81 protein-coding genes and 1 pseudogene (1 of these 82 cut by a window edge) are annotated in these 95,697 nt (G+C 71.8%); 41 read left to right on the forward strand and 41 right to left on the reverse strand.

The window, feature by feature from the left end; genetic code table 11:
• The 5 genes from ABZX02_RS31055 to ABZX02_RS31075 form a co-directional block, all read right to left on the reverse strand.
• Nucleotides 1–80 carry the 5' portion of a dipeptide/oligopeptide/nickel ABC transporter permease/ATP-binding protein gene (locus ABZX02_RS31055; protein ID WP_355303382.1) on the reverse strand. Its footprint begins 1,747 nt before the window's first position, so only the first 80 of its 1,827 coding nucleotides appear in the window; the start codon lies at nt 78–80; its stop codon lies off the left edge, out of view.
• A 67-nt stretch (nt 81–147) separates the two neighbouring features.
• The gene (locus ABZX02_RS31060) at nt 148–1,092 is read right to left on the reverse strand and encodes an ABC transporter permease (RefSeq protein ID WP_355303384.1); all 945 of its coding nucleotides are present in this window, start codon (nt 1,090–1,092) and stop codon (nt 148–150) included.
• Entirely contained in the window at nt 1,089–2,657 is a 1,569-nt protein-coding gene (locus ABZX02_RS31065; protein ID WP_355303386.1) for an ABC transporter substrate-binding protein, read from the reverse strand. Before ABZX02_RS31065 ends, ABZX02_RS31060 begins: the two co-directional genes overlap by 4 nt.
• The gene (locus tag ABZX02_RS31070) at nt 2,654–3,508 is read right to left on the reverse strand and encodes a serine hydrolase (protein WP_355303388.1); all 855 of its coding nucleotides are present in this window, start codon (nt 3,506–3,508) and stop codon (nt 2,654–2,656) included. Before ABZX02_RS31070 ends, ABZX02_RS31065 begins: the two co-directional genes overlap by 4 nt.
• A complete protein-coding gene (locus ABZX02_RS31075; protein ID WP_355303390.1) occupies nt 3,505–4,881 on the reverse strand; it encodes a serine hydrolase domain-containing protein in 1,377 nt (458 codons plus the stop codon). The genes ABZX02_RS31070 and ABZX02_RS31075 overlap by 4 nt, the downstream gene beginning before the upstream one ends.
• Nucleotides 4,882–5,117: 236 nt before the next feature.
• On the opposite strand from ABZX02_RS31075, the gene ABZX02_RS31080 reads away from it, so the two are divergent.
• Nucleotides 5,118–5,849 (forward strand): ABC transporter ATP-binding protein, encoded by a 732-nt coding sequence (locus tag ABZX02_RS31080; RefSeq protein WP_355303392.1) that lies wholly within the window; start codon nt 5,118–5,120, stop codon nt 5,847–5,849.
• An 89-nt stretch (nt 5,850–5,938) separates the two neighbouring features.
• A complete protein-coding gene (locus tag ABZX02_RS31085) occupies nt 5,939–8,575 on the forward strand; it encodes an ABC transporter permease (RefSeq protein WP_355303394.1) in 2,637 nt (878 codons plus the stop codon).
• A 41-nt stretch (nt 8,576–8,616) separates the two neighbouring features.
• Here ABZX02_RS31085 and ABZX02_RS31090 read toward each other — a convergent pair whose 3' ends face one another.
• Nucleotides 8,617–9,930 (reverse strand): cytochrome P450, encoded by a 1,314-nt coding sequence (locus ABZX02_RS31090; RefSeq protein WP_355303396.1) that lies wholly within the window; start codon nt 9,928–9,930, stop codon nt 8,617–8,619.
• A gap of 254 nt (nt 9,931–10,184) precedes the next feature.
• Here ABZX02_RS31090 and ABZX02_RS31095 point away from each other — a divergent pair, with 254 nt between their 5' ends.
• Complete coding sequence (locus ABZX02_RS31095) at nt 10,185–10,922, forward strand: class I SAM-dependent methyltransferase (protein ID WP_355303398.1); 738 nt, start codon at nt 10,185–10,187, stop codon at nt 10,920–10,922.
• Here the strand turns inward: ABZX02_RS31095 and ABZX02_RS31100 are convergent, their stop codons facing one another.
• Genes ABZX02_RS31100 through ABZX02_RS31120 form a run of 5 tightly spaced genes read right to left on the reverse strand, consistent with a single transcriptional unit; the run spans nt 10,923 to nt 16,635 of the window.
• Entirely contained in the window at nt 10,923–11,672 is a 750-nt protein-coding gene (locus ABZX02_RS31100) for a DUF899 family protein (protein ID WP_355303400.1), read from the reverse strand.
• A gap of 51 nt (nt 11,673–11,723) precedes the next feature.
• Nucleotides 11,724–12,572, reverse strand: a complete 849-nt coding sequence (locus ABZX02_RS31105) for a hypothetical protein (protein ID WP_355303402.1) — start codon at nt 12,570–12,572, stop codon at nt 11,724–11,726.
• 20 nt (nt 12,573–12,592) lie between these two features.
• The gene (locus ABZX02_RS31110) at nt 12,593–13,432 is read right to left on the reverse strand and encodes a hypothetical protein (protein ID WP_355303404.1); all 840 of its coding nucleotides are present in this window, start codon (nt 13,430–13,432) and stop codon (nt 12,593–12,595) included.
• A gap of 7 nt (nt 13,433–13,439) precedes the next feature.
• Nucleotides 13,440–15,032 carry an ABC-F family ATP-binding cassette domain-containing protein gene (locus tag ABZX02_RS31115; protein WP_355303406.1) on the reverse strand — a complete coding sequence of 531 codons (1,593 nt, stop codon included), beginning with the start codon at nt 15,030–15,032 and terminating at the stop codon, nt 13,440–13,442.
• Nucleotides 15,025–16,635: an ABC-F family ATP-binding cassette domain-containing protein gene (locus ABZX02_RS31120; protein WP_355303408.1), complete on the reverse strand. Its 1,611-nt coding sequence runs from the start codon at nt 16,633–16,635 to the stop codon at nt 15,025–15,027. Before ABZX02_RS31120 ends, ABZX02_RS31115 begins: the two co-directional genes overlap by 8 nt.
• Before the next feature lie 239 nt (nt 16,636–16,874).
• On the opposite strand from ABZX02_RS31120, the gene ABZX02_RS31125 reads away from it, so the two are divergent.
• The 5 genes from ABZX02_RS31125 to ABZX02_RS31145 all read left to right on the forward strand — a co-directional run bounded on the left by ABZX02_RS31125 (nt 16,875) and on the right by ABZX02_RS31145 (nt 22,205).
• Nucleotides 16,875–17,810: a patatin-like phospholipase family protein gene (locus ABZX02_RS31125; RefSeq protein ID WP_355303410.1), complete on the forward strand. Its 936-nt coding sequence runs from the start codon at nt 16,875–16,877 to the stop codon at nt 17,808–17,810.
• Nucleotides 17,811–17,901: 91 nt separating this feature from the next.
• Nucleotides 17,902–18,477, forward strand: coding sequence for a TetR/AcrR family transcriptional regulator (locus ABZX02_RS31130; protein ID WP_355303412.1), 576 nt, complete (start codon nt 17,902–17,904; stop codon nt 18,475–18,477).
• The gene (locus ABZX02_RS31135; protein WP_355303414.1) at nt 18,474–19,865 is read left to right on the forward strand and encodes an amidase; all 1,392 of its coding nucleotides are present in this window, start codon (nt 18,474–18,476) and stop codon (nt 19,863–19,865) included. Before ABZX02_RS31130 ends, ABZX02_RS31135 begins: the two co-directional genes overlap by 4 nt.
• A gap of 11 nt (nt 19,866–19,876) precedes the next feature.
• Nucleotides 19,877–20,728, forward strand: a complete 852-nt coding sequence (locus tag ABZX02_RS31140; RefSeq protein ID WP_355303416.1) for an alpha/beta hydrolase — start codon at nt 19,877–19,879, stop codon at nt 20,726–20,728.
• Nucleotides 20,729–20,732: 4 nt separating this feature from the next.
• Nucleotides 20,733–22,205, forward strand: coding sequence for an amidase (locus ABZX02_RS31145; RefSeq protein ID WP_355303418.1), 1,473 nt, complete (start codon nt 20,733–20,735; stop codon nt 22,203–22,205).
• Here ABZX02_RS31145 and ABZX02_RS31150 read toward each other — a convergent pair.
• Entirely contained in the window at nt 22,195–23,151 is a 957-nt protein-coding gene (locus tag ABZX02_RS31150; protein ID WP_355303420.1) for an alpha/beta hydrolase, read from the reverse strand. The genes ABZX02_RS31145 and ABZX02_RS31150 overlap by 11 nt on opposite strands.
• 68 nt (nt 23,152–23,219) lie before the next feature.
• Between ABZX02_RS31150 and ABZX02_RS31155 the strand changes: the two genes are divergently transcribed.
• On the forward strand, nt 23,220–23,807 hold the full coding sequence (locus tag ABZX02_RS31155) for an XRE family transcriptional regulator (protein ID WP_355303423.1): 588 nt from the start codon (nt 23,220–23,222) through the stop codon (nt 23,805–23,807).
• On the opposite strand, the gene ABZX02_RS31160 is transcribed toward ABZX02_RS31155, so the two are convergent.
• Entirely contained in the window at nt 23,794–25,011 is a 1,218-nt protein-coding gene (locus tag ABZX02_RS31160; RefSeq protein WP_355303425.1) for an MFS transporter, read from the reverse strand. The two genes, ABZX02_RS31155 and ABZX02_RS31160, sit on opposite strands and share 14 nt — an antisense overlap.
• A gap of 123 nt (nt 25,012–25,134) precedes the next feature.
• Here ABZX02_RS31160 and ABZX02_RS31165 point away from each other — a divergent pair, with 123 nt between their 5' ends.
• The gene (locus ABZX02_RS31165; protein ID WP_355303427.1) at nt 25,135–25,788 is read left to right on the forward strand and encodes a helix-turn-helix domain-containing protein; all 654 of its coding nucleotides are present in this window, start codon (nt 25,135–25,137) and stop codon (nt 25,786–25,788) included.
• On the opposite strand, the gene ABZX02_RS31170 is transcribed toward ABZX02_RS31165, so the two are convergent.
• Nucleotides 25,766–25,921, reverse strand: a complete 156-nt coding sequence (locus ABZX02_RS31170; RefSeq protein WP_355303429.1) for a hypothetical protein — start codon at nt 25,919–25,921, stop codon at nt 25,766–25,768. The two genes, ABZX02_RS31165 and ABZX02_RS31170, sit on opposite strands and share 23 nt — an antisense overlap.
• 196 nt (nt 25,922–26,117) lie before the next feature.
• Here ABZX02_RS31170 and ABZX02_RS31175 point away from each other — a divergent pair, with 196 nt between their 5' ends.
• Genes ABZX02_RS31175 through ABZX02_RS31200 form a run of 6 tightly spaced genes read left to right on the forward strand, consistent with a single transcriptional unit; the run spans nt 26,118 to nt 29,887 of the window.
• A complete protein-coding gene (locus tag ABZX02_RS31175; RefSeq protein WP_355303431.1) occupies nt 26,118–27,101 on the forward strand; it encodes a sensor histidine kinase in 984 nt (327 codons plus the stop codon).
• Nucleotides 27,098–27,745, forward strand: coding sequence for a response regulator transcription factor (locus ABZX02_RS31180; protein ID WP_355303433.1), 648 nt, complete (start codon nt 27,098–27,100; stop codon nt 27,743–27,745). Before ABZX02_RS31175 ends, ABZX02_RS31180 begins: the two co-directional genes overlap by 4 nt.
• Before the next feature lie 9 nt (nt 27,746–27,754).
• Nucleotides 27,755–28,228, forward strand: a complete 474-nt coding sequence (locus ABZX02_RS31185) for a TrkA C-terminal domain-containing protein (protein WP_355303435.1) — start codon at nt 27,755–27,757, stop codon at nt 28,226–28,228.
• A gap of 4 nt (nt 28,229–28,232) precedes the next feature.
• Nucleotides 28,233–29,408, forward strand: a complete 1,176-nt coding sequence (locus ABZX02_RS31190; RefSeq protein WP_355303437.1) for a cation:proton antiporter — start codon at nt 28,233–28,235, stop codon at nt 29,406–29,408.
• Nucleotides 29,405–29,713: a hypothetical protein gene (locus tag ABZX02_RS31195; RefSeq protein ID WP_355303439.1), complete on the forward strand. Its 309-nt coding sequence runs from the start codon at nt 29,405–29,407 to the stop codon at nt 29,711–29,713. The genes ABZX02_RS31190 and ABZX02_RS31195 overlap by 4 nt, the downstream gene beginning before the upstream one ends.
• Nucleotides 29,714–29,722: 9 nt before the next feature.
• Entirely contained in the window at nt 29,723–29,887 is a 165-nt protein-coding gene (locus ABZX02_RS31200) for a hypothetical protein (RefSeq protein WP_355303441.1), read from the forward strand.
• On the opposite strand, the gene ABZX02_RS31205 is transcribed toward ABZX02_RS31200, so the two are convergent.
• Genes ABZX02_RS31205 through ABZX02_RS31215 form a run of 3 tightly spaced genes read right to left on the reverse strand, consistent with a single transcriptional unit; the run spans nt 29,869 to nt 33,998 of the window.
• Nucleotides 29,869–31,317, reverse strand: coding sequence for a carboxyl transferase domain-containing protein (locus ABZX02_RS31205; RefSeq protein WP_355303443.1), 1,449 nt, complete (start codon nt 31,315–31,317; stop codon nt 29,869–29,871). The two genes, ABZX02_RS31200 and ABZX02_RS31205, sit on opposite strands and share 19 nt — an antisense overlap.
• Nucleotides 31,301–32,710, reverse strand: coding sequence for an acyl-CoA synthetase (locus tag ABZX02_RS31210; protein ID WP_355303445.1), 1,410 nt, complete (start codon nt 32,708–32,710; stop codon nt 31,301–31,303). Before ABZX02_RS31210 ends, ABZX02_RS31205 begins: the two co-directional genes overlap by 17 nt.
• A 4-nt stretch (nt 32,711–32,714) precedes the next feature.
• Complete coding sequence (locus tag ABZX02_RS31215) at nt 32,715–33,998, reverse strand: SLC13 family permease (RefSeq protein ID WP_355303447.1); 1,284 nt, start codon at nt 33,996–33,998, stop codon at nt 32,715–32,717.
• A gap of 123 nt (nt 33,999–34,121) precedes the next feature.
• Between ABZX02_RS31215 and ABZX02_RS31220 the strand changes: the two genes are divergently transcribed.
• A complete protein-coding gene (locus ABZX02_RS31220) occupies nt 34,122–34,823 on the forward strand; it encodes a FadR/GntR family transcriptional regulator (protein WP_355303449.1) in 702 nt (233 codons plus the stop codon).
• On the opposite strand, the gene ABZX02_RS31225 is transcribed toward ABZX02_RS31220, so the two are convergent.
• The gene (locus ABZX02_RS31225) at nt 34,801–37,782 is read right to left on the reverse strand and encodes a TIM-barrel domain-containing protein (RefSeq protein WP_355303451.1); all 2,982 of its coding nucleotides are present in this window, start codon (nt 37,780–37,782) and stop codon (nt 34,801–34,803) included. The two genes, ABZX02_RS31220 and ABZX02_RS31225, sit on opposite strands and share 23 nt — an antisense overlap.
• 97 nt (nt 37,783–37,879) lie before the next feature.
• Nucleotides 37,880–38,308, reverse strand: a pseudogene (locus ABZX02_RS31230) (dihydrofolate reductase family protein); the annotation flags it as partial.
• Between the two features lie 80 nt (nt 38,309–38,388).
• Between ABZX02_RS31230 and ABZX02_RS31235 the strand changes: the two are divergent.
• Nucleotides 38,389–39,192: a LysR family transcriptional regulator gene (locus ABZX02_RS31235; RefSeq protein ID WP_355303452.1), complete on the forward strand. Its 804-nt coding sequence runs from the start codon at nt 38,389–38,391 to the stop codon at nt 39,190–39,192.
• Here ABZX02_RS31235 and ABZX02_RS31240 read toward each other — a convergent pair.
• Both ABZX02_RS31240 and ABZX02_RS31245 read right to left on the reverse strand, forming a co-directional pair.
• Nucleotides 39,182–39,730 carry a DUF1062 domain-containing protein gene (locus tag ABZX02_RS31240; protein WP_355303454.1) on the reverse strand — a complete coding sequence of 183 codons (549 nt, stop codon included), beginning with the start codon at nt 39,728–39,730 and terminating at the stop codon, nt 39,182–39,184. The genes ABZX02_RS31235 and ABZX02_RS31240 overlap by 11 nt on opposite strands.
• 128 nt (nt 39,731–39,858) lie before the next feature.
• Nucleotides 39,859–41,790, reverse strand: coding sequence for an FAD-dependent oxidoreductase (locus ABZX02_RS31245; RefSeq protein WP_355303456.1), 1,932 nt, complete (start codon nt 41,788–41,790; stop codon nt 39,859–39,861).
• 224 nt (nt 41,791–42,014) lie between these two features.
• On the opposite strand from ABZX02_RS31245, the gene ABZX02_RS31250 reads away from it, so the two are divergent.
• Nucleotides 42,015–43,628 (forward strand): GMC oxidoreductase, encoded by a 1,614-nt coding sequence (locus tag ABZX02_RS31250; RefSeq protein WP_355303548.1) that lies wholly within the window; start codon nt 42,015–42,017, stop codon nt 43,626–43,628.
• Nucleotides 43,629–43,645: 17 nt separating this feature from the next.
• Here the strand turns inward: ABZX02_RS31250 and ABZX02_RS31255 are convergent, their stop codons facing one another.
• From ABZX02_RS31255 to ABZX02_RS31280, 6 genes are all read right to left on the reverse strand, one after another.
• The gene (locus tag ABZX02_RS31255) at nt 43,646–44,125 is read right to left on the reverse strand and encodes a carboxymuconolactone decarboxylase family protein (protein ID WP_355303458.1); all 480 of its coding nucleotides are present in this window, start codon (nt 44,123–44,125) and stop codon (nt 43,646–43,648) included.
• Complete coding sequence (locus tag ABZX02_RS31260) at nt 44,122–45,201, reverse strand: dihydrodipicolinate reductase (protein ID WP_355303460.1); 1,080 nt, start codon at nt 45,199–45,201, stop codon at nt 44,122–44,124. The genes ABZX02_RS31255 and ABZX02_RS31260 overlap by 4 nt, the downstream gene beginning before the upstream one ends.
• A 43-nt stretch (nt 45,202–45,244) precedes the next feature.
• Nucleotides 45,245–46,903: a discoidin domain-containing protein gene (locus ABZX02_RS31265; RefSeq protein WP_355303462.1), complete on the reverse strand. Its 1,659-nt coding sequence runs from the start codon at nt 46,901–46,903 to the stop codon at nt 45,245–45,247.
• 94 nt (nt 46,904–46,997) lie between these two features.
• Complete coding sequence (gene dinB, locus ABZX02_RS31270; RefSeq protein WP_355303464.1) at nt 46,998–48,188, reverse strand: DNA polymerase IV; 1,191 nt, start codon at nt 48,186–48,188, stop codon at nt 46,998–47,000.
• A gap of 35 nt (nt 48,189–48,223) precedes the next feature.
• The gene (locus ABZX02_RS31275) at nt 48,224–49,189 is read right to left on the reverse strand and encodes a serine hydrolase domain-containing protein (RefSeq protein ID WP_355303466.1); all 966 of its coding nucleotides are present in this window, start codon (nt 49,187–49,189) and stop codon (nt 48,224–48,226) included.
• 9 nt (nt 49,190–49,198) lie between these two features.
• Complete coding sequence (locus tag ABZX02_RS31280) at nt 49,199–50,521, reverse strand: MFS transporter (protein WP_355303468.1); 1,323 nt, start codon at nt 50,519–50,521, stop codon at nt 49,199–49,201.
• A 166-nt stretch (nt 50,522–50,687) separates the two neighbouring features.
• Here ABZX02_RS31280 and ABZX02_RS31285 point away from each other — a divergent pair, with 166 nt between their 5' ends.
• Nucleotides 50,688–52,247 (forward strand): phospholipid carrier-dependent glycosyltransferase, encoded by a 1,560-nt coding sequence (locus ABZX02_RS31285; protein ID WP_355303470.1) that lies wholly within the window; start codon nt 50,688–50,690, stop codon nt 52,245–52,247.
• 146 nt (nt 52,248–52,393) lie between these two features.
• Nucleotides 52,394–54,196 carry a trypsin-like serine protease gene (locus ABZX02_RS31290; RefSeq protein ID WP_355303471.1) on the forward strand — a complete coding sequence of 601 codons (1,803 nt, stop codon included), beginning with the start codon at nt 52,394–52,396 and terminating at the stop codon, nt 54,194–54,196.
• Nucleotides 54,197–54,271: 75 nt separating this feature from the next.
• Here ABZX02_RS31290 and ABZX02_RS31295 read toward each other — a convergent pair whose 3' ends face one another.
• The gene (locus ABZX02_RS31295; RefSeq protein ID WP_355303473.1) at nt 54,272–55,804 is read right to left on the reverse strand and encodes a S8 family serine peptidase; all 1,533 of its coding nucleotides are present in this window, start codon (nt 55,802–55,804) and stop codon (nt 54,272–54,274) included.
• Nucleotides 55,805–55,825: 21 nt separating this feature from the next.
• Nucleotides 55,826–57,388 (reverse strand): S8 family serine peptidase, encoded by a 1,563-nt coding sequence (locus tag ABZX02_RS31300; RefSeq protein WP_355303475.1) that lies wholly within the window; start codon nt 57,386–57,388, stop codon nt 55,826–55,828.
• Between the two features lie 133 nt (nt 57,389–57,521).
• Between ABZX02_RS31300 and ABZX02_RS31305 the strand changes: the two genes are divergently transcribed.
• Nucleotides 57,522–60,419 carry an AAA family ATPase gene (locus ABZX02_RS31305; protein ID WP_355303477.1) on the forward strand — a complete coding sequence of 966 codons (2,898 nt, stop codon included), beginning with the start codon at nt 57,522–57,524 and terminating at the stop codon, nt 60,417–60,419.
• Between the two features lie 133 nt (nt 60,420–60,552).
• On the opposite strand, the gene ABZX02_RS31310 is transcribed toward ABZX02_RS31305, so the two are convergent.
• From ABZX02_RS31310 to ABZX02_RS31325, 4 genes are all read right to left on the reverse strand, one after another.
• Nucleotides 60,553–61,221 (reverse strand): response regulator transcription factor, encoded by a 669-nt coding sequence (locus ABZX02_RS31310; RefSeq protein ID WP_355303479.1) that lies wholly within the window; start codon nt 61,219–61,221, stop codon nt 60,553–60,555.
• Nucleotides 61,218–62,417 (reverse strand): histidine kinase, encoded by a 1,200-nt coding sequence (locus tag ABZX02_RS31315; protein WP_355303481.1) that lies wholly within the window; start codon nt 62,415–62,417, stop codon nt 61,218–61,220. Before ABZX02_RS31315 ends, ABZX02_RS31310 begins: the two co-directional genes overlap by 4 nt.
• Nucleotides 62,414–63,523 carry a glycosyltransferase 87 family protein gene (locus tag ABZX02_RS31320; protein ID WP_355303483.1) on the reverse strand — a complete coding sequence of 370 codons (1,110 nt, stop codon included), beginning with the start codon at nt 63,521–63,523 and terminating at the stop codon, nt 62,414–62,416. Before ABZX02_RS31320 ends, ABZX02_RS31315 begins: the two co-directional genes overlap by 4 nt.
• Nucleotides 63,524–63,612: 89 nt before the next feature.
• The gene (locus ABZX02_RS31325) at nt 63,613–64,050 is read right to left on the reverse strand and encodes an Lrp/AsnC family transcriptional regulator (RefSeq protein ID WP_355303485.1); all 438 of its coding nucleotides are present in this window, start codon (nt 64,048–64,050) and stop codon (nt 63,613–63,615) included.
• Between the two features lie 81 nt (nt 64,051–64,131).
• Between ABZX02_RS31325 and ABZX02_RS31330 the strand changes: the two genes are divergently transcribed.
• On the forward strand, nt 64,132–65,559 hold the full coding sequence (locus tag ABZX02_RS31330; protein ID WP_355303487.1) for a pyridoxal-dependent decarboxylase: 1,428 nt from the start codon (nt 64,132–64,134) through the stop codon (nt 65,557–65,559).
• A gap of 34 nt (nt 65,560–65,593) precedes the next feature.
• On the opposite strand, the gene ABZX02_RS31335 is transcribed toward ABZX02_RS31330, so the two are convergent.
• Both ABZX02_RS31335 and ABZX02_RS31340 read right to left on the reverse strand, forming a co-directional pair.
• Complete coding sequence (locus ABZX02_RS31335; RefSeq protein ID WP_355303489.1) at nt 65,594–66,202, reverse strand: helix-turn-helix domain-containing protein; 609 nt, start codon at nt 66,200–66,202, stop codon at nt 65,594–65,596.
• Nucleotides 66,203–66,207: 5 nt separating this feature from the next.
• Nucleotides 66,208–67,452: an MFS transporter gene (locus ABZX02_RS31340; protein ID WP_355303491.1), complete on the reverse strand. Its 1,245-nt coding sequence runs from the start codon at nt 67,450–67,452 to the stop codon at nt 66,208–66,210.
• A gap of 62 nt (nt 67,453–67,514) precedes the next feature.
• On the opposite strand from ABZX02_RS31340, the gene ABZX02_RS31345 reads away from it, so the two are divergent.
• Nucleotides 67,515–68,312 carry an SDR family oxidoreductase gene (locus tag ABZX02_RS31345; protein ID WP_355303493.1) on the forward strand — a complete coding sequence of 266 codons (798 nt, stop codon included), beginning with the start codon at nt 67,515–67,517 and terminating at the stop codon, nt 68,310–68,312.
• Here the strand turns inward: ABZX02_RS31345 and ABZX02_RS31350 are convergent.
• Nucleotides 68,276–68,593 carry a bifunctional 3-phenylpropionate/cinnamic acid dioxygenase ferredoxin subunit gene (locus ABZX02_RS31350; protein WP_355303495.1) on the reverse strand — a complete coding sequence of 106 codons (318 nt, stop codon included), beginning with the start codon at nt 68,591–68,593 and terminating at the stop codon, nt 68,276–68,278. The genes ABZX02_RS31345 and ABZX02_RS31350 overlap by 37 nt on opposite strands.
• Nucleotides 68,594–68,706: 113 nt before the next feature.
• On the opposite strand from ABZX02_RS31350, the gene ABZX02_RS31355 reads away from it, so the two are divergent.
• From ABZX02_RS31355 to ABZX02_RS31385, 7 genes are all read left to right on the forward strand, one after another.
• On the forward strand, nt 68,707–69,489 hold the full coding sequence (locus ABZX02_RS31355) for an IclR family transcriptional regulator (protein WP_355303497.1): 783 nt from the start codon (nt 68,707–68,709) through the stop codon (nt 69,487–69,489).
• A 178-nt stretch (nt 69,490–69,667) separates the two neighbouring features.
• On the forward strand, nt 69,668–70,948 hold the full coding sequence (gene glyA, locus ABZX02_RS31360; RefSeq protein WP_355303499.1) for a serine hydroxymethyltransferase: 1,281 nt from the start codon (nt 69,668–69,670) through the stop codon (nt 70,946–70,948).
• Between the two features lie 14 nt (nt 70,949–70,962).
• Nucleotides 70,963–72,048 carry an S-(hydroxymethyl)mycothiol dehydrogenase gene (locus ABZX02_RS31365; RefSeq protein ID WP_355303501.1) on the forward strand — a complete coding sequence of 362 codons (1,086 nt, stop codon included), beginning with the start codon at nt 70,963–70,965 and terminating at the stop codon, nt 72,046–72,048.
• Nucleotides 72,045–74,492: an FAD-dependent oxidoreductase gene (locus ABZX02_RS31370; protein WP_355303503.1), complete on the forward strand. Its 2,448-nt coding sequence runs from the start codon at nt 72,045–72,047 to the stop codon at nt 74,490–74,492. The genes ABZX02_RS31365 and ABZX02_RS31370 overlap by 4 nt, the downstream gene beginning before the upstream one ends.
• The gene (locus tag ABZX02_RS31375) at nt 74,489–74,782 is read left to right on the forward strand and encodes a hypothetical protein (protein ID WP_355303505.1); all 294 of its coding nucleotides are present in this window, start codon (nt 74,489–74,491) and stop codon (nt 74,780–74,782) included. The genes ABZX02_RS31370 and ABZX02_RS31375 overlap by 4 nt, the downstream gene beginning before the upstream one ends.
• Before the next feature lie 19 nt (nt 74,783–74,801).
• Nucleotides 74,802–75,932, forward strand: coding sequence for an aromatic ring-hydroxylating dioxygenase subunit alpha (locus tag ABZX02_RS31380; RefSeq protein ID WP_355303507.1), 1,131 nt, complete (start codon nt 74,802–74,804; stop codon nt 75,930–75,932).
• 2 nt (nt 75,933–75,934) lie between these two features.
• Nucleotides 75,935–77,644, forward strand: coding sequence for a BCCT family transporter (locus tag ABZX02_RS31385; protein ID WP_355303509.1), 1,710 nt, complete (start codon nt 75,935–75,937; stop codon nt 77,642–77,644).
• Here ABZX02_RS31385 and ABZX02_RS31390 read toward each other — a convergent pair.
• Nucleotides 77,607–78,266, reverse strand: coding sequence for a GntR family transcriptional regulator (locus tag ABZX02_RS31390; protein WP_355303511.1), 660 nt, complete (start codon nt 78,264–78,266; stop codon nt 77,607–77,609). The two genes, ABZX02_RS31385 and ABZX02_RS31390, sit on opposite strands and share 38 nt — an antisense overlap.
• Before the next feature lie 67 nt (nt 78,267–78,333).
• On the opposite strand from ABZX02_RS31390, the gene ABZX02_RS31395 reads away from it, so the two are divergent.
• Genes ABZX02_RS31395 through purU form a run of 5 tightly spaced genes read left to right on the forward strand, consistent with a single transcriptional unit; the run spans nt 78,334 to nt 84,076 of the window.
• Entirely contained in the window at nt 78,334–79,563 is a 1,230-nt protein-coding gene (locus tag ABZX02_RS31395; protein ID WP_355303512.1) for a sarcosine oxidase subunit beta family protein, read from the forward strand.
• Between the two features lie 11 nt (nt 79,564–79,574).
• The gene (locus ABZX02_RS31400) at nt 79,575–79,856 is read left to right on the forward strand and encodes a sarcosine oxidase subunit delta (protein ID WP_089921464.1); all 282 of its coding nucleotides are present in this window, start codon (nt 79,575–79,577) and stop codon (nt 79,854–79,856) included.
• Complete coding sequence (locus tag ABZX02_RS31405; RefSeq protein WP_355303515.1) at nt 79,853–82,669, forward strand: 2Fe-2S iron-sulfur cluster-binding protein; 2,817 nt, start codon at nt 79,853–79,855, stop codon at nt 82,667–82,669. Before ABZX02_RS31400 ends, ABZX02_RS31405 begins: the two co-directional genes overlap by 4 nt.
• The gene (locus ABZX02_RS31410) at nt 82,659–83,234 is read left to right on the forward strand and encodes a sarcosine oxidase subunit gamma family protein (RefSeq protein WP_355303517.1); all 576 of its coding nucleotides are present in this window, start codon (nt 82,659–82,661) and stop codon (nt 83,232–83,234) included. Before ABZX02_RS31405 ends, ABZX02_RS31410 begins: the two co-directional genes overlap by 11 nt.
• A complete protein-coding gene (gene purU / locus ABZX02_RS31415; protein WP_355303518.1) occupies nt 83,234–84,076 on the forward strand; it encodes a formyltetrahydrofolate deformylase in 843 nt (280 codons plus the stop codon). Before ABZX02_RS31410 ends, purU begins: the two co-directional genes overlap by 1 nt.
• Here the strand turns inward: purU and ABZX02_RS31420 are convergent.
• Both ABZX02_RS31420 and ABZX02_RS31425 read right to left on the reverse strand, forming a co-directional pair.
• Nucleotides 84,073–85,287, reverse strand: a complete 1,215-nt coding sequence (locus ABZX02_RS31420; protein ID WP_355303520.1) for an FAD-dependent monooxygenase — start codon at nt 85,285–85,287, stop codon at nt 84,073–84,075. The genes purU and ABZX02_RS31420 overlap by 4 nt on opposite strands.
• A gap of 58 nt (nt 85,288–85,345) precedes the next feature.
• Nucleotides 85,346–85,939, reverse strand: a complete 594-nt coding sequence (locus ABZX02_RS31425) for a class I SAM-dependent methyltransferase (RefSeq protein ID WP_355303522.1) — start codon at nt 85,937–85,939, stop codon at nt 85,346–85,348.
• A 107-nt stretch (nt 85,940–86,046) separates the two neighbouring features.
• On the opposite strand from ABZX02_RS31425, the gene ABZX02_RS31430 reads away from it, so the two are divergent.
• Together ABZX02_RS31430 and ABZX02_RS31435 are read left to right on the forward strand one after the other, a co-directional pair.
• Nucleotides 86,047–87,339: an MFS transporter gene (locus ABZX02_RS31430; RefSeq protein ID WP_355303524.1), complete on the forward strand. Its 1,293-nt coding sequence runs from the start codon at nt 86,047–86,049 to the stop codon at nt 87,337–87,339.
• Between the two features lie 78 nt (nt 87,340–87,417).
• Nucleotides 87,418–89,157 carry a proprotein convertase P-domain-containing protein gene (locus tag ABZX02_RS31435; protein ID WP_355303526.1) on the forward strand — a complete coding sequence of 580 codons (1,740 nt, stop codon included), beginning with the start codon at nt 87,418–87,420 and terminating at the stop codon, nt 89,155–89,157.
• A 285-nt stretch (nt 89,158–89,442) separates the two neighbouring features.
• Here ABZX02_RS31435 and ABZX02_RS31440 read toward each other — a convergent pair whose 3' ends face one another.
• The gene (locus tag ABZX02_RS31440; RefSeq protein ID WP_355303528.1) at nt 89,443–90,312 is read right to left on the reverse strand and encodes an XRE family transcriptional regulator; all 870 of its coding nucleotides are present in this window, start codon (nt 90,310–90,312) and stop codon (nt 89,443–89,445) included.
• A gap of 186 nt (nt 90,313–90,498) precedes the next feature.
• On the opposite strand from ABZX02_RS31440, the gene ABZX02_RS31445 reads away from it, so the two are divergent.
• Both ABZX02_RS31445 and ABZX02_RS31450 read left to right on the forward strand, forming a co-directional pair.
• The gene (locus ABZX02_RS31445) at nt 90,499–92,772 is read left to right on the forward strand and encodes a proprotein convertase P-domain-containing protein (protein WP_355303530.1); all 2,274 of its coding nucleotides are present in this window, start codon (nt 90,499–90,501) and stop codon (nt 92,770–92,772) included.
• Between the two features lie 82 nt (nt 92,773–92,854).
• Entirely contained in the window at nt 92,855–93,292 is a 438-nt protein-coding gene (locus tag ABZX02_RS31450) for a GNAT family N-acetyltransferase (RefSeq protein WP_355303532.1), read from the forward strand.
• On the opposite strand, the gene ABZX02_RS31455 is transcribed toward ABZX02_RS31450, so the two are convergent.
• Complete coding sequence (locus ABZX02_RS31455; RefSeq protein ID WP_355303533.1) at nt 93,238–94,509, reverse strand: cation:proton antiporter; 1,272 nt, start codon at nt 94,507–94,509, stop codon at nt 93,238–93,240. The genes ABZX02_RS31450 and ABZX02_RS31455 overlap by 55 nt on opposite strands.
• A gap of 149 nt (nt 94,510–94,658) precedes the next feature.
• Between ABZX02_RS31455 and ABZX02_RS31460 the strand changes: the two genes are divergently transcribed.
• Nucleotides 94,659–95,561: a S1 family peptidase gene (locus ABZX02_RS31460; RefSeq protein WP_355303535.1), complete on the forward strand. Its 903-nt coding sequence runs from the start codon at nt 94,659–94,661 to the stop codon at nt 95,559–95,561.
• Nucleotides 95,562–95,697: the final 136 nt, after the last annotated feature.

The following is a 95,697-nucleotide window of genomic DNA, read 5'->3' on the forward strand; positions in this document are numbered from 1 at the left end:
ACCGCCAGCAGCACGAGGACCACGAGGAGGACGGCGGAGGCGGCGCCCACGGGGGAGCGCAGGACGGTCAGGCGACGCATGCTGCCTCCGCATCGGTGGGCAGGGGAGCAGGACACACGACCGGGGTCGCTGCGGGGACCGGCGCCATCACGCCTCCCTGATCGTCGACCGCGGGTCCAGCAGCGCCAGCACCACGTCCACCACCAGGTTCACCAGCAGCACCCCGGCCCCGTACACCAGCACGATCCCCTGCACGGCCGGGTAGTCCTTCTGCTGGATGGAACCGACGATGGTCGACCCGAGGCCGGGCCACGCGAACACGTTCTCCACCAGCACGGTCCCCGCCACCAGGGCGGCGAGCATCATGCCGCCCAGGGTCAGGGTCGCGGTGACGGCGTTGGGCAGCGCGTGCCGCACGTACACGAGACGTGACGGCAGGCGCTTGGCCCGTGCGGTGCGCACGTAGTCGTTGCCCAGCACGGACAACAGCTCGACCCGCACGATCCGCGCGAGCACCGCGGCCGGGCCGATCGCGAGCGCCAGCACGGGCAGCACCCACGAGCCGGCGGCGTCGTCGCCCGCCACCGGGAACAGCCCGAGCTGCACGGCGAACAGGCTCACCAGGCCCACGGCGAGCAGGAACTCCGGCACCGCCGCCAGCACCACGCTGGACGAGGTGAACGCCAGCTCGCCACCGCGCCGGCGGCCGCCCCTCGTGAGCACGGCCATCCCGACGCCGACCGGCACCGCCACGACGACCACGACCAGGAACGCGAGCACGGCGAGCTGCACGGTCGCCGGCAGGCGGTCGCCGATCAGCGACGCCACCGGGGTGCCGCTCACCAGCGACGTGCCGAACTCGCCCCGGAACAGGCCGCTGAGGTAGTGCCAGTACTGCACGGGCAGCGGGTCGTCGAGGCCCAGTGCGGCGCGGCGGGCGGCGACCAGGTCCGGAGGCGCCGCGAGACCGAGGGACTCGCGGACCGGGTCGCCCGGGATCAGGTGGATCATCAGGAAGGCCGCGGTCACCAGCACCCACAGCGAGGTCACGAACCGCAGTGCCCGCCGCCGTGCGAACGGGACCCAGGTCATGACGCCAGCATCCGGATCGAGGTCGGGTCGAGGCTGTCGCTGACCGTGAACTTCGCGCCCTTCACGAACGTCGGGACGATCGCGTCGAAGTACGGCACCAATGACGCGTCGCGGACGAGCGCGGCCTCGGCCTTGTTCCACTGCTCGCAGCCCTCGGCTCCGGGCAGCGAGGCGGCCTGCTTGGCCGCCGCCTCGAACTCGGCGTTGGCGATGTGGCCGAAGTTCACGCCCTGCGGCGGCACCGGACCCGATGCGAACGGGACGAGCTGGCTCGGCAGCGACAACGTCAGCGGCACCATCGACACGTCCCACGCGCCGGTGCCGAACAACGTCTGGTTGATGCCGGCGGCGTCCACGGGCGCGATCTCGACCTTCACGCCGATCCCTTGCCACGCCTGCTGGACGAGCTCGGCGGTCGCGGTCACGGTCGGCCCGACGACGGTCGGCTGCAGCAGCTTCACCGCGAGCGGCGTGCCGTCCTTGGCCCGCGTGCCGTCCGCACCGGCCCGCCACCCCGCCGAGTCGAGCGCGCTCGTCGCGGCCGCCTTGTCGAACGCGGGCACGTTCGGGCCCACGTTGTCACCGGTGCACGGGCGGGGCTGCACGGTCACGAGCGACTGCGAGGGCCTGCCCTTGCCGCTGGTGAGCACCTTGCCGACCTGCGCGAGGTCGAGCGCCTGCACGAGCGCCCGCCGCACCGCCGGGTCCTTGCCGGGGTGGCCGTCGGCCTGGTTGAACGTGAGCGTGCCGAGCGGCGTGGCGTTGTCGACGTGCTCGAGCTTCTGCGCCAGCAGGCGTTCCTGATCCGGTCCCGCCACGGTCGCGGCGCTGAGCTGGCCCTGCAGCAGCAGGTTCACCGCGGTGGTCTCGTTCGCGATCACCCGCACGACCACCTGGTCCGGCAGGCCCTGCTGGTCCGCCTGCCAGTCGCCGGGACCCCACTTGAAGTCCTTGCGCCGCTGCAGGGTGTAGTGGTCGTTGGGCACGATCTCCGACACGGTGAACATGCCGGTGCCCTGCTCGCCCTTGGCCAGCAACGACCGGTCGGCGAGCCCCTTGGCGCACACGATCGGCAGCGTGCCGACGTTGGTCAGCAGGAACGCGTCCGGCGCCCCGCTCGTCACCGTGACGGTGCGGGTCGCCTCGTCGGCCGTCGCGGTCGTGCCCGGCACGACCTGGATCCCGGCGAGCGGCGACTTGTTCGCGGGATCGCCCACGAACGTGATGTTCGCGGCGACGTCGGTGGCGGTCAGCGGCGCGCCGTCGGGGCACGTGATGCCCTGGCGCAGCGTGAAGCTGGCCGTCGTGACGGTCGCCTCCCACTTCTCGGCGAGCCCGGCCACGATGTCGCCGTTCGCCGTGCGTTCGATCAGCCTGCCGTAGAGGAACCGGCCGACCTGGCGCGCCACGGACAGCACCGTGAGCGCGGGGTCGAGCGAACCCGGATCGGCGGCGACCGACATCGTGAACGTCTTGCCGTCGGCCAGTTGCGAACTCCCCGAGTTCGCCGAGGTGCCGCAGCCTGTCAGGACCACGGCCGCGAGCAGGGCCACCGCGCGCTTCATGACGTCCTCCGGATTTCCTCGACGGCGAGCCTCCCGGCGCGGCCGATCACCGCGTCGGCGGCGGGATCGCGCAGGTCGAGCGAGCCCGCGCGGGTGAAGACGGCGACGGCGTAGGCGCGGCCGTCGGGGTAGGTGACGACGCCCGCCTCGTTGCGGACGGTCGGCAGCGTGCCGGTCTTGGCGGCGACCGCGACGTCGGCGGGGAAGCCGGACGCGAGCCGGTGCGGCCAGATCTGCCGGCCCATGATTTCGCGCACCCGTTGGCACGCCTCGGGTGCGGCGGCGCGGTCGGTCCAGATCGCGTCCAGCAGCGCGGTGATCTCCCGCGGTGTCGAGGAGGTGGTGCGTTCGGGGTCCACAATGGACAGCTTGGGCACCAGCAGCGGGTCGGCGAGCGCGTCCTCGACGTCCTCGGTGCCGACGTCGGCGACCACCGACGCGAAGAGGTCCTCGCAGCAGCCCAGGATCCGGGTGCGCGGCAGCCCGGCCACCACCGCGTCGACGGCGGCCTGCCCGACGCGGTGGAAGATCACGTCGGTCGCCGCGTTGTCGCTCATCGTCATCATGAACAGCGCGAGGTCGCGCCAGCTCATCTCGACGTCGTCCGCGCACCCGGCCGTGCCGATCCCGCCGATGCGGTAGCGGGAGGTGACGCGCGTCCGTGCGGACTCGTCGAGCCGGCCCGCCGCGACCTCGGCCGCGTAGGCCACGGCGACCGGGATCTTGAACACCGACGCCAGCACCACCGGCTCGTCGGCGCCGTGGCCCGCCTCCCGGTCGCCCGCGCCGATCTCGCGGGCGTGGACGAACCCCTCCACGCCCGCGTCGGCGAACACCCCGGCGAAGGTCACCGCGCCACCCGGCGGTCCGCCCGGCCGGTGTGCAGGAACAGCGCGCGCCCGCTGCCGTCGTCGCCGACGAACGCGTGCGGCATGTGGATGCCCATCACGGGTTCCGCCGCCACGAGGGTGTCGTCGCGCCACGGCACGAGCTCGGTCTTCCCGGCGGACTCCGGGCTGACCTCGGCCATGATCCCCTTGGGGACGAGCTCCATCCAGATCCGGCCGTCCTCGTCCTGCGTGACGACCCGTTCCGCGACCGACGAGACGTACACGCCGGTGAACCGCGCGCCGTCGAGCTTCGGCGGTTTCGCCGCCGGCTCGGGCATCGCGGGCAGCTCGACACCGGTGAGCTCGCGCAGCACGTGCCGGAAGATCGCCTGGTAGAGGTCGACGGTCTTGCCGCCGTTGGTCAGCAACGCCACCGCGACACCGTGCTCGGGCACGAGGCGCAGGAACGCGTTCTGCCCGATCGTGCCGCCGTCGTGGCCGATGACCGTCCCCTGTGGATAGTGGAACAGCTCCCAGCCCAGGCCCCACGCGTCGCCCATCAGCGCGAGGTCCGGCACCTGCACCTGCACCTCGCGCATGGCGGCGGCACTGGCGGGGGAGAGCACACCGGCACCGTCGTTCAGGTGCATCCGCGCGAACTTCAGCAGGTCACCGGGGCTCATCGCGAGGGTCGACCCGGCCGGAGCGTTGGACCGCACGAGCGCCCAGACCGGTGCCACCTGCGGCCCGGTCTCCTCGTCGGGCGTCAGGTGCCCGACGGCGGCGCGGTGCATGATCGCGTCGTAGGCGTCCGCGGCGGCGTGGGTCAGGCCGAGCGGCGCGAACAGGTGCTCGCGCAGGCAGTCGTCGTAGGACTTGCCGCGCATCACCTCGACGATCCGGCCGAGCACGACGTAGCCCGCGTTGTTGTAGCTGAACATCTCGCCCGGCGCGAAGAGCTGGGGCGTGTCGTGCAGCGTGGCGACGTACTTCTCCACGCAGTCGTCGCCGCGGCCCGTGTCGGTGAAGAGGTCGCCCTCGAAGCCCGCCGTGTGGTTCATCAGCTGCCGCACCGTGATCCGCGCGGCGGCGTCCTCGTCGGCGATGCGGAAGTCGGGCAGGTAGTCGCGCACCGGCGCGTCGAGGTCCAGCAGGTCCTCGTCGACCAGTTGCATGGCAAGGGTCGTCGTCCAGACCTTGGTGATCGACCCGATCTGGAACACCGAGTCGGTCGTCGTCTCGACGCCGGTGTTCTTGTTGAGCACGCCCGCGGCGGCCTCGGCCACCTCGTCGCCGACGCTGACGGCGACCGCGGCACCCGGCACGTCGTACTCGGCCACCAGCCGGGGCAGGTTCTCCCGCAACCACTCGTTGATCTCGTTGAGCTTGGACATCCGCGCGCCCCATCCAGGTCGACGTGACTCCGGTCACCGTGAACGCTAGGTTCGGCGCCCGCACGCTCACCTCGTCGCAGCCGACGAATCTGACCTCGCCGATCTGTCCGCGCCGACGAACCCGGCCGGAGGTGGAGCCTGCTCCACCCCGCGCTCGGCAGTCTGCGTGATCGCCGCGGGACCCCTCGCGAAATTACGTTCTCGGCCAGAAGACGTTGCGAGCCAAGGAGAACGTGATGAGGTCAGACGCGCTGTCGTTGCAGGCGGTGCGGAAGGTGTACGGCTCGGGCGGTGGCGCGGTCACCGCCCTGGACGAGGTCACCGTCGGCATCGGGCGGGGCACGTTCACCGCCGTCATGGGCCCGTCCGGCTCGGGCAAGAGCACCTTCCTGCACTGCGCCTCGGGCATGGACCGGCCGACGTCCGGGCGCGTGCTGCTCGGCGACACCGACCTCGGCGGCCTGAAGGAGGCCGCGCTGACGCAGGTGCGGCGCGACCGGATCGGGTTCGTGTTCCAGGCCTACAACCTGCTGCCGTCACTCACCGTCGAGCAGAACATCACGCTGCCGCTGCGCCTCGCCGGCCGCTCGGCCGACCGGGCGTGGCTGCGCGAGATCGTCACCAGGGTCGGCCTGGACGGCCGCCTCGACCGGCTCCCCGCCGAACTGTCCGGCGGCCAGCAGCAGCGCGTCGCGATCGCCCGGGCACTGGTCGCCCGCCCCGAGGTCGTGCTCGCCGACGAACCGACCGGCGCGCTCGACTCCCGCACCGCGCACCAGGTCCTGGTGCTGCTGCGGTCCATTGTGGACGAGATGGGTCAGACGGTCCTGATGGTCACGCACGACCCGGTGGCCGCCTCGGCCGCGCACAGCGTGCTGTTCCTCGCGGACGGCCGCCTGGCGGGCTCGCTCGCCGACCCGACGCCCGAGCGCGTGGCCGAGCGCATGACGCACCTCGGGGAGTGGTGAGCCGTGGGGAACGTGTGGCAGGTGCTGAGCGCGGAACTGGTGGCGTGCGCGGTCGCGTGCGCGTGGCGGATCGTGGGGAGTGATCGGCGGTGCTGACCCTCGCCTGGCAGACCGTGAAGACCCGCGTCGGCGGGTTCGCGGGCGCGTTCGTCGCGATCCTGTGCGGCACGGCGCTCGTCGCCGCGTGCGGTGTCCTGATGGAGTCCGGCTTCCGCGGCGGCGTGCCGACCCAGCGCTACGCGGCCGCCGAGGCGGTCGTCACCGGCGACCGGACCGTGCGCCCGCCCGGCGCCGACGTGCTGGCGTTCGAACACGCGGCCGAGCAGCCGGCCATCCCCGCGTCGCTGGTCGCGAAGGTCGCGGCGGTGCCCGGCGTGAAGGCCGCGGTCGCCGAGCAGACCTTCCCGGCCGTCGTGGTCGGGGCGGACGGGCAGCCGGTCGCGGACAAGCCGTCCTTCGGGCACAACTGGGAGTCGGCGGTGCTGGCGCCGTTCGCGCTCGTGGCGGGCAACGCGCCGAAGCCCGGTGAGGTGGTGCTCGACTCGGGGCTCGCGGCACGGGCCGGGGTCGCGGTGGGCGGCGAGGTGCGGGTGATGGTCCGCTCGGCGCCGGTGGCGTACCGGGTCGCGGGGATCGCGGCGACCGCGGGGCAGGGTGGCGCGTCCGGGGGAGGGGAGAAGGCGTCGCAGGGCACCAGCCGGCCAGGCACCAGCCAGCCGGGTTCCAGTCAGCCGGGTTCCAGTCAGCCGCCCACCAGCGGCGAACCGGCCCCCGACCGACCCGGCAGCAGCGGATCCCGCCAGGCCGCCGTCTTCTTCCACGCCACCCAGGCCACCGACCTCTTCGGCCGCCCCGACCAGGTCTCCGCGATCGGCGTCCTCGCCGACCCCGGCACCTCCGGCCTCCCGGACCGCGTCCAGGCCGCCCTCGGCGGCGACCACGTCACCGTCTCGTCCGGACCCGACCGCAGCGCCGCCGAGTTCGACGACGTCAGTCAGACCAAGTCGATCCTCGCGATCCTCGCCGGCTCGTTCGGCGGGTACGCGGTCCTGGTCGCCATCTTCGTCGTGGCCAGCACCCTCGCCCTGACCGTCGAGCAACGCCGCCGCGAGTTCGCGCTGCTGCGGGCCGTCGGCGCGACCCCGCGGCAGATCCGCCGGCTGATCGGCGTCGAGACGACCGTCGTCTCGGTGGTCGCGGGTGTGCTCGGCAGCCTGCTCGGCATCGGCGTGGCCCACGGGCTGCGGGCGGCGTTCGCGCGGATCGGCGTGGTGCCGGACGACTTCGCGTTGTCGATCAGCCCGATCCCGCTGGCCGCGGCCCTGCTGATCGGGGTGGGCGCGGCCAGGCTCGCGGCCTGGAGCGCCGCCCGCAGGCCGTCGTCGATCAACCCCGTCGAGGCGCTCGGCGAGGCCGCCGTGCAGAAGCGCGACGTCGGGCGGGTGCGGCTCGCGATCGGCTGGGTGCTCACCGCGATCGGGCTCGGCGCGACCGGCGTGCCGCTGGTCGTGGGCGGGCAGATCGGGGCGGCGATCTCGGTGATGGCGGCGCTCGTGCTGATCATCGGGCTGACGCTGACCGGTCCACGGCTGATCGGGGCGGCGGTGCGGGTGATCGCGCCGGTCCTCGCGAGGTCCGGGGTGAGCGGGTACCTGGCGGGCGCGAACGTCGTGCGGAACTCCCGCAGGCTCGCGGCGGCGGTGACGCCGCTGATGCTGGCCATCGGGTTCGCGGTGGTCAACTTCTACAGCCAGACGACGCTCACGGCCGCCGTGGGGCAGCAGACCGAGCGCTCGATCACCGCCGACCACGTCATCACCGGCGTCACGGGCGTGCCGGCCGAGGTCGTGCGGCAGGTCGAGGGCGGTACGGCGACGTCGCTGGTGCGCACGCAGGTGATCACCGCGCGGACGACCGGGGACAGCGTCGAGGTGCAGAGCCGGCCCGCCAACGGGCTCGACTCCACCGCGAGCGGCATGGTCGACCTGGGCGTCGTGTCCGGCACCCTCGACGACCTGCGGCCGGGCACGGTCGCGCTGGGCGCCGCGCACGCCTCGTGGGAGGACAAGAAGATCGGCGACACCGTCGAGTTCTGGTTCGCGGACGGTCAGCAGGCCAAGCTGAAGGTCGTCGCCACCTACGAGCACGACCTCGCGTTCGGCGACTACGTGCTGTCCGCCGCCGACGCCCGTGCGCACACCACGGCCGGCATGGACAGCGCGGTGCTGGTGAAGTCCGGCGACGCCGGGCAGCTCGGCGACCTGGTCAGCCGCTATCCCGGCCTCCAGGTCACCGAACGGGTGGTGGCGCAGGAGCGCGGTGCCGAGCGGACCCAGTTCCTGCTCAACCTCGTCGCGGTCGGTGTGATCCTCGGCTACGTCGCGATCTCCGTGTCGAACACGCTGGTGATGTCCACGGCCGCCCGCCGCCGCGAGTTCGCGCTGCTGCGGCTGGTCGGCACCGGACGGCGCCAGGTCGTGCGGATGATGCGGGCCGAGGCCCTGCTGACGGCCGGGCTGGCCGCTGTGCTCGGGTCGCTCGTGGCGGCGGTGCCGCTGGCCCTGCTCGCGGTCGGGCTCACCGGCAGCCCCCTGCCCTCCGGGCCGGTCTGGGTCTACCCCGGCGCGCTCGCCGGAGCCGCGCTGATCGGCGTGGTGTCGATCGCGGTGGCCACCCGCCTGTCGTTGCGGGCCAGGCCGATCGACGCGATAGGCAGCCGGGAGTGAACGACGGAGGGGGCCACCCGCGGGTGGCCCCCTCCGCGTCGTCAGAGCTGCTGGATCGGGCTGGGCTGCGCGCCGAGGTGCACCGGCATCGAGTGCAGCCCGTAGACGATCGAGAGCTTGCGGAACGACAGGTCGCCCGGCGCGACCGCGAGGCGCATCTCCGGGAACCGCCGGGCGAGCGCGGGGTAGGCGATCCGCAGCTCCATCTTCGCCAGCTCGGCGCCGATGCAGCGGTGGGCGCCGTGGCCGAACGCGAGGTGCTGGTGCGCGGGACGGTCCGCGAGCAGGACGTCCGGCGTGTCGTACACCTGCGGGTCGCGGTTCGCCTGGGACAGCGAGCAGGCCACGATGTCGCCCGCCTTGATCCGCGTCCCGGCGATCTCGACGTCGCGCCGCGCGATCCGCAGGAACGCCACCGAGACCACGCTCAGGTGCCGCAGCAGCTCGTCGACCAGTCCGTTCACCGTCTTGTCGTCGCCGAGCGCCTTGTCCCGCAGGGCCGGGTCGCGCAGCATCGCGAGCGTGCCGAGCGAGATCATGCTGGCCGTCGTCTCGAACCCGCCGGTGAGCAGGCCGTCCGCGAGGCCCGCGAGCTCGTCGTCGTCCAGCTCGTCACCGTGCTTGCGGACGAGCTCGCCGAGCAGCCCGTCGGTCGGGTCGAGCCGCTGCGCCCGCACCAGCTCGCGGAAGTAGACGATCGACTCCGACACCGCGGACAGCGACGTGGTGGCCGCGCCGCCGAGGTCGAACCGCGAGACGCTGCGCCGCTGGAACTCCTCGCGCTCGCTCGCGGGCACGCCCAGCAGCTCACAGATCGTGAGCGCCGGCACGGTCATCGCGAAGTGCTCGACCAGGTCGACGGGACCGTCCTTCATGGACATCAGGTCGAGCTGGTCCGCGACGATCTGCTCGATCCGCGGCACCAGCCGCGACAGGCGCCGCATGGTGAACTCCGGCGTCAGCACCCGGCGCAGCCGCGTGTGCTCCGGCGGGTCGCTGAACCCGAGCCCGCCGGGCGCCTCGTCGGAGAACAGCCCGAGCTCGCGCAGGTGCCCGAAGTCGTTGCTGAACGCCTCGGAGTCGACGAGCACCTGCTTGGACGCCTCGTACCCCGTCACCAGCCACACCGTGACCGGCAGCGGCAACCGCGTCAGCGGTGCGGCCGCCTGCATCCGCGCCAGCTCCGGCACCGGGTCCACCCCGTTGCGCCGCAGCGGGGCGAGCACGCGTGACGGCACGAACCAGGACGACTCGAGGTCGAACCCGGTCTTGCTCAGGTGTGCGAGGAACCGCTTCCCCATCCACTCGGTCACGCGCGACCGGACGTCGGTCGCTGACTGAAGAACTTCCCACATGACGCGGCTGTCCCTTCGGCGGAAAGGGGGTTACGAGCTGATGATGTCCGTCGGAACGGACAATAACGACGCCGTCGTCCGGCCGCGTCATACCCTGGGCCTAACGCGCCGTCATACTTTGGTCCTGATGTCGATCAGAACCGGTGCGGGCTGTGCGGAGGGCGTTCGGATCGGAACAGAGCGTCAGCGGCACGGACCACAGTGGATCGGGTGATCGGGACCGTCCTCACCCGATTTCTGGCAGGGTGTGCGCGATGACGAGCGCTGAGCACTTCGACCGGTGGTACACCGATCGCGCCGCCTCGCCGATCGTGGACGACCTGGTCCGGCGCACGCTCGGCCTGCCGGAGGGCTTCGAGTCGACCAGCCTGCTCGGCGGTCCCGGGCTCGACGAGGTCACGACCGCGCTGGGGGTGGCGAGGGGCCGGGTGTTGCTGGACCTCGCGTGCGGACGCGGCGGCTACGGCCTGGAGATCGCGCGTCGCACCGGCTGCCGGCTCGTCGGCGTGGACTTCTCCGCCGTGGCCGTGGACCAGGCCCGGCAGAGCAGCGGCGGTGGCGACTTCCGGGTCGGCACGCTGACCGCGACGGGCCTGAGCCCGGCCGCGGTGGACGCGGTGCTGGTCGTCGACTCCGTGCAGTTCGCCGAGTCCAAGCCGGACGCGCTGCGGGAGTGCCTGCGCGTGCTGCGGCCGGGCGGCAGGCTCGTCGTCACCGGCTGGCAGGCGGCGGAACCGGGCGACGAGCTCGTCTGGCACCGGATCCGCGAGCTGGACCTCGCCGCGCAGCTACCTGAGGCCGGCTTCACCGAGGTCGAGGTCGTCGACCGGCCGCAGTGGCGGGAGCGGGAACGGCGGATGTGGGAGGAGGCGCTCGCCCTCGACGCGCCGGACGACCCCGCCGTGGTGGCGACGCAGCAGGAGGCGCGCCGCGTCCTGGCCGTCTTCGACCGGACGCGGCGCGTCCTCGCGACCGCGGTGAAGCCCGCCTGATCAGTGGCAGTGGCCCTGCCGGCCGAGCGTCGTCACCGGCCCCGCACCCGGCCGGCCCCACTGCGCCGCGGGCCTGCTGTCCTCACCCCAGCTCGGCTCGCCGTCCGCGTTCGTCCGCCAGAACCAGCCGCCGTGCCGCGCCTCCGGCCACCCCTGCGGCCGCTGCTCCCACGTCTCGCCGCGCCCGCGCGCGGTCATGTCGAGCAACCCCAGCGAGCCGTTGACCCGCTCGGTGCCCCGCCCGGTCGTCTCGTAGGTGAGGAACGTGCGGTCGCCGTCGCGCAGGTAGCAGGTCAGGTACCCCATCTCGTCGCCGGCGGGCCCCTCGACGCCACGCACCGAGTACCAGGGCTGCCGGTAGCCCATGAACTCCACGAACGGCGCCACCTCGTCCCACGCCCCGGTCGTCACGAACGCGAACGAGACCCCGCGCACGTTGAGGTACGACGCGTCGTCGAAGTGCCACGGGATCTGGGTGCAGCCCTCGCACTGCCCCTGGTGCGGCGCGCCGTCCCACCACATGTGCTTGTAGACGACGAGCTCGTCCCGCCCTTGGAACAGCTCCAAGAACGGCACGGGCCCGTCGGCGCCGACGACCTCGACGGTGCCGTCGAACTCCACCATCGGCAGCCTGCGGCGCTCGGCCGCGATCGCGTCGCCCTCGCGCGTGTGGGCCTTCTCGCGGACCAGCAGCTCGTCGCGCGCCTTCTGCCAGGTGGCGCGGTCGGTGACGGGCGGGAGTCCGGTCATGGGTCTGTCCTCCGTTGGTCGTGCGGACGTCCTTGCACAACCACGTCGAAGCTACGACCGGCTTCTCGACATCCACGCCGACTCACGCCGGATCGCGCAGGAGGCGGGCTCGACGTCCGCGGGCCGCGGCGGCTCCGGCACGTCCCGCAGGTGCGCGGCCCACCGCCCGCCGGTCTTGGGCACGATCACGCGCGCGGGACGGGCGAGCAGCACCCACAGCTCGGCCGGGATCGGGACCGACGTGCCCGCCACCGGCCACGCCTCGCCGGTCTGCGGATGGCGCGGCACCAGCAGGACGTCCGCCTCGCCCACCACCCCCGGACCGGCCAGCCCCAGCGTCCTCGGCTCTCCCGGCGACCGCCGCGCATCGAACGAACGCCGGAACACCTCGGCGAGCGGCCCGTCCGGAACGGTCACCGGCGCACCCTCCACCGCGTGCAGCACGCGGGCGACTGCCACCCCGGCCGCGATCTCCAGCCGCCGCACCCACCAGTCGTCCCCGGCCGACTCGTCCCAGTCGACCGACTCCCACGGCCGCACCGGGTCCGGTTCGCCCACGGCCCGCACCGCGCCGGGCGCGAACCGCACCACCTGCCACCGCGAGCAGTCGTCCACCCGCGTCGCGACCGGCCGTCCACAGGCGCAGGCGAGGTTCGGGCCGCTGTGCCCGGTCACGCCGCAGCAGTCGCCGTCGTACCGGCCGGGGATCCACGTCAGCCCGCGGGTGTCTCCGGGCGCGACGAGGAAGTCGCCCTGGGCGGCATAGGTGCCGTCGGGCAGCAGGGGAGGGGTGAAGTCGGTGCTGTTGGCCCACTCGTCGTGCTCGTGGTCGGGGCGGTCGACCTGGGTCAGCGCGACGGTCAGCGCGGCACCGCACCCGGCGCACTCGAACACGACCACGAGGAAACCTTTCTCGGGAACTACTGCCAGCGGAGCACGTCGCTCACGCGCGGCGTGATCGACCGGCAGCGGCGAGGCGGTGGGTCGTCGTCGAGGTGGGTGGCCCACTGCCCGCTGGTCCGGGGACGCACGGGCTGCTCGGCGGTGCGGGCGAGCCAGGTCCACAGCTCGGCGGCGACCGGCACGACCGGTCCCGGTGCGGGCCACGCCTCGCCGGTCTGCGGGTGCCGTGGCACCAGGAGGACGTCCGAGTCGGGTTCCGCGCCGGGCCCGGCGAGTCCGAGGGTCACGGCCGGGTCGCGCTGCCCGCACCGCGCGAGCTCGTGCCGGAACGTGTCCGCGAGCGGTCCGTCCGGCACCAGCACCCGCGCGTCGCCCGCCACCGCAGCGACGCGCAGCAGGGCGGCGCCCGCCGAGATCTCGACGCGGACCCGCCACCACCTGTCCTCGGCGGTGAGCGGCACGCCGTCCCAGTCGAACGCGTCCCACGGCAGCACGGGACCGGGATCCCCGGTCGCCCGCACGGCGCCCGGCACGAACCACACCGCCTGCCACAGCGAGCAGTCGTCGACGCGCGTCGCGACCGGCCGTCCACAGGCGCAGGCGAGGTTGGGACCGCCGTGGCCGTCGATTCCGCAGCAGTACCCGACGAGCCGGCCCTCGACCCACGACAGCCCCCGCACGTCACCCGGCGCGACGACGACCGCGTCCCGACCGGCCCAGGTGCCCGCCGGGACGAGACCCGGCATGTCGCGGACCCCGTTGCCCCACTGGTGCACCACCGCGTGGTCGGGCAGGTCCACCTGGGTGAGCGGCACCGTCAGCGGCGCACCGCACCCCACGCACTCGAACACGACCACCGCACCATCATCCGGACCCCGTCCACCGAGTTAGCTCGATCGCCGCGCCCCGCCACCGCGCCCGCAGCCACCGGTCGTGGCTCGCCACGACGATCGCCCCCGGCCCCGGCCCCAGCGCGTCCTCCAGCTCGTCGCACAACGTCGGCGACAGGTGGTTCGTGGGTTCGTCGAGCAGCAGCAGGTGCGGGGGCCTCGCCACGAGCAGCGCCAGCGCGAGACGCCGGCGCTGGCCGACGGACAACGCGCCGACCGGCTTGCCCAGGTCCCACTTGTGCAGCAGTCCCAACGACTCCAGCGGCACCTCGGCGACCCGCTCGGCACCGACCGCGCGGCCGTAGGTGGCGCGGGCGGTGAGGCGCGGGTTCGCGAACGACGTGTCCTGGTCGAGCAGACCGACCTCCACGCCCGGTGACCGGCGCACGCCCTCGGTGGGCAGCCGGCCCGCCAGCACGTGCAGCAGCGTCGACTTGCCCGCGCCGTTCGCGCCGGTGACGAGCAGGCGGTCGCCGTCGCGCACGTCGAGGAGGTCGAGCGCGAGCCGTCCGGGGACGCGGACCTGCCGCAGCGACACCAGGTCCTCGGCCTGTGCGGCCAGCACGTCCGGCTGGAACCGCAGCGGGCGCGGGGGAGCGGGCACGGCGTGGCGTTCCAGGTCCTCGAGCCGCCTGGTGGCGTTGCGGACGCGGCGGGAGATCTGGCTCTGCACCCGGTTCGCGCGGACGCCGTAGCCCATCTTGTCGCTGTCGCGCATGGCCCGGTTCGGCGCCACACGGCCCGCGATCAGGCCGAGCGAGTCGCGCAGCGCCGTCAGTTCCTCCTGCTCCTCGGCGTACCGCTGCTCCCAGCGCGCCCGGTCGGCGCGCTTCTGCGCCAGGTAGTCGCGGTAGGTGCCGCCGAACCGCACCGGGCCGTCCACCGCCGGGTCGAGGTCGACCAGGTCGGTGCACACCGCGTCGAGGAACGCCCGGTCGTGGCTCGCCAGCACGACGATCCCGGGCAGCGCCCGCAGCTGCTCCTCCAGGAACGCGGCCGCGTCGTCGTCGAGGTGGTTGGTGGGCTCGTCGAGCAGCAGTGCCGTCGGCCGCCGGACCACCAGCGCGGCCAGGTGCAGGCGGCGGCGCTGGCCGCCGGACAGCGATCCCAGCGCGCGGTCGTGCCCGACGTCGCCGAGTCCGAGTCCACCCAGGACGATCTCCGCCCGGCGGTCCGCGTCCCAGGCCTCGTGCCGCTGCGCGAGCTCCAGCCGTTCCGAGTACTCCTCCAGGTACGCGGGGTCGGCGACGAGCGCGCCCAGCCGGTCGAGCTCGGCCAGGTCCTCCCGCGCCTGCGCCAGCGCGTCGTCGAGGACCTCGGCGACGGTCGCGGACTCGGCGAACGGGAGTTCCTGGTGCAGGAAGCCGAGGTCCGGCGGGCGCGTGACGGTGCCGCCGTCGGGCTGGTCGACGCCCGCGAGCAGGCGCAGCAGCGTCGACTTGCCCACGCCGTTCTCGCCGATCAGCCCGATCCGCCTGCCGGGGGCGGCGGTCAGCGAGACGCCGTCGAGCACGCGCCTGCCCCCGAACCCGCGCACCAGTTCCGTCGCGACCAGTGCCTCAGCCACGTGCGACCTCCTGCAGCGCGCCACCGTCGAGGCGGAGCCAGCGGTCGATCTTCACCTCGCTCAGGAACCGCTCGTCGTGGCTCACGACGACGAACGCGCCCCGGTACGCGTTCAGCGCGCTCTCCAGCTGCCCGGCGCTGACCAGGTCGAGGTTGTTCGTCGGTTCGTCGAGCAGGAGCAGCTGCGGCGCGGGTTCGGCGAACAGCACGCACGCGAGCGTCGCCCGCAGCCGTTCGCCACCGGACAGCACCCCGACCGGGAGGTGCGCGCGGGCACCGCGGAACAGGAAGCGCGCCAACAGGTTCATCCGCTCGGCCGGCGGCATCGCCGGGGCGGCGTCCGCGAGGTTCTCCGCGACCGTGCGCGCGTCGTCGAGCAGGTCCAGCCGTTGCGACAGGTACGCGACCCGGCCGTCGGCCCGCTTCACCTCGCCGCCGTCCGGTGCGAGCGACCCGTGCACCACCCGCAGCAGCGTCGACTTGCCGGCACCGTTCGGTGCGGCGAGCGCGATCCGCTCCGGGCCGCGGATCGCGAAGTCCAGGCCGGAGAACAGCTCCCGCACGCGGATGTCCGTGCCGGTGAAGAGCGTGCGCCCGGCCGGCACCGCCGTCTGCGGCAGCTCCAGGCTGATCTTCTGGTCGTCCTTGAGCGCCCGCTCGGCCTGGTCGAGCTTCGACTTCGCCGCGCCGAGCCGGGCCGCGTGCGTGCCGTCCGCCTTGGCCGCCGACACCTCCGCGTTGCGCTTCATGTTGCCCGCGAAGATCCTCGGCAGGCCCGCGTTCGAGAGGGTGCGCTGGGCGTTGGACGCCCGGCGCGCGGCCCGTTCCCGTGCCTGCTGCATCTCCCGCTTCTCGCGCTTGACCTCCTGCTCGGCGCTGCGGACGTTCTTCTCGGCGACCTCGCGCTCGGCCGCCACCGCCTCCTCGTACTCGGAGAAGGTGCCGCCGTAGAAGCGGATCTCGCCGCCGTCGAGCTCGGCGATCCGGTCGACGCGGTCGAGCAGCGCCCGGTCGTGGCTCACCACGAGCAGGCACCCGCGCCAGTCGTCCAGCACGTCGTAGAGGCGGTGCCGGGCGTCGAGGTCGAGGTTGTTGGTCGGTTCGTCGAGCAGCAGCACGTCCGGCTGCCGCAGCAACTGCGCCGCGAGCCCGAGCGAGACCACCTGCCCGCCGCTCAGCGTGCCGAGCACCCGGTCGAGCGCGAGGTCGCCGAGCCCGAGCCGGTCGAGCTGGGCGCGGGTGCGTTCCTCCAGGTCCCAGTCGGTGCCGATGGTGGTGAAGTGCTCCTCGGCGACGTCACCGGACTCGACGGCCGCGATGGCGCGCAGCACGTCCGCGACGCCGAGGACCTCGGCCACGGTCAGCCCGGCGGTGAGCGGCAGGTCCTGCGGCAGGTAACCGAGGACGCCCTCGACCGCCACGCTGCCGCCGGACGGGGTGAGCGCGCCCGCGATCAGCTTGAGCAGCGTGGACTTGCCGGCGCCGTTCGGGGCGACGAGACCGGTGCGCCCGCCGGGCACGGAGACGGACAGACCGTCGAACACGGGGGTGTCGTCCGGCCACGAGAAGGACAGGGACGACACGACGACGAAAGCATCAGACATGGGGGTGAGACCTCAGCGATGTGCCACGCACGGCACCACGGCCGTGCGGATGGTGAAAAGGGGACGACGAAACGGCCATCGCGAACGGGATGGCCTGTCACATCCAGGGCTCACCCTGAGATGTCGTCTTCACCCACCAGCACGTCGAGCTCCTCGGTCGGTTGATCTCCCTTCCCACGGTAGCAGCGCCCCGCGGCTCCCGCCGACGTGGTTTCCGGCACCGTGGTTGACTCGATCGCGTGACCGCTGTTCTCGACCTGCTGCGCGAGCGCGCCCACCGGCGCAGCACGCCCGGCGACCGCTCCGACGACGCCCGCCTGGTGCTGCTGGTCGAGGGCGGGAGCTCCCGCGGCGTCTACTCGAGCGGCATGACCGTCGCGATCGAACGCCTCGGCCTGCTCCCGCTCTTCGACGCCGTCTACGGCAGCTCGGCCGGCTCCCTGAACGCCGCGTGGCTCCTCTGCGGCCGCGCCGACCGCAGCAAGCACGCCTGGTGGGACCCGGCCGTGATGCGCACGACGATCAACCCGCGCCGCGCCTTCACCCGGCGGCCCGTCGTCGACACCCACCACCTCGTGCACACGATCTACACGCAGGTGGTCCCGATGGGCTTCCAGGAGATCCTCGACAACCCGGTCGAGTTCCACCCGATGACCACCGACGGCCTCACCGGCGACCCCGTCGACCTGCACGGTCACGTCCGCGACCAGCTCAGCCTGCAGACCGCCCTGCGCGCCTCCGCCGCCATGCCGTTCCTCGCGGGCGACCCGGTGGTGATCGACGGCCGCCCGTACGTCGACGCCGGACTGAGCGAGACCATCCCGATCGGGTCCGCGGTGGCCCAGGGCGCGACCCACGTCGTGGCCCTGCGGACGCGCCGCTCGGACGAGTTCCTCGGCGTGCCGCCGTCGCGAGGCGAGCGCATCGTGCTGTCGCGCTGGTTCGCCCGGCACGCGCCGGGGGTGGTGGCGAACTGGTTGCGGCGGGAGGAGATCCGCGCGCAGGACGAGGAGCTGCTCGCGACGCACCCGGCGTGCCTGCAGATCCGGCCGCCGCTCGGGAGCGCGGTGATCGGGCGGACGGAGCGGAGGCCGCGGGTGATGCAGGAGGCGCTGGACGTGGGGGTGGCGGCGGCGATGCGGGACCTGGGTGACGTGGTGGGGGTGAGCCGCTGACGGCGGTCCAGGTGTGGCACGGGGCTCTTGTGCGTTCGCCCCGGCGCCCTTACGGTATCGCAACAACCTGTTGCGAATTGGAGGGCTGCCGGTGGCAGGGCGTCCGCGGGATCCCGACCTCGAACAGCGGCTGCTGGCCACGGCCTGGTCGCTGCTCACCTCGAACGGCTACGACGCGCTGACGCTCACCCAGGTCGCGGCCCAGGCCGGCGCCCACCGGACCGACGTCTACCGGCGCTGGCGCAGCAAGGTGCGGCTCGTGGCGGACGTGCTCGACACCTACCTGCCGCCGGTGCCCGACCCCGACACCGGCACGCTCGCCGGTGACCTGCGGGCGTTCGCGGAGGACCTGGCCGGGGCCTGGAACGAGCCGTGGAACGACGGGCTGGTCGGGTTCCTGGCCGACCTGCGCGGGGACGGGGAGGCCGAGCGGACGTTCAGGGCGCTGGTGTCGCGGCGGTCGCAGCCCCTGGTCGACGCCATCGCGCGGGCGGTGCGGCGCGGGGAGATCGGTGAGGTGCCGGAGCTGCCGTTCGTCGGGAACCTGCTCGAAGGGCCGGTGATGCACCGGCGGATGTTCGGCGGCGAACCGCTGACGGCCGCGGAGCTCGACGTCGTGACCGAGTCGGTGCACCGGCTGCTGACCGGCGCCCCGGTGACACCATGAGCCTGCACGAGCTCACGGCCGCACAGCAGATGAACGCCCTGCGCGCCAAGGAGATCAGTGCACGGGAGCTGGCCGAGCACTACCTCGCCCGCATCGACGAGCACGCCGGACTCGGCGCGTTCGTCACGCTCAACGACCGGGCGCTGGACGAGGCCGACCGGGCCGACGCACGGCTGGCGCGAGGGGAGCACGCGCCGCTGCTCGGGCTGCCGCTCGGCATCAAGGACCTCGCCGCGACGGCCGGGCTGCGCACCACGTTCGGGTCGGCGGCGCTCGCGGACACCGTGCCGCAGCAGGACTCCTGGACCGTCGGGCTGGTGCGGCGGGCCGGTGCGGTCGTGCTCGGCAAGACGAACACGTCGGAGTTCGGCGCGTCCTGCTACACCGAGAACGACGTCACACCGAGGCCAGCCGTAACCCCTTATGCGCCAACGAGGTACTCCAGCGGATCCAGCGGTGGCGCGGCCACGGCGGTCGCGGCGGGACTCCTGCCCGTCGCGCACGCCAGTGACGGCGCCGGCTCGATCCGCACGCCCGCGGCGACCTGCCACCTCGTCGGCATGAAGCCGAGTCGCGGCCTGGTGAGCCCGGCGCCCGCCACGTCGTTCCTCCTCGCGAGCACCGAGGGGCCGATCGCGCGCACGGTCGGGGACGCGGCGCTCCTGCTCGGCGTCATGGCCTCGCCCGCGCCCGGCGACCTCTACGGCTGGCGGCACGAAGGCGGATTCACCGCAGAGCTCACCGGAAAGCTCAAGATCGCGACGTGGACGCACACCGGCACCGGGGAGGCCGCGCACCCGCAGGCGGAACTGGCCGTGCGGAGGACCGCGGAGGTGCTCACCGGGCTCGGCCACGACGTCCGCGAGATCGCGCTGCCCGCCCGCTACGACGACTCCGTCACCCGTGCGATCCTCGCCTGGTTCGCCTACCAGGTCGGCTCCGTGACGCGGCTGATGGTGCCGGAGGACCGCGCGCATCTCCTGCGGCCGTACACGAAGCACCTGCTCGAAGTCGAGAAGACGTTGTCCGCCAACGACATCGTCACCGCCCAGGCGGTGCTCGCCAGGTACGCCAGCGCTTTCCTCGCCGCGGTCGACGACTACGACGTCGTGCTCACGCCCACGACCAACGGGCCGCCGGTCCCGATCGGGTACTACGCCGGCGACGAGGCCGACCTCATGCTGAAGTGGTCCTGCCACACGCCGTGGGTCAACCTCGCCGGCGTCCCCGCGATCTCGCTCCCGTCCCACGTGGACGAGGAGGGACTGCCGCACGGCGTGCACCTCGTCGGCCGCGCCCGCCAGGACGCCGAACTGCTCGCCCTCGCCGCACAGCTGGAAGGCGCAGAGCTGTGGGCGGAGCTCCACCCGCCCAGCTGGCACGAGTGAGAGGTCCCGCGATGCTGGAGAAGATCGTCACCCTGCCGGACGGCCGGGCGCTCCGCGCGGTCGTGGCGGGGGAGGGGCCCGGACCGCTGGTGGTCTTCGAGGCCGGGATGAGCGCGCCCGGTTCGTCCTGGATCCACACCCAGCGCGAGGTGAGCGCCCGCCACCGCACCCTGTCCTACGACCGCGCGGGCTACGGCGGCAGCGACGTCGACCCGCACGACCGCACGCTCGACCGGATCGCGGACGACCTGACGGCGCTGCTCGACGCGCTCGGCGAGACCGCACCGGTGCTGCTCGTCGGCCACAGCTGGGGCGGCCCGATCATCCGCGTGTTCGCCGACCGGCACCCCGGCCGCGTCGCCGGGATGGTCTTCGTGGACGCGACCCTCGCCGAGGTCATGTCGAGCCGCAACGCGAAGGTCGCGGCGCGGTTCTTCGGTCTCATGGCGGTGATCGCACGCCTGGGCGGCAAGAGGCTGATCGCGCGCCAGGCGTTCCGCAACGGGGTGTCGCGCGAGATCTCCGCGGCCGACGTCGAGACCATGACGAACGACTACGCGACCGCGCGGGCGATGAGGGCGGGCGGCAGGGAGGCCGCGCAGATCCCGGCCGCGCTGCCGCTGATGCGGCGCCTGCAGGCCCAGGGCACGCCGGACGTGCCGGTCGTCTGCCTGCAGGCCGGACTGGTCGAGCGCGGGATGGCCCGGTGGCGACCGCTGTTCAACGAGCACGTGGCCGACCTGATGGCCGCCGCGCCGCAGGGGGAGGTGGTCGTCGTCGCCGGCGCCGGGCACCTGATCCCGCAGGAGTCCCCGGAAGTGGTGCGGGAGACCGTCTTCGCGGTGGCGCAGCGGCTACCTTGAGCGCGTGGACTTCGACGAGTACCGGAAGTACGACGCGACCGGCCTGGCCCGGCTCGTCGCCGACAGGCAGGTGTCCGCGGCCGAGCTCCTCGCGGTGGCGAGGGAACGCGCCGCCGAGGTGAACCCGCGGCTCAACGCGATCGTCCGGGACGTGCCCGCCGACCCCGGCGACGACCTCACCGGACCGTTCGCCGGCGTGCCGTTCCTGATCAAGGACCTCGGCCAGGACTACGCGGGCCTGCCGACCTCGAACGGGTCGCGCTCGCTCCGGTCGCTGAAGGCCGGCGCGCACGCGACCGTGGTGCAGCGCTGGATCGACGCCGGCCTGGTGATCTTCGGCAAGACCAACCTGCCGGAGTTCGGCGCGAAGGCGATCAGCGAGCCTGCCGTCTGGGGTCCGGCGCGCAACCCGTGGAACCTCGCCAGGACGCCGGGTGGTTCGTCGGGCGGGTCGGCCGCCGCGGTCGCCGCCGGGATCGTGCCGTGCGCGGGCGCGAACGACGGCGGTGGCTCGACGCGCATCCCGGCGGCGTGCTGCGGGCTCGTCGGGCTGAAGCCGGGACGCGGCCTCACGCCGTTCGGCCCGGACACGGCCGAGATGATGCACGGCGCGGCGGTGCAGGGCGTCGTCTCGCGCACGGTCCGCGACACCGCGGCGATGCTCGACGTCATCTGCGGCGGCGAGCCCGCCGGGCCGTACTCGCCCGCGCTGCCGCTGGACCCGTTCGCGTCCTACGTCGGGCAGGCGCCCGGGAAGCTGCGGATCGGCGTGCGCGTGCCGTCGGCGATCAACCCGGACCCGCACCCGGAGGCGGTGGCGGCCGTCGCGTCCGCCGTCCGCGTGCTCACCGAGCTGGGCCACGAGGTCGAGGAGCTGCCGCAGGCGCCGTTCGACGACGCCGTGCTGGCCAAGGACTTCCTGCTGACGTGGTTCGTGAACCTCGCCTGGAAGGTCGCCGACGCCAAGCGCCTGACCGGGGCGCCCGACACCGCGTTCGAACGCGACACGCTGCTCATGGCCGCGCTGGGCCGGGCCACCAGCAGCGTCGACTACGTGGACGCGGTGCAGCGGCGGCACGAGCACACCCGCCGCCTCAGCACGTACTTCGAGTCCTACGACCTGCTGCTCACGCCGACGCTCGCGACCCCGCCGCCGGAGATCGGCCAGTTCGACCTGCCGCAGTCGTTGCAGCGGGCCACCGACGTGCTGCTCAAGACCGGCACCGCCCGGTTCCTCAAGCACACCAAGGTCGTCGACGACATGATCTCCGACAACCTCGGCTGGGTGCCGTACACGCAGCTCGCGAACATCACCGGCCGTCCCGCGCTCTCGCTGCCGCTGTACTGGACGACGGACGGGCTGCCGCTCGGCGTCCAGTTCGTCGCACCGCTGGAGGGAGAGGCGCTGCTGATCAAGCTCGCGGCGCAGCTGGAGGAGGCGGCGCCGTGGGCCGACCGCTTCCCGGTCATGGACTGAGGAAGCGCAGCAGCTCCGCGGTGACGAACTCCGGGTTCTCCTCGGCCAGCCAGTGCCCCGCACGCGGCACGTCGAGGGCGCGCACGATGTTCGTCACCCGCGGCGCGGCCGTGCCCTTGATCGCCTCGGCCTGGCCTTCCGCGGCCATCACCAGCGTCGGCGCGGTCACGGGGCGGGCGGCCTCGGTGTCGCGGACGTCCTGGTCGAGCGCGCGGTAGAGCTCGAAGCCGTGCGACAGGGTGGTGGTGTAGGTGCGCGCGTACTCGTCGATCTCCTTGCGGTCGAAGGGAGACTTCGTCGACGTGCCGCCGAACGCGCTGCCCTGGTAGGAGACCTGCGGGTAGAAGAGCTCCAGGTACTCGCGGACGTCGTCGCGCACGACCGCCTCGGGGACCTCGCGCTGCGAGTGGAACGCGATGTGCCAGCTCAGCGAGCGGTAGGTGCGGGCGTCGATCGCGGGGCCGGGCAGCGGCAGGTCGAGGTAGCCCAGGCGGGAGGTGTCCTCGGGGAACTGGCTCGCGTACTGGAAGGCGACGGCCGCGCCCAGGTCGTGGCCGACGACCGCGACGTCCTCCAGGCCGAGCTGGTCGGTCAGGCCGTGGACGTACCGCGCGAGCGTGGCCTTGTCGAAGCCCTTCGGCGTGCCGGTGCTGTCGCCGAGGCCGGGCAGGTCGAGCGCGTAGACGGTGTGGCGCTCGGCGAGCGCGGGCATGACCGGCCACCAGCCGTACCAGGTCTGCGGCCAGCCGTGCAGCAGCACGACGGGGGAGCCGGCACCGCCCTTGACGTAGTGCATCCGCACACCGTCGACGTCGGCGAACTCGTGCCGGAACGTCTGCTGGAACACGGGGTCGTGCTGGGTGACGGCCGCGTAGGCGGGGACGTCCTGCGCGGGCGTGGCGCAGGCCGTGATCAGCAGGAGCAGGGCGAGCATCAGGCGTTTCATGCGACCCAGCCTGGTCGCCGGTTGCCGATGCTGGCACGAAAACTTGCTGATGTGGCAAGCTCGGCCCGGTGAACCGCGAAACCGAAGACGTCCTCGACGGGGTGGGCGCGCGGCTGCGGACGTTGCGCCGCCACCGCGGCATCACCCTCGCCGACCTCGCGACGACCACGGGCATCTCGGAGAGCACGCTGTCGCGGCTGGAGAGCGGGCAGCGCCGGGCCACCCTGGAACTGCTGCTGCCGCTGTCGCGGGTCTACGACGTGCCGCTGGACGACCTGGTGGGCGCGCCGCGCACCGGTGATCCGCGCATCCACCTCAAGCCGATCCACAAGTACGGCATGACGTTCGTGCCGTTGTCACGGCGGCCGGGCGGGGTGCAGTCGTTCAAGATGCTCATCCCCGCCGTGGCCGTGCCGCTGGAGCCCGCCCTGAAGACGCACGACGGGTTCGAGTGGCTCTACGTCCTCAACGGACGGTTGCGGCTCGTGCTCGACGACCTCGACCTGACGTTGCCGCCCGGTGAGGCCGCCGAGTTCGACACCTCGAAGCCGCACTGGCTCGGCAGCGCGGACGGCGGCGCGGTCGAGCTGCTGATCCTGTTCGACCCTCAGGGTGTGCGCACGCACGTCCACGCCGACAAGATCAGCTCCGGGTGAGGCGCGCCGTCGACACCACGCCGAGCAGCGTCACGACCGCCACGACCACGCCGTAGCCGACCGCGGTGGCCGACGCCCCGGCGACGCCGATGAACAGGCCCGCAACGATCGCCGCGCTGCCCATCGCGAGGTAACCGACGAAGAAGATCGCGGTGAACAGGCCCGCGCGCTCGTGCGGCGCGACCTCCGGCACAAGGCCGCGGGTGGTGCCGGCGAACGAGGCGCCGATCCCGGCGCCGCCCACGACCGCGGCCGCCCACAGCAGGGGCAGCGAGGTGGCGCCGATGCTGCCGACGAACAGCACCGCGCCCGCGACCATCGCGACGGTGCCGCCGAGTCGCAGCCGAGGTGCCTTGACACCGCTCGAGAACGCGGAGGCCACAGTGGACGCTCCCAGCGCCACGAAGGCCAGCAGCGACCCGACGATCGGGCTCTTCACCGCGAACACCGCCACCAGCAGCGCGGGCACCAGCCCCATGAACGCCGTCATGGTCATGAAGCCGCCGACGATGCCCGGCACCGACGTCCAGTAGAGCCGGCGCACCTGGGCGGGCAGCGACAGGCGGGGGTTCAGCGACGCCACCGCGCCCGGCTTGCGGGTGGCGGTCTCGGGCGTGAAGACGGCGAAGAGCGTCGCGGCCGCCATCACCACGACGAGCACGAGCCACACGTCGAACGCGGCGTTCGGCGAGAACTCGGCCAGCACGCCCGCGAACAGCGCGCCGATCGCCAGCCCGCCGAGCGGCGCCATGCTGGTCATCTGCGCGCCGAGCTTCTTGAACCGCTCGGGCGCGAGCTCGACGACGGCCGCGCTGAGCGCGCTGGACGCCGCGCCGGTCGCGACGCCCTGCACGACGCGCGCCGCGATGACCCAGCCGATGCTCGGCGCGAGCAGGAACATCACCATCGCCACGAGGTCGACGCCCAGTGCCGCGATCATCAGCGGCCGCCGTCCCACGTGGTCCGACAGCGACCCGATCACGAGGATCGAGACCAGCAGCGAGAAGGCGTAGATGCCGAACGCGAGGGTCAGCACCCACGGCGCGAACCCCCATTCGTGCTGGTAGATCGGCAGCAACGGGGTGGGCGCGCCGGCCGCCACGAGGATCGCGACCATCGCGGCCGAGATGCCCGCGAAGCCGACGCCGCGCGACAGCAACGGCCTCCGCACGGCGGTGTCGGTGCGTTCCAGCATGGCGGTCATGGCACTTCCTTCAAGTTCGTCTTCGAGGAGTGCTGAGACCGTAGGCCGGTTCACTTGTTTTTTGCAAGTGTGCTTTAGGTCGCGAAGTTGAATCTGAGTTAACAAGCGAGCTACGCTCAGTGCGTGAAGCGACGTGACTTCGGTCAGTACTGCGGCCTGGCGCGCGCCCTGGAGCTGGTGGGCGAGCGGTGGGCGTTGCTGATCGTCCGCAACCTGGTCGTGCGGCCGCGTCGCTACTCCGAACTGCAGACGGGCCTGGCGGGCATCCCCACGAACGTCCTGGCCACGCGCCTGAAGGAGCTGGAGCAGTCGGGCATCGTCGAGCGCCAGGTCGCGCCCGCGCCCGCGCGCGGGGTCGTCTACGCGCTCACCGACGTCGGCCGCTCGCTGGAGCCCGCGCTGCTGTCACTGGCTCGCTGGGGCGCGACCCAGCTCGGCGAGCCGCAGCGGGGCGACGTCGTCACGCCGGAGGGCCTGGTGCTGAACCTCCGCGCCGTGTTCCAGCCGGACCAGGCGGCCGGCCTGACCGCCTCCTGGGAGATCCACGTGCGTGACGTGGTGGTGCACGCGGTGGTCGCCGACGGCGATCTCACCACGGGCCTGGGGTCGGCTCCCGTCCCGCCCGACCTGACCATCACGGCGAGGTTCGCCGACGACGAGCTGGCGTCCTACCGGGCGGTCATCACGGCGGCGCGCGACGGCGAGGTCGGCCTGAGCGGCCGGCCGGAGCTGCTCGACACGTTCCTGCGCGTGTTCACCGTTCCGCGCGCGGCCTGAGCGCGACGGACCCGGCCAGCAGCAGGCCCGCGGCCACCAGCAGGGCGTGCGGGACGAGCAGTCCCGCCGCGACCAGTGCGAGCGCGACCAGGTGGAACGGCCAGGTCCTCGTGCGGGACTTCGTGTCGGTCATCGGGCGCCTCCCGGCTGCGAGTTGAGGGCGTCCCCTCCACGATCTGTCTTTTTTGTCCGTTCTTCGATCCGGTCTGGCACTCAACGTGAGGGTGGCCACCCCTCACGCCGCCGACCGGCGCACTTGTCGCCACCCCGCGAACATGGGTGTTGCCACGGATGGACACGTGGCGCCCCCGCCAGTCAGCCTCGCAGGCGTGGCGGGAAGTGATCACGGAGAGGCGGCGCGCGTGTCGTTGTTCGGGCGGATCTTCCTGCTCAACGCCCTGGTGCTGGTGATCGCGGCCATGTTGCTCGTGTTCGGCCCGGCGACGGTGTCGACGCCCGCGCCGTTGCGCGAGGTGCTCGTGCTCGGGGCGGGCCTCGTGGTCATGCTGATCGCCAACGCCGTGCTGATCCGGGTGGGGCTCGCGCCGCTCGGCCGGCTCACCCGCGCGATGACCACCATCGACCTGCTCAAGCCCGGGCCGCGGCTGCAGGCCAAGGGGCACGGGGAGATCGCCGAGCTGATCACCACGTTCAACAGCATGATCGACCGGCTGGAGACCGAGCGCGGCTACAGCTCGGCCATCGCGCTGTCCGCGCAGGAGTCGGAGCGGCGGCGGGTGGCGCAGGAGCTGCACGACGAGGTCGGGCAGTCGCTGACGGCCGTGCTGCTCAGCCTCAAGCAGGTGGCGGACCAGTCGCCGCGCGAGACGCGCGAGGAGCTGCTGGTGGTGCAGGAGACCACGCGCAGCACGCTCGACGAGATCCGCCGCATCGCGCGCCGGCTCCGGCCCGGTGTCCTGGAGGAGCTGGGGCTGGTCAGCGCCCTGAAGGCGCTCACGCGGGAGATCGGCGAACCGGCCGGGCTCACGATCCGGCGCCGGTTCGACAAGGACCTGCCCGAGCTCGACGCCGAGACCGAGCTCGTGGTCTACCGCGTCGCGCAGGAGGGGCTCACCAACACCGTCCGGCACGCGCGGGCCGACGAGATCGAGCTGACGCTCACCGCGCGTCCGTCCGAAGTGGAGCTGCGGCTGCGCGACAACGGCCGGGGGATCGGCACCAGCCAGGAGGGCGCGGGCATCCGGGGCATGCGGGAACGCGCGCTGCTCGTCGGCGCGGACCTCAGCGTCGGGCCCGTGGCGCAGGGCACCGAGGTCCGGCTCACCGTCAAGGCGAAGGGGGAGCGGGCATGACCGTGCGCATCCTGCTCGCGGACGACCACGCGCTCGTCCGCCGCGGCGTCCGGATGATCCTCGACAACGAACCCGACCTCGAGGTGATCGGGGAGGCGGGCGACGGCGCGGAGGCGATCACCAAGGCCCGCGCGGACCGGCCCGACCTCGCGATCCTCGACATCGCGATGCCGCGGCTCACCGGCCTGCAGGCGGCCCGGGAGCTGTCCCGGCTGCTGCCCGACCTCCGCATCCTGATCCTCACGATGTACGACAACGAGCAGTACTTCTTCGAGGCGCTCAAGGCGGGCGCGTCGGGGTACGTGCTCAAGTCCGTCGCCGACCGCGACCTGGTGGAGGCGTGCCGCAGCGCCATGCGCGGCGAGCCGTTCCTCTACCCCGGCGCGGTCAACTCGCTGATCCGCAACTACCTCGACCGGGCCAAGGAGGGTGGCGGGTTCCCGGCCAAGGCGATCACCGACCGCGAGGAGGAGATCCTCAAGCTGGTCGCCGAGGGCCACTCCTCCAAGGAGATCGCGGACATGCTCGTGATCAGCGTCAAGACCGTCGAGCGGCACCGGGCCAACCTGCTGCAGAAACTCGGGCTCAAGGACCGCCTCGAACTCACCCGGTACGCGATCCGCGCCGGGCTCATCGAACCCTAGGAAACTCGAGTGAACGTCGAAGTGACGCCCCTGCCCGGCATAGGGGTCAGGCAGGACTTCTCCATCCGCTCCGGCCGCCGGATCGGCGTGATCTCCTACCGCGACGGGAAGTTCGAGCTCATCCTGTCCAAACAGGACGACCCGGACGCCACCGCCGCGTCCATCCCGCTCGCGCCGGAGGAGGCGGGCACGCTCGCCGGGCTGCTCGGGGCGCCGCAGCTCGTGTCGCAGCTCGACCGCCAGCACCGCGACATCGCGGGCATCAGCACCCGGCAGCTGCCGGTGACCGCGTTCGCCGGTCGCACGCTCGGCGACACGGCACTGCGCACCCGCACCGCCGCGTCCATCGTCGCGGTCGTGCGCGCGGGCCACGCGCACCCGTCGCCGGGCCCCGACTTCCTGTTCGAGAACGGCGACCTCGCGGTCGTCGTCGGCACCGCGGAGGGGCTCGATGCCGCCGCGGACATCCTGACGGGCGGCTGAACCAGTGCACGACACCACGATCGCGCTGATCCAACTGGGTGCGGTCTTCTTCGGACTGGGCCTGCTCGGCCGCCTCGCCTGGAGATTCGGCATCTCCCCGATCCCGCTCTACCTCGTCGGCGGACTCGCGTTCGGCTCCGGCGGCCTCATCCCGTTGCACGGCATCGAGGAGTTCACCCACCTCGCCAGCGAGATCGGCGTGGTGCTGCTGCTGTTGTTGCTGGGCCTCGAGTACTCCGCGTCGGAACTCACGACCGGGCTCAAGAAGTCGTGGATGGCCGGTGTCCTCGACATCGTGCTCAACGCGGCCCCCGGCGCGATCGTCGCGCTGATGCTCGGCTGGGGCGCGGTCGGCGCGCTCGCGATGGCGGGCGTCACCTACATCTCGTCGTCCGGCATCATCGCGAAGGTCCTCGGCGACCTCGGCCGGCTGGGCAACCGCGAGACACCGGTGATCCTCTCAGTGCTGGTGTTCGAGGACCTCGCGATGGCGGTCTACCTGCCGGTGCTCACCGCCGTGCTGGCGGGCGTCAGCTTCCTCGGCGGGCTCACGTCCGTCGGCATCTCGCTGCTCGCGATCACCGTCGTCCTGGTGGTGGCGCTCAAGTACGGCCGGGTCATCTCGGCGATCGTGGACAGCCCCGACCACGAGGTGTTCCTGCTCAAGCTCCTCGGCTCGGCGCTGCTGGTCGCGGGCATCGCCTCCGAGCTGCAGGTGTCCGCCGCCGTCGGCGCGTTCCTGCTCGGCATCGCGATCTCCGGCTCCACCGCCGAGAACGCGACGCGCCTGCTGGAACCGCTGCGCGACCTGTTCGCCGCGATGTTCTTCGTGGTCTTCGGCCTCAACACCGACCCGCGCACCATCCCGCCCGTGCTCGGCATGGCGGTGCTGCTGGCCGTGATCACCACTCTCACCAAGGTCGCGACGGGCTGGTGGGCGGCCCGGCGCCAGGGCATAGGGCCGATGGGCCGCGCCCGCACCGGTGCCGCCCTGGTGGCGCGCGGCGAGTTCTCGATCGTCATCGCCGGTCTCGCGGTCGCCTCCGGGCACGTGAGCGAGCAGCTGGCCGCCCTCGCCACCGCGTACGTGCTGCTGATGGCGATCATCGGCCCGATCGCGGCCCGCTACGTCGAGCCCGTCGGCGAGTTCTTCCTGCGGAAGCGGGCCGCGGCTCAGTGAGGTGGCCGGCACTCCTGCTGGCCCTGCTGCTCGCGTTCGTCGGCACGAGCAGCAGGGACACGGCGGCCGACCAGCCGGGATCGGGGCTGAACGCCCCGGCCTCGGTCATGCACGTGCACGCGACGGGGTCACCGGACGCCTGCTGGGCGCTGGTGAGCGGCGGGGAGGCCCCGTGCCCGCCGCGGGGCAGGACGGCGGTCGTCGTGGCCGCCGCGCAGAGCGCCGGGGGAACGCCCTCGGGTCACCGGTCGAGCCGGGCACCGCCACGCGCGGGCGCTCCCGACTCGACCCGTTTCCCGACCTGAGGACCTCACATGTCGTACGTCGTACTGGTGTTGCTCATCGCGTCCGTGCTCGTCGCCTTCGGCGCGATGACCGCGATGGTCCGGAAGAAGGAGCCGTTCTACGGCGTCGTCGGCCTCGTGACGATCTGCGTCCCGAGCTCGCTCCTGGCGTTCCTCTACCTCGCCGTGGCCTGATCGGGGGACTGGTCGAGCTGGGCGATCCCCCGCGCCACGCCCAGCTCGACCAGGTCCTGCGGCCGCAGCCGCAACTCGTCGGCCGTCTGCCGCGCCTGTGAGGGGTCCCGCTTGAGGATCGCGGTAGCGAGCTCGGGCGAGATCACCGCGAAGTAGCTGTCCGGCGTCATCCACATCCGCTCGGCCGCGGCGAACGCCAGCGCGCCACCGGACCCACCCTCCCCGATCACGAGCGTCGTCACCGGCACCCGCGCCGCCGCGACCGAGGTGAACATCTCCGCGATCGCCGCCCCCACCCCGGCCTTCTCCGCCGCCGCGTCGTTGGCCGCGCCCGGCGTGTCCACGAGCGTCAGCACCGGAATCCCCAGCCGGTCCGCGAGCCGGACGAGGCGCGCCGCCGTGCGGAACCCGGCCGGCCGCGTCGCCGTGCCGCACTGCGCCGCGTAGGCGACCGTCCGCCCGTCGCGGTGCCCGAACCCGCACAGGACCCCGGGATCGACGCCGCCGGCGCGGTCCCCGTTGACCGGCTCGTGCCAGTCGAAGTACGCCTGGAGATAGGTCTTCGCCCGCGGCCTGCCCAACGTGCGCGCGTTGAGCACCGCGTCCCAGCCGCTGCCGGGCAGGTCCTGCAGCCCGAGCGCGTGCGGCACGGGGGCGTCGTCGCCGGGCGTGGTGAGCAACCGCAACCAGCGCGCCAGCCGTTCGGGCAACTCGTCGGACGTGAGCAACTGGTCGACCAGACCGGCCGCGAACTGCTGCGTCACCGAGTACCCCGGCGGCCGCACCCGCGACCCGGCGAACCCGACCTGCGCGCCGCGCAACCCGAGCACGACGTCCGCACCAGCCCCGAGCGTGGCCCACCCGCCACCCGTGGTGGGGTCGCGCAGGACGGACACGTGCGCCAGCCCGGCCTCGCGGGTGAGCGTGAGCTGGCGGGCGATGCGCGAGAGCTGCAGGAGGGCGGGCGTGCCCTCCTGCATGCGGCTGCCGCCGGTCGCGACGAGGGACACGACCGGCAGCCGGTGGTCGCGGGCGTGGGTGAAGGCCTGCTCGAGACGCGCGCCCGTGCGGGTGCCGAGCGAGCCGCCGAGGAAGCCGAACTCGAACGCCACGACCACCGCTTGGACGCCGCCGACGTCGGCGACGCCGCAGACGACGGACTCGTGTTCGCCGGTCTGGGCGGTGGCGCGGGCGAGCTGGTCGCCGTAGCCGGGCCAGCCGAGAGGGCCGTCGTGGGTGGGCTGGGAGGTGTCGGGCTCGCAGGGGAAAGCGGGGGCGGAGGCAGGCCTGGGGTCCCCGACCCCGGACCCGTCGAGCCAGCCGAGCGGTCCGTTCGGTCCGGACGACTCCGCCGGGCCGTCCGGCAGCTCCGCGAACTCCCGCGCCACCCTCCCGATCAGCTCCCTGGCCGACTCACGTCCGCAGGGCACGCTTCATCACCTTGCCCATGTCGTTGCGCGGCAACGCCTCCACGAACCGCACCACCCGAGGCCGCTTGTGCGGCGTGAGCAGCCGGGCCACGTGGTCGGCGAGCTCCTCGGACGACGGCGGAGCATCCCCGGCCGCCACCACCCAGGCCACGATCCGCTCGCCCAGGTCGTCGTCGGGCTCGCCGGTCACCGCGACCTCCCGCACGCCGGGGTGCTCCAGCAGCGCGTTCTCGATCTCGCCCGCGCCGATCTTGTAGCCGCCGCTCTTGATGATGTCCGTGGCCTTGCGGCCGACGATGCGGTAGTAGCCGTCGGCGTCGCGCGTACCCACGTCGCCGGTGCGGAACCAGCCGCCGGCGAACGCCTCCGCGGTGGCGTCGGGGCGGTTGAGGTACTCGGTGAACAGGTTCGGGCCGCGCACCTGGATCTCGCCGATCGGGCCCGCGCCGTCGAGCACCGAGCCGGCGTCGTCGACGAGGCGCACCTCGACGCCCGGCAGCGGGACGCCGACCGCGCCCGGCCTGCGGTCGCCGTCCGCGCGGACGCTGGTGTTCATCAGCGTTTCGGTCATGCCGTACCGCTCCACGACGCGTTGCCCGGTGGCGGTGGCGATCCGTTCGTGGTCGCGCACCGGCAGCGCGGCCGAACCGGACACCAGCAACCGCGCCTTGCCCAGCGCGGCGGCCAGGGCGGGCGTGGTGCCCACCTCCTCGGCGATGCGGTGGTACATCGTCGGCACGCCGAACATCATCGTGCCGTCGCCCTCCAGCGCCTCGACGACTCCCGCCGTCGAGAACTTCCCGAGGTGGTGCAGGGTTCCGCCGCGGCGCAACGGGCCGAGCACGCCGAGGATCAGGCCGTGCACGTGGAACAACGGCAGCGCGTGCACCAGCACGTCGTCGGCGGTCCACTGCCAGGCCTCCGCCACGGCGTCCAAAGTGGACGTCAGTGCACGGCGCGGCAGGACGACGCCCTTGGGGGAGCCGGTGGTGCCCGAGGTGTAGACGATCAGCGCGGGCGCCTCGTCGCCGGGATCGGCGAACGACCCGGGGTCGTCACCGTCCAGCGTGACGTCCCGGCGGGGCACGGAGTCCAGGCCCGCCGGCAGGTCGACGCCCGGTGCGGCGAGCACGGTCGCGGGCGCGCTGTCCGCGACGATGTGCGCGAGCTCCCGTTCGCCCACCTTCGGGTTGAGCGGCACGGCGGGCACCCCGGCGAGCAGGGCCGCGACCACGGCGACGCACGTCTCCAGCGACGGCGTCGCCCACACGGCGACCCTGGGCAGCCCGGTGAGTTCCCGCGCGAGGGAGCCCGCGCAGGCCGCCAGCGAGGCGTGGGTGAGGGAGCGGTCGCCGAAGCGGAGGGCGACGCGGTCGGACTGCGGAGCGAACATGGACTCACCAGATTCCCGGGACGACGAAGGCGAGCCAGACCAGCGGCGGCGCCGCCGCGACCATGATCCCGCCGTAGACCATCAGCTGCTTGAAGAACTTGTCGCGGTCGACGTCCTGCGCACCCACCAGCACCAGGGCGCCGTTGGTGGAGAACGGACTCACGTCGACCACGGTCGCCGACACCGCCAGCGCCGCGATCAGGCCGACCGCGCTGACCTCGCCCTGCAGCAGGAACGGCACCGCGAGGGGGATCAGCGCGCCCATGATGCCGACGGACGAGGCGAACGCCGACACGATCGCGCCGATGTAGCAGATCAGCAGCGCGGCGAGCAGGGGAGCACCGACACCGGCGACCGAGTCGCCCGCCCACTTGATCGTGCCCATCGTCTGCAGCACCGCGACGTAGGTGAGGATGCCGCAGATCAGCAGCACGGTCGGCCAGGTGATCTGGGTGATCGCCTGCTTGGACGTCTCCGGCCACACGACGCTGAGCAGCACGGCCACGGTGATCGCGGCGAGGCCGACGTCGAGGTCGAACACGAGGGCGGCGACCACCAGCGCGACGAGGCCGATCAGGGTGGCGATGCGAGGCGCGGTCAGGGAGACGCGCTCCTCCTCGTCCACCGGATCACTGCCCGGACCGCCGCCGGTCCGCACCAGTGCCGGCGCCTCCAGCGGCTGCCGCGCGAGCTTCATGCCGCCCAGCACCACGAACACCACGGCGGCGATCAGCAGGTTGACCACCAGGCTCGCCAGGAACAGCACGATCTCGTTGCCCGGCAACCCCTCCTTGGCCACGATGCCGTTCACGATCGTGCCGTAGATGCTGATCGGCGAGAACCCGCCGGCCTGCGCCCCGTGCACGACCATGACGCCCATCAGCAGCGGGTTGATCTTGTAGCGGGCCGCGAACCCCATCGCGATCGGCGCCACGATCGCCACCGCCGCCGGGCTCACCGCGCCGATCGCCGTCAGCACGCCGGTGATCGCGAACATCACCCACGGCATCAGCGCGATCCGCCCGCCGACCAGCCGGATCGCCACGTGCACCAGCCAGTCCGTGGTGCCGTTGGCGCGGGCGATCGCGAACAGGAACGTCACCCCGACCAGCACGACGAACAACGAGCCGGGGAAGCCTTTGAAAATGTCGTCGGTCTTCATGTCCGCCACCAGCGTGCCGACCCCGAAGGCGGCGGCGAAGGCGAGCGCACCCATGTTGATCGACCGGGTCGTGGCGATCACGAAGACCACGACCAGCACGAGTATCGAGATCAGTTCGGCGGACATGCAGGGCTCCCGTCGTTGGGACTGGTCCGGTGGCCGAGTGGCTCAGCCACTTTCCGCCTGTGGTCCAGCCGCTGTCAAGAGGTGGCCTAGTGGCTGAGTCACTTGACCGGTTATCCTGGGCAGATGTCCGAGGCGCTGAGGCCGATGGTGAAGTCACGCCTGTACGAGCAGGTGCTCGAACGGCTGCGCGCGCACGTCGCCGAGGCGGGGCTGAAGGCGGGGGACAGGCTGCCCGCCGAACGCGACCTCGCGGCGAGCCTCGGGGTCAGCCGCGCGTCGGTCAAGCAGGCGATCGTGGTGCTGGAGGTCCAGGGCCTGGTCGAGGCGCGCCACGGCGGCGGCACGTACCTGGTGCGCGACACCCTCGACGTCGAACCGGTCGAGCAGCTCGTCGAACGCCGCAAACGCCTCCCGGAGGTGCTGGAGGCCCGCGAGGCGCTCGAGACCAAGCTCGCCGAACTGGCCGCCGAACGCCGCACCGATGCCGAGCTGGAGACGATCCGCGCGGCGCTCGACTACATGCGCGACGAGATCGCCGAAGGCACGAACGGCGTGGAAGGGGATCGCCGCTTCCACGCCGCCGTCACCGCCGCCGCGCACAGCTCCCTGCTGGCCGACTTCATGAAGACCATCGCGCAGCAGATCACCGAGAGCCGCACCGAGTCGCTGCGCCAGCCGGGTCGTCCGTCCCGCTCACTGGCGCAGCACACGGCGATCTACGAGGCCATCGCCGCAGGTGACCCGAAGAAGGCCGCCGCCGCGATGCGCAAGCACGTCCGGACCGTCGCGAAGGTCCGGCTGCTCACCTGGGTGCCCGAAGACTGACCACGGCGGGCGAGTTGCGCGCCTGCACGACGTGGCTGGTCCCGTCCGCCCTGTGCACGACGAACCTCCAGTCCCTTTTGGACACCTTGCCGGACAGCACGACGACGGTGTCGCCGCGCTGGACGATCCGCGTCCGCCCGCCGTCCTCGTAGAGCGTGAACTCGCCCTTCGCTCCCTCCGTGACGTGCACGGTCAGCGCGGTGGCCGGGTTCTTGGCGTCGTTGGCCACGTCCGCGCTGCGCTCGACCAGCATTCCGCCCGACCGCAGGAACACGGGCATCGTGTCGAGACCCGCGCTGACGGTCGCCCACGTGTTGCCCTGGTGGACCTGCCCGGTGAAGTAGTCGGTCCACTGGCCGGGCGGGAACCAGACCCGCGTCGACCCCGTCTCGCCGGGCGTGGTGATCGGCGCGACCAGGAGGTCGGTCCCGAGCAGGAACTGGCTGTCCGCGGTGGCGTACGCCTCCGGGCTGTTCGGGTACTCGAGCCACGCCGGCCGCTGGAGCGGCACACCCGTCCGCGACGCCTGCTCCGCCACCGAGTAGATGTACGGCACGAGACGTTCCCTCAGGTTCAGGAACTTCGTGGCCGATGCCTGCGCGGCCGGTCCGTACTGCCACGGCAGCCGGTCGCCGTGGTTGCTGTGCAGACGCGTGATCGGCTGGAACGCGCCCAGCTGCACCCACCGCGCGTACAGGTCGTCCGGCAGCTTGGTGGTGTAGCGGACCTGGCCGTTGTCGAGGTAGGTCTCCGACCCGCGCAGCCCGGTGGTGTCGTTGTGGCCGCCGATGTCGTGGCTGATGTTCGACATGCCGGTCGCCACGCCCTCGGCCGAGGTGTAGCCGATGGTCGCCTTCAGCGTGCCCCACGTCGACGAGGTGTCACCGGTGAAGTGCAGGGTGGTGCGCTTCTCCGCCCACGGACCGGTCGGCAACGGCCCGGAGCCGCTGTACCCGCCCGCCTGCAACGACCCGAACCCGCGCGAGAACGCGAACGCGCCGATCTTCGCGTACTGCTCGTTGATCCACGAGTCGGCCGCGACGCCGCGCTTCGACGAACCCGAGCCGTCGCAGCACCAGTCGAGCCACCAGAAGTCGGTCGGCATCTTCCGGTGCAGCTCCACGTACGCGCGCAGCTGGTCCGGGTCGGCCCAGTCGAACACGTAGCAGTTCGCGCACGAACCGCGCGCCAGCTTGCCCTTCGCGGTGGCCTGCGCCTGCGCGAAGTCCGGGTCGTCGCCCTGGATGCTCGGGTGGATGTTCAGCGTGCTGTGCAGGCCTTCGCCGTGCGCCCAGTCGAGGAAGCCCTGCGGGTCGGGGAACTTCTGCTGGTCCATGCGCCAGCCGTTCCACAGGTTGTGGCCCTTGAAGTCCGTGTCGACGACGAGCACGTCGAGCGGCACGCCGTGCTGCCGGAACGCGGGCAGGATCCGGTCGCGGAAGTCGGCCGCGGTCCGGTCGATGTACTCGGAGTACCAGACGCCGTACGCCCAGCGGGGCAACAACTTCGGCCCACCGGTCAGCGTCGCCAGATCACCCAGCGCCGCCTTGTAGTTCGTGCCGTAGCCGAACACGTAGCCGTCCTGGTACGGCTGCGCGCCCCGGTCCGCGCGCGGAGTTCCGTCGCGCAGCGCGGAAGGCGTGTCGTCGAGCAGGTACCAGCCGTCGCGGTACATCAGGCCGGGCGTCAGCTGCGGGTCACCGCTGTTCCCCGTGTACCCGTCGAGCGACCGCCGGTAGCCGCCGAGCGCCAGGTGCTGCGCCGTGCTGGACACGCCGATGGTGTCGAGGTTGACGTGGCACCCGCTGTCGGGGCACGTCACGGTGAGGTCGGAAGTGCCCGCGGGCAGCGAGATCTGCGCCGTCGCCGTGGACCACGTGGCCCAGTTCGCCGTCGTGGGCAGGGTGACCGCCTGACCGTTGAGCAGCACGGTCCGCGGTTCGTGCCTGCCGTCGCCACCGACACCGTTGGCGTAGCGCAGGACCACGGGATGCGTGCCCGCCGCCGGCACGCTCGTGATCTTCTGCGTCAGCCTGGTGCCGCCGACGAGCTCGGCGACGAACCCGGTGCCCGCGAACCCCGCGTGCTCGTCGGCGATCCCGGCCGCGCCGCTCACGAGACCGTTCTCCGCCTCGCAGGTCGTGCCGAACCGGCAGTCGTCGACCGCCCGCACGCCGGGGTAGGCCTGGCCGGCCGTGAGCAGGGCGAGGCTGTCGACGTTGACGTTGCCCGAGTCGCCGGAGCGCCGGGTCAGCGCGATGCGGTGCTCGCCGGCCGGGAGGTCGACCTCGGTCTCCACCTGCCGCCAGTCGTTCCAGTCCGCGGTCGCGGGCAGCGTGATCTGCCGCGCCGCCTGGCCGTCGACCGACAGCCCCAGCGTGCGGTTCTCGTGCTTGCCGTCACCGCCCCGGCCGTTCGCGTACTTCACGACCACGCGGTGCCGGCCAGCCGCCGCAGCACGGACCGTCGCCGTGACCCCGTTGCCGGTGTAGGTGAACCCGGCGATGAACCCGGCCCCGGAGTGACCGGGGTGGTCGGCCGCCACCAGGACGCCCTCGCGCGCCTGGTCCTCGGCCTCGCAGAGCTGACCGGTCGCACAGACCACCCGCCGCCACGGGGACGCGGTCGTGCCGGCCGTCTTCAGCTCCAGGTTGTCCGCCCGGAACGGCCCGGACCCCACGCGGTACCGCAGGGTCATGGCCGAGGTCGTGATGGTCAGCCAGCCGTCCGCGACCCGCGACGTGTAGGCCGTGCGCGGGAACGTGCGGTTTACAACGTTGTAAGTGGCCTGGTCCTCAAAGCGGCGGTCCCCGGCGAACTCGGACCGGATGAGGGTGGGGGAGAGGATCTGGAACCGGGCCTGCCCGGAGACCACCGTGCCGTTCGGCTGGGCGGTCGCCGGGGGAGGGAGACCCAGGCTGAGTAGGGCGAGCACTGCGACGATCGTGCGTTTCCGCATTCGCGCTCCTCGTCTGACGCCGTCGGCTTCCGAGGTGGTTCAGGTACCTGAACCTTCCTCACCTTGGCGTGCCGTTGTGGAGCGATCAAGAGGCCAGTCAGCGCACCACCCTGTACGTCACATGCGTGAACGCGGCGCCGGCGCGTGAGGACACCTGCTCCAGCTTCAGACCGGGCACACCGTCGAACAGCCGCGTCCCGGCCCCGAGCGTGACCGGCACGATCCGCAGCCGCAGCTCGTCGACCAGCCCGGCCGTCAGGTACTGGTTGATCGTCGAGGCGCCGCCGTGGATCGAGATGTTCCCGTTCCCGGCCACCGCACTCGCCCTCTCGAACGCCGCCGCGGCTCCCTCGGTGACGAAGTGGAACGTCGTGCCGCCCTCCATCGGCTGCGGCTCGCGGGCGTGGTGGGTCAGCACGAACACCGGCCCGTGGTATGGCGGGTCGTCGCCCCACCAGCCGTTCCACACCCGGTCCCACGGTCCGCGCACCGGGCCGAACATGTTGCGCCCCATGATGAACGCCTTGGTCTCGGCGAGGCGGTCCAGCTGCCGGCGCTGCTCCTGGGTCCTCCATCCACGCGTGCAGCACGCTGCCCCAGCCGTCGGTGAGCCACCACCTGGCGCGGCTCGAGGCGGCCACGGGCGTGCGGCTCGTGCAGAAGGCCGGCCGCGGGATCCGGCTGACCCCGGAGGGCCGGCTGCTGGCCGACCGCGCGGCCGAGATCGCCGGACGGGTCGGCGCCGCCACCACCGAGCTCCAGGCCCAGGCCGGGCTGCGGTCGGGGCGGGTCAGGGTGGCGGCGAACGCGTCCACGGCGGCCACGATCGTGCCCCGGGCCGCCGTCGTGCTCGCGGAGCGGCACCCCGGGCTGGACCTGACCCTCGTCGAACGGCATCCCGCCGACGCGGTGCGGATGCTGCGGCACGGGGAGGTCGAGATCGCCGTGGTGTTCCGGCGCGCCGGTGATCCGGTGCCGGAGGGCTGCCGGTCCGTCCACCTCGGCGACGATCCGCTCCACCTGATCAGCAGGCGGCCCGGCGACAGCCTTGCGCACCACCGCGACTCGGCGTGGATCGGCGGGTGCGACGCGTGTCAGGCCGAACTGGAGGTGGTGTGCCGTGACGCGGGATTCACGCCGCGGACCACCTCGCACAGCGACGACATGGTGGTCGTGCAGGCACTCGTGGCGGCCGGTGCCGGGGTGGCCCTGCTCGCGGGCCTGGGACTGCGTGCGCACCGGCGGCAGGACGTGCACGCCACCGTGGTTCCCGCCGCCGTCCGGGAGATCCACGCCGTCACGTACGGCGATCCGCCCGATCCGCCCGGGGTGGCGGCGGTGCTGACGGCGCTGCGCGAGGTGGCCGGGAGCCTGCTCGCAGCCCCCCGGCCACCCGGCGTCAGCGCCTGAGCGTGAAGGTGAAGTCGCCGGAGACCTTGCCGGTCAACCGGATGCCCGACACCACCCTCCCGTCGGCGATCAGCCGTTCGACCTCACCGCGGGTCAGGCTGAAGCCGTCCGCGATCAGCCGCACCGGGCGGACGGGAACGCGCGCCTCGAACCGCACCTCCACGTCGGCCACGTCGAGGTCGAGGTGGGCCGACCCGCCGGTGTCGAGCCGCCAGGCGCCGTCCCAGTCCAGGGAGACGTGGTTGCGGCGCTGCAGGACCGCGTCCTGCAGCAGTTCCGCGACGAGCGTGAGGTCGTTGGCGTGCAACCGGTCCAGCAGCGCGGGCTGGACCGTGCGGACGTGCGCCCGCTCGAAGATCGTGAGCTTGGCGGTGTCCCCGCAGCCCGTGCAGAGCACGAGGAGCCAGGCGTCGAGGACCTTGTGGTTGGCGTTGACGCGGAACTTGCCGCTCGCTCGGAAGCGGTCGGCGGCGCAGACGTGGCAGCGCCGGTGGACGAGAGGAAGGCAGGTGGGCACGACGGCCCAGGTGGAGAGCACAGAGGTACACCATTCGGTGAGAAGTCCGCAGCAAAGGGAGCACGTCGCTCAGGAGAGCGGCGCGCAACGAAGACCAGCGCTAGGGAGAACTCAGGCGGTGTACAACGGCACGTCCTTGCCTCGACGACTCAGTCGGGCAGGAAGGTAGCGGTCCGGGATGCCGGTGCTCCATCCATTTTCGGCAGCGTCTCGGCGCCGAGCACGCTCTCCAACTGCTCCCACCGCGTCACGAGGTCCGTCAGCATCAGCATCATCACGTCGGGGAACGCGTGCAGGAAGCTCTGGTACCGGTAGTGGTCCAGGTAGAACACCACCACGTCGTCGGTCAGCGCCGTCACGGACGTGGTGCGGGCGTGGAAGAACAGGTCGTGGTGGCCGAGCAGCGCGCCGCGGCCGAGCACCGACCGCGCGTAGATCCCGCCGAAGTCGACCTCGACCCGCCCGGACGCGACCAGGAACACGCCGTGCGCCGCGTCGTCCTCGCGGAAGAGCACGTCCCCTGCCGTGTAAGGGATCTCGTCGAACATGGACCCGAGCGTCTCCAGGTCGGAGTCGGCCAGCGCGCCGAACAACCGGACGCCGTGCGGGTCGGCGCTCTCGCGCAGGCACGCGACCCGGTCGGTCAGCTCGCGGTCGGAGATGTGGTTCATCCGCATCCGCACGAACCGCAGCATCCGGTCGGTGGACCGGGACCGGGCCCGGGACCTCCCGGCGCTCGGCGGGGTGTGGAGGTCGGCGTGGCCGCTGATCCGGGCGGCCTCGCGCAGACCCGACTCGTACGCGCTGTGCACGCAGCCCCAGTGGTATTGGTTCGTGCCCTCGCCGGCGAAGAAGAGCTCGTCGCCGACCGGTTCGGCGAGCGTCGCGATGTCCTTCGCGGAGGAACCGACACCGATGCACGTGTAGGAACCGAGCGAGTAGGGGTCGGACGACCACGCCGTGCGCGAGATTCCGGACGGAGCGGGCGCGTCGTCGCCGAAGAGGTCCTGGACGATCTCCGCCGCGTAGGCCGAGACGGCCTCGTCGGACCAGGTCTCCGCCTCGCGGCCGAGTGAGGCGCCGAGCAGCATGACGAGGACCGGCTTGCCATGGGACTTCCACATGCTGATGACCACGGTGGGGTAGCGGTCCGTGTCGCGGCAGAGGTAGCCGAACACGTACTGCTCGCGCGGCCAGAACGGTTCCTCGTAGTGCAGCGCGATCTTGTTGAGCGTGCCGAAGCCCAGCCGGGCGATCGCCGACCGCTTCTCCGGTGGCAACGGCGGCGCGAACTCGACCGCCTCGGCCTTCAACACCCCCAGCGGCAGCGTCACGAGCACCTTGTCCGCCTCGAACACGCCCCGGTCCGTGGTCACCCGGCCCGGTTCGACGCGCGTGACCACGTGCCCCAGCCGCACGTCCGTCCCCTCCGCCAGAGCGTCCACAACGGACTGGTAGCCGTCGTGCAGCGTGCTGTCGCCGTAGCCGTAGACGAGGTAGCCGTCCTCCCAGTGCTTCAAGGAGAGCTTGTCGGGGTCCTCGGCCGCGTCCTCGCGCAGGATCACGTTCAGGTGGTAGCGCACGGCCTGTTCATCCTCTGTGGACAGTTCGAGCCCGGCGAGGACCTGGCGCACCGCCTCGCCCAGCGCGACGTCCGGGAGATCTGCCTTGCGCGCCACGTCGGCGCGGCGTTCCAGCTCGTGCAGGACCTCGTCGGCCAGTGCGAGCGTGTGGCTCTTGTAGCGGTGGCCCACCGCCCGCCGGTCCACTCCGAACAGGTCGAGGCTGTCGAACCCGCCGGTGTAGGCGCTGTCGCCGCCCACGTAGCTGTGCGGGAGGCCCAGGTCCTCCACCAGTTCCGTGACCGGGTTGCCGTCCGTGCCGTGGATCCAGTGCGCGCCCAGGTCGACCCCGTGCTCGTCGGTCCAGATCCGGCCACCGGCCCGGTCGCGGGCCTCCAGGACCGTCACGGCGTGGCCGAGCCCGCGCAACGCGCGCGCCGCGGCCAGGCCCGAGATCCCCGCTCCCACCACGAGAACGCTCGGTCTGGCGTCCTCACCATCACCGGATACCGAGGGCATCGCTCGATTGTCGGGCCACCATCCGTGCCCGAACATTCCTCGATCGTGTGCTCGCGCTGGGCCGTCCGGGTTGTCCGCGAGCGTCCCGGAGACCGGCTCCGAGCCCGTCACCTGCGCTGCGCTCCCCGAGCGAACCGGGACTACCAGGTAGTGACTTGATCTACAAGCGCCGGTATAACTTGTTCTCATGCGCCCACAGTGAGGAAGATCACATGACCCACACAATGACGTGTGACAACGGTTTCGAGGGTCCTTCACGACGTTCGTTCATTACTGGAACAGGTTCTATTCTTGGGGCAGTGGCCCTGGGAGGCGTCGCGCCGGTGGCACGGGCGGCGACGTCGATCGCGGACGCGGCGGTGGTCCCCGCCCTGGTGATCGGCACGGGGTACGGCGGCAGCGTGACCGCGCTGCGGCTCGCCCAGGCCGGCGTCGACGTCCACATGGTCGAGATGGGCATGGCGTGGGACACCCCCGGCGCGGACGGGAAGATCTTCGCCAACACCACGACACCGGACCAGCGGTCGTTCTGGCTGCGCACCAGGACGAAGCAGCCGCTGAGCAACTTCCTGGGCTTCCCGATCGACAAGGCGATCCCGAAGTACACCGGCATCCTCGACGCCGAGGAGTTCGCGGGCATCACCGTCTACCAGGGACGCGGTGTCGGCGGCGGCTCGCTCGTCAACGGCGGCATGGCCGTCACCCCGAAGCGGGAGAACTTCGGCGACGTCCTGCCGACCGTGAACCCGGACGAGATGTACAACACCTACTACCCGCGCGCCAACGCCGAGCTCGGCGTCGGCCTGATCAGGCCGGCCTGGTTCGACACGACCGACGCGTACCAGTACGCGCGGGTGGGCCGCAAGCACGCCGAGCGGTCCAACTTCCCGTACGTCTTCGTGCCGACTGTGTACGACTGGAACTACATGGAGCAGGAGGCCGCCGGCACGGTCCCGAAGTCGGCTCTGGCCGGCGAGATCCTCTACGGCAACAACTACGGCAAGAAGTCGTTGCAGAAGTCGTACATCTCGAAGATCAGGGCGACCGGGCGCGTCACCATCTCGCCGCTGCACCGGGTCGTCGACGTCCGTCCCGCGACGGGTGGTTACAAGGTCACCATCGAGCAGCTCAACACCACCGGTGACCCGATCGCCGTCAAGGAGGTGACCGCGGCGAAGGTGTTCTTCGCGGCGGGCAGCGTCGGCACGAGCAAGCTCCTGGTCAGGCTCAAGGCCACGGGCGCGCTGCCGAACCTGAACGGCGAGGTCGGCAAGGGCTGGGGCGACAACGGCAACGTGATGTGCGGCCGCGCCAACCACATGTGGGACCCGACCGGGAAGCTGCAGTCGTCGATCCCGACCCTGGGCATCGACAACTGGGCGGCCGGCGGTGCCTTCGCCGAGGTGGCCCCGCTGCCGACCGGCATCGAGACCTACGCGTCGTTCTACCTGTCGATCACCAGGACGCCGAACCGCGCCCAGTTCACCTGGAACGCGGCCGCGGGCAAGGTCGACCTGAGCTGGCAGACCGCGTGGAAGAGCGTCTCGATCAACGCCGCCAAGACCATCTTCGACAAGATCAACTCAAAGGAGGGGACGATCTACCGGACGGACCTCTTCGGCGTGTACAAGATCTGGGGCGACCACCTGACGTACCACCCGCTCGGTGGTGCCGTGCTGAACAGGGCGACCGACAACTACGGCCGCCTGCAGGGGTACTCCGGCCTGTACGTCACGGACGGCTCGCTGATCCCCGGCTGCACCGTGGTGAACCCGTTCGTCACGATCACGGCGCTCGCCGAGAGGAACATCGAGAAGATCATCGCCACCGACTTCTGACCGTCCACCCGCGACGGTCAGAACTTCGGGAGCACGCACATCGCGTCGAGGCCGAACACCCGGTTCAACCGGCCGAACACCAGCCAGGCCCCGATGCTCATGGTGAGCTCCACGATCTCCACCTGCGAGTAGTGCCGGGTCATGCGCGCCCAGAACTCCTCGTCGAGACCGTGGTGGTCCAGTGCGTACCGCTCGGCGTACTCCGCGGCCAGCCTCGCCCGGTCGTCGAAGGCGTCGGTGGTGCGCCACTGGGTCACCGCGTCGATGAAGTCGTCCTCCACCTTCACGCCGTCGCGTTCGGTGCGCCAGTCGAGGCAGAACATGCAGCCGTTGATCTGCGCGATCCGCAGCCGCGCCGCCTCGAACTCGCGCAGCCCCAGCGTGGTGTGCTGGTAGACGGCGAGGGAGAGGTTCGCGGCGGCCATGCCGATGCCGGGCACGAGCTCGCCCCACACGAACCCGATGGGGTCCTTGCCCTCGGGGATGTCGATGTTCACGGTGTGGTCCTCCCCAGCTTGCCCGCGACGGGACGCAACGGGACGTCGAGCGCGTCGTAGAGTCCGGGCTCCGCCTCCGCGAGCCAGTCGATGGCGTTGACGATGCGGCCGACCGCCGTCGCGTTGCCGCCCGCGGACCGGTTCTCGCCCTCGTCGACGGCCTCGACCGACACCTCGATGCGCGGCCGGCCCTCGATGATCACCTTGTGCGCGCCGTCGCCCGACGGCGGCATCGGCCAGTCCGTGGCGCACGAGGCGTGGATGCGGGTGACGTGCTCGATGACGATCAGCGGCTCGCCGCCGACGATGCCCTGCACCTCGAACCGGATCGCGCCCTGCGTGCCCTTCTCGAACTCGCCCATCGTCCGCGTCGTCACGGTCTCGTCGAGCGCGCGCCGGTCGACCGTCTCGCGGATCTCGTCCAGCTCGGCGCCGAGCGCCCGTGCGAGCAGCCGGATCTGGCCACCCCACACCATGGTCGGCACGGTCGGCATCAGCATGGGCGCCTGGTAGTCGAGCGGCTGCCCGAACCCGATCAGCCACCGCACCGCGTCCGGCTGGTCGTAGGTCGAGTAGTCGAAGATCTCCTGACACCGCACGGCATCGATGGTGTGGCCGAGGCCGCTCACCATCAGCGGCAGCACGTCGTTGCCCCAGCCGGGGTCGACGCCGGACACGAACAGCGAGCCGCCGCCCTCCGCGATCGCCGCTAGAACGGGTTCTCGAAGCTCGGGTGGTGCGCTGCGGTGGTCGTAGAGCGCGTAGAGGGAGGGGGTCACGACGACCGCGCCCGCCCTGATCGCCCTGGTGATGTCGGCGAGCGCGTCGTCCGGCCTGATGTCCCCGGACGCCGCGTACACGACGGCGCGCGGGCTCGCGGCCAGCACCGCGTCGATGTCGGTGGTGGCCGCGACTCCCAGCTCGTGGTCCAGCCCGGCGAGCTCGCCCGCGTCCCGGCCCTCCTTCTCCGGGTTGTGCACGATCACGGCCGTCAGCTTCAGCGCAGGATGGGCCTCGACGGCGCGAATCGCGCTCCGGCCCACGTTTCCGGTGCCCCACACCACTGTGGCGATCATGCGGGTAGCGTAACTAGAACACGTTTCAGTTTTCAAGGGTCCATCAGGCGTACAGGCGCAGGCCCGCGAGCTGCCCCGCCGGCCAGCCGGTGTTCCCGGTGAAGGTGAGCCGCACATACCGGACCGGGGTGCCGGGCAGCGTCGCCGTCGCGGCGTTCCCGGTCGCGGGGTCGAACACGTACCCGGTCGGCGGGACCAGCGGGCTGAACGCCTGGCCGTCCGTGCTGCCCTGGATCGTCACGGTCTGGGTCCGGCGTCCCCAGGCGGGGTTCGGCGGCAGCGAGAGGACGGCGCGCTTCAGGGCGGCCGCCGTGCCGAGGTCGACCTGGATCCACTGCGGGAACGCGTTGTTCGCGCTCTCCCAGTACGAGTGCGGATCGCCGTCGACGGCGAACCCGCTGCCGTAGCCCTGGGTCTGCGAGCTCTGCGTCGTCGGCCGCCCGGCGGCCAGGTCGACGTCCGGGGTGGGCGGGCCACCGATCCACGGCTGGGTGGGCCGCACGGCGGTCAGCGCGATCTCGCCCTTGAGCATGCGGCCGCCGTCGCCGGTGAGGCGCAGGTAGTAGTCGGCCGAGCAGCGCGTGCCGTCCTCGTCGAGCGCGAGGTACCCCGACCCGACCGGCACGTCGGCCTGCGTCTCGGCGGTCTTGCAGATCTGGTTGCCCTCGTTGAACTCGTCGAACATCGAGATGTAGATGCCCTGCGCGCCAAGGCGGACCATGTTGTAGAACTGCCGCCACATGAAGTCGCCGTGCAGCCGTTGCCGCGACCCGACATCACCCGGCAGCACGCACGGCTGGTAGTCGATCCCGCGCGCGTCGCACTCCGCCTGGTCGGGCTTGTTCACGTTGGTGTGGAACCGATCCGTGTCGGCCGGGGTGCCGATCCGGCCGACCATCCACGGCGAGAGCATGTCGAAGCTGCGGTAGACGTTCGCGAAACCCTGCCGCGAGTCCTCGATCTCGAGCCGCCAGTGCGTGGGCACGCCGCCGATCACGTAGCAGCCGCGCGCCTTGAACCAGTCGACGACGTCCTGGCAGGCCGCCGGGCCGAACGGGCGGCCGGGGTCGTTGAAGCCGAAGCCCCAGACGCACACGACCGGCTTGCCGTTCTGCCGGGCGTAGGCGGGGGAGGAGGTGTAGGCGGACATCTTCTCCAGCCAGTCGGTCTTGATCTCCGACTGCATGTTCGTCCAGTTCGTGACGTCGTACATGATGTAGAACTTCCGCCCGGTCGCCTCGGCGGCGGGCCGGACGTGCGCGGTCACGGCGTCGCGGATCGGGCCCTCGCCGCCGGTCGGGTCGAAGCGCTGCAGCGCGGCCGTGTCGATGTTGTTGTCCCGCATCCACTGGAAGTGGACGTCGACGGTCTGCCGGTCGTAGTTGGAGAACAGCGTCGCGGGCCGTCCGTCGCCGAGGTTCGCGAACGCGGTCTGGTAGGTGCGCGTGTAGTCGCGGACGTCGGGCCAGGCGACGACCGAGCTGGTCGGCGGCGCGGGCGGGCGGCTCCAGTCGTTGTTCCAGTGCCACCAGCCGTCGAGCGGCGAGTTGTCGCCGCGGCAGGCGAACCAGCCCTGGTACCCGACGGTGATCTTGCCGACGACGTCGCCGGGAGGACTGGCCGCGTGCGCGGAGGTGGGCAGGAGCCCCAGCGCGGGGGCGGCGAGCGCGGAGCTGAGCAGGGTGCGGCGTGACAGGGTCATCGCGAACTCCTTTGTCGGCGATTCGACCCCAGACTGCAAGATGTGGACAGGATCACGCAAGAAGTTGACGGACCGGTCTTTTCGATATGCCGGATCAGTCCGGCAGCAGGGGAACGGAGAGGCCCGGGTCGCGTCCCAGCAGTGCCGCCCGCGTCACCGACCTGCCCCCGAACCGGTCGCGCACCCCGTCCAGCGCGGCGTCGAGCGCCGCCGGCTTCTGCTCCTCGAACGGCAGCACCAGCTGCATCGGCGTGTCGTTCTGCAGGTTGGTGAAGGACAGGCCCAGCAGTGTGATGCCGCGGTTCTCGATCATCGGCATCGCTCCGCCCAGCAGCTCCCGTGCGGCCGCCAGCAGGACCTCGGTCTCCGTCGTGGGGTGCCTGAGCGTGTGCGACCGGGTGGCGCGGGAGAAGTCGCCGAACCGCAGCCGCAGCACCACCGTCCGGCACGCGCGCTCGCCCGTGCGCAGCCGCCGGGAGATGCCGTCGACGAGCGACGAGAGGACGGCGTCGAGGTCGTCGCGCGTGCGTTCGCGGCGGCCGAGCGCGCGTTGCGAGCCGATCGAGCGGCGGCGCCGTCCCGTCTCGACCGGCCGCGGGTCGTGGTTGTGCGCCAGGGAGAACAGGTGCCGTCCCGCCGCCCGGCCGATCATCGAGACCAGCGCGGTCTCGCCGAGGGCGGCGACCTCACCGACCGTGCGCAGTCCCAGCGCGTGCAGCTTGGCCGCCGTCACGTCGCCGACGCCCCAGAGCCGTTCGACGGGCAGGGGGTGCAGGAACTCGAGCTCGCGGTTGGCCGGCACGACCAGCAGCCCGTCCGGTTTCGCGACGCCGCTCGCGACCTTCGCGAGGAACTTCGTTCGCGCCACGCCGACCGTGATCGGCAGGCCGACCCTGGCGAGCACGTCCGCCCGCAGTCGTGCGGCGACGACCTCCGGCGGGCCGGCGATCCGGTGCAGCCCGCCGACGTCGAGGAACGCCTCGTCGATCGACAGGCCCTCGACCAGCGGCGTCGTGTCGCGGAACACCTCGAACACGGCCTTGCTCGCGGCCGAGTAGGCCGACATCCGCGGCGGCACGACGATCGCGTGCGGGCACAGCCGCCGCGCCCGCGCGCCGCCCATCGCGGTCCGCACGCCGAACGCCTTGGCCTCGTAGCTCGCGGCCAGCACCACTCCGCCGCCCACGATGACGGGCCGGCCGCGCAGGCCCGGGTCGTCCCGCTGCTCGACCGACGCGTAGAACGCGTCCAGGTCGGCGTGCAGGATCGGGGTGCTCACGAACACATGTTCGCATCCGTCACCCGTTCAGAACAGTCCTGTCAGGACATGAGCGCCCGTGCGATCGGCCACGCGCCCGGAGAGGTGTTGGACAGCACCGTCGTCGTGGTGCCGGTGTGAGGGTCGTGGGTGGACTTGAACGACGCGCCGGCGTCATACCCGGCGAGGATCACCGTGTCGTCGGTCTGGTGCAGCCAGAACCCGAGCCCGTACCGCAGCGACTCCTCCGGCACGTCGTGGCGCGGCCTCGTGACGACCTCGGCGTCCGGTCCGGCGAACAGCGCGCGCCAGAACTTCGACATGTCGCCCGCGGTGGTGTGGATGCCGCCGTCGCCGTTCGCGATCACCGGCAGGTGGAAGACGTTGGATCGGTCGCACCCGTCCAGGTAGCCGACCGCCGCGTCGACGGGCAGCTCGTCGGAGCGCGGGAACCCCGTCCTGGTGAGGCCCGCCGGGTCGAGCACGCGGTCGCGGACGAGGTCGTGGTAGCCCTGTCCGCTCGCGCGTTCGGCCAGCAGCGCCAGCACGACGTAGCCGCCGTTGCAGTAGCCGAACCGCTCGCCCGCCTTGAACTTCGTGGGGATCCCGTCGAGCAGCGGCAGGAACGCCTCCGTCGTGGTGAGCTCGTGGACCGCGCCGATCACGTAGTCGTCGGCCTCCCAGTCGCCCTCCTCGTCGAGGTAGTCGCCGATCCCGGACGTGTGGGTGAGCAGGTGCTCGACCGTCACGTCGGCGGCGATCAGCGGCAGGTCGTCGCCGAGCAGCGAGCGGGCGGTCGTGTCGAGGGAGAGCTTGCCCTCGCGGACCAGCGAGAGCACCGCCAGTGCGGTGAAACCCTTGCCGCCACTGGCGATGCCGAACCGGGTGTCGACGGTGTTCGGCACGCCGTAGGTGCGGTTGGCGAGCCCGTAGGCCTTCGCGAACTCGACCTCCCCGGCGCGGTCGACCTGGACCACGCCGGAGAAACCGGTCTCCTCGGCGATCTTCTCTATGTCTGCCAGCCCCATCCGTGCAGGCTAGACCCGCGCGGTGGTCCCGGCGGAACGGTTTTTCCGTTGCAGCGCCAGGGGAAGCAGCACGACGACCGCGGCGAGCACGAACCCGAGGCCGAACCCGGTTCCCGCGGTGAGCAGCGCCGCCGCGATCTGCACCCCCAGGGCCGCGCCGATCGCGCGGGCGATCCCGCACGTCGCCGCCGCCACGCCGGTGTCCTGCTCGGCGACCGAGCCGATCACGGCGGTGTAGGTGGCGGTCGACGCGGTGCCGACGCCCAGCCCGAGCGTCACCAGCACCCCGGTCGCGAGCTGCCACGGTTCGTCGTGCCACCCGGCCAGCAGGAGTGTGCCCAGGCCGGTGACCACGAGTCCGGTCACCAGCGCGGTCCGGGTGCCCGCGCGCCGCACGAACACCCCGGACAGCGGCCCGACCACGACCGCGGCGAGCACGGCGGGGAAGAGCAGGAGGCTGATCTCGGTCGCGGTGGCGCCGAGGCCGGTGAGCAGCTGCGGCACCAGGAAGTAGGTCGCCGAGTAGCTCGCGCCGAGCGCCCCGGCCGTCAGGCTCGCGGTCCGGGCCGACCGCAGGACGCCCAGGTCGACCAGCGGGTGCGCGGCACGGCGTTCGACCACGACCCATCCGGCGCCGGCCGCGGCAGCCAGTACGAGCAGCACCGCGGCGGCCGCAAGACCCTGCGGGGCGAGGAAGACCGCCAGCATCAGGGTCGCGAGCGCCAGGGCCAGCAACACCGCGCCCGCCCAGTCGAGCCGGGTGCGCCGCACGACCCGGGGACCGGGCAGTGCGAGCGGCGCGACGACCGCCACCGCGGCGACGACGATCGCGGGCAGGAGGAACATCCACTGCCGTGAGAACGCGTCCGCGAGTGGCCCGGCGACGAGCACGCCCAGTCCGCTGCCGACGGTGAACAGGCCGGTGAGCACCCCGACCGCGACCGGCGTGGAGTCGCGGAAGAGCTGCCGCACCAGGACGAACGCCACCGGCAGCACGCCGCCGCCGAGTCCCTGCAGGAACTGTCCGAAGAGGATCGCGGGGAACGTCGTCGCGAACGCCGACAGCACGGCCCCGACGACGATGCACCAGGTCAGCACCATCAGGGTGCGGCGCCCGCCGCGGTCGTCGGCGATCTTCGCGACGATCGGCATGGTGATCGCGGAGGTGACGATCAGCGTCGTCGACAGCAGGCCGGCCTGAGCGGGGTCGAGGCCGAGCTCGCGCTGCAGCAGCGGCAGCGCGGGGAACGGGATGCTCTCGAGCGCGCCGATCGTCACGGCGAGCGCGGCCAGGACCGCCATCGCGGGTCTGGTGGAAGGGAACGTGGTCACGGCTGGTCTCCCTCGTCCGGGGGCCAGTAAAGCTACAAGGTGTAGCGGAAATGCGGTAGAGGCTTTCGCGACGATCTGTAGCGCAATGGGGAAGCAACCGATCCGGCGGGCATCCCGTTTCGGAAGGTGTCGGGTCGGTTCCCCCACCGGAAAGGACCGAGCGGTCTTGTCGCTCGCCACGCTCCAGCGTTCGGCCGAGGTGTCGCCGGTACCGGCGCACGCACCGCGGCGGTGGCTGTTCGCGCTGGCCGCGGCTGTGCTGCTGGGCCAGATGGCGATCGCGATGATCACGACCGCCGTCGCGCAGACGCCGACCGTCGACGAACCGGTCTACATCGGCACGACCGTCGTCTACCTGGAACAGCACAGCCTGCGCTACAACCCGGAGCACCCGCCGCTCGGCAAGCTGATCATGGCGACCGGGCTGACGTTCGCCGACGCGCGTCTCGACCCCGGCTTCTCCGGCGACCAGACCGAGCTCGGCCGGCACGTGCTCTACGAGGCGGGCAACGACCCCGCGGCACTGCTGCTGGCGGCCCGGCTGCCGATGATCGTGCTGACGCTGCTGTTCGGCGTGGTCGTGTACCTCTTCGCCACCGACGTCTCGTCCCGGACCGGTGGCCTGGTCGCGCTGGCCCTGTACGCGTTCTCCCCGGACCTCATCGCGCACGGATCGCTGGCCACGCTGGACGTCGCCGCGGCGGGCTTCCTGCTCACGTCCGCGTGGCTGCTGTGGCGGGGCCGCCACGACCCCGCACTCTACGTGCCGCTCGCGGGTCTCGCGCTCGGCGCGGCGCTGGCCACGAAGATGAGCGCCCTCGCGGCCGTCCCGGTGCTGCTGTTCCTGGTCTTCCGGCAGGCCCGAGCCAAGGCCGCCGTCGTGCTGGTGGTGGTCGCCGTCGCCGTGGTGTGGGCGTCGTACCTCGCCGTGGACCCGTTGCTGCGCTGGGAGAGCCCGCCCGGGCTGCCGTCCGCGCCGGTCGGCCTGCTGCCGTTCCCCGAGCCGTACCTCGACGGGCTGCGCGTCCAGCTGGGGATGGAGCACCGGGTGTGGGGCGGCTACCTCTTCGGCACCCACTACGAGGGGTCGCACTGGTACTACCTGCCGGCCGCGCTGCTGGTGAAGACCCCGGTCGGCGCGCTGCTGCTATGGGCCGCCGGGGCCGTCGCGTTGGCCCGGCGTCCGGCCGCCGCGTACGTCCTCGCGCCCGCCGGCGTGCTGCTGCTGTTCGCGATGACCGGCGACCGCGACCTCGGCGTGCGGTACGCGATCTTCGTGCCGATGTTCCTCGCGGTCGCCACGGCGGTGGTCGCGCACCGCCGCTACACCGCGCTGGCCGTCGCCGCGGTCGCCGTCAGTTCACTGTGGACGTTCCCGTACTACCTGCCGTACTCCAACGAGATCTTCGGCGGGCCGTCCAAGACCCACCTGCACCTGCACGACTCGAACGTCGACTGGGGCCAGGACCTGGGCAGGCTCGCCGAACGGCTGAAGCGGTACCCCGGCGAGCGCACGTGGCTCGTCTACAAGGGAGCCGGCGTGCCCGAGCACTACGGCATCCGCGCGGCCGACCCCCGCGGCGTGGCGGCGGACCAGGTGCGCGGACTGCTCGTCGTGTCCACCACGGCCATCGCCAAGGCCGACGACGCGCTGCGGGCGCTGGTCGACACGAGCACGCCGATCGACGTGGTCGGCCACTCGATCACGATCTTCCGCAGGCCCTGAGCCCAGGCCGGGTGGTGAAAGTTCCGTACCCCTACGGATGCGGTCCCTGATTGTTCCGCGCGTGCCCGGCTCCGACAGTGATCGCAGCGAACGGCCACCGTCCCTGCCCTGAGGTGGGCGTTCCTGAGATCCGGAGAGGAACCAACGTGACGAGAACACGGTCATGGGGCCTGGTGGCCCTGGTCGCGGCCTCGGTGCTGACGCCCGTCGGCACCGCGCACGCCGCACCGCCGAACGCCCCTGCTGCGAACTACCTGGGGGACACCGTCCCCACCCACCTCGGTGACGCCTCGCCCATGTTCGTGGGCGGGCAGAACGCCACCGTGAGCGAGTTCCCCGGCATCGTCGCGGGCATCCGCGCCGGTGGCACCCGGCCGCAGGGGCAGACCTGCACCGGCACGGTCGTGGCACCGCGCAAGATCCTGATCGCGGCGCACTGCGCCGATGCCCAGGGGGAGAAGAAGTTCGTCTACGGACTGGACGACCTGAAGGACTACAACGGCGGCAACGGCACCGGCTTCGCCGTGAACGTCGTCAGCTACAAGAAGCACCCGAAGTACGTCAACTTCGACCAGGGCTACGACGTCGCCGTCGTGACCGTGGACCGCGACATCGCGCTCAAGGGCGGTGCCGCGTACCCGAAGTTCGCCACCTCCGCGGACGCGGGCGGTGCGGCGCCGGGCAAGACCGGACTCGGGTTCGGGTACGGCAAGAAGGACTTCAACGACAACTCGCAGGACGTCACGCTCGACAAGGCGAGCCTGCCGGTCGTCAACGGCGACAGCGTCTGCCAGGGCGTCGGCGCGGGCTTCAAGTCGGCGACCATGATCTGCGCCGGGTACTCCGACGGCCGGATCTCGATCCTGCCCGGTGACAGCGGTGGCCCGCTGATCTTCGACGGCAAGATCTACGGCGTCGCGTCGTGGAGCCGGTCGGACTTCAAGTGGTACTCGATCTACGGCCGCCTCGACAACGAGATGGGCGACTGGGTCAAGACCGAGGTCGGTGAGCAGCCGCCGGTGGGTGACTTCGGGCTGACCGTCGCGCCGGGCTCCGGTTCGGTGGCCGCGGGCAAGACGCTCTCCGCCGGCATCACCACGACGGCCGGCTCGGGTGGCGCGGAGAACGCCACGCTGTCCGCGTCCGGCCTGCCCAGCGGGGTGAAGGCGGTCTTCCAGCCGACGTCGGTCACCACCGGCAACTCGGCCAAGGTCACGTTCGACGCCAGTGCCTCGGCACCGAACGGCACCTACGATGTCTCGATCACCGGCACGACGTCGAGCGGCAAGACCGCGTCCGGCAAGTACTCGCTGACCGTCACCGGCGGCGGCGACCCGCAGCCGGGCGACTTCACGCTGGGCGCCTCGCCGAGCAGCGTCAAGGCGGCCAAGGGCAAGTACGTCTCGACGACGATCTCGTCGAACGGCGACGGCCAGACGATCACCCTCACCGCGTCCGGCGTCCCGACCGGCGTGAAGGCCACCTTCCAGCCGACGTCGATCTCGGCGGGCAGCTCCGCCAAGGTGACGTTCGACGTCTCCAGCACCGCGACCGCCGGCACCTCGACGATCACGGTCACCGGCACCGACGCGAACGGCAAGACCGCCACCACGACGGTCTCGCTGACGGTCGAGGGCACCGACCCGCCGACCGGTGAGGTCACGGTGACCGCGACGCCTTCGTCCGCCACGGTCCGGCAGGGCATGCTCGGCCAGACCCTGGTGAAGGCGTCCGGTGGTACCGGCAACCTGACGCTCACCGCGTCCGGTGTGCCGACCGGCGCGCAGTTCTCGTTCAACCCGGCCGTGATCGGCCAGAACGGCAGCAGCAACGTCTGGATCTTCACCAACTTCTCCACCCCGCCCGGCACCTACCCGATCACCGTCAAGGCCACCTCGGCCGACGGGAAGACCGGCACCACGACGTTCACGCTGACCGTCACCCGCTAGCTCCCCTGGCAGGGGGAACGGGGAAGGGCCCCGGAGCCGAGCGGCTCCGGGGCCCTTCTTCTGCGCGGCAACCTGCTAGACCGTGAGGGTCCAGGTGTCGATGTTGCCGGTGTCGTAGGTGTAGATGTCCTTCACCTGCAACTTCCAGGTGCCGTTGCGCGCTTCGGAGGACAGGTCGACGGTGTAGGTCTCGTGGACCCCCGCCGACGACGAGGCGCCGCCCGCCTTCTTCAGCACGTAGGTCTTGCCGGACGGGCTGACGAGGTCGATCGCCAGGTCGCCGGTGTAGGTGTGGTTGATGTCGACCTTGACGGACGCCGAGGCCGTGGAGTTGCCGGTGCAGCCCGAGATCGTCACCGACGACGAGACGGCGGTGCCGGTGTCCGGGATGGACACGTCGTCGCCGTTCGTGCCGGGACCGCACTGCGGGTCGGGATCGCCGCCGATGAAACCGCTGTACAGCAGCTTGTTCGGCGAACCGGAGCCCGGGTTGGTGACCTTGCCGGAGGTGGCGCCGTTCACCAGCGCGTCGCGCAGGGCCTGAGGACTCGCCGACGGGTTGGCCGCCAGGTACAGGGCCGCGACGCCCGCGACGTGCGGGGTGGCCATGGACGTGCCGGACATGTTCGTGCTGCCGCCATTCAGCCCCAGCGAGGTGATGTTGTCACCGGGGGCGAAGATGTCCGTGCAGGTGCCGTAGTTCGAGAACGAGGCACGCGCGTCGTTGGACGAGGTGGCGTTCACCGTGATCAGCGACGAGATCTTCGCGGGACCGGTGGAGCACGCGTCGGTCGAGCTGTTGCCCGACGCGACCGCCATCTGCACGCCGGAGGCGACCATGCCGGCGATGGCGTCGTTGCCGATGTCGGCGGTGTCGAAGGTCCACGACGCGTTGACCACGGCAGGCTTCTGCGCGTTGGCCGTGATCCACTCGATGGCCTTGACGCCCGCCGAGTCCGGTCCGTTGCCCGTGCAGTTCGTGCCGAGCATGCGGACCGAGACGAGCTTGGCCTTCTTGGCCACGCCCCAGGTCTTCGAGCCGACCGTGCCCGCCACGTGGGTGCCGTGGCCGGAGCAGTCCTGACCGTTCTGGCCGTCCTCGATGAAGTCGGCGCCCACGGACGCGCGTCCCTCGAAGTCGGCGATCCCGGTCTTCACGCCCGTGTCGGTGATGTAGACCGTCACGTTCGACGCGCCACCGCTGGGGTAGGTGTACTTCTTGTCCAGCGGGAGGTTCGCCTGGTCGACGCGGTCGAGACCCCACGTCGGGTTGTCCTGCACGTCCAGCGCCTTCGCCGTGCCGTCCTGGTAGACGGCCTTGACGGCCGGATCGGCCGCCAGCCTCCGCGCCGCGGCCTCGCTCAGGTTCGTGACCTGGAAGCCGCGCATGGCACGGGAGAACACGGCGTCGAGCGAGCCGCCGTAGCGCTGGGTGAGAGCCTCGGACGACGCCTGGATCGCGGCGCCGGGCTTCAACGACACGATGAAGCTGCCGCCGGCCGCGGGGTTCTTGGCCTTGACGAAGTCGGCCTCAGCCGCCTGAGCCGGGGTGACCAGCAGGGCGGAGGCGGTGACGATGATGGCGAGCCCGCAGGTTTTGCGGTGCATGGGAAGTCCTTCCGGGCGTCGTCAGAACGTCAGGGTCCAGGTGTCGATGTTCCCGGCGTCGTACGTCCAGACGTCGGTCACCTGCAACTTCCACGTGCCGTTGCGGTTCTCCGCGGAGGCGTCGACCGTGAAGGTCTCGTGGACGCCCGCGGACGAGGTGGCGCCCTTGGCCTTCTTGAGGCTGTAGACGGCACCGGAGGGACCGACCAGGTCGATGGCGAGGTCGGCGGTGTACGGGTGGTTGATGTCCACCTTCACCTTGGTGGCGGTCGACGCCTTGCCCGTGCAGCCGGTGACGGTCACCGACGAGGTCACCGCGGTGTTCGTGTCCGGAATGGACACGTCGTCACCGTTGGTGGCCGCGGCGCACGGCTCGGGGTCGGGTCCGCCGCCGCCGATGAAGCTGATGTTGAGCAGCTTGTTCGGCGATCCCTGGAGATCGGTGATCTTGCCGGTGGTGGCGTTGTTCACCAGCGCGTCGCGAACCTGGGCAGGGGTGGCGGACGGGTTCGCGGACACGTACAGCGCGGCGGCGCCGACGACGTGCGGGGTGGCCATCGAGGTGCCGCCCATGGACGTGGTGCCGCCGCCGTTCTTGGTCGACGTGATGTTCGAGCCGGGCCCGAAGATGTCGACGCAGGAGCCCCAGTTCGAGGCCTGCCCGCCGGTGTAGATCGACCGCTTGTCGGCGGAGTCGCTCGCGGCGACCGTGATGCCCTCGGGCACGCGGGCGGGGGAGGTGTTGCAGGCGTTGCCGTTGTTGTTGCCGGCCGCGAGACCGAACGTCACGCCCGCCGCGATCGCGCGCTTCACCGCGTTGTCCACAGTGGAGTCCGCGCCGCCGCCGAGGCTCATGTTCGCCACGGCGGGCTTCTGCGCGTTCTGCGCGACCCAGTCGATGCCCTTGATGATCTGCGAGTACTGGCCGTTGCCCGAGCAGTCGAGCACGCGCACGGCGACCAGGTTGACCTTCTTCGCGACGCCGTACGTCTTGGACCCGACCGTGCCGGCGACGTGGGTGCCGTGGCCCTGGCAGTCCGAGGCGTCCGGGTCGTTGTCGATGAAGTCGTAGCCGTCCTTGGCCCGGCCCTCGAACTCGGTGTGCTGCTTGTAGATCCCGGTGTCCAGGATGTACGCGGTCACGTTCGAGGCGGTGTTCGGGTAGGTGAACTTCGCGTCGAGCGGCAGGTTCGCCTGGTCGATCCGGTCGAGCCCCCAGGTCGGGTTCGTCTGGGTGTCGGAGATGCTCGCCCAGCCGTCCTGCTGCACGTAGGCGACCGCCGGGTCGGCCGCGAGGCGCTTCGCCGCGGCCTCGTCGAGCTTCACGGCGAAGCCGCGCACCGACGCGACGTAGGTGTTGCTGACCTTGCCGCCGTGCTTGCGGGCGAGGTCGAGCGCCTTCGCGGTGGTGGCCGGGGCGTCGGTGGCACCGTCCTTGAACACGACGATGTAGCTGCCCGCGACGGGCCTGTCGGTCTTCTGGATCGAGCCCGTCTGCGCGGAGACGGGGCTGCTCACCGCCGCCGCGACGGCCAGGCCGAGGCCGGTCGCCGCGAGCACGCGTGTTGTGCGATCGAGTCGCATCTCGGGTTCTCCGTTCTGGCCGCCACGGCAGGGATGGGCGGCACGTGCCGATCACCATCGGTCGGCCCGTCACGGCGAACAATCCGGATATCTCTACGTAGGGATACGCGTCTTTCACCTACCATCGGTGCGGATGAGCCGGACACCGAAGTCCAGGGCGCGGCGCTGCGACCCCACCGGACTGATGCGCACCAGCTCGCCGGTGCTGGTGGGGCGAGGTGACCAGCTCGGCGCGCTGCGAGCGGCCGTGCCGAACCAGCCCGCCGTGATCATGATCGAGGGCGAGGCGGGCGTCGGGAAGTCGCGCCTGGTGCGGGAGCTGCTCGACGCCGACCTGTGGCCGCTCTCCGTCCTCATGGGCCACTGCCAGCCGGTGGGGGAGCCCTTCCCGTACGGCGCGGTGCTGGAGGCGTTGCGCGACTGCACGGATCGCCTGGCGCGCAACCACTCGAAGCTGAGCCCGGTGGCGGGCGTGCTCGGTTCACTGTTGCCGGAACTGGCCGCGTACCTGCCGGAACCACCCGCGCCGACCGGCGACCCGCGGTTCGAGCGGCACCGCATGTTCCGCGCGATGCGCGAGCTCCTCGGCGTGCTGGGGCCGGTGCTGCTGGTCGTCGAGGACCTGCACTGGGCCGACGACGGGTCGCGCCAGCTGCTGCGGTTCCTCATGGGCGACCCGCCGCCCGATCTGTCCATCGTGGTCACGTACCGGCGCGAGGACGTGCCGGGCGGGATGCCGCTGGGCTCGGCGTACCGGCCGCCGACCGGGATCACCAGCGCGTTGCTCGAGCTCGAACCGCTCGACGTGGCCGAGGTGCGGGCGCTGACGTCGGCGATCCTCGACGGCGAGCCGGTGTCCGCCGAGTTCGCGGCCAAGCTGCACGAACGCACCGCGGGCATCCCGTTCGTGGTCGAGGAGACCCTGCGGGCGCTGCGCAACCCCGCCGGAGCCGTGCACGCGGACGGCGCCACGGCCCGCCGCCTGCTCGACAACGTCGACGTGCCGGTGCTGCTGCGCGACGCCATCGCCGAACGCCTGGCCGCACTGCCCGCCGCGGCCACGCGCCTGGTGCAGGCCGCCGCCGTGCTGGGCGCTCCGGCCTCCGCCGAACTACTCGGCGAGGTGGCCGAGATCCAGGAGAGCCGTGCCGCGCTCACACACGCGCTGACGGGCCACGTTCTGCACGAGGTCGACGCACGGCGCTATGGCTTCCGGCACGCGTTGGCGCAGCAAGCCGTCTACGACACGTTGAGCGGCCCCGACCGTCAGGCGCTGCACGCGCGCACGGTCGAGGTGCTCGACGCGGTGGAACCACGGCCGTTGGTCCAGCTCGCCGAGCACAGCGAACGGGCCGGGCGCACGTCGGAGTGGCTGCGCTACGGCGAGGCGGCGGCCGACCGGGCCGTCGAGAACGGCGACGCGGCCACCGCGACGGCGTTGCTGCAACGCCTGCTGCTCGACCCGGCCGTGCCCGCCGCCGACGTCGACCGGCTCGCGATCAAGCTGGGCCAGATCGCCCACCAGGGCCTCGACCAGCTCGACCCGACCGAGGCGCTGGAACGGCTGCTGTCGGACCGGCGCCTGTCGACCGCGGCCCGCGGCCAGGTCCGGCACTGGCGGGGCGTGCTGCTGATCCGCCAGGCCGGCGGCATCGAGGAGGCCCGGTCCGAGCTCGAACGGGCTGTCGCCGACCTGACCGAACGCCCCGACCTGGCCGCGCGGGGCGAGGCCGTGCTCGCGCTGTCGTACCTGGGCATGACGCCGATGAGCGAGGTCCAGCCGTGGCTCGACCGCATCGAACGGGCGCGGCTGGCCGAGTCCGATCCCGAGCAGCGCATGGCGTTGTACGCCAACGAGATCGGGTCGAGGATGCACACGGGCGACCCGTCCGTGCTGCGCGAGTGGGGCTTCGACCCCGCGGCCACCCCCGGTGAGCTGCGCCAGCTCGCCCGCGCGCACTGCAACCTCGCCGACGCCCTCACCACGACAGGTCACTTCGGGCTGTGCGCCGAGCTGCTGCGCGACGGGCTGAGGTTCGCCGCGGAGTGCGGCGCCCCGTTCACCGCGAGCACCGCGCACGCCACCAGGACGCGACTGGACTGGCTGACCGGCGACTGGGAGGGCCTCGCGGACCGCGCGAGGACCCTGCTCGACGAGTACCGCGACCTGTTCCCGCTGGCCAGCGAGTTGTGCCTGATCCTGGGCTCACTCGCGACCGCGCGGGGCGAGTGGGCGGAGGCGACCAGCTACCTCACCGAGACCGGCGCGTTCGCCCCCGAGGAGTCGATCACGCCGGTCGCCATCGCGGGCTGCGCGGCGCTCGCCCGCACGATGCTCGCGCAGGACGAGGTCACGCGCGCCTGCGTGGACGTCGACCGCGGCCTCGCGATCGTGCGCGCCAAGGGCGTGTGGGTGTGGGCGACCGAACTCGCCCCGATCGCCGTGGCCACGTTCCTCGCGGCCGGCCGGGAAACCGACGCCGAGTCGCTGATCGAGGACGTCGCCGCGGGCATCGAGGGCCGGGACGCCCCGATGGCGTTCGCCGCGCTGGCCTGGTGCCGAGGTCAGCTGGCCGAGGCGCGCGGCCGGCTCGACGAGGCGGTGGCGCGCTACCGCGAGTCCGCCGACCGCTACACCGCGCTGCCCGCGCCGTACCACTCGGCCCTGGTCGCCGAATGCGAAGCCGCGTGCCTGCTGCCGTCGGACCAGGAGAAGGCGGCGGAGATCCTGTCGGCCCTGGTGGACACGTTCGACGGCCTCGGCGCCACCCGCGACGCGGCCCGGTGCCGCCACCAGCTGCGCAGCATCGGCGGCGGCAAGCCGTCGCGGCGGGGCAGGCGCGGGTACGGCGACGAGCTGTCGCCGCGCGAGCAGGAGGTGGCGCGGCTGCTGGTCGCCGGGCACACCAACCGCAAGATCGCGGACGTGCTGTTCCTGTCGCCACGCACGGTCGAGCAGCACGCGGCGCGGGTGCTGCGCAAGCTCGGGGTGTCGTCGCGGGCGGAGCTGCAGGCGGAGGACCTCGGCTAGGCCGGAAGCCGCCGGCTCGGCAGGACTTCGACCAGGTCGAGCCCGGGTCAGCTCGCGCAGCCTGAAGTGCCGCGACCCCGCAGCCGGCGGGACGGCGGGCCGAGAGCAGGTCGTCGAGCGGCTCCAGGCCGTTCTAGTTCTCGCCCGGAACGACGACGCCCATCTCGTAGGCGGCGACGATCGCCTGGGCCCGGTCCCGCACCCCGAGCTTGGCGAAGACCCGGCTGACGTGCGTCTTCGCGGTCTGCTCCACGATCACGAGCGCGGCGGCGATCTCGGTGTTGGACAGGCCGCGCGCGACGAGCCGCAGCACCTTGAGCTCCTGCGCGGTGAGGCGTTCGACGCGATCGGGTCGGACCGGGCGGCGGGCGGCGAACTCCGCGACCAGCCGGCGGGTCACCGCCGGGGCGAACAGCGCGTTGCCCGCCGCGATCACGCGCACGGCGTTGACCAGGTCGTCGAGCGGCGCGTCCTTGAGCAGGAACCCGCTGGCGCCGACCCGCAGCGCGCCGTAGACGTACTCGTCGACGTCGAACGTCGTGAGCATCAGGACGCGCACCCCGGCCAGGTCGGGGTGGCCGAGTATCTGCCTGGTCGCCTCCAGGCCGTCCATGACGGGCATGCGGACGTCCATCAGCACGACGTCCGGACGGTCGCGCACGGCGGCATGCACCGCGTCCGCGCCGTTGCTCGCCTCGGCGACCACCGTGATGTCCGGCTGTGCGTTGAGCACGGCGTGAAAGCTCTGCCGCACCATCGTCTGGTCGTCGACGATCAGCACCCTGGTGTCCAACCCCGTCATCCCCCGTTCAGCGGCAGCGTGACCGCCACGACGAACCCGTCCCGCGCGGGCTCCGCGCGGAACGTGCCGTGCAGCGCCGCGACCCGTTCTCTCATGCCGAGCAGACCGTGCTTGGGCCGGTCGTCGGCGGGCGGCGCGGGCTCGGTGGCCGCGCCGTTGGTGACCGCGAGCTCCAGCACCGCCGGGCGCGCGGCGATCCGGACGTCCACTGTGGACCCCGGCGCGTGCCGGACGGCGTTGCTCAACGCCTCCTGGACGATCCGGTACGCGGACAGCGCGACGCCGTCCGACAGGCTCTCCACGTCGCCGCTGATCTCCAGCGACACCGCGACCCCCGCGTCCCGCAGCCTCTCGGTCAGCTCGGTGATCTCCTCCACGCGCGGCTGCGGCGCCGTCTCCACGCGGCCGTCCTCGGCGCGCAGCACGCCCAGCAGGCGCCGCATCTCCGTGAGGCCCTCACGCGCCGTGGCTTGCATCTCGTCGAACTCGGTGAGCAGTTCCGGTGGCAGGTCGGCGAACCGGTAGCGCGCGCTGCCGGCCCGTAGCGCCAGCACGGACATGTGGTGCGCCACGACGTCGTGCAGCTCACGGGCGATGACGGCACGTTCGACGAGGGTGGCGGCCCGCGTCTGCTGGACCGCGCTCTCGGCTTCGGCGAGCCGCCGCAACCGCATCGCGTCACCCAGCGCCAGCACGCCCGCGACGAGGACGGCGGTGACGACCAGGTCCTGGGCGTGCAGGACGTGCGGCAGCCAGGCGGCGACCATCGTGACCAGGAACAGCCAGACCAGCACGGTCCGCCGGTAGCTCTGCGCGGCCACGAACAGCACAGTGCCGGCGCCGAGCACCGTGGCGGGCGTCCACGGCAGGCTCCACACGGTGGTCAGCCCGGTGACGTACGTCGGTGCCAGAGCGAGCAGCAGCACCATGATCCGCCACGACCACAGCGGGTGGCGCAGGGTCAGCACCACCGCCGTCGTGGTGAGGACGGTGATCACCCAGACCGGGACGGAGGCCGGCGTGAGGTCCAGGCCCCGGCGCGGGTAGGTGGCGTTCAGGAGGGGGACCAGGGCGGCGACGACGAAGGTCAGCCCGAGCCGCACGCGGCGCCACCTCGGTCCCGGCGGCGTGCGCTCGACCCGGCTCGCCCGCACCAGCACGGAGGCCCCGGTGGAGAAGAACTCCCGCGGTCTCATCCGTGCCACCGTCCCCGCGGGTCGTTCGCCCCGACGCGGGCCGAACGTACATCAACCGCGACCCGGCCGCGTGCCCACCAGGCCACGCCACCGGCGAGGGCCGCGAGCACGTACAGGTTGTCCAGCAAGGCGTTGCCCGACGGGACGACCAACGCCCAGCAGGTGAAGACCACCCACACCACCGTCCTGCGGACCAGCAGCGCGACCAGCGGCACCACCCACACCCAGTGGTGCGACCACGAGATCGGGCTGACCAGCAGGCCACACCCGGCGGTGATCAGCACCGCGGCGACGGGATCTCCGCCGAGATGGCTCCGCCTGGCCAGGACGGCCGCGACGACCACGCACGCCACCGAGAGCACCGCGACCAGCACGGGTGCCCACGCGGCGCCGTCGGTGAGTCGTTGCACCGCACCGGACAACGACTGGTTGGTGATGTAGCCGTTGCCCGCGGCCTTGTTGCCGGTGAGGATCGCCGAGCCCCAGAACCGCAGCGAGTCGCCCGGCAGCAGCAGGAACCCCAGGGCGTGCAGGCCGCAGAACGTCGCCAGCGCGCGGCCCGCCTCGCGCCACCGGCCGGTGACCGCGAGGTGCAGCACGAAGATCAACGGGGTCAGCTTGACCGCCGCCGCGACCCCGACGAGCACCCCGGACCACCGGTGCGGGCGCAGGAGGTCGAACGCCACCAACGCCATCAGCAGCACGTTGACCTGCCCGTACCCGATCGTCCGCCACACCGGTTCGAGGCTGAACGTCACCACGAGCAACACGAGCGACGGTGCCCGCCCGGTGGTCCACCGCAGCACCGCCGCGACGCCGAGCGCGGTGCCGGCGCCGAACACCGCCCACACCAGTTGGGTCGGCAGGAACGCGAGCGGCAGGAACAGCACGGCCGCGATCGGGGGATAGGTGAACGGCAGGTCGACGGCCCAGTCCGGCGTCGCGGTCAGGTGCCCGTACAGCTCCTCCCCACGCAGCACGGCCAGTGCGCCGGAGCGGTAGACCGAGCTGTCCAGCCCGAGGTGCCACCCGGCGAGCCACCCGATCAGTCCGATGAGGACGAACGCGCCGGCCACAAGCGCTGGGGCGGAACGGTTGTTGAGCATGCAGGGAACGCTAGGAAAAGCGCGCCCGCGAAACGTCGTACCGGGGCGCACACTTCGTGCGGTACCGCGGTAGCGGGAACGGCCGCGTGCTACCGGGGTAGCACGGTCTTCATCGGGAACTGCGAGTTGGTGCGCGCCACGCCCGGCAGCCGCGTGAGCGCCGCCATGTAGAGCTGCTCGTACGCCTGGAGGTCGGCGACCGCGATCCACAGGTGGTAGTCGGGCTGGCCGAACATCCGCACGCACTGCTCGACCGCGTCGATCTCCGCGATCTGCGCCTCGAACGCCTCGATGGTCGCGATGTCCTGGGCGGCCAGGTCGATGTGCACGAGGACCCGGAAGCCGCGGCCGAGCGCGACCGGGTCGACCGCAGCGTGGTAGCCGGTGATCACCCCGGCCTCCTCCAGCGCCCGCACCCGCCGCAGGCACGGCGACGGCGTCAGGCCCACCTTGTCGGCCAGTTCGGTGTTGGTGAGCCGCCCGTCCTCCTGGAGGTGGCGGATGATTGCGCGGTCGATGCGGTCCACTGGCAGAGCATGCCACGCGCTGGCAGATCCAGGGCTGAAGTAGCAATCGTGTGCTCGCCCTGGAGACCTAATCTGCTGGTCGTGAACGAACTTCTGCTGACCGACGACGACCGCGCCAGGGCCGGGGCGCGGCTGCTCGCCCTGCTGGACAGCCACGAGCGCGGCCTGCCCGAGGAGGACATCCTGCCGGCGCCCGACCGGGAGGCCCTGACGGCGGTGCTGGCCGCGCCGATGCCGGAGCGGGGCATCGGCGTGGACGCGCTGTTCGACAGCTGGGAGGACACGATCCTGCCGAACTCGACGGCGGTGGCGCACCCGCGGTTCCTGGCGTACGTCCTCGGGCCGCCCAACGGCATCGCGCCCTACGCCGAGGCGGTGGCCGCCGCGCTGAACCAGAACTGCAACTTCTCCCAGCTGTCCCCGGCGGCCAGCGTGGTGGAGCGGTCGGTGCTGGAGTGGCTCGCCTCGGTCGTCGGCTTTCCGGCCACCGCCAAGGGAATCCTGACCGGCGGCGGGTCGCTGGCGACGTTGCAGGCGCTGGCGACGGCACTGCACGACCGCGTGCCGGACTTCCACGCCACCGGACTGCAGCGGACGGCCGCGCCCCTGGTCGTCTACACCTCCGTCGAGGCGCACCGCAGCGTCGACAAGGCCGCCGCGATCCTCGGCATCGGCCTCGACAACGTCCGCCACATCGCCACGGACTCGTTGCACCGCATGGACGTCGCCGCGTTGCGCGCGCAGATCGAGCAGGACCGCGCCGAAGGGCTGCGGCCGTGGTGCGTCGTCGCGACGTGCGGCACGGTCTCGACCGGCGCCGTGGACCCGCTCGACGAGATCGCCGACCTGTGCGCGGCGCAGGACCTGTGGCTGCACGTCGACGGCGCGTACGGCGCACTCTTCCTGCTGTCCGAGGGGATGCGCGAGTTGATGGGCGGCTGCGCGCGGGCCGACTCGATCACGCTCGACCCGCACAAGCTGCTGTACGCCTCGCTGGAGGCGGGCTGCCTGCTCGTCCGCGACGGCGCGAAGCTGCGGGACGCGTACGCGTTCGACTCCTCGTACCTCACGGTCGCCGAGGACCCGCTGATGACCGACTACATGGACTACGGGCCGCAGCTATCCCGCAACTTCAAGGCTTTCAAGGTGTGGAGCGCGGTGCGGGCGTTCGGCGTCGCGGCGTTCCGCGAGGCCAACGAGCGCACGCTGGCCCTGGCGCGGCGGCTCGGCGACGGCATCGAGGCGACGCCGGGCCTGACGTTGCTGGCGCCGGTGACGCTGACCGCCGTGTGCTTCCAGGTGGACGGTGCCACGCCCGAGGAGCACACGGCGTTGCTCGCGACGCTGGCCGCCGAGAACGTCGCGTTGCTCGGACCCGTTGTGGTGGCGGGGAAGCGGGGCATCCGGGCGTGCGTCACGAACCACCGCACGTCCGAGGCCGACATCGACCTGGTCCTCGACCGCCTGCGGCGGCGGTCGTGTCCCGCAGGTCCCGTCGGACGGCCGTAGCCGCCCTCACCCCCCGCGACCGTCACCGCGCGCCCTATCGCCAGACGTCGGCGAGGTTCCGGTCGAACATCGTCGCGATCGACACCAGCGCGGCGTCGAGGTCGACGGCCTCCGGGTCGACGAGGGCCTGCAGGTGGATGCCGAGGAGCGCGCCGTTCAGCGCGACGGCGGCGGTGCGCTCCTGCTCGGCGGCCCTCTCCGGGTCGACGCCCGCGGGCCGCTTGAAGCGCAGCAGGTCCTCGATCCCCGCACGCCTGCGGGCGAAGAAGTCGCGGTACCGCTCGTGCACCACGCCCCGCTCGCCGAGCGCCTCGACCAGGATCATGAACACCAGCGCGGAGTTGCCGGTCCGCAGCAGTTCGGCCGTCTCCGCGAACACCTCGGCGAACGACGGCACGGTGTCGTAGCGCTCGGCGGGCCAGATCCGGGCCACCGCGCGGTCGACGACGGCCATCACGAGGCCGTCCTTGTTCTTGAAGTGCCACGGGATCGAGCCGCGGCTGATGCCCGACCGCTTCGCGATGTCCACGAAGGACGTCCGGTCGAACCCGCGCTCGGCGAAGAGCTCCTCGGCGGCGTCGAGGATGCGGCGGCGGCTCTCGTCGCCGATCTCGTCGATCCGGCGCGGCCCGGGGGAGGTCACGACGATCATCGTACGACCCGCGCCACGTCGGCCGGCACGCGTCGGGCGGTGGCGGTCAGCACCAGCCCGGCGGCGACCGAGGCCACCGGTGCCACCACGGCCACGGCCGCCCGCACACCCAGCAGCTCCTCCGCCACCCCGGTGAGGACGGCGCCGCCGAGCCCGCCGACGACCGCCGTGAACACCCCGACCAGCGCGAACGCCGTCGAGCGGAGCTCCTCCGGCGTCACCGCGGCGACCACCAGGCTGAGCGGCACGATGCCCGCGAACGTCAGCCCCTGCGTCACCACCCCGACCACCACGTAGGTCGTGACGTCCGGTGCGTACGCCTGCACCGCGAACCCGATGCCCAGCACGGCGAGCGCGCCGGCGGCGAAGTGCAGGCAGGCCGCGGAACTGCGGCGGAACAGCCGGTCGCTCCACATCCCGCCGAGCGCCGCGCCGAGCAACCCGCCCACCGCGCACACCGACGTGATCACCCCGCGGGCCGCCGCTCCCTGGCCCAGCTGCTCCTCCAGCACCACGTTCAGGTAGATCGGCACCGTCGTCACCGAGACGCCGAACGCCCCGAGCGAGACCACGACCCCCACGAACGTCGGGATCTTCCGCAGCTGCCGCAATGCCCCGCGCGGCGTCGTCGTGGAGTACCGCCGCACGGGTTCGGGCAGGCGCAGCGCGGCGACGCCGAGCAGGAGGGCCGGTAAGGCGAGGAAGGCGAACGCCCAGCGCCACGGTTCGTGCTCCGCGGGGATCAGCGCCGCGAACGCCGCCGCCAGCAGCGGGCCGGCGACGATCCCGAGCGGCTGCCCGCCCCGGTGCAGGCCGAGGACGCGCCCGCGCCCCTCTGGCGGGTAGGCGTCGACCAACAGCGACGACTGGATCGGCCCCTCGTTGGCCTTGCCCGCGCCGGCGACCACCCTGACCACGACGGCCTGCCACACGTGCTGGACCAGCCCCAGCAACCCGGCCGCGGCGGCCCACGCCAGCGTGGCGATCCCGGCGATCGTCGTGCGGCGGCGCCGGTCGCCGAGCAGTCCGAGCGGCAGCGCGGCCAGGGCGACCATCACCCCGGCCAGCGCGCCCACGACCCCGATCGCGCCCGTGCTGATGCCGAGCGACTCGCGGATCTCCGGCGCGAACACCACGAACATCACGCCGTCGACGCTGTCGAGCACCTGCAGGCCGGCGAGGACGCCGACGGTGGCGCGTCCGCCCGTGCCCAGAACTTCCCTGAATGTCGTCGTAGGCATGCTGAGCAGGCTACTGTGTCAGTCAACATAGTGTCGTCAGCTCAGCATAGAGAGGATCCGAGATGCGGGACTGGACAGGGTCGACGGCCTTCATCACCGGCGGGGCGAGGGGGATCGGCCTGGGCATCGCGCGGGCGCTGGTCAAGCGCGGGGTCCGCGTCGCACTGGCCGACGTCGACGAGCAGGCGCTGGCGCGGGCGGGAGAGGAACTGGCCGCCGCGACCCACCTGCTCGACGTGCGCGACCGGGAAGCGTTCGACCGGGTCGCGGGCGAGGTGGGGCCGGTGGACCTGCTGGTCAACAACGCGGGCATCGTGCCGCACGTGCCGGTCACCGAACTGACCCACGAGAAGTGGGACCGGGCGCTGGCGGTGAACCTGACCGGCGTGATCAACGGCATCCAGGCGTTCCTGCCGGGCATGATCGAACGCGGCAGCGGCTACGTCGTGAACACGGCGTCCGGCGCCGGGCTCGTGTCCGACCCGAACCTGCTCTACGCGACGGCCAAGTTCGCCGTCGTCGGGCTGTCGGAGTCGTTGCGGCTCAACGTGGCCGCGCACGGCGTCGGCGTCAGCGTGCTCTGTCCGGGACCGGTCGGCACCGACATCGTCGCGAACACCAGGGCGTCACACGCGGACCTGGGGCTGCGGGACGAGTTCGTGCCCGCGGTCGAGGCGTTCCTGCGCAGCGGTCCCGGCATCGACGAGGTGGGGGAGATGGTGGTGGCGGGCGTGGAGCGGCGGGAGCAGTGGATCTTCACCGGCGACGAGATCCGGCCGCACCTCGAACAGCGCGCCGCGGCCCTGCTCGCCGCCCTCGGTGGTCAGGCGACGGCTTCCGTGCTGCCCGTGTCCACGTAGATCACGCCGTCCCGCACCACGACCGGGTACGTGCGCACGGCCTTCTTCGCCGGCAGGCAGGTCGGCATCCCGGTGCGCAGGTCGAAGAGCGCCGCGTGCAGCGGGCACTCGACGAAGCACCCCTCGAGCCAGCCCTCGGACAGTGACGCGTCCTGGTGGCTGCAGGTGTCGTCGATCGCGTAGAACTCGCCGTCCGCGTTGAAAACGGCGATCGCCGGTGAACCGTCGAGGCGGACGGACTCGCCCGCGGGCAGGTCGCCGACGGCGCATGCGGTGATCATCAGAAACCCTCCGTTGCGTATTACGGAACTGGGTGTGCGATACGCAACAGCAGAATGGCTCAGGATCATGAAGGCCGTCAAGACGAGTTGCGCTGATCGGTTAACGTTGCGTGATGAGCAACAACGCGGAGGGGCGCGACCCGGCGCTGGTGCAGTCGGTCGACCGGGCGGTGGCGGTGCTGGAACTGCTGGCCCGCAACGGGGAAGCGGGGATCACCGAGATCGCCGCCGAGCTCGGCGTGCACAAGTCCTCCGCGTCCAGACTCGTCTACACGCTGCAGTCCCGTGAGCTGGTCGAGCAGGACGGCGAGCGCGGCCCGTTCCGCATCGGCATCGGCATGCTCCGGTTCGCGGGCGCGGTGACGGGGCCGGTCGACTACGTCCGAGTCGGCGGTCCGGTCTGCACCGAGCTCGCGGACCGGCTGGGCGAGACGGTCAACATCGCGGTCATGGACGGCGGCGTCGCCCTCAACGTGAGCCAGGCGCGGGGAGGGTCCGCGGTGGCGGCGCAGAACTGGGTCGGGCAGCGCACGCCGCTGCACGCCACGTCGAGCGGCAAGGTCCTGCTCGCGGCCGCGTCCGCCGACGAGCAGGAGCGGTTGCTGGCGAACGGGCTGGAGTCGTGCGCCCCGCGCACGATCACCGACCCCGGCGCGCTGCGGTGCGTGCTGCGGCGCACGACCGAGGACGGGTTCGCCACCTGCATGGAGGAGCTGGAGGCCGGGCTGCACGCCGTCGCGGTGCCCGTCTTCGGCTCGCACGGCGACGTCGTGGCGGCGATCAGCGCGGCCGGCCCCGCCTACCGGATGGCCCCGGCCCGCATGCCCGAGATCGTCGAGGAGCTGCGGGTGGCGTCCAGGGACCTTTCGGCCCGAATGGGGCATTCCGTGCTGTGAAAGAGCTTCACGATCGATGGGCGTCCGGCTCCGGCCGGGCGCCCATCGCCTTTTCCGATGCCGCCGTCCGTGCGACAAGGCCTTGACAACGGCTCGAACGAGTCTCACCGTGATGCCCGGCAGTTGCACAATGCGAACCTCGTTGCGTAATGCGGAACTCGTTCGGAAGGGCAGCCCGTTGTCACTCTCCGTTCCCACCACCACGGTTCTGGACCAGGACCTCGGCGAGCTCGACCCGGAGGTCGCCGCCGGGATCCGGGCCGAGTTGCACCGCCAGCGCTCGACGCTGGAGATGATCGCCTCCGAGAACTTCGCGCCGGCCGCCGTGCTGCAGGCGCAGGGATCGGTGCTCACCAACAAGTACGCCGAGGGCTACCCCGGACGGCGCTACTACGGTGGCTGCGAGCACGTGGACGTCATCGAGACGCTCGCGATCGAGCGGGTGAAGGCGCTGTTCGGCGCCGAGCACGCGAACGTCCAGCCGCACTCGGGCGCGCAGGCCAACGCGGCGGCGATGGCGGCGGTGCTGAAGCCCGGCGACACGATCATGGGCCTCGACCTCGCGCACGGCGGCCACCTCACGCACGGCATGCGCATCAACTTCTCCGGCCGGCTCTACGACGTCGTCGCCTACCACGTGGACCGCGACTCCGGCCGCGTCGACATGGCCGAGGTCGAACGGCTCGCCGTCGAGTCCCGGCCGAAGCTGATCATCGCGGGCTGGTCCGCGTACCCGAGGCAGCTCGACTTCGCGGAGTTCCGGCGGATCGCGGACCTGACGGGCGCCAGGCTGATGGTCGACATGGCGCACTTCGCCGGTCTCGTCGCCGCGGGCCTGCACCCGAACCCAGTCCCGTTCGCCGACCTCGTCACCACGACCACGCACAAGACCCTCGGCGGTCCGCGCGGCGGAGTGGTGCTGTGCAGGCAGGAACTCGCCAAGAAGGTCGACTCCGCGGTGTTCCCCGGCCAGCAGGGCGGGCCGCTGCAGCACGTCGTCGCGGCCAAGGCGGTCGCGTTCAAGGTCGCGGCGGGGGAGGAGTTCCGCGAACGCCAGCAGCGTGTCCTCGAGGGCGCGCGCGTCCTCGCCGACCGCCTCGGGCAACCGGACTGCGCCTCGGCGGGCGTCAGGGTGCTGTCCGGCGGCACGGACGTGCACCTCGCGCTCGTCGACCTGGTCGAATCCTCTTTGGACGGACAGCAGGCCGAGGACCGGCTGCACCGCCTCGGCATCACCGTCAACCGCAACGCCGTCCCGTTCGACCCGCGTCCCCCGATGGTCACCTCGGGCCTGCGGATCGGCACCCCCGCGCTCGCCGCCCGCGGTTTCGGCGCGGACGACTTCGCCGAGGTCGCCGACGTCATCGCGGCGGCCCTCCAGCCGTCCTGCGACGAGGACGACCTCTCCGCCCGCGTCGCCGCACTCGCGGCGAAGCACCCCCTCTACCCCCACCTCTGACGGGAGCGAATCAAGTGGCACATGCGGTGAACGGTGTCGTCGCCAGGGGGCGCGGAGCCGAGGTCTCGGTCGAGACGATCCTCGTGCCGGACCCCGGTCCCGGCGAGGCGTTGGTGCAGGTGCAGGCCTGCGGGGTCTGCCACACCGACCTGCACTACCGGGAGGGCGGGATCAACGACGAGTTCCCGTTCCTGCTCGGGCACGAGGCGGCGGGTGTCGTCGAGGCCGTCGGCGAGGGCGTGACCGACCTCGACCCCGGCGACTTCGTCATCCTCAACTGGCGCGCGGTCTGCGGCTCCTGCCGCTCCTGCCTGCGCGGCCGCCCGCAGTACTGCTTCAACACCCACAACGCGGCGCAGCCCATGACGTTGCAGGACGGCACGCCGCTGTCGCCCGCGCTGGGCATCGGCGCGTTCGCCGAGAAGACGTTGGTCCACTCCGGACAGTGCACCAAGGTGAACCCCCAGGCACCGCCGGAGGTCGCCGGACTGCTCGGGTGCGGCGTGATGGCGGGCATCGGCGCCGCCATCAACACCGGTGGCGTCACCCGCGGCGACAGCGTGGCCGTGCTCGGCTGCGGCGGTGTCGGGGACGCGGCCATCGCGGGTGCCCGGCTCGCCGGAGCGCGCACGATCATCGCCGTCGACCTCGACGACACCAAGCTGGACTGGGCGCGCGGGTTCGGCGCCACGCACACCGTCAACGGCCGCGAGCAGGACGTCGTCGAGGCGATCCGAGAGCTCACCGGCGGCAACGGCGCGGACGTCGTGATCGACGCCGTCGGCCGGCCCGAGACGTTCCAGCAGGCCTTCTACGCCCGTGATCACGCCGGACTCGCCGTGCTGGTGGGCGTGCCGACACCGGACATGAAGCTCGAACTGCCGTTGATCGACGTGTTCTCGCGCGGTGGTGCGGTGAAGTCGTCCTGGTACGGCGACTGCCTGCCCTCGCGCGACTTCCCGATGTTGATCGACCTATACCTGCAGGGCCGGCTCGACCTCGGCGCGTTCGTCTCGGAGACGATCGGGCTCGGCGATGTCGAGAAGGCGTTCGAGGACATGCACCGCGGCCGCGTGCTGCGTTCGGTGGTGGTCCTGTGACGCAGCCGAGAGTGGTGCTGATCGGCGCGGGCATCGTCGGGTGCGCGCTCGCCGACGAACTGTCCGCGCGGGGCTGGACCGACATCACCGTGCTCGAACAGGGACCGCTGTTCGCCACCGGCGGCTCCAGCTCGCACGCGCCGGGCCTGGTCTTCCAGACCACCGGCTGCAAGACGATGACGTCGTTCGCCCAGTACACCGTGGAGAAGTACACGGCGCTGACCCTGGACGACAAGTGGTGCTTCCAGCAGGTCGGCGGCCTGGAGGTGGCCACCACCCCGGAACGCTGGACGGACATCAAGCGCCGTCACGGCTGGGCGACCTCGTGGGGCGTCGAGAGCTTCCTGCGCGACCCCGAGGAGGTCGCGCGGCTGTACCCGTTGCTGGACCCGTCGAAGATCCTCGGCGGCTTCCACATCCCGAGCGACGGCATCGCGAAGCCGTTGCGCGCGGCCGAGGCCCAGGCCCGCCGGGCGATGGAGCGCGGCGCGAAGTTCCTCGCACACCACAAGGTCACCGGGATCGAACGCACCGGCGGCCGCGTCAAGGCCGTCGTCACCGAACACGACACGTTCCCCGCCGACGTCGTCGTGTCGTGCGTCGGGATGTGGGGACCGCGCATCGGCCGGATGGTCGACCTCGACATCCCGCTCGTCCCGATGGCCCACCAGTACGCGAAAACGGCGCCGCTGCCGTCGTTGAAGGGCGTCAACACCGAGCTGTCCGAGATGTCGAAGCCGTTGCTGCGCCACCAGGACGCGGACCTGTACTTCCGCGAGCACGTCGACCGGATCGGCATCGGCGCGTACGGGCACCGGCCCATGCCGATCTCCGCCGACGACATCCTCGACTTCGACGTTGCACCGACCATGCCGTCCGAGATCGCGTTCACCCCCGAGGACTTCGAGACCTCGTGGGACGCCGCCGTCGACCTGCTGTCCGCACTCGGCGACTCCAAGGTCGAAGAGGGCATCAACGGCCTGTTCTCCTTCACCCCGGACGGCAACCCGCTGCTCGGCGAACACCCCGGCCTGCAGGGCTTCTGGGTCGCCGAGGCCGTGTGGATCACGCACTCCGCCGGGGTCGCCAAGGCGATGGCCGAGTGGCTCGTCGACGGGCAGCCGAAGACCGACCTGCACGGCTGCGACCTCAACCGGTTCGAGGACGTCCAGCGCTCGCCCGGGTACGTGCACGAACGCAGCTGCCGGGCGTTCGTCGAGGTCTACGACGTCCTGCACCCGTTGCAGCCCGCCGAGAACCCGCGCCCGCTGCGCACCAGCCCGTTCTACCAGCGGCAGAAAGAGCTCGGCGCCGTCTTCCTGGAGGCGTCCGGCTGGGAGCGGCCGCACTGGTACGAGGCCAACGCGACCCTGCCCGAGGTCGCGGAGATCCCCGGCCGCAACGAGTGGGCGTCGCGGTTCTGGTCGCCGATCGCCGGCGCCGAGGCACTGGTGGCGCGCAAGCGCGTCGCGATGTTCGACATGACCGCGCTGAAGCGGCTGGAGGTCAGCGGCCCGGAGGCGTTGACGTTCCTGCAGACCATGACCACCAACCAGCTCGACCGCAAGCCCGGTGCCGTCGTCTACACGTTGCTGCTCGACGAGGACGGCGGCGTGCGCAGCGACCTGACCGTCGCCCGGCTCGGCGAGAACCGGTTCCAGGTCGGCGCCAACGGCCCGCTCGACCTCGACTGGCTGCGCCGCCGCACCCCGCCGGGTGGCGGTGTGCACATCACCGACATCACACCCGGTACGTGCTGCATCGGCCTGTGGGGACCGGAAGCGCGGAACCTGCTGCAGCCCTTGACGAAGACCGACTTCTCGCACGAGGCGATGGGCTACTTCAAGGCCCAGCAGGCGTTCATCGGCGAGGTGCCGGTGACCGCGATGCGCCTGTCGTACGTCGGCGAGCTCGGCTGGGAGCTCTACACGACCGCCGACATGGGGCTGCGGCTCTGGGACACGCTGTGGGAGGCGGGGCAGGCGCACGGCGTCATCGCCGCCGGCCGCAGCGCGTTCACCAGCATGCGGCTGGAGAAGGGCTACCGGTCGTGGGGCACCGACGTGACCACCGAGCACGACCCGTTCGAGGCGGGTCTCGGGTTCGCGGTCCGGATGAACAAGGGCTGGTTCCACGGCCGCAAGGCGTTGGAGGGCAGGTCCGAGGAGACGGTCGCGCGGCGGTTGACCTGCCTGGTGATCGACGACGACCACCAGGTCGTGATGGGGTCGGAGCCGGTGTTCGCCGGGGGAGCGGCGGTCGGGTACGTGACCAGCGCGGCCCGCGGCTACTCGATCGGGAAGAACATCGCCTACGCCTGGCTGCCCGCCGAGGTGGCGGTGGAGGGCACGAGGGTCGAGATCGAGTACTTCGGTGACCGCGTGGCGGCGGTCGTCGCGGCCGAACCGCTCTTCGACCCGAAGATGCTCCGGATCCGGTCATGACCCACGACGTGATCGTCATCGGGCTCGGCGACCTCGGCGGGGCGGCCGCACACCGCCTCGCCGCGCGGGGACTGCGCGTGCTCGGCCTGGACAGCCGGTCCCAGGCCGAGCTGCCGTCCTCCGACGAGGCCTTCCGCGCGGGCGCCGACCTGCGCTTCGGGGAACGGGTCATCGACTGGTGCACCGAACGCTCCGGCACGGGCGCCCGCGTGCTGACCCCGTCGAGCACCTACACCGCGCCGCTGCTCGTCATCTGCGACGGCTCGGACGCGCGTTCCCTCCTCCTCTGACTTCTCCCACGGAGCCACCATGACCGCGACCGAACTGCCGTCGAGCCTCATCCCGACCCTGCCCGGCGCCACCTACACCGACCCGGCGATCTTCGAGCTGGAGCAGGAGAGGATCTTCGAGCGGATGTGGTTCTGCGCCGTGCGCAGCGCCGACCTGCCCGACGCCGGCAACTTCCGCACCGTCCAGATCGGACGCGAGAGCGTCCTGGTCACCCGCTCGCGCGACGGCTCCCTGCGCGCGTTCCTCAACATCTGCCGGCACCGCGGCGCCAAGCTGTGCGTCGAGGAGACCGGCACGGTCAAGCGCAACTTCCAGTGCCCGTACCACGCCTGGACCTACGGGCTCGACGGCAAGCTCGTCGCCGCGCCCAACCTCACGTCGATGCCGGACATCGACCGCACCGAGTACGGGCTGAAGACCGTGCACCTGCGGGAGTGGCTCGGCTACGCCTGGATCTCGCTGGCCGACGAGCCCGCGTCGTTCGAGGAGACCGTCCAGCGCGACGTCCGCGAGCGCCTGGGCAACCTCGACGCGATCGGCAACTACCAGGTCAGCGAGCTCGACCTGGGCCGCCGGATCACCTACGACGTCAAGGCCAACTGGAAGCTCATCATCGAGAACTTCATGGAGTGCTACCACTGCGCGACCATCCACCCCGAGCTCACGGAGGTCCTGCCGGAGTTCGCGGACGGCTACGCCGCGCAGTACTACGTCGGGCACGGCGCGGTCTTCGGCGAGGAGATCAAGGGCTTCACGATCGACGGGAGCGAGGGCTTCGAGAACCTCTCCGGTGTCGCCTCGGACCAGGAACGCCGCTACTACGCGATCACCGTGCGGCCGCAGGTGTTCATCAACCTGGTGCCGGACCACGTGATCATCCACCGGATGTACCCGCTGGCCGCCGACCGCACGGTCGTCGAGTGCGATTGGCTCTACGCCAAGGACGTCGTCGCGTCGGGCAGGGACGTGTCACGATCCGTGGAGTTGTTCCACCGCGTCAACGAGCAGGACTTCGAGGCCTGCGAACGCTGTCAGCCCGCGATGTCGTCGCGGGCCTACCGGGACGGCGGCGTGCTCGTGCCGTCCGAGCACCACATCGGGGAGTTCCACCGCTGGGTCCAGGAAATGACCTCATCGAAGAGGTGGTAGCAGTGTCCGATCTACCCGAACAGAAGTTCTTGCCCACCACGAGAACGCACACGGACCTTGTCGTCTTCACGGTCTCCGCCGTCGTCGCCTCGGCGTTCCTCGCCTGGGGGATCATCGGCACCGGCAGCCTCGGCACCGTCTCGACGGCGGTGCTCGGCTGGGTCATCCGCAACACCGGCTGGGCGTTCCTCACCGCGGCCACCGGGTTCGTGATCTTCGCGCTGTGGCTCGCCTTCAGCCGCTACGGCCGGATCCCGCTCGGCCGCGACGGCGAGCGGCCGGAGTTCCGGACGATCTCGTGGGTCGCGATGATGTTCAGCGCGGGCATGGGCATCGGCCTGATGTTCTACGGCGTCGCGGAACCGTTGTCGCACTTCGTGAAGCCGCCACCCGGCACGGTCGAGGGCGGCACGGACGCGGCGGTCGAGACCGCGATGGCGACGTCGCTCTTCCACTGGGCGATCCACCCGTGGTCGATCTACGCGGTCGTCGGCCTGGCCATCGCCTACGGCACGTTCCGGCGCGGCCGCAAGCAGCTGATCAGCGCCGCGTTCGCCCCGCTGTTCGGCGACCGGGTGTCGGAGGGGCCGCTGGGCCGGCTGATCGACGTCCTGGCGATCTTCGCGACGCTGTTCGGGTCGGCGGCCTCCCTCGGCCTCGGCGCGCTGCAGATCGGCAGCGGGCTGAAGGCGGGCGGGTTCGTCCGGGACAACCCCGGGGTCGGCGTGCTGATCGGCATCATCGCGGTGCTGACGGTGGCGTTCGTGGCGTCGGCGGTGTCGGGCGTGGCCAAGGGCATCCAGTGGCTGTCGAACATCAACATGGTGCTGGCGACCGTGCTGGCCGTGTTCGTGTTCCTGGTCGGGCCGACGGTGCTGATCCTGAACCTGGTGCCCGCGGCGATCGGCGACTACTTCCGCGAGATGGGCGAGATGATCTCCCGCTCCGGCGCCTCCGGCGGTGCCGCGATGGAGAGCTGGCTGTCGTCGTGGACGATCTTCTACTGGGCGTGGTGGATCTCGTGGACCCCGTTCGTCGGGATGTTCATCGCGCGGATCAGCCGCGGCCGCACGATCAAGCAGTTCGTCAGCGGCGTGATCCTGGTGCCGTCGGCGGTCAGCCTGATCTGGTTCACGATCATGGGCGGCACCGCGATCACGGTGCAGCGCGGGGGAACCGACCTGGCCGGCGCGGCGAACCCGGAGTCGCAGCTCTTCGGCGTGCTCGACCAGTTCCCGCTGGCCGCCGTCGCCGGGGTGGTCGTGATGGTGCTGGTGGCGATCTTCTTCGTCTCCGGCGCCGACGCGGCCTCGCTGGTGATGGGCACGCTGTCGCAGCGCGGCGCCATCGAACCGCACCGCAGGCTGGTGGTGTTCTGGGGCGTGGCGACCGGCGGCGTGGCGGCGGTGATGCTGCTGGTCGGCGGTGGCGGCGCGACCGCGCTGACCGGGTTGCAGAACCTCACGATCATCGCGGCGGCACCGTTCGCGCTCGTCATGGTCGTGCTCTGCGTGGCGCTCGCGAAGGACCTGCGCAGCGACCCGATGGTGTTGCGGGAGAAGCACTGCGCGGAGATCGTCGAGGAGGCCGTGGCGACCGGCAACGAGCAGTACGACGGCGATTTCCGCCTGCAGGTGGAGCCCACGCCCGTCCGGAACGAGGGCAACGGCCAGGTCAGATCAACGCCCGAATCGCCTGCTCAAACCCGATGACGTGCTGGGAGGCGAGCTCGCTCGCCTTCTTCGCGTCGCCCTCGACGATCGCGGTGAGGAGCGGGACGTGCTCGTCGACGTGACCGGCCATGCTGGCGAGCCGCGGCAGGAACACGCACCAGATCCGGGTCGCGAGGTTGTCGTAGGAGATCAGGGTGTCCTCGAGGAAGGGGTTGTGCACGCACCGGTAGATCGCGCGGTGCACGCCCACGTCGGTGCGCAGGAGCTCGGTGTTGTCGCCGGTCGGGGCCGCCGTGTCGAGCCGCGAGCGCAGCTCGGTCAGCGCGGTCCGGTCGGCGGCCGTGGCGCGCTCGGCCGCGGCCGCCGCCGCGAGGGGCTCCAGGGTCCTGCGCACCTCGGAGATGTGCGAGAGGTCGGAGATGTTCACGTCGGTGGCGAACGTGCCGCGGCGCGGGAAGGCGACGACGAGCCGTTCCTGCTCCAGCCGCTTGAGGGCCTCGCGGATCGGGGTGCGCCCGACGCCGAGCTCGGTGCGCAGCCGGTCCTCGTTGATGGGCTCACCGGGCCGGATCTCCAGCATGACCAGGCGATCCCGCAGGACCGCGTAGGCCTGTTCGGTGAGTGAGACGGAGGCGGGCTCGTCGTTGACCCGTGCGTTCATGTGACCTACTGTAACGCACAGACTGATATATCAGCAGTCGACCAGATGATTCGCTGGAGGCGACGGAATGACCAGCCCGCCCGGAGCACATCTGCCCGAGCACCCGGACTTCCTGTGGGACGGCCCGGAACCCAAGTCCTCGTACGACGTCGTGGTCGTCGGCGGTGGCGGGCACGGTCTCGCGACCGCGTACTACCTCGCGAAGGTGCACGGCATCACGAACGTCGCGGTGCTCGAGAAGGGCTGGCTCGCGGGCGGCAACATGGCCCGCAACACCACGATCATCCGGTCGAACTACCTCTGGGACGAGAGCTCCGGCATCTACGAGCACTCGCTCAAGCTGTGGGAGGGCCTGGAGGAGGACCTCGGCTACCCGATCCTCTTCGACCAGCGCGGCGTGCTGAACCTCGCGCACAGCCTCCAGGACGTGCGCGACAGCGTCCGCCGGGTCAACGCCAACCGGCTCAACGGCATCGACGCGGAGTGGGTGGATCCCGCCGGGGTCAAGGAGATCTGCCCGATCGTCAACACCTCGCCGGACGTGCGCTACCCGGTGCTCGGCGCGACCTACCAGCCGCGCGCGGGCATCGCGAAGCACGACTACGTGGCGTGGGGCTACGCGCGGGCGGCGCACGCGATGGGCATCGACCTGATCCAGAACTGCGAAGTGACCGGCTTGGAGACCTCGGGCGGCCGGATCACCGCCGTGCAGACCTCTCGCGGCCGGATCGCCGCGGGCAAGGTCGCGTTGTGCGCGGCCGGGCACAGCTCGGTGCTCGCGAAGATGGTCGGCCTGACGCTGCCGCTGGCCTCACACCCGTTGCAGGCACTGGTCTCCGAGCTCCTCGAACCCGTCCACCCGACCGTAGTCATGTCGAACGCGGTGCACGTCTACGTCTCCCAGGCGCACAAGGGCGAACTGGTGATGGGCGCGGGCATCGACAGCTACAACGGCTACGGGCAACGGGGTTCGTTCCACATCATCGAGCAGCAGATGGCCGCGGCGCTGGAGCTGTTCCCGGTGTTCGCGCGGGCGCACCTGCTGCGCACGTGGGCGGGCATCGTCGACGTCAGCCCGGACGCCTCGCCGATCGTGGGGCTCACCCCCGTCGGCGGCCTGTACCTCAACTGCGGCTGGGGCACCGGCGGGTTCAAGGCCACGCCCGGTGTCGGCGACTGCTTCGCGCACACCATCGCCCACGACAAGCCGCACCCGTTCAACGAGCCGTTCACCCTCGAGCGCTTCACCACGGGCGCTCTCGTCGACGAGCACGGCGCCGCCGCCGTCGCGCACTAGGAGAGCTGACGATGCAACTCATCCCGTGCCCGTGGTGCGGCCCGCGCGAGGAGGCCGAGTTCCACTACGGCGGCCAGGCCCACGTCGCGTACCCCGAGGACCCGTCGGCGCTGACCGACGAGGAGTGGGCGCGGTACGTGTTCTTCCGGGAGAACCCGAGCGGCCCGTTCGCCGAGCGCTGGAGCCACAACGCCGGGTGCCGCCGGTGGTTCAACGCCGTCCGCGACACCCGCACCCACGACCTGCTGGCCGTCTACCGCGTGGGCGAGCCCATGCCCGAGGTGACCGCATGACCTTCCGCACTCCGACCGGCGGCTCGATCGACCGGACCACGTTGCTGCGCTTCACGTTCAACGGCGTCGAGTACACCGGGCACCCCGGTGACACCCTCGCGTCCGCCCTGCTGGCTCAGGGGGTGCACGAGATCGGCGGCAGCGTGAAGCTCGGCCGCCCGCGCGGCGTCGTCGCGGCGGGCTCCGAGGACCCGACGTCGCTCGTGCAGGTCGAGGCGCCGTTCTCCGAGCCGATGTTGCTGGCCACGACCGTCGAGCTGTACGACGGCCTGGTCGCGCGCGGGCTGTCCGGCCAGGGAAAGCTGGCCGCGGAACCGGATCCCGCCCGGTACGACGCGAAGCACGAGCACTGCGACGTGCTGGTCGTCGGCGCCGGCCCGGCCGGCCTCGTGGCGGCGCTGACCGCGGCGCGCTCCGGTGCCCGCGTGGTGCTGGTGGACGAGCAGAACCAGGCCGGCGGCGCGCTGCTGGGCGTGGACGAGTACCTCGACGACCGCCCGTCCGCCGAGTGGGTCGCGGACGTCGTGGCGGAGCTGAGGTCCACGCCGGGGGTGCTGGTGCTGGAGCGCACCACGGCGTTCGGCATGTACCAGGACGGGTTCGTGCTGGCGCTGCAGAAGCGCACCGACCACCTCGGCTTCGCCGCGCCCGCCTCCGTCGCGCGGCAACGGGTGTGGCGCATCCGCACGAAGCAGACCGTGCTGGCGACCGGTGCGCACGAACGGCCCGTGGTGTTCGCCGACAACGACCGGCCGGGGATCGTGCTGGCCTCGTCCGCGCGGACCTTCCTGCACCGCTACGGCGTGCTGCCCGGCTCGCGGGCGGTGGTGTTCACCACCAACGACTCCGCCTACTGCGCGGCGATCGACCTGGCGGAGTCCGGTGTGGACATCGCGGTGGTGGTCGACGCCCGGCCCGAGGCTCCCGCGAGGTTGGCGGCGGAGTGCGCGGCGCGGGGGATCGAGGTCCGTGCCGGGCGGTTCGTCACCGGGACCGACGGCACCTCCCGTGTCGAGGCGGTTTTCGTCGGGGACGAACGGATCGCGTGCGACACCCTGCTCGTCTCCGGCGGCTGGAACCCCGTCGTCAGCCTCTTCAGCCAGGCCCGCGGCAAGCTCCGCTACGACGCCGAGCTCGGCGCGTTCGTCCCCGGTGAGGAGCTGGCCACCGTGCGCGTCGCGGGCTCCGCGACCGGCGAGCTCGACCTCACCTCCTGCGCGCGCCAGGGTCGCGAGGCCGGTGCCGCAGCCGCCCAGGCCGCCGGGTTCACGCCGGGCGGTCAGGTCCCGCTGCCCGCCTCCGACTCGCGCTGCACCGCCCGGTCCGGCCTGGTGCTGTGGCGCGTCCCGGGCCACGACGACACCAGCTTCGTCGACCTGCAACGGGATTCGACCGTCGCCGACGTGCTGCGGGCGACCGGCGCGGGCCTGCGCTCGTTGGAGCACATCAAGCGCTACACGACCATCGGCACCGCCCACGACCAGGGCAAGACCTCCGGCATGATCGCGGCGGGCATCGTCGCCGAGGCGCTGGGCGTGGAACTGGCCGAGCAGCGGCCCACGACGTTCCGCCCGCCGTACACCTCGGTGTCGTTCGCCGCGCTGGCCGGGCGCGACCGCGGCTCGTTGCACGACCCGGTGCGCGTCACGTCGATCCACCCCTGGCACGTGGAGCACGGGGCGTTGTTCGAGAACGTCGGCCAGTGGAAGCGGCCCTGGTACTACCCGAGGCCGGGCGAGGACCTGCACGCGGCGGTGCTGCGCGAGTGCGCTGCCACGCGCGAGAGCGTCGGCATGATGGACGGCTCGACGCTCGGCAAGATCGACGTGCAGGGCCGTGACGCCGGCAAGTTCCTCGACATGCTCTACACGAACATGATGAGCACGTTGAAGGTCGGCAAGATCCGCTACGGCGTGATGTGCGGCGTCGACGGCATGGTGATCGACGACGGCACGGTGATCCGGGTCGGCGAGGAGCGCTACCTCGTCACCACGACCACCGGCAACGCCGCGAAGATCCTCGACTGGATGGAGGAGTGGCTGCAGACCGAGTGGCCGCACCTCGACGTGCACTGCACCTCGGTCACCGAGCACTGGGCCACGATCCCGCTGGTCGGCCCACGATCCCGGGACGTGCTGGCGGCTGTCGCGCCCGGCCTGGACGTCTCCAACGAGGCGTTCGAGTTCATGACCTGGCACGACGCCGAGGTCGCCGGGGTGCCCGCGCGGGTGTGCCGGATCAGCTTCTCCGGCGAGCTCGCCTACGAGATCAACGTGACCGCCTGGCACGGCCTCGCCGTGTGGGAGGCGCTGATGGCGGCGGGGGAGCCGTTCGGGATCACGCCGTACGGCACCGAGACGATGCACGTACTGCGCGCCGAGAAGGGCTACCCGATCATCGGGCAGGAGACCGACGCGACCGTCACGCCGCAGGACCTGGGCATGTCGTGGGCGGTGTCCAAGAAGAAGGCGGACTTCCTCGGCAAGCGCTCGTTCGCCCGTGCCGAGAACAACCGCACGGACCGCAAGCAGCTCGTCGGGCTGCTGCCCGTGGACCCGTCCGTGCTGCTGCCGGAGGGCTCGCAGATCGTCGAGACCGACCGGCTGCCCGAACCGCCCGTCCGGATGCTGGGGCACGTCACGTCCAGCTACCCCAGCGCCGCGCTCGGCCGGACGTTCGCGCTGGCTTTGGTCCGCTCCGGCCACGAACGCATCGGCGAGACGCTCTACGTGCCCGTCGACGACTCGCTGGTGCCGGTCACCGTCACCGAATCCGTGCTGTACGACAAGGAAGGAGCCCGTCGTGACGGTTAGCCCTCTCGCCGCCTGGACCGACCGGCTGGCGGCGCTCGCCCCCGTGCTCGACGCGGCCGAGGTGCCGTTCCGCACCCAGCTCACCGTCCGCGTGTCCGACCGGGACGCCGTCGCCGCGATGGGCACCGCGCTCGGGGTGGTCTTCCCTTCCGCCGCTTGCACTTTCACCTCGGGCCACGGACGATTCGGGGACGTCGAGGTGCTCTGGCTCGGACCGGACGAGTTCCTCGTCACGGCCTCGCCCGACCTGCAGGTCCCGATCGAGGAGGTGCTGCGTGGCGCGCTCGGTGACGCCCGGGGGTCCGTTGTGGACACGTCGGCGCAGCGCACGACCGTGGTCCTTCAAGGGCCGCGCGTCCGGGAAGTGCTGGCTCACGGATGTTCCGTGGACCTGCACCCGGCTTCGTCTCCCGTCGGCACTTGCGTGCAGACACTCCTCGCCAGGACCGGGATCGTCCTGCAGGTGACCGGCACCGGGGTCACCGTCCTGGTGCGCTCGTCGTTCGCCGAGTACTTCGCGGCCTGGCTCGCCGACGCCTGCACCGAGTACCTGGCGGTGGCGTGATGCCGAAGTTCACCCTGACCCTGCACTGCCCGGAGCGCGCGGGCATCGTGCACGCCGTGACGTCGTTCCTCGTCGACCACGGCTGCGACATCCTGCAGCACCAGCAGTTCGACGACGACGTGCGCGGCAAGCTGTTCCTGCGCACCGCGTTCTCCTGCGCCGGCGCCACCGCCGACTCGCTCGCGGGCGAGTTCGCCGCCGTGGCCACGGAGTTCCAGATGGAGTTCGAGCTGCACGACGAACGCGCGCCGCGCGTCCTCGTGATGGTGTCGAAGGCCGGCCACTGCCTGAACGACCTGCTCTTCCGGTGGCGCGCGGGCAGCCTCGGCGGCGAGATCGCGGCCGTCGTGTCGAACCACGAGGACCTGCGCCCGATGGCGGAGGCCGCCGGGCTCGACTTCGTGCACGTGCCGAACACCGCCGACACCAAGGCGGCCGCCGAGCAGCGCCTGGTCGAGCTGGTCGAGGAGTACCAGGCCGACCTGGTGGTGCTGGCCCGCTACATGCAGGTGCTGTCCAACGACCTGTGCGCCAAGCTGGCCGGCCGCGTCATCAACATCCACCACTCGTTCCTGCCGGGCTTCAAGGGCGCGAAGCCGTACCACCAGGCCTACGACCGGGGCGTGAAGTACGTGGGTGCGACGGCCCACTACGTCACCCCCGACCTCGACGAGGGGCCGATCATCGAGCAGGAGGTGCTGCGGGTGGACCACTCGTTCGACCCGCGCGCCCTGACCGCGGCGGGCCGCGACGCCGAGGCGCTCGCGCTGTCGCGGGCCGTGCGGTGGCACTGCGAGCACCGCGTGCTGCTCAACGGCAACTCGACGGTGGTGTTCCGCTAGGCCGTCACCGGCCTGACCGCCGGGGACCCGCCCTGACGCCGGAGGTCCGGGATCCCGGGGTAGGCAGGCAGTTCGGCGCCGTTGATCGCGCGGTCGATCAACGCGCCGAACGCCTCCATGTCCGGCTCCGGGGCGGGCTCGGTGCGCGGCAGCAGGCTGTGCACGTGCATCCGGCCGATCTCCTGGTTGGCTTCGACGAACGGCCGCATCCGCGCCTCGAAGCCCGCGAACCCGGCCTCGGGGTCCCAGCCCGCGGCCGCCAGTTCCCCGGCCAGCAGGTAGGCGCCGACGAGCGCGAGTCCCGTGCCGCCGCCCGACATCGGCGACGAGCTGAACGCCGCGTCGCCGATCAGCCCCACCCGTCCGGCGGACCAGCGGTCCATGACCACCTGGGCGACCTGGTCGAGGTAGAAGTCCGGGGTGTCGTCGAGGTGCGCGAGGATGCGCGGCACCCACCAGCCGAGGCCGGCCGTCTGCTCGCGCAGCAGTGCCTTCTGCGCCTCGACGTCGCGGTGGTCGACCTCGAAGGAGGCCGCGGGGAACGACAGCATCGCCATCGCCTCGGTCTTGTCCTTCAGCGGTCGCAGCCCGGCGGAGCGCCCGGTCTCCGCGTCCTGGTGGTCGATCATCCAGCCGTCGATCCCGAACTCGTTCGGCACGGTGAAGAAGGCCAGCACGAGCCCGAGGTGGCGCAGGTACCGCTCGCGCGGGCCGAAGACCTGTCCGCGCAACGACGAGTGCAGCCCGTCGGCGCCGATCACCAGGTCGAAGCGCCGTGCGGTGCCGCTCGCGAAGGTCACGTCGACGCCGTCGCTGTCCTGCGTCAGGTCGGCGATGCGGTCTCCGAAGACGTACTCGACGTGCTCACGGGTGTCGTCGTGCAGCACCTGGGACAGGTCGCCGCGCAGCACCTCGATGTCCGCGATGTGGCCGTCGCCGCCGTCGTCCTCGGCGCGGTAGGTCTCGAGCACGGTGCCGTCGGCGTCCACGGTGTGCGCGCCGGCGGTCTCGGTGCGGGCGGCGCGCACGGCCTTCTCCAGCCCCATCAGGGCGATGGCCTCCTTGGCGACGCCGCGCGCGTCCACCGCCTGGCCGCCGGGACGCAGGCCGGGAGCCCGTTCGACGACGGTCACCTCGGCGCCTCGGCGGTGCAGCCAGTGGGCGAGCGCGGGTCCCGCGATGCTCGCCCCGGTCACCAGCACCCTGATCATCGCGGCCCCCTGTCGTCCCTCGGCTCGAACCGTCCGGAGTGTACGGAGATTTCGCCCGCTATGCCTTGCGCACCAACAACTGCGCCTGCAGAAAACGTTCGCCCTCGATCGGTTCGCGGACCAATCGCCCGATCTCCGCGAAACCGGCCTCGCGCAACAGGTGCATCAGGCTCGTGGGCGACCAGCGCCAGGCCGCGGTGACCTTGTGGTCGAACTCCTGAGGGTCGGCGTCGTCGCCCGCGAAGAACCCGAGCAGCAGGTGACCTCCCGGCGCGAGCACGCGGGCGAACTCGGCGAACGCGACCGGGACCTCCGCGGGCGGCAGGTGGATGACCGAGTAGGACGCCAGGATGCCGCCGAGGACGCCGTCGGCCAGGTCCAGCGCGGTCAGGGTGCCCTCGTCGAACCTGAGGTCCGGGTGGGCCTTCCGCGCCAGGTCGACCATCGCGGGGGAGAGGTCGAGACCGAAGACGTCGAGGCCGAGGGAGTGCAGGTGCGCGGTCAGGTGGCCCGGTCCGCAGCCGAGGTCGGCGACCGGCCCCTCGGTGAGCTCCGCGAACGCGGCGATCATGGCGCGGTCGAGCGGGCGGGTGTCGAGCACGTCGCTGAAGAGTTCGGCGTACAACGTCGCGACGGAGTCGTAGGGGGTCACTCGGCGACCTTAATGCCCATTCGAATCAAATGTCAGTGAGTTGCTGTTGCCAGTGTTCTGCTGTTGCACCGTCGACGCAAACCCGTTGTCGCGCTTATAGTTCCGCCGTGATTTCCGTGCTGCGCGATCCTGTTTTCCGGAACCTGTTCGGTGCCCAGGTCGTCGCGCTGACCGGGACCGGTTTGGCGACCGTCGCGCTCGGTCTGCTCGCCTTCGACCTCGCCGGGGCGGACGCGGGCGCGGTGCTCGGGACCGCGCTGGCGATCAAGATGATCGCGTACGTCACCGTGGCGCCGGTCGCGACGGCGGTGCTCGGCCTGTTGCCGCGCCGTGCCGTGCTGATCGCGCTGGACCTCGTGCGGGTGGCGGTGGCCGCAGCCTTGCCGTGGGTCGCCGAGGTGTGGCACGTCTACGTGTTGATCTTCCTGCTGCAGGCCGCGTCCGCCGCGTTCACACCGTTGTTCCAGGCGACCGTGCCGGAGGTGCTGCCGGACGAGCGGGACTACACCCGCGCGATCACGTTGTCGCGCACGGCCTACGACCTGGAGAGCCTGCTCAGCCCCGCGCTCGCGGCCCTCGCCCTGGCGCTGGTCGGCTTCCGCGACCTCTTCCTCGGCACCGCACTGGGCTTCGCCGCGTCGGCCCTGCTGGTGCTGTCGGTGGCCCTGCCGTCAGCGAAACCGCTGCCGCGCAACGGAAGTTGGAGTGCCGCCACCCGAGGCATCCGCATCTACCTCGCCACACCGCGGTTGCGCGGGCTCCTCGCCGTGCACCTGGCCGCGGCGGGCGCGGGGTCGATGGTGTTCGTGAACACCGTGGCGCACGTGCGGGACGGGCTCGGCCGGGACGCGTCGGACGTCGCGATCGCGTTGGCCGCCAACGGGATGGGCTCGCTGGTGGCGGCGCTGGCGTTGCCGGGACTGCTGGACCGGTGCGCGGACCGTGTCGTGGTGCTGCGCGCGGCCGCCGGGCTCGTGGCCGTGTTGTTCGCCGGCACGTTCTTCGCCGGCGGCTGGACGACGTTGCTCGTGCTGTGGGCGTTGATCGGGGCCGGCTGCTCGCTCGCCCTCACGCCGGGGGCCCGCGTGCTGCGCCGGTCCGCCGACCCGGCCGACCGGCCCGCGCTGTTCGCGGCGGACTTCGCGCTGTCGCACGCCTGCTGGCTGCTCTGCTACCCGCTCGCCGGGTGGGTGGCCACGGCAGCGGGCGTCACCACGGCGTTCGTCGTGCTCGGCGTCGTGACGGGCGTCGGGGCGGTGTGCGCGTGGCGGTGCTGGCCGACCCACGACCCCGAGGTGATCGAGCATTCGCACAGTTCTCCGGACGGTGGCGTGTGGACGCATTCTCACGAGTTCCGCATCAATGAGGACCACGCGCGCTGGCCGGAACTGAAAAGTTAGAACCGAAAAGTTGAATTCGCAGGTCGCGGGCATTCCGGAATACCTTTTCCGCACCCTGCCTGCGAAGGAGTTCCACTCATGCGATTGCGGAGTTTGTTCATCGCCGCCGCGTGCGGTTCGGCGTTGACGGTCGGCGCCGTGCCGAGCACGGCGGCCCCGGAGATGACGGCGCACCAGCGGTTCGACGGCCTGTCCCGGGACCTGCGCGGCCAGCTCGCGGGTCACTGGTTCGACGCGGCGGCCGGCAAGCTGACCGTGGCCGTCCCGACCGAGCAGGCCGCGCGCCAGGCCCGGGCCGAGGGCGCCAACGCCGTCGTGGTGCGGCGCAGCGCGGCCGACCTGGACCGCCTGCTCGGGTCGGTCCGGAAGCTGATCGGCACCGGCGTGCCCGGCGTGTACAGCTGGGGCGTGGACGTGCGCGACAACCAGGTCGACGTCACCGTCAACACCTCGCGCCGCACCGAGGCCACCGACCGGTTCCTCACGGCCGTGCGCGCCCTCGACGGCGTGAACGTCGTGGAAACCAAGTCGCAGCAACGACAACAGGCCGGCACCGTGCAGACGGGCAGCCCGTGGTGGCCGGGTTCGGAGACGAACTGCTCGGTCGGCTTCAGCGCGACGGACGCCAACGGCGGCAAGCACTTCCTCACCGCCGGCCACTGCACGAACGACGCGAACCAGGCCGCCTACGGCCAGTCCGGTCAGCAGAACCGCCTCGGCACGTCCAACGTCGGCGGCACCCGCAGCGTGAACGCCCGCGAAGGCGACATGGGCGTGGTCGCGGTGACCGACCCGGGCTGGACCCTGTCCCCGGCCGTGAACACGTGGGGCCAGCCCGCCGTCACCGTGACGGGCTCGGCCGAGGCGATGGTCGGCGACCGCGTCTGCCACTCCGGCAACACCTCGAAGTGGCAGTGCGGCGAGGTCAAGTACACGAACAAGTCCGTGGACTACGGCGGCGGCCTGATCATCGAGGGCCTCACCTTCACCACGGCCTGCTCGCTGGGCGGCGACTCGGGCGGCGGCTGGCTGCTCGGCGACAAGGCCGTGGGCCTGCACGACGGCGGCCCGTCCCAGTGCGTGCAGAACCCGTCCGACGACGAGCTGTCCATCTTCCAGCCGGTCAACGAAGCCCTGCGCAAGTGGAACCTGACCCTCGTCACCGGCACGGGCTCGGGCGACACCACCGCCCCCACCGCGCCGGCCGGGCTCCGCTCCACCGGCGTGACCTCGTCCAGCGTCTCCCTGGCCTGGGACGCGTCCACGGACAACGTGGGCGTGACGGCCTACGAGGTGCTCCAGGGCGGCACGGTCGCCACGCGCGTCACCGGCACCACCGCCACCGTCACCGGTCTGAGTGCGGACACCGCCTACACCTTCGCGGTGCGCGCGGTCGACGCTGCCGGCAACCAGTCGAAGCAGTCGGCGGACGTGAACGCCCGCACGTCGTCCGGCGGCACGGGCGGCCGCACGTTCACCAACGACACGGACTACCCGATCCGCGACTACCAGGTGGCGGTCAGCGCGGTGCGGTCCACCGCCACCGGCACCGCCGCGAACCCCGTGGTGGTCAAGGTGGACGCCACCCACACGTGCCTGGAGGACCTGAACGTCACGCTCGTCGCGCCGAGCGGCCGCGGCTACCCGCTGATGCGGACGCCGGGTGGCAACTACAGCTGCCACCCGTTCCCGGCGGGCAAGACGTTCTCCGTGGTGCCCGCTGCGGGGGAGGCGGCGGGCGGCACGTGGACGCTGCGCATCGGGGACAACGGGCCCGGTGACACGGGTGTGCTGAGCGGGTGGTCGGTCACCGTGTAGGGGGAGAGAGGGTGCGGCCGCCGTGGGACGGCCGCACCTTCTCCCGCTCTCGCGCGCACGGTCCACTCGCGTGCGCACGCTCGCTCTCGTGGGCGCCGGTTTGCTGCGCGAGTGGCACGATCCCCCGCGCCACCTCACCCCGGCGCCACCTCACCCCGGCGCCACCTCACCCCGGCGCCACCTCACCCCGGCGCCACCTCACCCCGGCGCCACCTCACCCCGGCGCCACGTCACCGCGCAGCCTCACCCCTCTCACCAGCCCCGGCCCCTCACCAGCCCCGCCCCTCACCAACTCCACTCGAACCCGTAACACCCCGGCCCGAACCGCAACGCCACCCCCAGCACCGACCCGCCCTCGTCCACCCGCACCCCGAACGACTCCCGCACCCCGTCCGCGTCCTGCACCACCCGCCGGCACGTCCGCGGCGGCACCGCGAACACCACCTCCAACACGTACTCGTGCACCGAACGCCGGAACTTGCGCGAGTAGTTCGTGGCCGGCGGACACGGGGCCACGTTCACCAGCGCGTGCTCGGTGATCACCGTCTGCCCCCGCCGCAACGGCGCCCGGAACAACAGCTCCGCCACCAGCAACCCCTCCGCGGGCCGCGTCACCACCCGCCCCAGCGTGCAGTTGTGCAACGGCCGTAGAACAGGCAGGGGCCGGTCGTGCTCGTCGAGGTGCATGATCACGACCCAGCGGTCCGGGCCGTCCGCCTCCGCCCGCAGCACCTGCCGCGACACGTAAGACCGCTCGTCCCGGTCCGGGCCGACGAAGACGCGGTCGTGCTGGCTGATCCTCGTCAGGCGCGCGTCCCAGCGGGTGTCGACGCCCTCGACCACGTCCTCGATCACCGACGGCGTCGGCCAGAACGCGCTGATCCCGGTGACCCGGCTGCCACCGCGCGAGACCGGGCCGAGCAACGCCGACAGCGCGCCCGGTTCCAGCGACAGCACGTCCTCCAACTCGGCGACGGCGCGCAGGGAGGCGCGGCGTTCCGGGCGGCTGCGGCCCGTCTGCCAGTAGCTCAGGGTGGCAAGGCTGACCGTGACGCCGCGTGCGGCGAGGTGCGAGCGGATGCGGTCCAGCGACAGGCCCCGGGCGGTCACGGCGTCACGCAGTGTGGACGCGAAGTCGCGCATCGGGAGCGACATCGATGTCTCCTTCCGGACGGTGCGCCGACGCTATCCCTCTTATGGCGCAACGGAAGCCGGGGCTTAAAAGTGAAATCGGACATCGTCGGCCGACAGTGACGGCAAACCATCCGAAAGACCGGATGCCGGACGGCACGGCGGCGGCTACCGTCTCCTGACCCTGCATCCCTGCGAAGGAGCCCGACTGTGCGAAGAAGAAGATCTCTGCTCGCCACAGCCCTCGTGGCCGTCACGTCCGCGGCGCTCGTCCTGCCGGCGTCCTCGGCGGTGGCGGCCGGGTGTTCCGGCACCAACGACAGCGACGTGGCGATCGGCGACAACCAGACGGTCGAGTCGTCCCTCGCCATCTCCGACTGCCCGTCGGCGCCGTCCGCGACCGCCACCGTGCCGGTGAAGATCGTGCACACCTACATCGGCGACCTCCAGGTCAGCCTGATCGCGCCGGACGGCTCCGCGTACGTCCTGCACAACCGCTCCGGCGGCAGTGCGGACAACATCGACCAGACCTACACCGTCGACCTGTCCGGCGAGACGTCGAACGGCACGTGGAAGCTGCGGGTCAACGACAACGCCGCCAACGACGTCGGCCGGATCGACACCTGGACGCTGAACCTCGGCGGCTCCACGCCCGCCAACGACTTCTCCGTCGCCGTCAGCCCGGCCTCCGGTTCGGTGGCGGCGGGACAGAGCGCGTCCACCACCGTGCAGACGCAGACGACCGCGGGCCAGGCGCAGACCGTGGCCCTGACCGCCACCGGACTCCCCTCCGGCGCAACGGCTTCCTTCAGCCCGTCCAGCGTCACGTCCGGCTCGAACTCCACGCTGTCGATCAGCACCACGACCTCGATCTCGTCGGGCACCTACCCGATCACGGTCCGGGCGGCGGGCACCACGACCAAGACCGCGACCTACACGCTGACGGTCACCGGCGGCACCGGCCCGCAGATCCCCGACATCGACATCACCGCCGTCAAGGCGCACCTCACCCAGTTCGGCACGATCGCCTCGCAGAACGGCGGCAACCGGCGGTCGACGTCGGCCGGGTACCGCGCGTCCGTGACGTACGTGAAGGACAAGCTCACCGCGGCCGGCTACAGCGTCACCGAGCAGCCCTGCACCTCCGGCTGCACCACCGGCGCCGGACCGAACGTCATCGCGGAGTGGCCCGGCGGCAACGCGAACAACGTCTACATGTTCGGCGCGCACCTCGACGGCGTCTCCGCTGGACCGGGCATCAACGACAACGGCTCGGGCTCCGCGGCGCTGCTAGAGACGGCGCTCGTCCTCGCGCGCACCAACCCGGCGATGGTCAACAAGGTCCGCTTCGGCTGGTGGACCGACGAGGAGCAGGGCCTCAACGGATCGCGCTTCTACGTCTCGCAGCTGCCGTCCACCGAGCGCACGAAGATCAAGACCTACCACAACTTCGACATGGTCGGCTCGACCAACGGCGGCTACTTCATCAACAACATCACCAGCTCCCAGTCCGTGCACATGAAGGCGTACTGGGACTCCCTCGGTCTGCAGCCGGAGGAGAACACCGAGGGCCGCAACCGGTCCGACGACGCGTCCTTCACCAACGCGGGCATCCCGGCGTCCGGCTACGCGATGGGCGCCAGCGCCCGCAAGACCGCGGCGCAGGCGGCGAAGTGGGGCGGCACGTCCGGCGGCGCGTTCGACCCCTGCTACCACGCGTCCTGCGACACCACCGCGAACATCAGCGACACGCACCTCAACCGCGCGGTCGACGGCATCGCCTACACCCTCTGGAAGTCCGCTGTGGGCACGGGGACCCCGGGCCAGGACTTCTCGGTGTCGGTGTCGCCCGCGTCGGGTTCGGTGACGGCGGGACAGGCCGCGACGACCACCGTCGGCACCGCCACCGTGAGCGGTGACGCGCAGACCGTGCAGCTGTCGGCGTCCGGACTCCCCTCCGGCGCAACGGCTTCGTTCAGCCCTGCCTCCGTCCAAACAGGATCGAGCTCGACGCTGACGATCAGCACCACGGCGTCCGTCGCGGCGGGCACCTACCCGGTGACGATCACCGCGGCCGGCACCGCGAACCGCACCGCCACCTACACCCTGACGGTCACGGGTGGCGGCGGTGGCAGTTGCACCGGCACCAACCCCGCCGACGTCGCCATCCCGGACGCGGGTGCCGCGGTCGACAGCGACGTCGTGATCTCCGGGTGCTCCGCCACGCCGTCCGCCGGTTCCGTGGTGACGGTGCGGATCGTGCACACCTACATCGGTGACCTGACGGTGAACCTGATCGCACCCGACGGCACGGCGTACGTCCTGCACAACCGCAGCGGCGGCTCCGCCGACAACATCGACCGCACCTACACGGTCAACGTCGCGGGCGAGGGCGCCAACGGCACGTGGAAGCTCCGCGTGCGCGACCTGGCGGCGCAGGACACCGGCACCATCGACACGTGGGGCATCAACCTGACCCCGTGACGCCATGACGGACAAGTGGCCTCTTGGTTTATGCCCGGAATGGGACTACTGAGAGGCCACTTCACCGACGAGCATCATCACCGTGACCACTCGCACCCACACCATCACCGAGCTGACCGGAGCGGACACCGCGCAGGCGTTCGACGTCATGCGCGAACTGCGCCCGCGCCTCACCGACGCCGACGAGTTCGTGGAGCTCGTGCGCGGCCAACGGCGTGAGGGCTACCGCCTCGTTGTCTCCCTCGACGACGACGGCCGCGCGGTCGCGTGCGCCGGGTTCCGGCACATGACCAACCTCTACGCGGGGTCGCACCTCTACATCGACGACCTGAGCACGCTGCCGTCCGCCCGCGGCCGGGGTCACGCGAGCGCGTTGCTGCGGTGGGTCGACGACGAGGCCCGGCGCCTGGGCTGCGTGGGCGTGCACCTCGACTCCGGCACGCCGCGGCACGACGCGCACCGCCTCTACCTGGCCTCCGGCTTCGTCATCCCCGCGTTCCACTTCGCCAAGAGCCTCTGAAACGGCGTCGCGCCCACGCCGTGCAGGACGACGCTGCCGAGCACGCAGACCACCGTGACGGTCAGGATCGTGTCGGCCGCGTCGCCCACCGGGAGCTTGTTGAAGGCCAGCAGGCCGAACACGATCGTGGTCGTGCCGCGCGGACCCAGCGCGCCGACGAGCAGGCGTTCCCGCCGCCGCATCCGCGAGCCGGTGAGGGCGAGGAACACCGGCCCGAGCCGGACCACGGTCAGCACGGCCGCGCAGAACAGCAGGACCCGCCACGAGACGCCCAGGTAGAACGTCAGCACGGCGGCGATGCCGACCACGAACCACATGGTCATCGTGAGCAGCCCGGTGACGTCCTCCAGCAGGTGCAGGTCGGTGTTCAGCGCGTCGGAGCGCGCCTCGGCCCGTCCCGTGCGGACCCGGCGGGCCTTGAGCAGCCGGTGCACGTACCGGAAGCTGATGCCGCAGACGAACGAGGCGACGAAGCCGTTGCCGTCGATCGCGACCGTCGCGGTGAACGTGAGCAGCGGCGCGAGCAGCACCGCGACCCGCGCGGACTGGTCGCTGACCCAGCCGGCCTGGTGCGCGAGGTCCATCAGCCAGCCGAGCAGGGCGCCGATCACCACGCCGGCCACCAGCGCCTTCACCGCGAACGGCAGCACCGTGCCCAGCGCCTCGAGCGGCGTGCGCTCCTGCGTGTCGTCCCCGGCGAGGATCAGCGCGAACAGGAACAGCGGCGTGATGATGCCGTCGTTGTAGCCGCTCTCGACGTTCAGCGTGCTCCGGACGCGCGCGGAGAGCCCGCGGTCGCGCACGAGCTTCTCGGCCGGGGCGAAGTCGGTCGGCACCGTCACGCACGCGAGCAGCAGCAACACCTCCCACGGCAGGGCCGGGAACAGCAGCCAGCCGAGCAGCGCGGCCACGGCGATGCTCACCGGCATGGCCACCAGCAGCACCCGTGCCACGAGCCCGGGGTAGGCGCCCCACAGCCGGCCCGCGCGCACCTCCGTGGCGTCGGCGAAGAGCAGCACCGCGAGGATGATCTCGGCCGCGTGCTGCACCGACTCGGTGTTCAGGCCGTCCGCGATGCCGCTGGGCTCCGCCAGGCCTACCGCCACCCCGGCGAGCACCATCACGAGCGGTGCGCCGAGGTGCCAGCGGTCCAGCCGGTTCGCGGCGAGCGACCGGACGACCATGGCGAACGCGGCGGCGAGCAGCAGCGAGTTCATGACCTCATCTTGGCCTGTATGTCCTAAGAGGACCTCCGGAGACACCCCCGCCGATCGGCCGACTCCGGCGATTCACCTAAACCGGATCGCCGCGCCGTACGTATCCCCGGACATGAGCGGATCTCAGACGGGTAACGAGAGGGCGCCACATGGGCAAACACCACGATGACAACCGCCGGCCGAAGGTGATCGCGGGTGCCGTCGGACTCGTGGCCGCCGTGATCACCGTCTCCACGTTCACCGCGAGCCAGGCCGCGCCCGAGGTGCGCACCGCTCCCGAGCAGGCCACGGCCACGTTGCGGGACAAGGCGTCCGTGCCGGGCACCGCCTGGGCGGTCAACCCCTCCACCAACGAGACCATCGTCACCGCCGACAGCACCGTGACCGGCGCCAAGTGGGACAACCTGGTGTCCACGGTGAAGTCGATGGGCGCCGGCGTGAAGCTGCAACGCACCGAGGGCACGTTCAAGCTGTTCGCCGAGGGCGGCGACGCGATCTTCGCGGGCGGCAGCCGCTGCTCGCTCGGCTTCAACGTGGTCACGGACGACAACCGCCCGGCCATCCTCACCGCGGGCCACTGCACGGCCGCGGGCAGGCAGTTCTCCCTGACCCCCGGTGGCCGCGCCGCCGCCACCGTCGTGCGCTCGACCTTCCCCGGCAACGGCGACTTCGCCCTGCTCACCTACAACAACCGCGACACCGACGCTCCCAGCGAGGTCGACACCGGCAACGGCCGCCGGGTGCGCATCCAGCGCGCCGCCGAGGCCCGCGTCGGCCAGCAGGTGCAGCGCATGGGCAGCACCACGGGCCTGCGCTCCGGTCGCGTCACCGGTCTCAACGCCACGGTGAACTACCCCGAGGGCCGCGTCACCGGCCTCATCCAGACGACCGTGTGCGCGGAGGGCGGGGACAGCGGCGGGCCGATGTTCACCGTCAACGGCAACGCGGTCGGCTTGACGTCGGGTGGAAGTGGTGACTGCCGCAGGGGTGGTGTCACCTTCTTCCAGCCCGTCACCCGGGCACTCGCCGCAGTGGGCGCGCGCATCGGGTGACCGTCAGGCGGCGTCCCTCCTGCTCACGGGACGCAGCCTGATCCGGCGGCGGGCGCGCGGGCCGGGGGCGCTGGGACACGCGCCGGCGCAGGCGCGCCCCCGCCGGGCCCCGGCCGGAGCCACCCACGGGGGGGGA

Origin of the sequence: Lentzea sp. NPDC003310 (assembly GCF_040610935.1) — a bacterium.
In the GTDB taxonomy this organism is placed as follows: Bacteria; Actinomycetota; Actinomycetes; order Mycobacteriales; family Pseudonocardiaceae; genus Lentzea.

Bases quoted from the DNA above. Each gene is read 5' to 3' on its own strand.
- ABZX02_RS31060 (WP_355303384.1), bottom strand. From the start codon at position 1,092: ATGACCTGGGTCCCGTTCGCACGGCGGCGGGCACTGCGGTTCGTGACC.
- ABZX02_RS31065 (WP_355303386.1), bottom strand. From the start codon at position 2,657: ATGAAGCGCGCGGTGGCCCTGCTCGCGGCCGTGGTCCTGACAGGCTGC.
- ABZX02_RS31075 (WP_355303390.1), bottom strand. From the start codon at position 4,881: ATGTCCAAGCTCAACGAGATCAACGAGTGGTTGCGGGAGAACCTGCCC.
- ABZX02_RS31080 (WP_355303392.1), top strand. From the start codon at position 5,118: ATGAGGTCAGACGCGCTGTCGTTGCAGGCGGTGCGGAAGGTGTACGGC.
- ABZX02_RS31090 (WP_355303396.1), bottom strand. From the start codon at position 9,930: ATGTGGGAAGTTCTTCAGTCAGCGACCGACGTCCGGTCGCGCGTGACC.
- ABZX02_RS31095 (WP_355303398.1), top strand. From the start codon at position 10,185: ATGACGAGCGCTGAGCACTTCGACCGGTGGTACACCGATCGCGCCGCC.
- ABZX02_RS31100 (WP_355303400.1), bottom strand. From the start codon at position 11,672: ATGACCGGACTCCCGCCCGTCACCGACCGCGCCACCTGGCAGAAGGCG.
- ABZX02_RS31120 (WP_355303408.1), bottom strand. From the start codon at position 16,635: ATGTCTGATGCTTTCGTCGTCGTGTCGTCCCTGTCCTTCTCGTGGCCG.
- ABZX02_RS31135 (WP_355303414.1), top strand. From the start codon at position 18,474: ATGAGCCTGCACGAGCTCACGGCCGCACAGCAGATGAACGCCCTGCGC.
- ABZX02_RS31140 (WP_355303416.1), top strand. From the start codon at position 19,877: ATGCTGGAGAAGATCGTCACCCTGCCGGACGGCCGGGCGCTCCGCGCG.
- ABZX02_RS31150 (WP_355303420.1), bottom strand. From the start codon at position 23,151: ATGAAACGCCTGATGCTCGCCCTGCTCCTGCTGATCACGGCCTGCGCC.
- ABZX02_RS31160 (WP_355303425.1), bottom strand. From the start codon at position 25,011: ATGACCGCCATGCTGGAACGCACCGACACCGCCGTGCGGAGGCCGTTG.
- ABZX02_RS31170 (WP_355303429.1), bottom strand. From the start codon at position 25,921: ATGACCGACACGAAGTCCCGCACGAGGACCTGGCCGTTCCACCTGGTC.
- ABZX02_RS31180 (WP_355303433.1), top strand. From the start codon at position 27,098: ATGACCGTGCGCATCCTGCTCGCGGACGACCACGCGCTCGTCCGCCGC.
- ABZX02_RS31200 (WP_355303441.1), top strand. From the start codon at position 29,723: ATGTCGTACGTCGTACTGGTGTTGCTCATCGCGTCCGTGCTCGTCGCC.
- ABZX02_RS31210 (WP_355303445.1), bottom strand. From the start codon at position 32,710: ATGTTCGCTCCGCAGTCCGACCGCGTCGCCCTCCGCTTCGGCGACCGC.
- ABZX02_RS31215 (WP_355303447.1), bottom strand. From the start codon at position 33,998: ATGTCCGCCGAACTGATCTCGATACTCGTGCTGGTCGTGGTCTTCGTG.
- ABZX02_RS31220 (WP_355303449.1), top strand. From the start codon at position 34,122: ATGTCCGAGGCGCTGAGGCCGATGGTGAAGTCACGCCTGTACGAGCAG.
- ABZX02_RS31225 (WP_355303451.1), bottom strand. From the start codon at position 37,782: ATGCGGAAACGCACGATCGTCGCAGTGCTCGCCCTACTCAGCCTGGGT.
- ABZX02_RS31245 (WP_355303456.1), bottom strand. From the start codon at position 41,790: ATGCCCTCGGTATCCGGTGATGGTGAGGACGCCAGACCGAGCGTTCTC.
- ABZX02_RS31250 (WP_355303548.1), top strand. From the start codon at position 42,015: ATGACGTGTGACAACGGTTTCGAGGGTCCTTCACGACGTTCGTTCATT.
- ABZX02_RS31260 (WP_355303460.1), bottom strand. From the start codon at position 45,201: ATGATCGCCACAGTGGTGTGGGGCACCGGAAACGTGGGCCGGAGCGCG.
- ABZX02_RS31265 (WP_355303462.1), bottom strand. From the start codon at position 46,903: ATGACCCTGTCACGCCGCACCCTGCTCAGCTCCGCGCTCGCCGCCCCC.
- ABZX02_RS31275 (WP_355303466.1), bottom strand. From the start codon at position 49,189: ATGGGGCTGGCAGACATAGAGAAGATCGCCGAGGAGACCGGTTTCTCC.
- ABZX02_RS31295 (WP_355303473.1), bottom strand. From the start codon at position 55,804: ATGCACCGCAAAACCTGCGGGCTCGCCATCATCGTCACCGCCTCCGCC.
- ABZX02_RS31300 (WP_355303475.1), bottom strand. From the start codon at position 57,388: ATGCGACTCGATCGCACAACACGCGTGCTCGCGGCGACCGGCCTCGGC.
- ABZX02_RS31305 (WP_355303477.1), top strand. From the start codon at position 57,522: ATGAGCCGGACACCGAAGTCCAGGGCGCGGCGCTGCGACCCCACCGGA.
- ABZX02_RS31310 (WP_355303479.1), bottom strand. From the start codon at position 61,221: ATGACGGGGTTGGACACCAGGGTGCTGATCGTCGACGACCAGACGATG.
- ABZX02_RS31315 (WP_355303481.1), bottom strand. From the start codon at position 62,417: ATGAGACCGCGGGAGTTCTTCTCCACCGGGGCCTCCGTGCTGGTGCGG.
- ABZX02_RS31320 (WP_355303483.1), bottom strand. From the start codon at position 63,523: ATGCTCAACAACCGTTCCGCCCCAGCGCTTGTGGCCGGCGCGTTCGTC.
- ABZX02_RS31340 (WP_355303491.1), bottom strand. From the start codon at position 67,452: ATGCCTACGACGACATTCAGGGAAGTTCTGGGCACGGGCGGACGCGCC.
- ABZX02_RS31345 (WP_355303493.1), top strand. From the start codon at position 67,515: ATGCGGGACTGGACAGGGTCGACGGCCTTCATCACCGGCGGGGCGAGG.
- ABZX02_RS31350 (WP_355303495.1), bottom strand. From the start codon at position 68,593: ATGATCACCGCATGCGCCGTCGGCGACCTGCCCGCGGGCGAGTCCGTC.
- ABZX02_RS31355 (WP_355303497.1), top strand. From the start codon at position 68,707: ATGAGCAACAACGCGGAGGGGCGCGACCCGGCGCTGGTGCAGTCGGTC.
- ABZX02_RS31375 (WP_355303505.1), top strand. From the start codon at position 74,489: ATGACCCACGACGTGATCGTCATCGGGCTCGGCGACCTCGGCGGGGCG.
- ABZX02_RS31380 (WP_355303507.1), top strand. From the start codon at position 74,802: ATGACCGCGACCGAACTGCCGTCGAGCCTCATCCCGACCCTGCCCGGC.
- ABZX02_RS31390 (WP_355303511.1), bottom strand. From the start codon at position 78,266: ATGAACGCACGGGTCAACGACGAGCCCGCCTCCGTCTCACTCACCGAA.
- ABZX02_RS31395 (WP_355303512.1), top strand. From the start codon at position 78,334: ATGACCAGCCCGCCCGGAGCACATCTGCCCGAGCACCCGGACTTCCTG.
- ABZX02_RS31400 (WP_089921464.1), top strand. From the start codon at position 79,575: ATGCAACTCATCCCGTGCCCGTGGTGCGGCCCGCGCGAGGAGGCCGAG.
- ABZX02_RS31405 (WP_355303515.1), top strand. From the start codon at position 79,853: ATGACCTTCCGCACTCCGACCGGCGGCTCGATCGACCGGACCACGTTG.
- purU (WP_355303518.1), top strand. From the start codon at position 83,234: ATGCCGAAGTTCACCCTGACCCTGCACTGCCCGGAGCGCGCGGGCATC.
- ABZX02_RS31420 (WP_355303520.1), bottom strand. From the start codon at position 85,287: ATGATCAGGGTGCTGGTGACCGGGGCGAGCATCGCGGGACCCGCGCTC.
- ABZX02_RS31435 (WP_355303526.1), top strand. From the start codon at position 87,418: ATGCGATTGCGGAGTTTGTTCATCGCCGCCGCGTGCGGTTCGGCGTTG.
- ABZX02_RS31440 (WP_355303528.1), bottom strand. From the start codon at position 90,312: ATGTCGCTCCCGATGCGCGACTTCGCGTCCACACTGCGTGACGCCGTG.
- ABZX02_RS31455 (WP_355303533.1), bottom strand. From the start codon at position 94,509: ATGAACTCGCTGCTGCTCGCCGCCGCGTTCGCCATGGTCGTCCGGTCG.
- ABZX02_RS31460 (WP_355303535.1), top strand. From the start codon at position 94,659: ATGGGCAAACACCACGATGACAACCGCCGGCCGAAGGTGATCGCGGGT.